This is a genomic window from Enterococcus sp. ZJ1622, from assembly GCF_011038845.1.
Classification (GTDB): domain Bacteria; phylum Bacillota; class Bacilli; order Lactobacillales; family Enterococcaceae; genus Enterococcus_B.
Genome location: NZ_JAAKDW010000002.1, coordinates 1 through 115343, shown reverse-complemented (window position 1 = coordinate 115343; position 115343 = coordinate 1). Strand labels below are relative to the sequence as shown.

Here is a 115343-nt window from a genome sequence, read left to right as displayed (position 1 = left end):
ACTTTTCTTTTGTTTTAAGCGGTAAAATCTAAGGTCAGATAATATTCGCCCAATTTTTCCGGACCCATGAATAGATCGTAATCGATTCGTACTTTTCCAGCAGTTGGCCGATCCTTCAAACTGACATGCAGCTCTTTTGTGAATGTTTGGATTTGGATCATTCCATAAGGTGTACGATACGTTGTCTCCAAGCGTTCTTTATAGCCGAACTTCAGGCGCATACGCATTTCGCCTGCGCGGATCAGCTGGACATGCCCATCTGGAATCAATTTGATCGTCACTGGGATCTCCTGCCCGGATTCTTCCTGGATCTCTTTATAACGTATGTATAGCGTGTCACCTATTTTGACCATCTGTCCTTTCAAATCAAAATAAAAATCTTGTATTTCGCCTTGCTGTTTCACTTTTGTGCGTAATTGGATAGAGATCGGTGTTCCTTGAGATAATTCCATTATACATTCTCCTTTACTACTCATAGCTACATTGTTCCTAGTTTCTCCTGTTTTGTCAACCAACTTGTACGATTGTGCTTTGTGTTTTTGGCAAAACATCTTTTTTGATTTTAGAGTATAATACGAACTGGAGCAAGGAATTTATACAAAGGAGCTGGTGAAATGAAGCCTGCTATCCGATTAGATCAGGATGTCTATCATAAAAACGATTTTTCTCCCTTTGCGTTGACTGATCTCTTAACGGAATATTCGAAACAACAGGAACAGGTTTTCCTGCATTTCTGGCAGTATGACCAGACCATCATTTTAGGTATGAAAGATACGCGAACGCCTTATTTAAATGATGGGATAAAATTGATCGAAACTCTTGGCTATACGCCTGTCGTCCGAAACTCTGGTGGTCTTGGGATCGTCTCAGATGAAGGGGTACTGAATATCTCCCTGATTTTTCCTCAAAGTGATCAGAACAAGATTTCCATTGATGATGCTTATGAACGAATGCTTTTTCTGACCCGCGAAGCCTTCCCTGAAGCAAAAATCCGGGCTTTCGAGATTCCAAATTCTTATTGCCCCGGTACTTACGATTTAAGTATCGATGGAAAAAAATTTGCTGGGATCGCCCAGCGACGCATAAAAAATGGCATATCTGTTATGATGTACTTAAGTGTGAACGGCGATCAGGCTTCAAGAGGCAAAGCAATGCAGCAGTTTTATCAGAGTGCCTTAAAAGAGAGATTCGGGACGGATGGCTATCCCGCGGTCGATCCGCAGACGATGGCTACTTTAGAGGAATTGCTGGATCGTCCCTTTACGATCGATGAAGTCAAGGAAAAATTCATCGCAGCCTTCGATCGACTCTATACACCTAGCACTTCGATCGATTCGTCCATATGGCTGGAAAAAGAAATCCTTCCTGAACAATGGGACAAACAGATCGAACGAATGAACCAGCGAAACATACTAAAGGAGTGATAAGATGACTACCCCTTATAAATATCAAATGCTGCCGATGGAAAAAGTATTCCGAGACCCAGTGCACAACTATATCCATGTTCAGCATCAAGTAATCTTAGATCTAATCAATTCAAAAGAAGTCCAGCGCTTGCGCAGAATCAAGCAGCTAGGAACAGCTTCCTTTACCTTCCATGGGGCAGAGCATAGCCGATTCACCCACTCGTTAGGCGTTTATGAGATCTCTAGACGCATTTGCGATATTTTTTCCCGCAATTTTTCTCAGGAAAAAATCGGAGCAGACGGATGGGACGATCAGGAACGGCTAGTCACTTTGTGTGCTGCTTTGCTCCATGATGTCGGACATGGTCCTTATTCTCACACTTTCGAGCATATCTTTCATACGAACCATGAAGCGATCACGGTCGAGATCATTACTTCCCCAGAAACAGAAGTCTATCAGATCTTGAATCGTGTGGAAGAAGGATTTCCCGAAAAAGTGGCAAGCGTCATTCAAAAGACGTATCCGAACCCGCAAGTCGTCCAGATGATCTCTAGTCAGATCGATGCAGATAGGATGGACTATCTGCTGCGTGATGCCTATTTCACTGGTACAGAATACGGTACTTTCGATCTCACACGTATCTTACGCGTGATTCGTCCTTATGAAGGCGGGATCGCCTTTTCGATGAACGGCATGCATGCAGTGGAGGATTATATCGTCAGCCGCTATCAAATGTATGTCCAAGTCTATTTCCATCCTGTCTCTCGCGGAATGGAAGTCATCCTGGAACATTTGCTCCACCGCGCGCATGAGCTCTACCGGGAAGATTCCAGCAGTTTCGAGTTGCATTCTCAGCTTCTGCTGCCATTCCTTGATGAAAAATTTACATTAGAAGAATACTTGAAGCTGGATGATGGTGTACTTGGCACCTATTTCACGCAATGGACAGAATCACCAGATCCGATTTTGAGCGATCTGGCAAAACGTTTCTTAAATCGCAAGCCATTGAAATCGGCTGCTTTTTCAGGAGACCGAGAATCGGTGCTACTCAAAGAACTGACCACATTAGTCGAAAAAGTTGGTTACAATCCGATCTATTATACTGCGGTCAATTCCAGCTATGACCTCCCTTACGATTTTTACCGCCCAGAAGAAGGCAGACACCGTACCCAGATCGAGATTTTGAGAAATGACGGAACTTTGGTAGAATTGTCACAGGTCAGTCAGCTTGTCGCAGCGTTGGCAGGACAGGAACAAGGAGATGAACGGTTCTTTTTCCCGAAAGAAATGGTAGACCCTGCGTTGCGGAACCATTATGATCTCTTCGAGGAAACCTATCGTGAATTTGCCAGTCATATACGCAACGGCGCACTGATTGAGAGTGAAGCAAAATAAATCTCACCAACTGAAAAAAGACAATTATTGGAGGAAATTATGTCAATCAAACTAGTCGCTATCGATATCGATGGCACCTTACTAAACGATAAAAGAGAAGTCACACAAGAAGTAAAAGAAGCAATCGCTGCGGCAGTAGCCAAAGGAGTTTCGATCGTTCTATGTACAGGACGTCCGCTTCCTGGCGTCCAAGAACAGCTGAATGAGTTGAATCTATTCCAAGACAACGATTACGTCATCACTTACAATGGCGCACTTGTCCAACAAACAAAATCCGGAAAAATCATTGCACGCCACGGATTGACCCATGAAGACTTTTTAGAGATCGAAGTGATGGCACGTCGCGTAGGAAGCCACCTGCACTCGATCGATGACAAGGCTATCTATACACCTAATCGGGACATCAGTGCCTATACGATCCATGAAGCAAGCTTAGTCAAAATGCCTTTGAAGTACCGTACACCTGAAGAAATGACACCAGATATGAACATCGTAAAAATGATGATGATCGATGAACCAGCGATCTTAGATGCGGCGATCGCTCGTTTACCACAAACATTCCGTGAAAAATATACAACAGTAAAAAGTGCTCCCTACTACTTTGAAGTGTTGAATAAAGAAGCAAGCAAAGGAGCAGCAGTAGCCAATCTAGCACAGCACCTAGGAATCGACCAAGATGAGATCATGGCGATCGGTGACAATGAGAACGACTTGTCTATGATCGAGTATGCTGGTCTAGGCGTAGCGATGGGCAATGCAGTACCGCTTGTCAAAGAAGCAGCGAACGTAACGACTACCTCGAATGAAGAGCACGGTGTGGCAGAAGCAATCAAAAAATACGTCTTGTGATCTATAAGACGAAAAAACTGCAAGAAAGCATCTGCTGGATGGTGGAGGTTGTGTCAAAAGCCTTTTCACAACCTCCGCGGTCCAGCAGATTCGCTCTATTGCAGTTTATTTTTTTCTCTCAGCCATTTCTCGACAGCCCAACGGTGACTTCCACGTTTTAATTTTTGGATGGCCTCTTCAGGTGTCACCCACCATTCTTTGTTTGTTTTTTCAGTTGGTTCTCCTATTTTTTCCCATTTTACAGCGGCAAAAAAATAGCCTGGATTATAATAATAAGTCGCTCGATAATTCGAATAGAAATATTCATCTGCTTCTCCCAGATAAGTGCCGATCGTAGCAGCAATGCCCATTTCTTCCATCAGTTCACGCTCTACAGCTTCTTCTTTCGTCTCATTTCCTTCGATCTCTCCGCCCGGCAGAAAAAAGGCCCCATTCGGCGCTTCAATGACTGCGATTTCATTTTTCCTTTCTATAACGATATATGCCGCGTAACGCGCTTGATAGTCGGCTGTTCGTTCTTTTTCGCCAAATACGGGTTTATCCATGAGTTGTTTTCCACCTTATCTCTTTTTCTTTCATTCTACATAAGAATTTTCTCATAAACAAGCACGAATCCGTTATTTCATCACTTATTTTTGTTATGATAATTAAAAAGAAAAGGAGAGATTTTGTATGAAAATGGCTCATACTTGTGTACGAGTAAAGGATCTTGAAGCATCTATCGCATTCTATCAACAAGCATTCGGTTTTGAAGAAAGCCGTCGACGTGATTTTCCGGAAAACAAATTCACGCTCGTCTATCTGACCCTTCCTGGTGATGATTACGAACTAGAACTTACTTTCAATTATGATCATGAAGCTTATGACTTAGGAAACGGCTATGGTCACATCGCGATTGCTGCGGACAATCTAGAAGAATTGCACGAACAGCATAAAGCTGCTGGCTTAAATGTGACGGATCTGAAAGGATTACCGGGAACTGCTCCTTCTTATTATTTCGTCGTCGATCCAGATGGCTACAAGATCGAAGTTATCCGCGGATAACAAAAAAGGTGGACTTCCGCTTATGCATAAGCGAAAGTTCCACCTTTTTTCGTGTGCCAAAATCCTGCTTTACAAAACCTATGCTAGCCGATCATCACACTTTCCTCTGGGTATTTATACTTCGATTGTGTTTTATGTGCCTTTGTCAATAGTGAAAAGACTACCGTCAGCACACCGACACGTCCGATATACATTATTGCAATAATCAGAAGTTTCCCGATATCTGTTAAATCTGGGGTCAGTCCCATCGTCAACCCCACTGTGCCGAAAGCCGAAAATACTTCAAATGCGATATACTCGATCCCTGATGTTTTAGGTATCGTTTCGGTCACTGACAAAATCATGATTGCCACGACACAAAGCGTCAATGTAAGAAAGAACAGTGTCAATGCGCGTAGCACTGCCCCTTGACGGATCGTACGTCCAAAGGCTTCTGCTCTCGTCCTTCCTTTTAGCATCGAACGCATCTGGATCAGCAATACGCCTAATGTGGTCGTCTTCAGTCCGCCAGCAGTCGATCCGGAAGTCCCTCCGATATACATCAAAAACATCGTCATGATCAAACCTGCATGACTCATCTGCAGATAATCCACAGAATAATATCCGGCTGTCCGAGGCGTCACACTCATGAAAAAGGTATTCGCCAATCGATCAACAAAGTTCCCATTCACTAATGAAGCCCCGTTTTTTTCCGTGAGAAAGAAAACAAGGAAGCCGCCAAACAAAAGGATACCCGTAACCGATAAGGCGATCTTGGAATGGATCGTCATCATTTTTTTCTTATGATAGTTCAATAGATCCCGCCAAACGATGAATCCTAGTCCACCTGAGATGATCAATGCTGAAACGACCATGATCAAATACACATTGTGCTGATGATTCGCTAGGCTGTCGCCCAGTAGATCAAAGCCCGCATTACAAAAACTGGACACCGCATGGAATATCCCATACCAGATTCCTTTCGCCCATCCGAATTCAGGTACAAAAACGACGGACAATGCGATCGCTCCAATAAGTTGGATCACGAACGCAAGCTTGAGAATGTAAAGCATCAGGTTCATTACCCCTGACACCTGTTCCAGATTCAATGCTTCTTTCAATACGATCCGTGTACTGAGACTGACTTTTTTCTTTGCCACTGCAAAAAAGAGGATCGGTACGATCATAAAGCCTAGTCCGCCCATTTCGATCAGCAGCATGATCAAAAACTGCCCCGCCCCGTTCCAATGTTCCACTGTGTTCAATGTCGTAAGTCCCGTCACGCACACAGCAGAAGTCGCAGTGAACAACGCGTCAATAAAATTCGTCGCTTCGCCACTGTTGCTGAAATACGGCAACGTGAGCAGACTGCCACCAAATAAAATCAGCAGGAAAAAACCTAAAGCTAATAACTGGACCGCTGGCAAATGTTTATTTATCATTCTTCGTTTTCTCATCATTTTCCTCTTCTAAAAAAGGATACCGCTTATTCAGCGGTACCCATGTTCTTCACTTTAATCAAGCGTGTGACTTCTGCGCGCTCATTTTCCTCAAGTTTCATTTTGATATAATAGATCGTTTCTTCCAATTGAGGGATCGTCATATATTCCAATGCGTTGACTCGTCGGCGTGTTTTTTCGATCTCGCTAGCCATCAGCTGACAGGTTTTCTCGATCTCCGTCAATTCCAAAAGTTTCGGAAGTAGCGTCGTAAAGCGGTCAATCGACCGGTCTAGTTCTGCATTGGAATTAAGATAACCATACTCTAATGGCGCTTCATTCAACGCTTCGTCGTATTGAAAATTCATCACAGGCACTTTCACACTCATGATGTTTTTGTCAACGATCGACAAGTCCACATTCTCAGCCGGTAAAACGAACAGCTCTTCAATGAATGATTCATTGATCGAAGCATTTGCTAAGACAAAATCAGACATGGCTTCTTGCATCAGAGTCTCCATCTCCTGACGCAGCTGATTGTTTTTCCGGATCAGTAATATAAACTGACGCATCAATTCATCTTGCTTGTCTTTTAATAATTTATGCCCTCTTGTCGCTGTTGTCAACTGTTTTTTCAAACGAGTCAGTTCCATTCGAGTAGGATTGACATTTAATCTTGCCATCAGAACCTCACTTCCCTTCTGGCAGATACTTATCAAGCAGATCATCTTTGATCCGTTTCAGCTCAGTTCTTGGCAGCATGGACAATAGCTCCCAGCCAAGATCCAGTGTCTCTGTGATCGTTCGGTTGGTATAAAATCCTTGGTTCACATATTCTTTCTCGAAACGCTCTGCGAATTTCGCATAGATCTTATCGACATCAGAAAGTGCAGATTCTCCTAGGACGACAGCCAGTTCTTTTGCTTGTTTCCCCTGAGCATAAGCTGCGAAAAGCTGGTTCATCGTCGCAGCATGATCTTCGCGGGTCTTTCCAGGACCAGTTCCTTTATCCTTCAATCGAGAAAGCGAAGGTAGCACATCGATGGGTGGCTGGATACCGCTCTTATAAAGCTCACGTGTCAAGATGATCTGTCCTTCTGTAATATAACCAGTCAAGTCAGGGATTGGATGTGTTTTATCATCTTCTGGCATGGTCAAGATTGGGATCTGGGTCACTGATCCCTTCAGTCCGCGGATTCTTCCTGCACGTTCGAACAAAGTGGCAAGGTTCGTGTACAAATATCCTGGATAACCTCGACGTCCCGGTACTTCACGACGTGCAGCGGAGATTTCACGCAATGCTTCCGCGTAATTCGTCATATCTGTCATGATCACCAATACATGCATCCCTTTTTCGTACGCAAGATATTCCGCAGCAGTCAATGCCATGCGTGGTGTTGCGATCCGCTCGATTGCAGGATCATTCGCCAGATTCATGAACATCACGGAGCGGTCGATCGCGCCGGTTTGTCGAAAATCTTCCATGAAGAATTCCGCTTCTTCAAAGGTGATCCCGATAGCTGCGAAAACCACGGCAAAATCATCTGATGAATCCAACACAGTCGCTTGACGAGCAATCTGAGCGGCTAATTCTTTATGTGGCAGACCAGAACCGGAGAACACTGGCAGTTTTTGTCCACGGACCAGCGTATTCAGATGGTCGATCGCAGAAATCCCTGTTTGGATGAATTCATCTGGATAATCTCGAGCAACCGGATTGATCACTTCACCGTTGATATCCAGATATTTTTCTGGTAAGATTTCCGGTCCGTTATCTTTTGGTCTTCCCAGGCCATCAAATACTCGGCCGATCATGTCTTCAGATACGCCAAGCTCCAGTGGATGCCCTAAAAACCGGACGGAGGAATCGCGCAGATTTATCCCGCTTGTTCCTTCAAAAATCTGGACCATCGCCTTGTCTTCTTGTACTTCTAAAACTTGTCCGCGGCGGATCTCTCCATTTTGCATGCGAACTTCGATCAATTCTTCATATTTGACACCAGCAACTTTTTCTACCGCCATCAAGGGACCGACGACTTCGCCGATCGTACGATATTCTTTAATCATTGCTCATGCCTCCTTCTGAAACGATTTCTTGCATCGTCTGTTTGATTTCTATCATGATATCATCTATTTTGTCTAATTCAGTTTCTGGAATATATTTGCTTCGTCCGATGCGCTCTCTCAAATTAACTGTTCCGTCTATGATCTCATTCAAGTATGAACCTAGAGATAAGGCACGTCGCGCTTCTTCCCCAAAGGTCAAAATCATTTTCAGCATCTTGAACTGCTTCTCTCTAGAAGTAAACGTATCGACATCATCAAAAGCATTTTGCTGCAGATAATCTTCGCGGATCGATTTTGCGACTTCCAGTGTCAATCGGTCATTATCCGAAAGCGAGTCGATCCCCACTAGACGAACGATCTCATTCAGCTGTTCTTCTTCCTGCAAGATACGCATGCCTTCTGCTACCATAGAAGACCAGTCAGCCTGAAGGATCTGATCCATGTATTTCCCTACCTCTGTAGAGTATAAAGAATAGCTTTGGATCCAGTTGATGGAAGGGAAATGACGTCTTTGTGCCAAACTCGAATCGAGCCCCCAGAAGACTTTCACTACACGCAACGTGTTTTGAGTGACTGGTTCAGAAATATCCCCACCAGAAGGCGAAACCGCGCTGATTGCTGTGATGCTTCCTTCACGATTTTCTGACCCCAACGCAATGACACGCCCTGAACGTTCATAATACTCTGCTAATCGAGAGCCAAGATATGCGGGATAACCTTCATCTCCTGGCATTTCTTCTAGGCGTCCGCTCATCTCACGTAGCGCTTCTGCCCAACGAGAAGTAGAATCAGCCATGATTGCTACATCATAGCCCATGTCACGGAAATATTCTGCAATCGTGATTCCCGTATAGATGGATGCTTCACGAGCAGCCACTGGCATATTCGATGTATTCGCGATCAGAACAGTACGTTCCATCAAAGATTCCCCTGTATTCGGGTCAATCAGTTCCGGAAATTCGTTCAGTACATCCGTCATTTCATTTCCACGTTCGCCGCAGCCTACGTAAACAACCATGTCCACATCAGCCCATTTGGCGATCTGGTGCTGTACGACTGTCTTTCCTGCCCCAAATGGCCCAGGGACTGCAGCTGCTCCTCCTTTTGTCACAGGGAAGAACGTATCGATCACACGCTGTCCAGTGATCATTGGTGCGTCGGGATTCAGTTTTTCTTTGATTGGGCGTCCTCGGCGCACTGGCCATTTCTGCAGCATCGTCAATTCTTTTGGACCTTGCTCTGTTTCGATGACACAAACTGTTTCATCGATCGTAAATGAGCCTTTTTCGATTTTTTTGATCGTTCCTTTGACGCCATTTGGCACCATGATCTTATGCTTGATCACTTTCGTTTCTTCTACGATCCCCAGAACATCTCCGGTACTTACCATGTCTCCTGCCTCAGCAGTTGGTTCGAACCACCATTTCTTTTCGTGATCAAGGGCTAGTAATTGGATACCGCGTCCTAAAAAGTTGCTTTGTGTGATTTCCATAAAGGTATCTAGCGGACGTTGGATGCCGTCGAACATCTGTGAGATGATCCCTGGTCCTAATTCAACGGACAAAGCTTCTCCTGTCGAACGGACAGGTTCTCCTGGTCCGATACCTGATGTTTCTTCGTATACTTGGATAGATGCGACGTCTCCGCGCATTTCGATGATTTCTCCGATAACTCCCAACTCTCCGACCAGGCACATGTCTTGGATACTGGCATCTGACATGTTTTCAGCCATTACAAGAGGTCCGGAGACTTTTATGATTTTTCCAATTTGCAAAATACTATCTCCTTTACATACTATAAGATATTTTGACCGACTGCTTTTTCCACATTGTTTTGAATCTCCTGAAGTCCGATACCCAATGTTCCCTGATGGTTAGGGATCAATACGATCGCAGGTGTCATCTGTTCCTTATAGCGTTCGATCGTCTCCGGGCTTAATGCTGCACATTGCTCCGTGACATAGATCACACCATACTCATTTTTTGCCATATCTTCGATCGCTTGGCGTACGTTTTGCTTTGTCGTGCCATAACGAACATCAAATCCGAATAATTTAAACGGCAAAACAGAATCTTTGTCGCCGACGACTCCGATTTTATGCGTCATAGACTTGTCTCACCCTTTCTCTGATTGCCTCTGGCTGAAACTGGCTTCTCTTTCCGATGATCAATAAACGCAGATTCTTGCTCTCGATCTCTTTTGCATTCAGGAAAGCCAATAGAGGCAGTGGTCCGAATGCTTGTGTTTGTGCTGCTTGGTACTGGGCACTCAAATAATCATCTTTCATTTGTTCTAACCGTACTAGATCCAGTGCGCCGTCGTGGATGACTGGCTTCAAAAAGTCTGCATACGCCGTTGTTTCCAAAAAGGAGGTATACGAAGCCATGTCTTTTTCTGCAAATTTCAGGTACTCAGACTTTTCGATACTTCCGGAGCTTGAAAGAACTGCTGTCATGAAGCCGTACGTTCTTTTTTGTAAGATCCCTCGTGCCATCGTTGTGATATTCGTCAAGTCGATGAATGTGATTATCTCATCAAGAAGCTCCTGATACCCTAATTGTTCTCCTAAACGCCGCTGCTCAGTCAAGAAATGGCGATCATAAATCACATCGATTCCCTGAAGGATCGAGGATTCTTCACAATAGTCATGGACTTCATGGATGCTGTCCATCACACGTTCAGGCAATTCAGCAGATGTCTGTGTGTGGATCGCATCTTTGATCGTTTCCAGCGAGTAAAAACCGTCATCGATATAGAGATGATCCAAGTTCTGACCTGTCATTTCTGCTTTTGTCAAAACCTTCAAATTATGGAACGTATAACGCATCGTGTAGATCCAAACGATTTCCGGTTCAGGTGCAGCTTCTCTCAGCCACTTGAAGACGCTGCTTTGTTCCTTCAAGAGATTTTGTTCAAAGTCGTTTTCAAATCCTTCATGAATATAAGGCTGATAAACAGTATTCTTCAGTATCTCACCGACTGCTTCGACAGAATCCGCTTGAATCATCCGCTCAAATGTTTCATTGGTCAAAAGTTCAAGTTCTCTTCCGCGAATCAAGGGATTAAGTTCATGATATTCCATCTGCTGATCCCTCCTTATTCAAATAATCGATTCGCAATTTCAAAGCTCATTGTTCCCTGGATATCTTGTACAAGGTTGCTGAAAATGAAATTGTATTGCACTCCTTCATCATCTAACAAAAAACCGGCTTGCTTAGGGACGTTCTCTTCACTCAAAGTCATATGAAATGGAAGCTCATGATTCCATTCATCCAGTAGATCCTGAGATAAATAGCTGGCAGATTTCTCGCCGGCGATCAGTTGCACATTGCCGGTCAACGACAGGCTGTTCAATGAATTTCTGATAAAATGAAGTTGTGTCTGCTCGTCCCAGTCCTCCATTTCAGCTACTGCATCTGCGAAGAGACGGCGCAAGAATTCCTGCTTTTCGATCAGCGTTTCTTGGCGTACTTCTACTTGCTGACGATTTCTGAGCTGACGGTATTTTTTTTCTAGCTGTTCGAGTTGTTTGGCCTGCTGCTTTTGATGTTCTGTCTCTATCTGCGTGCGTTTTGCTTCGAAGTCTCGGTCGATTTTTTCTCGTTCCTCTTTTTCAAACGCCGCTCTTTCCTGCTGTGCTGCTTCATTCATCTGAGAGATGATTTTGTCAATGGCGTTCATTTCTTTTCCTCCTCTTTAAGCTTAGGCATTCAAAACTAATAGGAAGGAAATAACGAATCCTAAGATAGCATATGTTTCTACCATGGCAGCAAAAATGATCCCTTTCGTCGCATGTTCCGGTTTTTTTGCTAGGATCTGGATACCTGCAGCTGCTACTTTTCCTTGGGCGATCCCTGAAAACAAGCCTGTGAAAGCAATCGGTAAAGATGCACCTAAAAAGTTCAGTCCTTGTACTACAGACATGTCACTGCCTAAATTGATGAAGATCAAAAAGGCGATAACGAAACCGTACAGACCTTGAGTCCCTGGAAGCAATTGAAGAATCAGCGCCTGTCCGAATTTTTCGGGTTGGCTAGTCGTCAATGCCGCTGCTGCTTCCCCTGTCATCCCTACGCCTTTTGCTGAGCCGATACCAGAAAAAATCGTTGCTGTTGCCATTGCTAATACCGCAAATACCATTCCACCATTTTGGTTAATCAAGTAATCCATCATTGTCTAAAAATCCTCCAGTTGTTTATTTATTATTTATTATTTTTCTTGTGATTGATGTTGACGTATTTTTCCGCTGTTTTCAACGGATTGAAGGCCCGTCCGCCTCCTGTATAGAATTTCCCGAAAAATTCGACATACTGCAGACGCGCACCATGAACATAGGCGCTCAGCAGAGTCAGGAACATATTCAATGCGTGAAGTGCGATGATCAAAAGAATCCCTACACTGAAACGTGCTGCAGGAGGCATGAATGCGACAAGCATATTGAAAGCCGCACCGATACTCCCCCCTGAGATCCCTAGTGCCATCAAACGCGTGTAACTGACCAGATCTCCGATATAACCAGTCAGCCCGTATAAGTTGTACGCACCTTTTGCTGCTCCTTTGACCTTCGAAGGCGACTGGATGATCGGCACAGCTATGATACAAATCGCTGCAATGATAGCTAAACCAGCGCCGATATACACGAAGGCTGTATTTTTCAGCAGCATGGCTCCGATCAAGGCGATCACGATTCCGATCAGGATCCCTTGCCACGCAAAGCCTTCACTTACCGCATTCAAATATTCTTTGTGCTTGAGATGTTCTTTTGCTGAGACAAACAACCCAACTAAGATTTGGATCAGTCCGAACACCACAGAAAGGATCAAAATCGTATTCACATCATCTGTCGTGGACAAGATCGGAAATGGCAAGTTGATACCGAAAATTTCTTTTGGCAATGCCTGTCCAAAAAATGAGCTGTAGATCAGTCCCCAAATCATCGATGGAACCGATAAGATCTCAAAGAACTGAACGAAGCGTTTCATACCTCTTGGCAGAACGAACAGCTTCTGAGCAAGGATTGTCCCGATGAGCATCAGCAATCCGTAACCTACATCTGCCACCATCATGCCGAAAAACACTAAGTAAAAAGGTGTCATCCACGGTGTCGGATCGACCTCTTCATATTTAGGGAGGCTATACATTTCTGTCAGTAGTTCGAAAGGCGCGACGATCGGATGGTTTTTCAGTTTTGTGGGAACTTCCTGTTGGATTTCGTCGGTTGTCGGTGCTTCAAAGCTTAGATAAACTTCCTCTTCTGACAAGGATTCTTGAAGAACTTTTGTCAGTTCTGCTTTTTCTTCTGTATCTACCCAGCCTTGCAGGACGATCAAGTAATCAGCATGTACAAAACGTTCCTTTATCTTTTCACGTTCTGCTACAGCCAGTGTGACTTCTTCGACCCATTCGAATTCTTGGATATAACCGCTGCACTGGCCGACTGCCGAAGACAATTTCTTTTGCTGTGCTGAAATAGTATCCAGTTTCTCTTTGACCTCTCGCAACACTTCTTTCGGTGCTTTTTCATACGGATACTTCTCTTTGGCAAATCCGTAACGGCTCGCTAATTCATCGACTTGCGGTGCAGTTGTCCCTAATGTGACATACGCAAGATAAACAGCTTTTGGCGTATAATTGATTTCTTCCATGTAGACATCGTCGATCTGTTGCAATTCCTCTTTGAAGCCTTCGAAATTCGTCGTCCCGATCGTTCCCATGGAAAAAGCAGTCTTCTTACTGGAAAAGTTTCGCGGTACGGCATCAAGATTCTGCCAGTTCGTCAGCCACTCTTCTTCTTCCTCCAGCCGTTCTCTTTTCACGGAAAGATCTTCCCATTGTTTTTTCAAATCTAAGGTTTCCTGGATTTTTCGAGAGAAGCCTTCTTCTGAAAAATTTTCTTCTAATTCCTTTAAAGATACTTCTTTACGCTTCAAATGCAGCTTTTTTTGCTGATGTTCCCCATGATGCTCGATAAACTGGATCGCATCTCGAATCTTCAGCAGTCTGTTCTCTAAAGCGCTTAATTTTACTTCTTTATCAAATGTAGCCGCATCGGGAAAATAGGTTTCTACCCATTGATTATTCACTGTTTCTTGGAATAGATCCCGTATCTCGACATTTTGGATACCTTGGACAGCTTGTAAAATCGTCTCCTGATTTCTTTTATCTGAAATGAGGGTCACTTTTTCCATCTTAGTGACGGCCATAAGTTTCTTTCACCCTTTCAATGATCGCATCGATTGCTTGGGACTGATGCTTTTTGTATTGTTCTTTCAATGTCTCACGCACTTTTTTTGCCTCAGCTTCCAGCGATTCTTTCTCCGCGTTCAATTCCTGAAGCTCAAACTGATCTTTTTCTTCAATCATCCGTGCAAGCTGCTGCCGATTATCAGATTGGATTTTTTCTAACTCGTGCGTTTTTTGCTCTGCATATCTTTTCATCTCCTGCTGCAGCTTCTGATATGCTTCTTTGTTTGCTTCTTCTGCTGCCCGGATTTGCTCCAATGCTTCCAGCACTCTACTCACATCCTTTCGATTTAAAAAAGAGGTACATGCTTTCTTTTTTCATTGAAAGTATGTACCTCTAATAGATAACTTAGTATAGGTAGGCACCCTCAATAAAATGTCCTTCTCACCCCTTGAAGAACTAGATCCTTGAAGCTTACGCCCAACCTTTTTATTTCTGCTTACTTTATATTATAACAAAGTATTGCGGATTTTCAACTCTAATTATTTTTTTTGATTTAGAATTGTCTTTTCAGATAGTAACACAACAAGAATAGATAAGTATAGGCAGATGATCTAAAATAGTTTAAATTTTTTCTAATGCTTGTTACAATAAGTCTAATTTTGGATTGGAGGAATCATTATGCAACAACTTATCGGGATTGCTGGGAATCAGCTGCTCGCTGCGACAGAAACTTTTCAAGGGAATCAGGTGACCTATACTCCGCAAGGGTTTGTCGATGCTGTTCGTCAGTCAAATGGCTTGCCACTTGTTTTTCCTGTATTAGCGCCAGCAGATGCCCCTCGTTTGATCCAGCAGATCGACAAGCTGATCCTAGCTGGTGGACAAGACGTCAGTCCGCAGTTGTATCAGGAAGATCCGCATCCCAAACTGCAGGCGACAAATATCGATCGGGACTTGTTTGAACAGGCATTGATCGTAGAAGCCATCAAGCAGCACAAACCGATCCTAGCTGTCTGTCGAGGACTGCAATTAGTGAATGTCGTGCTTGGCGGCTCGCTTTATCAAGATCTTTCCTTATATCCAAAGTGGACGGTAAAACATGATCAGCAACCCACTGCTCCTCAGTTTCCTACACATGAGATCACTATTTCTTCTGATAGTTTACTCCATTCATTCTTGCCCTCTTCTTATTTTGTCAATTCCTATCATCATCAGGGGATCAAGAAGCTAGCTCCTTCCTTAACAGCCGTCGCTTATTCGAATGACGGCATCATCGAAGCAGTTGAAAGCACGGATAAAAATAACAAAATCATCGGCGTCCAGTGGCATCCGGAATTGACCCATAGTGTGAACCCGCTTGATCAGCAGTTGTTTGATTATTTTGTGGGGGAATTTTAAAGAAGAGGTTGTGAAAAAGCTGTTCTGCATCAAGTAGTAAGAACAAACAGATAAAAACAGCTCCTCATGTTTTTCATCTGTTTGGACTTAGTGCCGCAGATGCAAGCTTTTGAACACCGTGTATGAGGTTGTGACAACTGCGTTTTGACCTGAGTATTAGAGAGAAAAAATGTAAAATAGCTCCCCATATTTTGCATTTTTATGAGCTAATATCGAAGGTCAGCAGATGGAACACCGTGAATCAGAGGTTGTGAGCCCGCCGTTTAACTCTGAGGCACAAGGAACAATTTCAAAAAACAGTTTCTCATGTTTGATGAATATTGTGACTTGTGCCCGAGGAGTTGGCAGGAGAACACCGTTTATCGAGAGGTTGTGAAAGCAACGCTTTGACCTGAACGAATATTGATGGGCAGCTACTTCGACGTTCCCTTACTTATTGTATACCATTATATGCCAGCAGACGCTTCAGCTGATCGATCTGTTGCTGAAGCTCTGCTCCTTTTGTCGTATCTCTGTTCAATTTTCTCGGCAACTGCTGATCGATGACTTTTTTTACGTAAGCCTGATCGCTTTTTCGTTCGAATTGCTGTTCGATCGCAAGAAACGGGTAATGTGTCACGATCTGAAAGCCGTACGAATTACATAATAAGGAATAACCGGCGATTCCTGTCGTTTTCTGGTAAGCTTTGGAAAGACCGCCATCAATGACAAAAACGGTACCATTTGCTTTGATCGGCGACTCTCCTTTTTTTACTTTCACCGGCGTATGTCCATTGATGATCGCAGAACCTAGCTCATTTGAACCAAATTCTTCCAAGACTTTTTTACTGAACCATTCCTCGTTACGAAGCTTATAATACGGATTGCTTCTTTCGACATGAGTCTCTTTGTCTGCCAGAAAGTATCGTTCGAAAGTCGCCATCTTGCTCTTTCCAAATAAAGGAGAAAATGGACCGCTCCATGCGTACCAGATCAGGTCAGTCGCCAGATCTTCTTTTGCGGATAGATCTTTCGCACTTTCACGGATCTGATCTTCAAAAAATTCCAGCAAACTTTTTCCAGAATAGGCCTGATCCAATGAAAAACTCAAAAATTCCCCTTGTGGACTGACTGGGATACAGCCATGGAACAAGACATGCTGATTGTTTTTCAAATACATCGAACCTTTATCCAATAAAAATTCGATATGTTTTTGCATCCGCGGCGAATGTTGGAAAGAATACATCAAGCTATCAATGACTTTTCTTTCTTCTTCTGTCAATTGTGATGGGTCATCCGGCTGGATCGTCTGGAAACAGGCACCTTGCAAAGGATAGACTTCTCCATCTAGTTCGATCGTCAACTGATCGTAATCAATTTGATCGAACAGTTGACGATCTGCCATTTCAAACTCAGGACGTCGATCAAGCAGCTGTTCTTCGCTCTTGAATTGCAAGATAGCGAGTGCCTGGTGGATCTTTTCGAGTTCCTCTCGCTCTCTTTGTGTCAGTCCATCGCTATTTTTCGGCGTAAAGAAAGGGTTCTCATCATAATTTTGATAAGCAAAGGAAAACAGCGGACGCAAGTTCAACCCGTATTCTTTCTCTAATTCGAATAAATAATTATATCTGGCCGCAATCCTCAGCAGTGTCAGCAGGCAGGCTTCCGATCCGCAATAAGCCCCAATCCATAAAATATCATGGTTGCCCCACTGGATATCCACTGATGAGAACTCGATCAGACGATCCATGACCTTTGCGGCTTGAGTCCCTCGATCAAAAATATCCCCTACGACATGTAAATGATCGATCACTGTTTTTTGGATCGCATAAGCGAGTTTCGTCAGGAATTTTTCTTCTTCTTTCATCAAGATCAGCTGATCAAGGATTTTTTTCACATAATCTTTTTTCCCGTTTATCCGATCATCGATATACAGCAGTTCTTCAATGATGTAGCTGTATTCAGCTGGCAATCCTTTACGTACCTTCGATCGAGTATATTTGACTGAAGTAAAGCGTAGCAGATCGATCAGCTGCTGAATAAGCAGGGATTTGTCTTGTTCTTCGTACCAGCTTGTCGTCAGTGTGAATTCAGGGTAAGCAACGAAAATCGTCAATTGATTGATTTCCTGATCTGTCAGCTGACTGCCGAACAAATCTTTGACTTTTTCTTTCAGATTCCCTGAACCGATCCGCAAAATATGATCGAAAGAAGGGAATTCGCCATGGATATCACTCAAAAACAATTCAGTCCCTTTCGGAAGCTGCAAAATCGCTTCAAGATTGATGATTTCCGTGATGACTTCTTCTGTTGTCGAAAATTTTTCTGACAGTAAATCCAAATATCGGTCCATTCAAACGCCTCCAGAAATTGGTATACTTCATATTATAGATTTATTGTCTTTCGATTTCAACGCATAACTTTCCAATATATCATTTCCACCCTTTATTGGTCTATACAAAAAAGGTGTGACCGAAGTGAGCAGCTTAAAGAAATCTCAGTTTATTTTCGAAGAACCTTCTTCTGGAACACCGTTTATTCGAAAAAAAAGCTGCGACAAGTCTTTTGTCACAGCTCCCAATATTCGAGTTGTACGATCGCTAAAAACAGGAAAGACCGTTTTTTCGATCAAGCTTTTTTTCGTTCATTTCTCATGATAGAGATGGATTGTTTCAAGGAGGTCCATAAGCCGCCTTCGCTGTATACAAGAACATTTGATTTATACATATTTGCTGACAGCAACATCAAGACGAACGTCACTGCAACTAACAAGATAAGAGAAATCAAAGCACCACCCATCCCGACAGTTTCATTTGCCAAACGAACCGGCATGATATAAGAAGAGAGGAACGGGATATATGATGTTACCCGAATCACGATATTGTTCGGATCAGATGCACCTAAGATCAACCCCAGCATATATCCGCCTAGGGAAAGGTAGGTTACTGGCAAGATTGCTTTTGCTGTGTCTTCTGCTTTGTTGACAAGAGAGCCACATAAGGCAGCAAGGACAGAAAAGATCAAGATACCGAAAAACATGAACAAGAGTGAATACCACAAGAAAGGCCCGATGATCATATCCATTGAGATACCGTCCAAGATATTTTTGACGAAATCCATATTCCTGAACTGGCTATAGCCCACGCCGAAAATCACCCCATATAAAGCCATCTGTGTGACTGCGACCAATAAGACACCTGTCAATTTCCCGTAAAAATGTTTCTGTGCTGTCGTACTCGACAGAATCACTTCCATGATTCGTGTGCCTTTTTCAGAAGCGATTTCCTGTGCGATGATCTGTGCATAGGTCAGGATAATGATGAATAAAATAATCGTTGCTACATAACTCACGACATATTGCACTGTAGAATTGTCTTCACCGATCACCATTTTACCGTCATTATTGAAGCTGATCTTTTGTCTGGTCAAACCAGCAGGCTGGCTCAGACTGGCTACTTCTTCAGGAGAAACGCCCATTTTGCTTGCACGAATCATCGACTGCAGTCCTGTCAGCTGCTGCTGGATCAGAAGCTGTGTGCTTTGCCCTAAAGAGTTCTCACTGTACATCGTTCCCTTCACTTCATCGTTTTCAACTGAGACGACCATGTACGCATCGATTTTCTCATCGGAAAGTTCTTTTTGCGCACTTTTTTCAGAGTCTGATTTCTGGAATTCAAATTCTTTTGTCTTGACTTGTGTAAGCTGCCGGGAAATTTCATCGTTATCTGAAATAACGCCGATTTTGTTTACTTCACTGTTTTGCTGTGCAAAGTTCCCCGCGATATAAAGAATACCCATCATGATAAAGGGAACTAAGATCATGATCAGAAAGGAGATCGATTTGACATTTTTCAAATAGACATCTTTCGTGATGATCCAAAACTTACGCATGCGCTTCACCTGCTTTCAGCTTGAAGATCTCTTCTAGAGTCGGCGGCTGCTGGTTGAACATCGGGATATAACCGAACTGCGTTGCTCGAGTAAAGATCTCTTTCCCAGCATCTGGATCTTCCAATGTGATTTCTAACGTGTTGTCTTCACGGACAGATACTGCTTTGACTCCATCGATCCCAGCTACTTCTTCCCGGGTCAAACCGGATTCCAGAAACAGTTTCGTCCGGCCAAATGATTCACGGATCTCATGGACTTTTCCGTTTAAGACCATTTTCCCGTTGTTCAGCATGATCAGATGATCACAGATTTTTTCTACGTTATCCATGTTATGGCTGGAGAAAATCACACAGGATCCCTGTTCTTTCAATTCCAGAATACCGTCTTTCAGCAATTCGGCATTTACCGGGTCCAACCCGCTGAATGGTTCATCGAGGATGATCAGCTTCGGTTCATGGATCAGTGTAGCGATCAGCTGGACTTTCTGCTGGTTCCCTTTGGACAAGGATTTCACTTTGTCTGTTTTCTTACCTTTGACTTGGAATTTATCCATCCAGAAATCGATCTTCGGTTCGATTTCTTTTCTTGATTTGCCTCTAAGTTCGGCAAAATACAGTAGTTGATCCTGGATCGTCACTTTTGGATAAAGTCCTCGCTCTTCCGGTAAATAACCGATGATATCGTAATCTTTTTCTCCTAATCGATGACCGTTCCATAAGACTTCTCCCTGATCTTGCGTCAAAAAATCCAAAATCAGACGAAAAGTCGTCGTCTTCCCCGCCCCATTTTGTCCGATCAGACCCATGATCTTGCCATCTGGGATCTGAAAAGACACATGATCAACAGCGGTATAGTTTCCAAATGTCTTAACCAAATCATGTACTTCTAACATTACTTCACTCCTGTCTCTGCGCACCGAAAATAAATCGGATACATTTCAATAATAAAAAAAACGGGAACTCCATTGATCAACCCATCGATGCCCGCTTGTTTTTTCTGGATATAAAAAAATGATAGGACACTTTACATGGTTTGTAAAGTGCCCTTTTTTATTTCTGGTGTAATTGGTCGAAAACATTTTGTGCCACGTTCTTCGGTAAACCGATCGCGTGCAGTTCTTCGATCGTAGCTGCGGTGATGTTTTTCAATGATTTGAATTCTTTCAGTAGCAGTTTTTTTCGTTTTGGTCCCAGTCCTTCGATCTCATCCAAACGAGAAGCAAAGCTGTTTTTGCTTCGCAACTGCCGATGGAAAGTGATGGCGAATCGATGGACTTCATCTTGGACACGCTGTAGCAGGAAAAACTCTGGAGAATTCCGTTCGAGAGGAATAACCGCAAGTTCATTGCCAAATAACAACTCATTTGTTTTGTGTTTGTCATTTTTCGCCATACCAGCTACTGGGATATCGATGCCTAGCTGATTTTCCAGCACATCTTTTGCTACATCGACTTGTCCCTTTCCTCCATCGATCAAGATCAGATCAGGCAATGGCAATCCTTCCCGAATGACTCTTGAATACCTGCGATAGATCACTTCTCGCATCGAAGCATAGTCGTCTGGTCCAGTGACTGTTTTGATTTTATATTTTCGGTATTCTTTTTTTGCCGGCTTTCCGTCAATAAATACGACCATAGCAGCAACAGGATTAGTCCCCATGATATTCGAGTTATCGAAGGATTCGATACGCACGGGGGTCGGGATATTCATCGCATTGCCTAAACGTTCAACCGCTCCGATCGTCCGTTCTTGTTTTCTGGCGATCAAGTCAAAACGTTCATTCAGGGCAACTGTGGCGTTTTTATTCGCCAGCTCTACCAGTTTCTTCTTCTCGCCTCGTTTTGGCTGCAATACTTTTGTATCGAGCAAGACTTCGACACTTGGCTTGTCGATCGTATCTGGGATCAAGACTTCTTTGGGAATGAAATGCTCATTTTCTTGATAGAACTGACCGATGTACGTCAAAAAGTCTTCTTCTGCTTCATTATAAAAAGGAAACATGGAGACATCTCGCTCGATTAATTTTCCTTGTCTTACAAAAAACACTTGGACACACATCCAGCCTTTGTCGATCGAATAACCGAATACGTCCCGATCCAGCAGATCTGTACTAGTCATTTTTTGACGTGTCATGATCGTTTCGATGGCTCTGATCTGGTCTCGGTATTCTGCCGCTTTTTCAAATTCCATGTTTTCTGCCGCTGTGACCATTTTCTGATGGATCTCAGACTCGATTTTTTCATGGCCGCCATTCAAAAAACTTTTGACTTCCTCAACGATCTTCGTATAGACCTCCGGATCGACATCAAAGTAATAAGGGCAAAGGCACTGTCCTAAATGATAATACAAACAAGGTTCTTTCGTTTGGCTTGGTTTGCATTTGCGTAGCGGGAACAATCGGTCGAGGATTTTTTTTGTTTCATTCGCTGCGCCCACATCTGGATAAGGACCAAAATAAGTTGCTTTATCTTTCAATACTTTTCGTGTGATGACTAAACGCGGATATTTCTCATTCGTGATTTTAAGAAAAGGATACGTTTTGTCATCCTTCAACATGATGTTATATTTAGGATCGTTTTTCTTGATCAAATTGATTTCTAACAATAAAGCCTCGATATTCGACTCTGTGACGATATATTCAAAGTCTTCGATCTCGCTGACTAAACGTTCGGTTTTCGTATTGTGGCTCCCTGTAAAATAGGAGCGCACCCGGTTCTTCAATACTTTGGCCTTGCCGACATAGATGATCGTCCCATTCTTGTCTTTCATCAAATAGCAGCCAGGCTGATCAGGAAGTAAAGCTAATTTGTTTTTGATACGTTCATTCATCGGATACTCCCCTTCTCGTTTCAAGTATAGTTATTATAGCATGCTTGTCAAAAAAACAGTGTGTCTTATTCCTTTGTTTTTATAGGGATCAGATAAGACCATAACATAAAAATCTTCGCAAAAAAACCGAGACATCAACCTTTCGATTCATGTCTCAGCTTTATTTGGTCCTATTGACTTTTATAAGTATTGATCGATCATTTGGCGTAATTGTTCTTTTGAATGAACGCCAACTGCTTTTTCAACTACTTGTCCGTCTTTTTTCAATAGAAGAGTCGGGATACTCATGATTCCGAATTGTTGTGGTGTTGCTGGATTTTCATCTACATCCATTTTTGCAATTCTGAATTCATCTTCATCATATTCTTGTTCTAATTGATCCAAGATAGGTGCTTGCATGCGACAAGGACCACACCAAGTTGCCCAAAAGTCGATCAACACTAGTCCTTTATCTGTTTCTTCGTTAAATGTCTTGTCTGTAACTACTTGTGACATACCAAAGACCTCCATTTTTTATAGTCTACAGTGAGTATAGCATGTTTGCTGAAAACAGACGAATCATCTGCTTACATTTAGTAAGTTTTATTTAAATTTCACGATCGTTGCGCCATTTCCTCCTTGATTTGCCGGAGCAAATTCAAAGCTTTTCACGCTTCGATGATTTTTGAGGAACTCTGTGATTCCTTTACGCAAAGCGCCGGTTCCTTTTCCGTGAACGATCGTTACTTGAGGATAACCTGCTAAGATAGCGGAATCAAGATACTGGTCCACCTCATTGAGTGCTTCTTCATATCGTTTCCCTCTGAGATCAAGCTGATTCGGCACATGACTGCTTGATTCTGAGCGTACTGCATGGATAGCGCGCTGCTTCGGTTCTTTTTGCGGCGCAACAGGTGTCAATTCGTCTTCTGACACATTCATTTTCAGGATACCGATCTCCACTTGCCACTGATCGCCATTTTTACGCAGCAGAGTCCCGCGTTGTCCATACGTCGTCACTAGCACTTCGTCGCCTGGTTTCAATGTCTTTTGTTCTTTTGCTTTTTTCAGTACTTTGTTTTTCTTCAGCTTTTCTTCTTGATGGAGATTCGACAGTTGTGTTTTCGCATCGATCAGCTGATGTTCTTTGACGTTGCCTTGTCCGATCTGCTGCTGCATTTTACGGATATCAGCAATGATTTTTTCTGCTTTTTCTTCTGCTTCTGTCACTACTTGGTTCGCTTGTTTTTTGGCTTTATCCAGTTCTTTTTCACGTTCTTCGAAGAAATAGCTGTACGCTTCTTTCAAGTTGTCATAAAGCTGCTGCGCTTCATCTACGTAATGACGCATTTCCAGATATTCTGTCTCTGCCATTTTCCTGCGGTTTTCCAAGTCTGTGATCATTTCATTCAGATCCTGGCTTTCGTCATTCATCAGCTGTTTCGCTGCGTCAATCACTTCTTTTGCCAATCCCAAACGACTAGAGATCTCAAATGCGTTGCTTCGTCCAGGCACACCGATCAGCAAATGATACGTCGGACTCAATGTATCCACGTCAAATTCCATACTTGCATTGATCGTGTTTGCCCGATTATACCCATAGACTTTGAGTTCAGGATAATGAGTCGTTGCCATCACGTAAGCAGATTTCTTGCCGAGATCATCTAAGATCGCGATTGCTAAGGCTGCACCTTCTTGCGGGTCTGTGCCGGCTCCCAGTTCATCAAACAATACTAAGCTCTTTTCATTTACTCTTTCTAAAATATCGACTGTATTTGTCATATGGGAAGAAAAGGTCGATAAACTTTGCTCAATCGACTGTTCGTCCCCGATATCAGCAAATATTTCTTCGAACACACCGATACGGCTTTCTTCCTCAGCTGGGATAGGCAACCCTGCTTGCCCCATCAGCTGCAATAGTCCTAATGTTTTCAAAGTGATCGTTTTCCCACCTGTGTTAGGCCCTGTGATAACGATCGCCTGGTAATTTTCTCCGATCGTGATGTCATTCGGTACGACTTTTTCCTGATCGATCAGTGGATGTCTTGCCTGTTTCAGTACTACATGGTTTTCTTCACTGATTTGCGGAACGATCGCTTTCAATTCTTTCCCGAATCGAGCTTTCGCATTCATCAAGTCCATCTTACCGATGACGTACGCATTATGGATGATTTCTTTGCGATGCGGTACAAGTTCAGCCGATAATTCGCTCAAGATTCGCTGGATCTCATTTCGCTCAGCGATTTGATACTGTCGCAGACGATTATTCAAATCAACGACTTGTTTCGGTTCGACAAACAAGGTCTGTCCGGAAGCACTCTGATCATGAACGACACCACCGAATACGCCTCGATATTCTTGCTTGACAGGAATGACATACCGATCATTTCGCATCGTGATGATCGCATCACTTAGATATTTTGCATTTTTCCCACGAACGATGCCATCTAACTGTTCTCTGACTGCCTGTTCACTGCGACGGATATTCTGGCGGATCATCTTCAATTCCGAAGAAGCATCATCTGTTACTCGTCCATCATCATCGATTGCTTCTTTCAGACGACGACTCAAAAGCGGGATCGTCACTAGCTGCTCAGCCCACAGATAGAGTCGAGCAAATTCGATTTCGCTATCTGACAGATCGTCAATGAAACGATGCAGTTCACTTGTCGTGGACAATACTCGAGATACTTGAGCGAGCTCTACCCCATTAAGGTCAGCGCCGATCTCGATACGTTTCATATGCGGACGGATATTTTCCAGTTTCGGGATAGGGATACCACCACGCAAGCGCTGGACTTTCAACCCATCTTCTGTTTCCTGGAGCCAGTTTGTCATCGTCTGGCTTTCACTCACAGGTATCAGTTTCGCCAGTTCTTCATTTCCCTGTGCAGTCACGATAAACTGGCGGACCATTTGTTTCACTTTTTCAAATTCCAATGTTTCAAGGATTCGGTTATTCACTTTATCACCTTATCTTTCACTATAAAAAGAGGGCTGTGCCAATAACGAGACGCAGCACCTTTTTCACTAAACGGCTTATTTATCACTAATTCAATACTTTCGTTACCCACAGATCATAGATTTTATCCGTCAATATCGGTGTATTTTCTACCATAAAACGTGCCAAGCTGTTGCCGCTGAACTGATTTTGGATCCCTTCTATCGGAACGAAGGACAATAACCGCAGGATCAAAAACAAAGTCACATAAGCAACGATCAAAGATAGCAAACCTCCTGCTATCCAATCAGCTTGTTTCAGTATCGGGAGATATGTCAATCCGTGGACAAAGATCCCTACAAAGCGAGTCAACAGCCAGCCTATCACCAGAATTATCAAGAAAGCTGTTCCTGCATAAAAAGCTTCATCCAATCGAAACGAAAATGCCTGATCGAAAAAAACTAGCTTTGAATTCGGCGTGACTGCCGGGTAAGGAATATATAATTCCAGATGACTGGCCAATGGTTTATAAAAATACTGCGCAGCGAGAAACGACAGGAAGTAGCCGATCGTATAGACTACTTGCAACGCGAATCCTCGACGTGCCCCGGAAAAAAACGCAATCAGCAAAATAAATAAAATCAACAGACTCAGCATGCCATGTTCCTTTCTCTTCCATGTAACTGTAACTAAAATCACTTGATAACAAGCACAGATCTGCTATTGCGAAGCCTTTTGCTTGATCTGGCCTTTTCTTTTCTCATTCAGAATCTGCTGTGCTTCCACATGATTCTTGATTTCATGATCGGTTTGACCATTTTCTTTTAATACTTCACGTGCTTCGTTTTCGATTGCTTCGATCCGTTTTATCCGATTTTCCATTTCGGTGAATTTGATCATTTTTTTCTTCAGCTTGGCTGTTTCTTCCTCAAGCTCCAGAATTCTTTCTTGTTTCTTCAATTGATCCGAGAGCGCATTAACGGCCATCAGGATCGCTGCTTGTTCGTTGTCGATTTGAGGCGACAATTGTTTCAATTCAGCGAGCTGGTCATTGATCAGTTTCGTCACAATGTCCATATGATGCTTCGTTTCGCGTCCGATAATCGTATATGTCTGGTTGGCAATTACTGCTTTGTAGCGTGTTTTTTCGTGCGCCATACGAATCATTTCCCTCCTCTTGATAAAATTCTTATATAGTGTACCATGAAGTCGGTTATTTCTCAGCTATACACAAATTTTCTTTTCACATACTTAACTATTATATGATAAACTTTGGAAAAATGCTATGTCTCACGTTCTTCTTCCTGCATCTTCTTGTCACCTGATGCTTTGGATCGTGAACCATCAGCCATCCGTTTGTTTCTAAACGAAAAATGAAGGAGCACGCCATGAGCAACGTAATCATCAAAACTTCAAAACAGCAAATCGAAAAAATGAAAGAAGCGTATCAGCGTTTTTTATTACCCAAAAAAATCCCTTATACAATCTTTGCAGCTAAAAAAAACGGTACGACGATCACTGCCTATACTTCAGGAAAAGTGATGTTTCAAGGCGCGAATGCGCAAGCAGAAGCAAACCGTTGGGGAGAAGCACAGGCCACTCCTGCTAAAGCGAAAAAGGCACCCTCCTCTCTTCCAGCTCACCTTGAGCAGCTTTCTGTCTTAGGCAGCGACGAGGTAGGAAACGGCAGTTATTTCGGCCCTTTGACGGTGTGCGCAGCTTATGTCGATCGAACACAATTAGCTCAACTGCAGCGTATGGGCGTTCGAGATTCGAAGGAACTGAAAGATTCGCAGATCATCCAGCTGGCGAAGATTTTAAAAGAGACGATCCCTTATCAGTTGTTAGTCCTGTCTCCGAAAAAATACAATGAGATCCAGCCGACATATAATGCGGTCCGAATGAAAGTCGCATTGCACAATCAGGCGATCCATCTGCTTTTGCAGAAAATCGCTCCGACAAAACCAGAAGCGATTCTGATCGACCAATTCACGCCAGAAGCAAATTTTAAAAAATACGTTCAGTCAGAGAAAAACCAGATCAAAGAAAAACTTTATTTTGTCACAAAAGGCGAGCAGTATCATCTAGCCGTTGCAGCAGCATCCATCATCAGTCGTGCTAGCTTCTTAGAAGAACTGGCTCGTGCTTCTGAAGAGCTGGGTCTCACCCTTCCTTCTGGTGCCGGGACAGCATCCGATCAAGTGGCTGCTGAGATTCTGAGAAAAGGCGGGATGCCTCTGCTAGGCAACTATGCTAAACTGCATTTTGCGAATACAAAAAAAGCACTGGCGATCACCCAAAAATAAAAAGCAAACGCTGGAAGAGCACTTCCTCTCTAGCGTTTGCTTTTTATTTGAAATAGTCCGTCAGCGCACGCGTCAAACTATCAGCGATTTGCTGCTGATACGTATCCGAGGTCAGTTCGGACAAGTCTTCGTCATTATTCATGTACCCCATCTCCACTAAGACAGAAGGCTGCAGATTCTCCCTCAGTACTTGGTAATTCCCCGTTTCTACGCCTCTTGATTCTAATGGTAGATCAGAAAAGGAATTTGCGATCGACTGCGCTAGGGACTTCTCTTCCCCATAATAGTAATAGGTCGTGATTCCTGTGGCTTCATTTGCATATTCAGTGGAATCTGCGTGTAAACTGATAAAGACATCTGCTTGTTTTTTTTCGCTATACGTACAAATATCTGCTAAAGGTACAAGCTCGTCAGCAGTATGCGTCAGATAAACGGTCGCACCAGCCTTTTCCAGTTCTGCCTTCACTTTTTTCGCAGTACTTAACGTGATTGTTTTTTCTTCTGTCTGCTCATCATTACTCAAAGCGCCTGTATCGCTTCCGCCATGTCCCGGGTCAAGAACGATCACTGCGTCTGACAAATCAGACGGTGCTTCTTGTATCGTTTTCGTTACCTCCGTCCCATCATCGGTGGACAGATATCCTGTATAGCCGTCATTTGTTCTAACTTGATACGCTTCAGCCGTTTTTGACAAGTATTCCGTCAATTCACCGCCATTTACGGTTGCTAAGGGGGTCGTGAAAGAAGCATCTGTATATAGAGTCCGATCTCCTTTTCCTACCTTGATGAACGTTTCTGTTTCAGGTGTACTTGTCGCCGTGTCATTCGTTGACTCACTTGTCACTTTCGCATGGTCAGCTGTCTGTTCTGCTGTTGTCGTCTGCTCGAATAATCCAATCTTAAAACATGCCAACAATACTAAAGCAGCACATGCTCCTGCCATCATCCATTTCTTCATTCTGCTTCACCTCGCTCAAACAGGGTAATCGTGTAAGCTTAAAAACAGCTTAAGGAGAGGTTGTGAAAAAGCGGTTTTATGCCCTGCTTCAAGCAGCAAGAAATGTTTTTGTCTATAGATAAAGCACAAAGGGCCATGACAAACTGCCACTGCCCTTTGCGCTTTATTTTCAGCTTTAGCTGATCAATTCCCACGGTCCCCATTCTTCTGTTCCTGGGATATTTCCTTGCGTCCACCATTTTGCCCGGTAGTTGTTTCCTTGATACGTCACGATATCACCGGCTGAGTAAGCTTTTTCCGGATTCCATTCTTCATAGATAGGGGTTGGATCTTCACTTTGTGTTTTCACGACTAATGGTACACTTTGTTCAGACACATTCCCTGTTGCATCAAAAGCTTTAATAGTATAGGTGTATTCCGTATTGGTGGTCAGTCCGGTATCTGTAAATTGATTACGTGGCGTTTGCCCTACACGCTGCCCATCACGATAAATGTAATACCCTGCTACTTGATGATTATCTGTTGACGGTGTCCAGTCAAAAGTGACTTGGGTTCCTTGGATATCCACAGCTTTCAGACCTTTTGGTACAGAAGGCGGTTGGGTATCAGAAGGATCTGGCACTAGTTTTTGACCGTAAATCAGCTGATGATTGATTTCAGTACCTTCTGTCCCAATCCTTTGTGACATTTCGATCGACTGGATACGATCGATGTTCGCGTCAGAAGCGCTAGTTCTCAACCTGAATTCATAAGTCATTCCCGGCTTAAGTAGTTTGCCGTCATAGACAGAGGAAAGATCGACGATAGTATAACCATTTTCTGTAGTGACTGTGCCTGCTTTATAATCTCCTGCACTAAGACTTTCTTCTGCATGGACTGGAATATAAAACTTAGGGAGTTTCACTGTTTTTTGCGAAAACTCTACCGCGCTCAATACATCGTTAGGCTCTTCAAGTCTCTCATTATTTTTAATAACGATGTCATACCCATTGGCCCCATACTGAGAATAAGTGGAAATCGCTACATCGATGTCGAGTGCTGAAGTGACGATCTCGTGTTCAGGAAGTTTCGACTCGCCGAACAATCCTGATTTGATTGCATTCGTCAGTTCATCTCTCTTGCTGGAAGTTGTCTCTTTGTCTTGTGATTGCATCCATGAGATGATGCCGCCTAGTTCATGCTCTTTCACATATTCAGCTTTGTAACTAACTGATTTCACGTTATCATAGGTAAAGAATTCACCTGTCGTTTCGCTATACATATATGGTGCTTTTGCAGTGTCGTCCCAGTACTCCTTCAGACCAGCTGTCTTGTCGATCAAATCTGAAATATCTCTGTATGGCCAAACACCTCCAGCTCTTCCACCATCTCCAAGTTTAAGAGAGGTCTTGTTCTTTGCGCCATATGAAGGTGTTTGATCGGCGTCCTGATTGGTTCTTTCAGCTTTTTGATAAAGACCAGGTAATTTTTCATTGTTACCTTTAGCAACTTCATGCCACCCGCGCGTATAAAAAGCAGCGCCGATGACGATCTTTTCTGAGGCTGCGCCATTGTCTTGTAAAAATCGAACGGTTTGATTAACTGATAATCCTTCCTCGTAATTGGGGTCTGCCGGATTCCCGTATAAAGCCGTATGGTGAGCACTATTCGCTCCCCATGCCCCGTTCAGATCATAGGTCATGATATTTGCAAAATCTACGATATCAAATAGTTTTGGGATATCGATGCCGGCATTCAATTTTCCTTGAGAAGATGGAAGAGCGACGGACAGTTCATAAGTTTTCCCAAGTTCTTCGCCTTGTCTATCGAGAGATTCACGCATTTCTTGTAACAGAGTAATATAATTTTCTTTATCTTCAGGTTTCGCATCTGGTGTGCCTTCGTCATTGACATTGTCCACCATGTCCGGTTGTCGGACATCTGCTGGATATTCCCAATCGACATCGACGAAATCCATATTGGTATACTTGATGAATTTCATCACATTCTCAACAAAGTGTTTCCGTTTCGCCGGATTAGCAGCAACTTCTGAAAAGTCGCCCGATTTCGACCAGCCACCTAACGAGACACCGATTTTCAAATTGGGATTTTTGCCTCGCAGATCTTGGATGGCATTCAAAATCCCCGCGCTAGGCGTATCCCATTCTACGCCAGGCTGATTTAGTGACGCTCCTACAGCGGCACTTTTATCTGTAAATTGCAAGTCACCTTGACTGTCAAAATCCAAGAATGCAAAATTCAAATGAGTCAATTGGTCAGCAGGGATATCTTTTGGATAAAAGTTTCCTTCGCCTCCCCATATCGACCAGTCGCCATAATACATGACATTTCGATAACTCTTGGCTTCTGCTGTTTGCTTCGCTTCTTCCGCGTGTACCATCTCTTTATGTCCGAATGTCGGCGATGCCATAGACATCACTGAAGAAAATAACATTGCAGCTAACCCTATTTTTTTCATTTTTTCCACAGTATAAATCCTCCTCTTGTATACTTAGTCGTGCTAAATAGGAACATTATTCGTAAATCTGTTGAATCTTCCCACCAAATAAATATTTTTTGTTATTATACTGCACCTCCTAACCATCCTAAAAAACACCTAAACCAAAAAACAAAGCGCAACATTCAACTTTTTATAAACTTATCATAACATTACATCACAACCTAAAGCAAACGCTTTCTTTTTATTGTTTGTGTTATTTAAAAAACAAAAGAATCGGTTATCCATGAGATGGATGATTTTCTTTTTCTCTAACAAGTTCTTCCTGATACAAGCGAAAAATAACAAAGCATATTTTTATGACAACATAAAAAAGCAGCAAGACAAGGTATTACCTCTCTTACTGCTTTTTTAAGATACTGCTATTACGCCAATACGCCATTCAGGTACAGATCAATCAATCGAGCGACATCCAATGGTTCTTCCACCGGCTTATCTGATTTCGTGATGTAAGGTGCCAGGATCAGGAAAAAATGTCGTGCGGCTAGTTCTTTCGAAACGCTTGATCTGAGTACTGCTTGATTTTTTGAGAAGACTTCTTCAAAAGGTTCCCGATAGTTTTTCTTCCATAAATAAAATAGCCGATTTCTTGTCTCTTTTGAAATATTGCTCGCAAGATCATGAAGCATCAAGAATAGATCGACAAGATGTGTTTCGATCAAAAATTCAGCCATTTTTGTCAATATTTCTTGAAAATCTGTTTGTTTTGATTGGCTAGTCTGGACGATTGCCCGCAGATTGTTTCCCACATCAGTCAGATGATCCTCCAAGACAGCCGCATATAGTTTTTCCTTGTCTCCATAATAATGATAGAGATTCGGCTGGGTGATTCCTGCATTTTTTGCGATTTCTCTTGTGGATGTGCCAAGATACCCTTTTGACATGAATAGCTGATTGGCTTCCTTTAAAATCTTTTGCTGCGTATCTTTATTGTATCGATGGACCATTTTTCCACCTGCTTTTTCAATTGGATTCTTTTTCTTTCAATACACCATCTTCCATCATAAATATTTTGTCGCATTTGTCAATCAGTCGTGTATCATGCGTGACCATGATGATCGCCTTGTTCTTTTCTTTGGATTCTTTTGCCAAGATATCTACGACTTCCCTTGCCTTTTCTGAATCCAGACTCGCTGTCGGTTCATCTGCTAAAATAATGGACGGATCATTATAGAGCGCTCGTGCGATAGCTACTCGCTGGCGTTCTCCGCCAGATAGCTCTTCCGGATACTTATTGATTAAGTCTGCTACACCTAGTTGCTCGAATAATTCCTTTGCTTCTTTTTGACGGTTTTCATGCTTGACTTTATCGACTAATGCCAGCTGTTTTTTCACTGTAAGGAACGGCACGAGATTGGACGCTTGTAAAATAAAGCCGATTTCTTTAAAGCGCAATTTCACCCGCTCACTTTCTTTTTGATTGCTGAACTCCTGATCATTGATAAATACAGAACCTTCGCTTGGCGTCTGCAAGCCTCCAGCTAAAGTCAAGAAAGTACTTTTCCCCGATCCTGAAGGTCCGATGATCGCAACGAACTCACCTTTATCGATGCTCATCGTGGTCTTTTTCAATGCCTGGACGATTTGATCCCCATCTTGGAAACTTTTTTCTACTTCTTTGAATTCAATTGCTTTCATATTCTTCTCCTTTCTAACCGATTGCCTTCAATGGATCGATTTTCACGATCGTACGGACTGAAAATAATGCGCCTAAGATGGCCACTACGAGCATCAGTAAACTGATGACACCGAAAAACAGCCAGTTGCTTTGGAATGGGACAGCATCTGGTAATACGAGAGACGTGCCGACTGTTCCCAACAATCCCAACAGGATCCCAACAAAGGACAAAATGAATGTTTGAGCGACAACCGAACGGGCGATGAATCCGCCTGTGATCCCCTGTGCTTTCATCACACCAAAAATATTGATCTTTTGCATCGTCAATACGTAAATGAAAATCCCAATCACGATTGCCGCAATGACAATCAAAAAGCCGATCATGAAACCAAAAGTCAATACTTGGGCATTGTATCCAGGAAGCTCATTGATAAATTTAGAGATCTTGATTTGTTCTAGGTCGTCAGGCAGCTGATCGATTTTCCCTCTGACAACGATTGCGTTGATCCTAGCATTCTCACTTGAATCCTCTTTTTCAAAACGGATTTGCTGGTACGCATCAATCGTTGTGTATAAAACCGGTGAGACATTGAATTTTGCGTTATCTGTAAATCCTGTCAGCTTGAAGGTTTTCTCACTTCCTGACAATTTGACAGTGTCGCCGATTTTCAATCCGTATTCTTCTTTCAAACTGATATCCCCTACTGCCTCATCATCAGAAGAAAACGTTTTTCCTTCCACAAGGTTCGGCATGATAAATTGATCTTTGTCGATTCCGAAGAAGCTGACATTGATCTTTCCTTCTTTGCTGTCTTTACTGGTCACTACACCAGGTGTCTGGGCAAGATAGGCGATTTTGTCTGCTTTTACTTCTTCTGCTGTTTTTTTAGTGATCATGGACATCCCCAGATTGGAATTGGCATCTTTTGACAGAATGATCGAATCTGCCTCCCACTTATCGACAGCTGTCCGGTTATCCTGTGCTAAGCCGTACGCCAGCCCTGTCAGAAAGAACACCAGATAAGCGATCAAAAACATCACTCCTGCAACTAACGCGTATCGTAATTTAGAATGTAAAATCTCATTTAATGCTAAAAACATCGAACTCCTCCTCATAAAATTTATCAGTTGATAAGTTAAGTTTATCACTCGATAAATTTTAAGTAGAGGATTATGCTCAAAAAAACCACCTTCTCCTATTCATTTTATTATGAATAGGAGAAGATGATCTTCGCTTAGTCTTTATTTATTCGATTTAATCCATGCTTTTTTCTCATTTATGGAAACAAGTGAATCAGCTGATCAATTCCCATGGTCCCCATTGTTCTGTTCCTGGGATATTGCCTTGTGTCCACCATTTTGCTCGGTAGTTTTTCCCTTGGTAAGTAACCATGTCTCCGGCCCAGTATGCTTTATTAGGATCCCACGCTTCATAAGCTGGAGGAGTATCTTCATTTAATGTTGTCACGACAAGCGGTGCGCTTGCAGCGGATACATTTCCTGATGCATCGAACGCTTCCACTGTATAAGTATAACGTGTGTTAGTGTTTAAATTAGTGTCTGTAAACGTGTTGCTTGTCGTTTGACCGACACGTTGTCCATTACGATAGACATAATAACCGGCAACTTGGACATTGTCAGTTGAGCGAGTCCAGTTGACTGTCACTTTCGTCCCTTCAACTAAAGTTGCTTGTAGATTCGTTGGAACTGAAGGGGCTTCCTTGTCAGAAGGATCTGGTTTTGTATCTGCCTCATAAATGACTGTCGGGTAAAGATCAGCGCCACTCGTACCGATTCTTTGTACTAGATTCACATTTTGAATGCGGCTGACATCTGCCTGTGCAGCATTTGTTCTCAGTCTAAAGGTATAAGAACGGCCTTGAGTAATATCATGTGCCGCCTCAACATCACTTAAGTCGACAACTACATGTCCTCCTGATGTCGTTACTCTACCAGCATTTGCATTTCCTGCTGTCAAAGTCTCCGAAGCATTCACTGGAATATACAGTTTTGGAAACTTGATTGTTTCTTGTGCTCTTTCGACTCTGCTCAGTACTGCGTCGAATTCATCGGCACGTTCGTTGTTGCGGATCGTAATCTCATATCCTGTGCTTCCTGCTTGTGAATAAGTGTTCACATCTGCACTGATTGCTAAATCAGGGCTGACGATCGTATGCTCAGGAAGTTTTTCATTTCCGAACAAGCCTTTGTTGATTGCTTTTGTCAAAGTATCTCGAGTGGTACCAGTCGATGGACGGTCTTGAGACTGCATCCATGAGATCACACCACCTAAATCCTGCTCTTTGACATATTCGGTTTTGTATCCGATTGAACGTTCGTTATCATAAGTAAAGAATTCCCCAGTTGATTCACTATACATGTATGGAGCTTTGGCTGTATCGTCCCAGTATTCTTTGAGTCCAGGAAACTTTTCCTTTAATTTATCATGTTCTCTGAATGCCCAGACTCCACTGGCTCTACCTTGGTCTCCTGCTGTTAATTTGATACTGTTTGGCGCGCCGTAAGATGGCGTTCCATCTGCATCTTGATTGTTTTGTTCTGCTTTCTGGAATAATCCCGGCAACGCTGGGTTGTCCCCTTTCGCTACTTGATTCCATCCACGACTATAAAAGGCTGCTCCGATAACGATCTTCTCAGATGATGCCCCTTGGTCACGCAAATAGCTGACCGCTTGATCCACTGATAGTCCTTCATCGTAATTCGGATCAGCAGGATTTCCATAGAGACCTGAATGATGCCCGCTTTGAGAGGCCCAAGCACCTGTCAGATCGTAGGTCATGATATTCGCAAAGTCAACGATATCGAACAATTTCGGAATATCGATTCCAGAATCCAAACGTCCTCGTGATGCAGGCAGCGCTACAGACAATTCATATTCTTTCCCTAATTCTTCACCTTGTTTGTCAATCGCTTCACGTATTTCGTTTAGGAGAATAATATAGTTCTCTTTGTCTTCAGGCATTGCGTGCGGCGTTCCTTCATCATTTTTATTATCGATAAGGTCAGGTTCACGCACATCTGCAGGATATTCCCAGTCAACATCAACGAAATCCATATTCGTGTATTTGATGAATTTCGCAATGTTTTCTACAAAATTCTTACGTTTTGCCGGATCAGCAGCTACTACAGAAAAGTCACCGGATTTTGACCATCCGCCAAGAGAGACCCCGATTTTCAAGTTCGGGTTTTTTGCACGAAGATCTTGGAAGGCATTTAGAAGACCAGCACTTATTTTTTTATTTGTCCCAGGCATCCCTACTTCCAATTCTGTGGCAGCTTGAGGATCGGTAAATTGAAGATTTCCGTTGCTGTCGAAATCAAGGAAGGCAAAGTTCAAATGTGTCAAGTTTTCCTCAGCGATCCCTGATGGATGAAAATTATCTTGTCCTCCCCAGACAGACCAGTCACCATAGTACATGACATTTCGATATCCTTTTGCTTGTGTGGTCTCTTTTGTTTCTTGTGTATGTGCAGAAGTTCGCTGTACTAAAGAAGTGCTCGCGATCGAAAAGACAGAAGAAAATAACATTGCTCCTAGACCTAGTTTACTTATTGTTTTCATTTTAAACTCCTCGGTATATGTATTTTTTATTCCACACTAGATTAATCTCCTATTTTCCCATCCGAATTATTAAAAAAATAATATTCCAGATAACAATTCACCTCCAAAAATAAAATATAAATCTCTCCCAATATCCCTATGTATTACTATGTATTTGCATTAAACTAGCGGGTAATTAAAATTTAACATATCACAAAGTATATTGCAAGCGTTTCCTTAACGTTTTTTTCATTTGTTTTTAATTTTATAAGTTATTTATTCCAGATCTTTTTTTATTTGACACATCATTGGAATTTTTCAGAAAGCAATAATAAAATAACGTATGTCAAAAAAGAGATAATCCTATTTTTAGGATCATCTCTTCCGCAGCAAAGCTCTCATTCTCTATTTTTTATCGATCATGGATTATTTGAAAAGCAAGTTCATTGAAATAATGGAATTTTGGCGTATAAGCTGGCATAAAGCCGAAACTGTCGACAGCAAGTTGCGAGATCGTCATTTTCCGCTCAATAAAACTCGCTAACAGATCCAGATCTGACAGCAAAAACTCCGTGCTGATCAGCTGCCCTCCTAGGATTTCCATGGTCTCTGGACAATAGATCAGCTTTGCTTTGACTGTTGTATCCAGCGAACGATATGCCGGATACAACTGAAATATTCCTGTGTAAGATCGTACCTGTTTTCCCAAGAACGGGGCTTCGTCCTCCGTCAGTCCAGCTGTTCCCAAAAAGTATCCTGCTATCCTAGTTGCTGTCAGTCGCTTCGACCGATCAAAGACAGTTGGCTGTCCGCTGATCGTTAAAGCAACAGCCCGTGCCATATGGACCGCCCGAGTGATCAGCGGCATAAATAGATGAAGATCATTTGAAGGATATGTGATCGGAACAATATCGCCGATCGCATAGATGTCAGGATCGCTTGTCTGCAGATACTCATCGACAACTACTGTCTCATCTTCATACAGTTCTACCTTTTCTCTTAATATACTGGTATTAGGATGTGCTTGCGAAGGAAAAATGACAAGATCTGTTTTGATTGATTGGGAGAGTATACGAATCTCTGTTAAGCGGTCACCTTCTTTTTTGTGGTCGATCAAAAGCTCATTCGGATGAAAAACGATCCCTTTTGAAGCGAGCTGGTCTTCAACTTCACGGATCATCTCCCCGTCAAAATAGCGTGACAAGATATTCGGCATATGATCGATCAGGTGGATGGTGCACCCTTTATCTGCCAATGAATTTGCTAATTCCGTTCCGATGTATCCCGCGCCGAAAATGGTGATATCCTTTGCATTCTCCAAATAAGAAAGAGCCTGACGTGATTCATCTAATCCTTTGTAGACAAGGACATTTTCGCCCTCCAGTAGCGTGTTCTTTTCTGACGAAGAGCCCGTTGCGATGATCAATTTGTCATACGCTAGCTGTTTGCTCACACCATTAGCAGCGACTAGTGTGATCTGATGCTGTTCAGGAGCGATGGCGCATACTTCATGCTCTGTTAGCAGGATCAGTCCTTTTTCAAGTAAGGGGTGAAGATCTGTCGTGACTTCATTCAGCTCGCTGATCGTTCGATTCAGATACATGGTTAGCCCGCTGGAAATGTAGCCTGCTTCTTCTCGTTTCTTTCCATCAATCAAGTAAACCTCGTCCGTCGAGTCCAGCTTCAGCAAACTATCAGCAGCAGCTATCCCGCCATGGGAGGCTCCGATTATTACGATTTTCATAATTTGTCCATCCTTAATTTGATTTTTTGCAAATAACATTGTCTTAGAAACTGATTGAGATAAGGAAAATCAAAATCATATTCACTGCTTGTCAGTACGAAGACCTGTGCAGATTGCTGCGAAGGATATTCTTTGTTCTGTCCGGTCAAGATCACGTCGTATGATTGTCCCTTTTGATAACTGACAAGATCAAACTTGATCGATCTGTCCAGCCGTTCATGGATAATTTCCATCATGATGTCAGACATCAGCCGTTCATAAGGGAAATCACACGCGATCGTCAACCGGAGCTCTACTTTCTTGAATACCATGACTAGGATGGAAATATAACGTCCATATAATTCTAATCCTGCATGTAACCGATCTTCGTCTGACAAACCGAGTATGTCGAAGGATTGTTGGGTCATTTTTTTGCACAAAGCAAGCAACTGCTGTTCTTGGTTTTCTAAAATCCTCTGCTTAAGACCAGACTGTCCAAAAACACTTACTAGTCCTCTAAAGTAAACCAGTCGATAGTGATTCTGCATGACTGTCAAAGCGACTTTTTGTGAAAATTCTTCTGTAAATTCGTAAAAAGAAAAAGCATCCTGCACATTTTTTTTGAATGTCCGATTCAGTTCACCGACCAGATCGTCTTTGTATTTTTCCTCTAACAAAAATCCCTGTACTCGTTTGTCCGAAGTGTCCAAGGTGAAATTACAGATCATAAAAAGATAGAAGATCAATGTTTCATTCTGGTTCCAGCTAAACGCATACTGGAAGAAAAAACGTGACAAGAAGGTCTGCAACGAGATCAAAAACGGGTCCTCCTCAAATAAATGGAGCGGCAGATTCTGGTAATCCGGCACAGCTTTCTTGACACATCGCAGTCTGCTCTTAGTGATTTTCAGCCAAAGCTTGAACATAATCTCCCCGTCTTCGGTAAATGTGAAAGGAAATGTTTCTTCCAGTAACGCTAACAAAACTTTTGTCGCCTGGTCTACTGCTTCCAGTTGATTGACTCGGTAAGGGCGTCCAAACCAGAGAAGCTGGAAATAGAAATACCTGATCTGGCTTTCCGAGCCTTGCAGCCGGCCGTTTTTTATCTGCAAATGGAATTCTTGGAGAATGGCATTCAATTCTTTGATTCGGCGTGTCAGCGTTGCTGTACTGATGTTCAGCTGAGTCAGCAGCTTTTGTCGCTCGTAGGTTCCGTGTTCTAACAGATGGAGCAAAATCTGATATTTGATTGATTCCTGCAAATAGGCATAATAGAATTCATTGGCCGAAAGATTTCCCGAACGAAAAAGATTCAGCTCACCGTCTTGGTATTCTAACGTCAATCGCCCATCAAAGGTTTCTAGATGTGCTTTTAGCATCTGCACATCTTCTTTGAGCGTTGCTCGGTCGACAGTCAATCGATCAAAAGCCTGATTGACAGAAATCGAGCCCTTTTCCTCTAACAAAAGCTGAAACAATCTGATTTGTCGCTGTTCGTTCTTTTCAAGCAAACTGAAAAGTTCCAAGTCTACTCCCCCTAGCTTTATTTCTTCAACAGCAATAGATACAAAAAATCAGCTTTTTTTGAAACTTCAAGTGTGGGATAAAGCAATCAAGCAGGCTGGGTCAAAACGCGATCCCAGCCTGCTTCCCATCTTTAAATCCAGATAAACGGCGAGACAAAAGCAACATTTTTGAAGAATAAGCTGAAGTCCGCTAAAAACCGATGAATGATTTTCAACCATTTCTTCTTATCTCTCGGAACACTTTTGTCCTCACCGTAGTTGATCAAATGATTAGTTTACAGGGCCTGTCGACAATTCCCATGTCACTACACCTTGATAGGTCTGTCCTGCCTGTGCATCTGTGCTGTTATTTACTTCTAAGAGTAAACCATCTGCAGCAGCAAAGTCAACGGGAATTTCTCCTTTGCTGATTCCATCGCTTTGATAGATCAGCGTATTTTGCCCATTTTGGATACGTTGCTTTGTTCCTTCGTGATTGAAATACAGTTCAGCACCACTCAATAATTTCCCGTCAGTGTTCTTAAAAGGTGAAGATAACGTTCCTGTCAGCTGCCAAGCCGACGAGCCGGGCAACCGCGTATCTCTTACATCAAATGAAAATTCACCGGATGCTTTATAGTAAGTTTTCTGAACGGGTATCGGAAGATCATTGCCAAAAGTAAAATCATCTGGCGCATCAACAAGCGTCAGTTCCTGCTGCGGGATATGGATGGTCTTTACCGCTGTCTTGATTTCAGCATTTGGCAGTTTTGTCCCGTCAGACAGCATGATATTCCCTGACAGGATAGCTGGTTTCGTCGGGATATCGAGTGGCTGTACAGCATTTATTTTGTAATTGTAAGTGATCGTTATCTTGTTACCTGTGTTTGCCAAATAACTAGCTGGGACTGTGATCCCTTGCTGAAGTGCTGTATCAGCTACTGGATTGCCATTCAACGTGATCGATTGAGGCACAAGTGTCGTATTGGCCGGTAATGCGATCGTCACTTTCTGGTCAGTCAAGGCATCTCCTTGCTTCGTCAATGTGAAAGTACTGCTTTCTTGTACAGTGTCACCTGCTAAAGCCGTTAGCGGATCCCCCGAATCTGGCTGTCTGCTGAGGTTTTTCAGATGGCTCTCTTGACTGATCGTCGGGAAAGTCGCCACAGTGATCCAAGGTAGTGTCGTGATCCCTTTTTGTTCCGACTGCCATTTATAAGCGAGTGCCGGATATGTTTTTGAAAGTACATCATCGATCAGTTTATAGTCAAAGTAATATTGACCCGATGGCAACGCAGGCATCATAGTAGATGCAGGATTGACACTTCCATTGTTTGTCGTGAGATTCTGGAATAGACTGTCACTGAAATTAGGGATCAGTTTTTGGGTATTTTTATTATACAACCTGTAATGGATTGATCCTGTGGTCAATGCGGCTGCATTCCAAGTCGCTTGTACTTGATAGGGTGCACTTGGCAGAAGTTTCCCCCATGCACTATCCGCTGTCAGATTCGTCGGTACGACGGAAGCACCCACTTGATACTGTTCTAGTACTTTGAGCGTGACAGGTGATAATGGCGCACCTTCTGCATCTGTTCCGCTATATAAAATGTTAGTCAGCTGATTCAAGCCGCTCGTGCTTGCCGGAGTGTGACTCAACGAAGCGCCTGAGGTCACATTTTTTCCTGTAAAGTAATTGACCACTCGATTGAAACGAGTTGCAGGAAGTTGATCGAATCGCCCCTCAGAAAGTCCCATCGTCAATGTTCGATTATTCGTTGTTCCGGGAAGGTTTCGATTGTTGCCATCCACATACTCGGAATCGTCTGCCAGCGTATTGTACGTGCCTGTTGCATCATTTGGCGAGATATAGCTGTTCCAAGTATTGATTTCTGTACTTGCTGTAGCTGCATATACGCTGGGATCGAGCGCACCATTTGTCAATTTAGGATAAAACCTTCCGCCAGCTGGAGCCAGGATCGAGTTGAACATACGGTCTTGGATGATATTATTCGAATCATAAAAATCTACCGAGAATGCAGCTTTCTTACTTAAAGAAGGCTGTAATTTCCCTTTTGACAAGATCTTGTTAGGACTCGTGTCGAATTTATCCCCGTTTTCTGTCATTTTTGCGACATCTACCGAAATATCGAAACGAAGAGGGATATCATTCACATTGAAACCGGGTTGGGTGATGATATTGATGATACTTGCTAAAAGAGAAGAAGTATCCCATGATCCCATACCAAAACGAAGCGTGTGGTTTCCTGCTGACATCAGCCCTTCATTCGTCAGCTTGACAGAAGCGCCCGAAATATTCAGATAAGCATTGTTCCAATCGATTGCTTTCAATACATCACTACTCGATACATGTTCCGGCAGATTCACGATCGCAACGAATGCGAAACCTTGTGCCGTGATATTTAGGACATCGAGCACGTTCGTCAGCTTGACATGGCTCTCCCAATGAAAATGGATCGTACCACCTTTCCATGGATCATTCGACCCGTCATTCGTATACGTCACGGTCAGTTTGGGTAATTGATTGGCCCCTGTCAGCTGAACGACTTTCCCGCCATTCACGGCACTCCGCCCACCATTTTGCGGGACTATGTTCTCATACGTATTCGGATCATAAGTAATCGGCGGCGGCGTAGCTCCGACTGCGTGCACAGGTTTTGAAACAGCAAAAAAACCGATGATCGTCAAACTGATAAAAAGGAGAAAGCGAAGAGAATATCGTTTAATCTGTTGTGTGTGCATCATCTTCTTCCTCCTTCCGTTTTTTCCAGATGAACAGCCCTAATAAGAGCAGGCTACTGCCAAGCATCGGCAGCAGGTTAGTTGACTGTTCATTCGTCTTTGGCAGTACTTGATTGGAACCGGGCTTTATGATTGTCGGATTCTGACTGGTCGTTCCTGCCTCTCCAGGTTCACTTGGCTTAGGAACAGGCGTGGTGTCATAAAAAGTGATCCCACCAGAGCTGACAGCATCCGCTTGTACGGATATCTGTCCGCCAGCACTTAACAAGCTAGCGGCTAGTATTCCGATTAAAACGATTTTTTTCAACGAACTCACCTCATTTCAGCGTATCTTCCTTTTTCTTTTTCCGATGCAGCCAGAAAATCACCAAGAAGACGATCAGAATCAGTGCAAGTGTGATCAGAACCACATTCATCCATGGAAATGCTTTTTCTTCGACTGCAAACACAGAATTCTTATTCACTTCTTCTGCTTTTTCTTTTGCGATCGTAAATTTCTGAGTGAAATGCCATTCATGCCCATCGCCTGACTTTGCCGAAATATCTGCTTGATACTCCCCAGCTTTTGCTTTGTCTCCTGCCAGATCCAGATTCAAATGAAAATTGGAATTTGGTGCGACTAAGAATTCATTGGAAGTGTTGTCGATATATGGCTGTCCTTCATAAGAGATCTTGCTTGTAAATACGAGCTTGCTGATGATCGTAGGCGCAGGATTCTGGAATAGCAGCTGGACAGCCGGCTTTGCATTGACAGCACTGACGTCTTCTGATAGAAGTTTCAGATCCGGTTCTACAGCGTCTCGGCTTTCCTGCAAGACGACTGCCAGATTATAAGCGATCCGATTCTTGATCTGAGTTCCCTCTTTTTTGTCTGCTGTATCTGGATCATCTGTCTTAGGGCTAACATGGATACCCGCAAGGACTCGTCCTGCAAAGCTAGAAGCAGGCACCTTGACTTGTATCGGCACATCGATTGATGATTTTGCTGGAACTTCTATCTCTTTTTCTGACAAAAGCAACACATCACGTACATCAAACGGCAATGTCTCATCTAATCTTGGTTTTTCTTGCCCATAATCGATCGTACCTCCATCACTTGTTACTGCTGGATTAATGGAAAGATCAAAACATCGAGCGTTATCGGCCGAATTGCTGATTGTTACTCCAATGGTTTGTTCCTGGCTCGGCGTCACTAATAAATCAAAATAACCGATTGCTTTGTCTATTTGATTGTCTGGAAGGATCGGCTTTACCCCAAAGTCTCCCATTGTATCAGCAGCATGACTCATGCCTGGAAATCCAAAAAATATACTTAAAATAGCGAAAAGCGAAACTACGAATCGTTTACTTTGATTCACTATCAACACGTTCCTTTCAAAAAAACTGCGGCAAAAACATCAAGCAAGGATGAAAGTCAAATTCGTTTTCGCCGCAGCCTAGAATTTTTAAGCTACAGGTCCTGCAACTAAGTTCCAAGTCAAATCTGCTGTAAATGTCCCAGCAGCTGCTTTAGGGACTTTCAATGTGATATTTGCTGGATCATAGACAGATAGCCATGTACCTAACCCTTGATCTTTATCTGCTACAAAGATCGGTGTAGCAGCAGAAGCACTGCTCAAACCTGTGATCGTTTGACTTTGTGGTGCAGTAGAATCATTGTCTGGCGTTGATTTACTTGTTGCTGTGCCGAAATTCAGTTCTGCCCCTTCCAGTTTTTGTGTCCCATTCAGAAAATCAGAAACAGATACAGTGACATTCCAACCTTGTGCTTGGCCGTCTGCTCCGACACCGCGGCGGTCAGATACTTGCAAGTATGGGGAATCATTTTTCGCTGCATCGACTGGATAAGTTTTCGTTCCGCTTTCGATCTCGTGTGTGCCAAATGGCAAGTTAGGAACAACGTCAAGTGTCAATGGTCCTGTTTGTCCTGTAGCTGGGTTTTCTGGATCTTCTGGTTCAACTGGCTGTGTTGGATCTGTAGGATCAAGTGGTTCTACTGTATCTGTTGGTTCAGTAAACGTGATATCTCCTGTTGATTTTGCTTCTCCTTCTGCAAAGACAGGGGTAGCTAGACCGCCTAGTAAAATCGTTGAAACTAATAATGTACCGATCATATTCTTTCTCATAGTAAATCACTCCTTTGTTTTTGTGCCCTTAGTATATAGGGAGAAAAAGTGAAAAAATCATCAGGATTTCATCCGCTTACAAGAATTTATGAGCTTTTTTGGGTATACGCAAAAAAAGAACAAAAAATGTCGATAACGACACTTGTTTGTTCTTTTAAGCAATCATTTCTTCACTGTTTTTAGCCCTTCCAAAAATTTTTTGATGGAAAATCCCTACATCCACTTGTTTTCGCGCAATTTTATTTTCTTGATATCTTCAACTGTTTGGGTCCCTGCCAGCTGCATGACCATTTCCAGCTCGGTTTTGAAAAAATCGAATACTTGATGGATCCCTGTACTTCCGCCTAGAGCAAGTCCATAGATCGCTGGTCTTCCGATCGCCACTAGATCTGCACCTGAAGCGATTGCTTTGAACACATGCTGCCCCCGGCGTACACCACTGTCAAAGACGATCGGCACTCGTTTATCGACAGCTTCTGCCACATACTGCAAGGAATCAAAAGCGGCAGGGCCACCATCCAATTGACGTCCTCCGTGGTTTGACACCCAAATCCCGCCTGCGCCGGCATCTAATGAACGATAGACATCTTCTTCTGACTGGACGCCTTTCACATATACCGGCACATCGGTGTGCGCAGCAATAAATTCAACATCTTTAGGACTGAGTTTCTGCTTCGACGATTTATAGACTGCATCCATCGTTTGCCCGACTCCTGACTGATACGCTTGGACGATCGGCATCGGTAACGGAAAAGTGAATCCGTTTCTCCGATCTGTTTCACGGTTCCCGCCAACTGTTGCATCCGCTGTCAATACGATCGCTTTTGCACCGTTGCGTTTCGCCATGTCTAATATATCCAAGTTGATCCCATTGTCTTTACTCATATAAAACTGGAACCATTGTGGCGCTTCTATCCCTCCTGCTTCTCGAATCTCTTCTAATGTACAGGAGGCATAAGAGCTAGCTGTATAGATCGTGCCAAACTCAGAGACGCCTTTTGCCGAAGCTTTTTCTGCTTGTTCATGGGCCAATCCATGAGCGGCTACTGGTGCCATGATGATCGGTGCGGTCAATTCTTCCTGGTCAAAAACGGTCGTTGTATCCGGCAATTCCACATCTTTCAGCACATGTGGGATGATCAGCCGATGATTAAAAGCCCTTTCATTTTCTTGATACGTGAATAGATCTCCTGCGCCACTGCTGATATAGCCATAGCCACCTGTCGGAATGACATGTGAAGCAGCTACCTCCAGATCCTCCATGTTGATAAAGTCGATGATCCCTTCTTTTGTCCCGGCCTGATATACTTTTTCCATAGTTTTTCCTTCTTTCTGATAAAATAAATATCGAAAAAATGATAGCGTTTACACATTTTATAGTACACTTCTGCATTGATACAGGCAAATCATCTGTTTCAAAAAATTTCGCCTTTCGTATCTAGCAGCGAGTACGTATCAAAACCATTCTTCTAAATAGACATTCGTTTCGAACAATAGAGATTGGATACTCGGTAAAGGAAATTTAGTTTGTTACCTACTGCATTTTTCAGTTGTAATCTTGATATCTTGCGAATTGGCCACAAGGACGACGCATTCTTTCTTGACGGTCTCCCCTTGCTACATAACACTGTGCTCATATGGTCCAAGTAGACAGGAATACATTTTAAATATGTAATGATGCGTTAGATGACAATTGAGTTATTCTTTGCCATGGCCAAATAATAACAGCTACTATCATTATTTGAAAAATCATTTTTTTCTTGAAAAAAGAATTTTTTGGAGCATAAGCAAAGTCGTTACAAGCCCGATTTCTTGTGACATAGAGGATCACGTAGTAAAATGAAAAACAATCAATCTATTTGTTTTTATTTTCTAATCAAAACAACAAAAAATTTTCATATAAGAAATGACGCGATGCTTCACTTTATAAAATATGCTGCATTTGCCACTTGTCATATAAATAATTTTTATCGTTACCACGTATTTTGACTATAGCAAAACAAACGGACTATACTTCGTTTGTATTAAAAACTTAGGGGGAATTTTTCATGTTGAAAGGATTAAACTTACTGAATAATCCATTTTTAAATAAAGGAACAGCCTTTACAAAAGAAGAACGTGCCAAATACGGCATCACTGGTATGCTTCCAAGTACTGTCCAAACATTAGAACAACAATCAGTTCAAGCATATGGTCAATATTTGAGCAAACAAACAGATTTGGAAAAACGTATTTTCTTGATGAACCTATTCAATACGAACCGTACATTGTTCTACAAATTGATGGGTGAACACTTAGTTGAATTCATGCCAGTCGTTTATGATCCAGTTGTGGCAGATTCAATCGAACAATACAACGAAATTTTCTTGAAACCACAAGATGCTGCTTTTCTTTCAATCGATGAACCAGAAAACATCAAAGCAAGCTTGGAAAACGCTGCTGACGGCCGCGACATCCGCCTGATCGTTGTTACAGACGCAGAAGGAATCTTAGGTATGGGTGACTGGGGTGTCAATGGTGTCGATATCGCTATCGGTAAATTGATGGTCTATACTGCTGCTGCCGGAATCAATCCTGCACAAGTATTACCTGTTTCAATCGATGCTGGTACAAACAACAAAGAATTGTTGAACAACCCATTATATCTAGGTAACCGCCACGAACGTGTGGAAGGCGAAACTTACTATGAATTCATTGACCAATTCGTCAATGCAGCAACAGATTTGTTCCCTGAACTATTGTTGCACTGGGAAGACTTCGGACGCGGAAATGCCGCAACGATCTTAGAAAAATATGAAGACAAGATCACTACTTTCAATGATGATATCCAAGGTACAGGGATCGTTGTTTTAGCTGGTGTATTAGGTGGTTTGAATATTTCTGGCGAACAATTGAAAGATCAAACAATCTTAACTTTCGGTGCTGGTACTGCCGGTGTCGGTATTGCAAATATCCTTTTAGATGAAATGATCCGTCAAGGTGTACCTGAAGAAGAAGCACGTACACACTTCTATCAAGTCGACAAACAAGGCTTGTTATTTGAAGATACTGAAGGATTGACTCCTGGACAAATTCCATTTGCCCGCAAACGTTCTGAATTTGCGAACCATGCAGAATTGACAAACTTGGAAGCTGTCGTAAAAGCAATCCATCCAACAATCATGATCGGAACATCTACACAGCCAGGTGCCTTTACAGAAGAAATCGTAAAAGAAATGGCTGCACATACACCACGTCCAATCATCATGCCTTTGTCAAACCCAACAAAATTGGCGGAAGCAAAAGCACAAGATTTGATCGAATGGACAGATGGTAAAGCATTAGTCGGAACAGGTATCCCTGCCGCAGATGTTGAATATAACGGTGTAACTTACCAAATCGGTCAAGCAAACAACGCATTGATGTATCCAGGTCTTGGTCTTGGTCTGATTGCTTCAACAGCAACTCGTGTGAATGCTGAAATCATTTCTCAAGCAAGTCGTGCATTGGGTGGTATCGTTGATGTGACAAAACCAGGTGCAGCAATCTTGCCTCCAGTAGCCAAAATCACTGAATTCTCTCAAATCATCGCTGAAACTGTAGCGAAATCCGTTGTTGCACAAGGATTGAACCGTGAAGAAATCACTGATATCAAAGCTGCTGTAGAAGCTGCTAAATGGGTCCCAGAATACAACGATTTAGAAAAATAATCATTTAATTCGTTTGACGAATAGACTACTCTTTTCGAGCATGTCCAAATAAAAGAAGAAAAAGCGGCTGCGGCAAAAATAGCGAGTACTTCCGCATACTTTTGCCGCACTCTCTTTGCCTTCTGATTGATAAAAATGAGAAAGGATCTGTCTGAATGGCACAAAAAGAAACATCAACTGTCTCACCAGTTGAAGAAAAGAAAAAAGAAGGTTTTTGGTCAACGAAAATCAGCGGTGTCAGCCTGCCAATCTATTTGATCATGCTTGTTGTACTGATCGCTGCGATGGCATTAGGCAAACTTCCGACAAACATGATCGGACCAATCGCTGTTTTAGTTATCTTAGGAAATTTATTCCATTTTATCGGTACGAAAATCCCTATCGTTAGAAGTTATCTAGGTGGCGGATCTGTTTTTGCTATTTTTGCTTCTGCTGCGATTGCTACATTCGGCATCTTGCCTGATTATGTGGTCAAATCTACAGAGAACTTCATCAACAATATGGGTTTCTTGGATTTTTACATTGCAGCTTTGATCACCGGTAGTATCCTTGGGATGAATAGAAACTTACTGATGAAAGCTTCTGTACGTTTTATTCCGGTAGCACTTATTTCAATGGTTGCAGCTTTCTTTGCTGTCGGACTTGTCGGTATGCTGATCGGCAATGGATTTGCTGATTCTGTCCTTTATGTTTCTTTACCTGCTATGGCTGGTGGTGTCGGTGCCGGAGCTGTTCCGCTATCTACCATCTATGCAAATGTCTTAGGAACGGATGCTTCACAAATCATTTCCCGATTGCTTCCCGCTACAGCGATGACGAATGTCTTGGCGATCATCGGCGCTGCTTTAGTTGCTCGTGCAGGTCAATCAATGCCTAAGATCAACGGGAACGGAAAACTGATGGAAAAAGGCGACCTTGGCGATGGAAAACCTCGTAATGTCAAACCAAGCATCCCTCAATTAGGAGTTGGTCTGATGGTTTCGATCACTTTCTTCATCCTAGGTCAAATCTGTAATTACTTTGTACCAAAAGTTCATGCGTACGCATTCATGATCATCATCGTCGTGATTTGTAAAATCGCGAACCTATTACCTGAGTACTATGAAGATGCAGCAATCATGTTCAATAACCTTGTCGTTAAAAACTTGACTGCGGCTGTTCTCGCAGGTATCGGTATCGCTTTGCTGAACTTGAACGTTTTAGCTTCTGCATTGACATGGCAATTCGTTGTTTTATGTCTAACAAGTGTGATCGTTATCTCTCTTGTTTCAGGATTTGTCGGTCGTCTATTCGGCTTGTATCCAATCGAATCAACGATCACTGCCGGCTTGTGCAACAACTCAATGGGTGGTACTGGGAACGTAGCTGTTTTATCTGCTGCTAACCGTATGGAACTGATTGCTTTCGCACAAATGGGTAACCGACTTGGCGGTGCCATCGTCTTGATTATTTCAGGATTCTTGATGCAGCTGTTTTCTTGATAAAACTAAAAAAGACAATCAAGCGATGCTTGGTTGTCTTTTTTTGTGCGTTGATTTCCCTCTACTCTTGCATCTGCCGATTGTTCAATTGGCAAAAAAAAGAAACCCTGCTATAACAAGGTTTCTCCCATTCTTTGAAACTATTCTTCTTCTTCAGCCATGAATGTATTGAATACTTCTTCGATCATGTCCCATTCAGCGTCTGTTTCGATTTGTTCCAGCTCGCCTTCTGTTCCATCTTCGTTTTCGATATATGCATAAGCCTGTAATTCTACGTCTTCATCTTCTGATACACCAGCTGGATAAAGCAGGACATAGTTACGTCCGAATTCTTCTTGTCCATCTACTGTCAGCAAGATTTCGTACAACGTTTCGTTTCCTTGGTCGTCCACCAATGTGATGTGCTCATGCCCTTCATGATCATGTGTATGGTTATGTTCTGTCATAAGATTACCTCTTTTCATTTATTCTAAAATAATTGCTTGCCTGAACCGTCTAAATAATTTTGTAAAATCATCACAGCGGCTAATTTGTCAATCACTTTTTTTCGCTTGGCTCGCGATGTATTTGCTTGTTCTACTAACATTCGTTCTGCTTGAACAGTCGTCAGCCGTTCATCCTGATAATCGACTGGCAGAAAAAACAATTCCTTGATTTTTTCTCCATAAGCCATTGATGCTTCGGCTCTTGGCCCGATTGAATTATTCATGTTCTTAGGCAATCCTACGACAAAGCGCTCAACTTCATACTGTTCGACCAGTTCCTTCAAACGGTCAAACCCGAATTCGCCTGCTGCTTCGTCGATCCGAATGATCTCTACTCCTTGAGCCGTCCAGCCAAATGGATCGCTGATAGCGACACCTACTGTTTTTGAGCCGACGTCCAAGCCCATCACCCTCATAGATTGACCCCATGATTTGATAGATAATCCTTCACGATAACTTCCATGATTTCATCGCGTTCATGACGACGAATCAGATTTCGTGCATCACGATAACGAGGAATGTAGGCCGGGTCTCCAGAAAGCAAGTAGCCAACAATCTGGTTGATTGGATTGTAGCCTTTTTCTTCTAAAGCCCGATAAACGATCGCTAATGTTTCGCTGACTTCTTTTTTACGACTATCATCAAAACCAAAACGTACGGTTTCATCTGTAAAACCCATGATTCTACACCTCTTTCCCGCAAGGTAATGAACTTACCTTATACACCCTTATTTTACTCGAAGTAAGGCAAAACTACAAACAAATATTCAAAACTTCCAGAGAAATTAAGAAACATCTAACTATATCATTTTTTGCCCAGTTTCTGTCGTTTTGCTTTTCTTTTTTAGAAAAGCTTTCTTTTATTAAAGTATACGCTAAAATTTATCCGATGTATGTTTTTACACAGTTTTTTCACAAAATTCACAAAAAATTCGAATACGGACTGTTTTTTATTTTGCTTTCGTAGCCTGTCCTGTTTCGTAATTGATCGTATAACCTTCTTGTACATTATAGATGAATACATTGAACACCAGTTTTTTGTCTTCAATACTTTCGGCTTCTAATTGTACGCCTCGCGCCACTAGTTCATTCCCTTCAAAATGCGGTGTGACACGGTAACGGACATGGTGATTTGTTTCCTTGATATAAGCTGCGATATCATTTTCATGCGCTAGCATATAAGGTGCATTCAACGAACGTGTACCAGTCATGAGGTTTTTTATGTTATTGTTTTGTCCGGTCAACTGGAATCCGATCAAATGGCTCCGGTTATATAACCATTGTCCGTCGCTTAATTTCTTTTGTTTCCAGCCTGTTGGATCGATATATAGAGCTTCTCTTTTTTCCGTTGGGAACAACTCCTTGCCTAGCATCGCATTTGCTTGGCCTACTCTGTTCAAGCGGTCGATATCCGAATAGCTTTCCCACGTTCCTTTTGACAGGCTGAGGTCTTCTTGTGTGAATGTCGGCTTGTTGCCGTTGATCTCGATTTCCTGATGTTTGCCATCATAGGCAGGCACATCAGCCACCTTTGATGCTTGCGGGGCAGAATCGAATATCCCTGTGATCTGCTGCAGGATATCTGAATCTTTTTGAGTGGTCGTGATGCCCAATGCTCCTGCGATGACAGCAACAACGAGTCCCACGATCGCTTTTGTAGACTTTTTGCTCATTCTCTTACTCCTTTTCTAAACAACTCCCTAAATCTTAACATATGTTCCCCTATAAGGAAATACTGAAAAAGCGTAAAAACCGGCCAATTGCAGGTATTTTTCCATAAACAAAAAAGAAGAGGAGATCCTCTTCTTCATGCACTTGTCTTGTAGATTAACATATGCTTCGTTCTTCTAGAAACAAATTTGAGTGTTCAAAACAGGGTAACAGTCTCTCGTGCGCGATGTTCAAAAGCTTGCATCTGCGGCATCAAGTCTGATCAGATACAAAATATGAGAAGCTATTTTCAGCTGATCGTTCTTACTGCTTGATGCAGATCAGCTTTTTCACAACCTTTTTTAAGCGGGTGACGGGAATCGAACCCGCGACATCAGCTTGGGAAGCTGGGATTTTACCACTAAACTACACCCGCGATACAAGAAACAGTATACGCCTATTTTTTTCGCAGCTCAAGTTTTTTTCAGACCTTTTTCGCTTCTTTTTTCAAATTTGTAGTAAAATAAAAAGTAACAAATCGATTACTGGAGAAGATGCTATGACGGAAAAGAAATTGGATTTATTACTTGATACTTGTTTATTGGCCGGGAAGATCATGATGGAAAGCAATGCGGAGATGTATCGAGTAGAAGACACGATGAGTCGTATCGCTTTAGCTTCCGGGAATTTCCGTTTAGTGAGTTATGTCACTCAGACTGGTCTGTTTATCGGGCTTGACCGCACCTCTACTATCCGAATGGAACAGATCACCAATCGTTCGATCAACTTAGAAAAAGTCGTGAAAGTGAACAATCTTTCACGAAAATATGTCGCTGGAGAACTTACCTTGCCAGAGCTTTATCAGGAGCTACAAGATATCGAGCGAGACCGCTCCTTCTTTCCCGTTTGGCTGCAGATTCTCAGTGCGGCTGTCATCAGCGCAACGATCATGGTCCTATTCGGCGGTGAGTTGGCTGATTTACCTGTCACTTTGGCGATTGGCGGTATCGGGTACGCAATCTATCTCTTTAGTCTGAAATTCTTTCGTATCAAGTTCCTATCTGAATTCCTGTCTTCTTTGCTGATTGGCGTAGCAGCTATTTTCAGTGTACGGCTTGGGATAGGGATCAATCAGGATTTGATCATTATCGGCTGTGTCATGCCATTAGTCCCAGGTGTACAGATCACGAATGCCATTCGTGATCTGTTAGCCGGACATTATGTTTCGGGCGTGTCTCGCGGGACTGAAGCGATGATGACCGCTACCATGATCGGCTTTGCGGTAGCCTTTATATTTCAGCTTTTTTATTAAGAAAGGAGCACGAAGATGGGAACTGTTGTGATTCAATTTTCTTTTAGTTTTTTAGCAACTGCAGCATTTGCAGTCATTACGAATGTTCCACGCCGTTCATTGATCTGGTGCGGGTTTTCTGGCGCATTCGGCTGGATGATCTATTGGGTATGTGTACAGATGGGTGGCTCAGCAGCGTTTGGGTCTTTGCTAGGTTCCCTTGGAGTTGCTTTTATCAGTGATATTTTTTCCAAACGATTGAAAATGCCTGTTACTATTTTCAATATTCCTAGCATGGTCCCCTTAGTTCCAGGTGGACTAGCTTATCAGGCCGTGCGAAATTTAGTGACAGAATCCTATCAAGCAGCCGCTCATTACACAGTCCAAGCAATCATGATCGCTGGGGCAATCGCTCTTGGTCTGGTTTTGTCTGAAGTTTTCAACCATAATATCCGTAATTTCAAAGTCAAAAGAGACGCTATTTTGCTGAAGAGGAAAAAGAGATTTTTAAAATAAGAGGTTGTGAGCCTGACGTTTAACTCTGAGGCACAAGGAACAATTTCAACAAACAGCTCCTCATGTTTGATGAATATTGTGACTTGTGCCCGAGGAGTTGGCAGGGGAACACCGTTTAGTGGAGAGGTCGTGAAAGAGACGGTCAGCCTTGAGCGATAAGAAGTGATTTTGAAAAATATCTTCCCATATTTTTACAAAATCGTGCCTTATTGCCGATAGGCTGTCTCTTGAACACCGTTTAGTGGAGAGGTCGTGACAACTGCTTTTTGATCTGAGTATTAGAGAGAAAAAATGGAAAATAGCTCCTCATATTTTGTATCTGATCGGGCTTAGTGCCGCTCAGCTTTAAGAGCCAAGTAGATACGTTGCATCATCCGATCACTGATATTCTTAATGATTTCAGCCAAAAGAGAACGGAACGAAAACAGCTTTTTTCTGTTTTTGTTCCGTTCTCTGGTTTTATCATCAAAAAAACTAATCACTAGGTTCTTCCCTTTTTCTAGTTCAATCAAATCTAGACCAGAATACTCGTTTGTAATGCCATACCCAAAGAGCAGAACAGCCGAGGATAAGAAACCATACTACGCCATTTAGCAGCCAAAACGGAAAGATGAATGCCGCTATTCCATATAAAACTAGAAGAATGACACTTCCGATTATCGTCCCAATCATCGCAGCTACAAGTCCTAGTGCGCCTGACCCTCGCGTAAATAACTGATTGATATTGGTCCATTCTAGCTGCAGCATGCGATAATCTCGTGCAAAGAAGCGCATAGACAATAGATAGCTGCCTAAAATCGATCCTAATACTAGGATGAATAAAAACAATAAAGGCATTCGAAAAATCACGCCACTCACTAATGCGATTCCTCCAGTCAGGAACATCTGCAAGCAACAGGCAAAACGAAACTTTTCTTTCAGATATTTTTTCATGGATAAGGGCAGTGAACGGATAAACAAGAAATTTTCCCGATCAAGAGAGATCATATTACTCACGAAAGACGTTTGGTTCACTGTCAGGAAAGCGAACGACACCCCCGCAAGAAACACCACACCAATCAGGCGGATATCGATACTGCTCAAATCGATCTCTCCGGTAAACGCAAAAGCAAACACAAAGATGATAGGTGTCAATAATGAGGACGACAGGACCTGCATGATCAGATTCGGATCACGAACTAATTGTGAATGATAACTCCACAATAATTGCTTCAGGTTCTGATTTTTTTTATGTTTGCGCTTGGCTTCGGTACCACTCATCGCTGTCGTCAATTGATCATAAAGCTTCGGTAGAATCCCTATTTTGATCCCCCCTGCTAACCCTGCTGCAACCATCATCACACCCAGCCAACTCAGCACACCGATCTGTGTAAAGGGCTGACTGATCGCATAATAGAACGGTATGAAAAGTGAAATCACCTCATGATCTGTATAGCCTTTTTCAAAGGTCGACGTCTGATTATTCATTAACAGTATCCCGAAGATCGCTACTAGCATCGATCCGCCAAGAAGTAAGCTCGTCACCAGTTTTTTATGTTTTTGGAAAAACGCAGTCCTTGCCAGGCCAAATACGATCAGGCTGCTCAAGCAGAAAATAAGTACTAAACAGAGACAAAAAAGCAGGAATGAGAACAAAATCACAAATGGCAACAACAGCCCAGAACGCCATCCTGTTAAAATAAACACGACTATCAATGGTAAGACATAAGGCGCGACGGTCAATGCAACAACAGCGATTTTAGCTAAAAAAATCTGTCCTTGTCTGAAAGGCAAAGGCAAAAAAGTTTGTAGATCGTTCCCTTCAAAAAACACATTGTAAATGATCGTCACACTTTGAGACAGACCTAATATCCCGAAAAGAGCCATATAATAAGTAAAAAAACCAGGCATTCGACTGAAATCGACCATGAACATCGTAAATCCGTAGATCAGCAAAAAAATCATTGCAGATAATACGTACTGTCTCAATAGATAACTAGATAGTTCTTTTCCGCTTTTTCCTTTTTCACGTGCTTTGTTCGTCAATTGCGGATTGGCATATCGAAGATTCACTCGCGTCAGCTCGATCAACTGTCCTTTAACCATGCAGCTCACCTGCTGCTTGTCTGCCAGCCATTTTCAAATAGATCGTTTCCAGCGATTCGTTCGGCGATCCCTGCAAAAGATCACTTACCTCTCCCTGATAGATCAATTCCCCTTTTTTCAATATGGCGATCTTATCACATAACTGTTGTGCCGTATCCAAGACATGGGTCGAGAAAATCACTGTTTTCCCTTTCGCAGCATGCGCTTTCATCATTTCTTTCAGATCATAGGCTGCTTGAGGGTCTAACCCTTGTAACGGCTCGTCCAGTACCCAGATGTCTGGATCAGGCAGCAGCGTCCCGATCAGGATCGTTTTCTGCCGCATACCATGTGAAAAACTAGCGAGCGTTTCCTCCCGATGGACATTCATATCAAAAAGCGCTGTCAATTCTGCCAATCGCGTTTCTTTTTCTTCCTTATCCAATTCATATGCAGCGCTGATCAGATCCCAGTATTCCCCAGCAGTCAGCTGCAAAAAAATATCTGGTGAATCAGGCACATAACCGATTTTTCGTTTGATTTCCATGCGATTGTTCCGCAACTCTGTCCCGTCCACTCGAATCGTGCCTGATGTCGGTTCGATGATACTCACCAGACTTTTGATCGTCGTCGATTTTCCTGCACCGTTATGTCCTAAAAAGCCGAAAATCTCTCCTTGTTCGATTGTGAGCGTTAGTTCTTTCAATGCTTGTTTCGTCCCGTAGTTCTTGCTTAAATGGATAAATTCGATCATTCTGTCACTCCTTTAGCTGATTGTTATCTTTTATTGTACTCCTTGCTTTATTCGGCGTAAATGCGAAAATCAGAAAAAGGCAAAAAAGCGCATGGGGTGCTGTCACACTCCATGCGCTTTTTTTTAAAACGAACGATAGACGTATTGGTTCTTAGGCGCTTCTATTTTTACGGCTTTTGTTACTACCACCGTTGGTATTTCTCGCTTGAATGGTTGATAATAATCAGATTGGATCGTTCCTTCTATTTTATACCATTCATCATTTTTGACTGTCATTCCTTCTGGCAGATGCGTCAGCAATCCAAAGACGCCGGAGTCCGCCACACAATGGATGATCCCGAAACGGAACAAGAAAATGTCTTCTTTCTCTTTTTCTGGTGTCCGGTAGACGAAGCCTTCATAAGATACGTTTTTCCCGATGAATTCACTTGGATAATTATAGATCAGTTCCATGACTTCCAAATAATTCTCATCCGTGATCTTGATCGTTTGCTTATCGCCGTATTTTTCTTTTAATTCATTCATTTGATCCAGATAATCAGATTTATTGAAATAAATACTGGTATCCGGTTTCAAGTACTGTGTCTGCATTTCTGGATCACCCACAGATTCTTTGCTTACAGGAAAATTGAAACCCTTTGCTTCTACGATCGTGGTATCGAGACTGACGGTCGGAAACAAAGTGCCCACGATCACTGGCAGTGCCAGTAAAACATAAGCGATCACCCGCTGATAAGGTTTTGACAGGCCATGTTCATGGTCATGCAACTGCTCAGGATCCTTCTCATGAGAATTTCCTTTCCCATCTTTTACCCATAAATAAAGCTGGACTAGCGCTAATAGTGCAGACAAAATCATCGAAAGGATCGCTAAATACCGATAATGGACGTTGATATACTGGTCAAGTTTGCCAGATACTTGCAAATACATCATCAGTTCGAAATAACCGGATAATATCAAAAATCGTATCATGTTTCTCCTCCTAGATGAATAGTGTGAAGCCGACCACGCTCAAAGCGATCAGTCCGATCAGTGAAAGGATGAACCGTCCAGTGAAGTAGCGTTCCATCATCAACAGATTCTTGATATCTACCATAGGACCGAAAACCAGAAAAGCCACGACTGGAGCAGTACCGAACAAGCTCAATAAGGAAGAACCGATGAATGCATCTGCTTCGGAGCAAAGCGACATGGTAAAAGCTAGCAGTAGCATGATGATGATCGCCAAAATCTTCGTGGAACCTAGCGTCAGCATGACACGAGTCGGCAGATAAGTTTGCATTGCCGAGGCGATCAGTCCACCGATGATCAAATAACGGCCAGTATCAAAAAATTCATCGATTGCATGGGTCAACACATGCCCCGTTTGTCTCGTGAAGCGACTGATCCAGTTAGGGCGAGCGGTCGCTTCTGCTTTTTCTGGCTGTCCGTGGTGATGGTGATGATGTCCGTCACTCGTTTTCACGGATATTTTTTCTTTCAATACAGATTCTTTCTGAAAATAAGCTAGCCACACTCCGATGATCAGCGCCACGATAAAGCTCCCTAGCATCCGCCAGCCTGCCATTTTCCAAGAATTGCCGAATGCGATGAATGTGGAAAATATGACGATAGGATTGATGATAGGAGCAGTCAGCATAAAAGCAAAAGCAGTATGTACTGGTACGCCTTTTTTTACGAACTGGTGAACGATCGGTACGATTCCGCATTCACAGGATGGAAAGAAAAAGCCTAAGATCGACCCCAACAAAATAGATAACAGCCGATTTTGCGGAAGCCAGCGTTTCACGCGCTCCGGTGTTAAGAATACTTGCAAGGCTCCAGAGATGATACAGCCTAATAAAACAAATGGCAATGCTTCGATCACGATCGACAAGAAGATCGTACTCATCTGCAAAACCGAATTGGGCATAAAAGAAAACATGTGTTTCCTCCTTCTATTTCTACATCATTTGCTTTGACAATATACGCTTTTCTTTAAAAAAAAACAAGCTTCTCTGAAATTTTTTACATAAGTCTTATCTTTCCTTCACAAACAGTTTGATTGACTTTTTTCATATTTGCGATTAAATTAAGTATCCTTACATACTTGCTTCTAAAAGGAGAATAGACATGAAAAAAACAACAGATCTAGCGCAAGTCCAAACAAGACTACAAAAAGAAGAAACAGCAGTCGTCTATCTTTCTATGCCAGGATGCAGTGTCTGCCATGCCGTCCGGCCTCGTATCGAAGAGCTGCTGACTCATTATGATCTCCCTGCTTTTCATCTGGATGCCGACGAAACACCAGAAGTCGCTAGCGCTTTTGAAGTATTGACAGCTCCTGTTGTCCTTATCTATCATCACGGAAAAGAAGTTGCCCGACAAGCGCGCTTCATTGATTTCAATAAGATCAAACAGCTTTTGGACCAGCTGACAGCAGAAGAAGACTCACTTTCTTACGAGGAATTATTCTCAGGAAAATAAAGCAGACAAAAAAAGAGGTTGTGATCCTGCCGTTCAACTCTGAGGCACAAGGAACAATTTCAAAAAACAGCTTCTCATGTTTTATGTATATTGTGACTTGTGCCCGAGGAGTTGGCAGGAGAACACCGTTTATTCGAAAAAAGGTGTGACAGAATTCTTGTCACACCTTTTTTTCTGCTAGTCTTCAGTTGTGTGGATCGATGGATCAGAATGTAAAAAGTAGATCAATGTCTGCAATTCATTCGTCAGGTCCACATTTTGGATCAAGACATCTGCAGGTGCATTCAAACGCGCAGCTGTAAAGTTCAAGATTCCTTTGATTCCGGCTTCTGTCAGCTTATTCACCACTTCTTGCGCTCTTTCTGCAGGAATGGTCAGAATCGCTACTTCGATTTGCTGGATCCTGATTTGTTCCGTCATGTCTTCCATCGGATAAACAGGGATGCCGTCTACGATTCGACCAACGATTTCTTCATTGACATCAAAAGCACAGCTGACACGGATACTGTTGCTTTGATGGAATTTATATTTCAGCAACGCACTTCCCAGATTACCGACACCGATCAGTGCCACATTTGTTAACTGATCGTCATTCAGCGTTTTTGCAAAAAAGTGCATCAAATCTTCTACATCATAGCCGTATCCGCGTTTTCCAAGTTCGCCAAAATAAGAAAAGTCTCGACGGATCGTTGCACTGTCGACTTGGACTGCTTCACTCAACTCAGTCGAAGATACCTTTTTCTTTCCAGCATTATTTAAAATTCTTAAATAACGATAATACAAAGGCAGCCTTTTTGCCGTCGCCTTTGGAATAATATGATCTTTCACGTAATGACCTCCACGTATTGTCTATTTCATCTTGATTTATACATCATAGCAGTATGTATAGGAAAAAATCAATTTCATTGCTCGAATATTGTGAAATTTTATTCTTTATTCATTTTTTTATCATTTACGTCAATCTCGCAGTATCAAAGATTTTATGGTAGACTACTAGATGAAAATGAGATTTTATTTCTAGGAGAATTCACAAAGTAGAAAAGAGGATTCCATGATATTATTACAAGCCAATCAGATCGCCCGACATTTTGGGGCAGAGATTTTATTTGAAAACATCCATTTAGAAATCAGCACCGGCGCACGGATCGCCTTAGTAGGAAGAAACGGTGCTGGAAAATCGACTTTACTGAAAATCATCGCCGGGATCGAAAGTCCAGACGAGGGTTCGATCGCTAAAAACAAAACGGCTACGCTTGGGTATTTAGCACAGGATACTGGGCTGGATTCAACTGAGACCGTATGGAACGAGATGCTGAAAGCATTCGAAAATGTCCGGCAAATGGAACATCGTATGCGCGAATTAGAGCTTTTCATCAGTGAAGGCACGCCAGATACGCCGACTTATGAGTCCCATCTCAAAGAATACGATCGTCTCCAACACGAATTTTCCGATAAGAACGGCTATGGTTATGAAAACGAGATCAGATCCGTCTTACATGGTTTCAAGTTCGATCCTTCCTTTTATGATCAGACGATCAACACCTTATCTGGAGGGCAACGGACTCGTCTTGCATTAGCAAGGATGTTGCTGCAGCATCCTGACATCCTGATACTCGATGAACCAACGAACCATCTGGATATCGAGACCCTCTCCTGGCTTGAGGGATATCTGCAAAGCTATACAGGTGCGTTACTGATCGTTTCACATGACCGCTACTTTTTAGATAAAGTCGTAACAGAAGTCTATGAACTGAGCCGGAAGAAAATGCGTCATTATAAAGGCAACTATTCAAGATACCTGGATGTAAAAGCCGAACAATTAGCAAGTGACTGGAAAGCCTACGAAAAACAGCAGACGGAAATCCACAAGCTAGAAGATTTCGTTGCACGTAATCTCGTTCGAGCATCCACGACAAAACGTGCCCAAAGCCGCCGGAAAGCCTTAGAAAAGATCGACCGTCTGGATCGGCCGCAAGGAGACGAAAAACAAGCACATTTTCTTTTCAGCGTAGAAAAACCTTCAGGAAATGTCGTTTTACAAGTCGAAGATGCTGCGATCGGTTATGATGGCGAGATCTTATCCGAACCGATCAATCTGGATATCCGCCGACAAGAAGCGATCGCATTAGTCGGGCCAAATGGGATAGGAAAATCGACCTTGCTGAAATCCATCATCCATCAGCTGCCATTCATCCGAGGAAAAGAAACGCTCGGAACCAACGTCAGCATCGGATACTATGACCAAGGTCAGGCAGATCTGCATACGAACAAAACGATCTTAGCCGAATTATGGGATGAACATCCAACCACGCCTGAAAAAGAAATCCGCAGTGTACTCGGTGCCTTTTTATTCTCTGGTGAAGACGTTGAAAAAACGATCCCTTTATTGAGCGGTGGCGAAAAAGCACGCGTTGCCTTGGCAAAACTGGCCATGAACAAGGAGAATTTCCTGATACTGGATGAACCAACCAACCATTTGGATATCGATAACAAAGAGGTACTTGAAAATGCACTGATCGATTATGACGGGACACTCCTATTTGTTTCCCATGACCGCTACTTCATCAATCGAATCGCGACAAAAGTCGTTGAACTTTCAGAAAATGGCAGCAAAGTCTATTTAGGCGATTATGATTATTATCTGGAAAAGAAACAGGAGGAAGAAGAAATCGCTGAGCTGCTAGCGCAAGATGAGCCAGCAGCAGCACCCGTTCCTACGAACAAATCCGATTATTACCAAAGCAAAGAACAGCAAAAGCTCATCCGCAGCCTAGAGCGGAAGATCACCCAAGTCGAAGAAGAGATGACCCATTTAGATGAGCTGATCGATCAGCTGGAACAAGAAATGGTTTCTCCAGAAATCCTTGATGACCATGTGAAACTCAACGAGCTGAACCAAGCTTTAGAATCTGCTAGACAAGATCAAGAAACAAAATTGACTGAGTGGGAAGAACTGAGCTTGGAATTAGAAGAATATGACAATTGATGAAAGGAGCTGTGACAAAAGTCTTGTCGCAGTTCCTTTTTCCGAATAAACGGTGTCCCAGAAACTGCCTATCGGCAATAAGGCACGATTTTTTAAAATATGGGAAGCTATTTTTCATTTTTATGGGCTAATACTCAGATCAAAACGCAGTTGTCACGACCTCTCCACTATGTTTCCCTGCCAATTCCTCGGGCACAAGTCACAATATTCATCAAACATGAGAAGCTGTTTTTTGAAATTGTTCCTTGTGCCTCAGAGTTAAACGGCAGGCTCACAACCTCTTCACTAAACGGTGTTCAAAAGCTTGCATCTGCGGTAATAAGCCCAACCAAACGAAAAATATGAAAAGCTATTTTTGTTTGGTTGTTCTTATTACTTGATGCAGGGCAGCTTTTTCACAACCTCTCTTTCAGGCAGGCTTAATTTTTTTATTCAGTCACTTGATCAGTGCCAGAAATTCTTCTATTTTTTTCGTCGGCTCTAAATATTCAATAAAAATGCCGGCACAATTTTTTGCCGTTTCTGTCAGAAAATAGTACGATCATGTTAGAAAAGGAGATGTTTTTATGAAAGTTGTAGTGATCGGCGGTGTCGCTGGAGGGCCTTCTTTTGCGACTCGTTTGCGCCGCTTGAATGAAGAACACGAGATCATCATTTATGAACGCGGAGAGCATATCTCTTATGCAAGCTGTGCCTTGCCTTATTATTTAGGAGATGTGATCGAAGACCGTGATACATTGATCGAACGAACACCAGAAATCTTGAAAGTAAAAAACAATATCGATGTCTTCACTAAACATGAAGTCACAAAAATCGACCCTTCTACCAAACGATTGACGGTCAAGAATCTAGAGACGAATGAAGAAACTGAAACTTCTTATGACAAGCTGATCATTTCTGCTGGTGCCAGACCTGCTTATCCAGAGATCCCTGGTGTTTCAGAAGCAGAAAACGGATTTGTTTTGCGTAGTGTGACAGACGCGGATCGAATCAAAGCTTTCATGGAAAAAGAGCAGCCGCAGTCGGTGGTCATCCTTGGTGCAGGAGTCATGGGCTTGGAATTAGCGGAGAACTTCAAACATCGCAAGATGGCAGTCACTTTGATCGACCAGCTGCCTCAAGTCGCTTTTCCTTATGATCCCGAAATCGCTGATCTAATCTATGATAAATTGATCGAAAAAGGGCTAACCGTCCATCTAAGTACGAAAGTGACTGAGATCCGTCAAAACGGAAAAGAACTTCTATTATCCGATGGCTCTATCCTCCACACGGATATGCTTGTCTTTGCTGTAGGCGTGTCACCTAATAACGAAGTAGTTGAAGCTGCTGGTATCACGTTGTCTGAAAATGGACAGATAATTGTCGATGATCAGTTGCGGACGAATCTGCCTGACGTGTATGCGATTGGTGATATCATCGAGACTACCAGTGTCGTCACTGGACAGCCGATCTCAAGTATGCTGTCTAGTGCAGCGAACCGTCAAGGACATATGCTGGCAGATATGTTGAACGGTACTCCTATGCGTTATCGAGGCTATATCGGAGCTGGTGTCGGCAAAATTTTCGATTACACCGCAAGCTATGCTGGAATGACGGAGCATGCGCTGCAAGCAGCTGGCATCACGAATTACAAAACAATTTTTATCACTCCGTTCGATCATGCCTATTTTTACCCAGGAGCTACTCGATTGAATTTGAAACTGATTTTTGATGCGGATACTGGCCGGATCTTAGGTGGCCAAGCCGTGGGAGAAAAAGGGGTCGATAAACGGATGGGCGAATTATCTGTGGCGATCACCGGAAATCTGACTGTCTTCGATCTGCCTGATTTGGAATTACCTTACTCACCTCCTTATTCTACAACGCGCGATCCATTGAATATCGCAGGCTATGTTGCGATCAATCAGATGACAAACGTCGTTGAAACGATCAAAGCAAGTGACATTCCTGAGAACGATCTTATGCAGGCATTTTTCCTGGATATCCGTGAACCGAACAAGGCGCCTTCTGGCAGTATTCCGGCAACTAAAAATATCCCGATGAATGAATTGCGTGATCGGATCAATGAGATTCCGAAAGATAAAAAAGTATATATCACTTTCCGAAAAGGACTGAATACGTATACCTCTGCTCGTATCTTAGCCGGTTTTGGCATCAAAGCTGTTCTGATCGAAGAATAAAAAAACGACCGCGGTGGGTAGCCGCGGTCTAGGAGTTATTTTTACTTGAGGAGTAAAAATGAAAAAGTATATAGGGTTGTTGGTTGGTATGTATATAGAATAGAAGATAAATATGAAGAATTTATGTCTTATTCTTTGACTTTTAGTAGGAAAAAGGTTAAGAAAATATAAACATGACCCTGTTTTATTATTTCATCCTTTTTTCCTTCAATATATCAGTAAAAACGACTATTTGAGATCACGACTCCTCCCTCCACCGTCAGATGCTATATCTGACAGTGAAGGGAGGAGTCGTTTTTAGGAGTTCTTTTCAATTATCTTTCCTGACTTATTGTATTAACATCATTTGAAACGTTCACAAGTGATGGTCTTTTTCCTGTTCCTAACTCTTTAAGTGTCTTGAGGTCCTCCATGTATTTTTTCTGTACTTCTTCATTGATTATATAATGATTAATATTTGAACGCTTGACTGTTTCATTTAAAGCATCCAGATTTAGCTTTCGATTCTTGAGTTGACTATCCAAGCATGCGCAAAGACGATCATAGCGCATCTTGACTTGTTCCTCATACTGTTCAGAAGTTCCCACTAGACCTTCTTGTTTCGCTCCCGTCCCTCGTTGTTTTTTAAAATTTTGCGCGACTTTAACATCTTGGTTCAGCCAATAATGGAAGAAATCTGAGAGATAAAACTTATCTTTGTAGAATTCCGCCATCGCTGACGTGAATTTCTGATTGATCACTGCTTTTTCGGTAACAGGGAGCTCATCGTAGTTCTCTGGATATAACGTTTCGTTTAAGTCTTGTGCTTTCTTTTGTGCTTGCTGTAATCGATCAAGCGCTTCTTCTGTTGAGGTACAAATGATCTCTGGCTTAGAAAAATATTTTTTGTAAGTCTCAAATTCGTTTGATTTTTCAATTTCTCTATTCGTTTTTGTTGTATAGGAACTTAAAATAACCTTCTGTGTTTTTGCATTACTTTTTTCAGAAAAGTCATATTGCTGTCTTCTTCTAAATAATCGTGTAAACAATTCCCTCAGGTTCATGTTCTCTCCTCCTAGCTCTTTTCCAAGTAAAGTAGCATGTCTACGTGGAAGAATCTAGGTCATTTTTTCCCTATCGATCAGGAGAAAATGGAAGGAATGTTTCGGTTTCTGATGAATCAGCGATCCCAGACTTCATCTGCGACTTCTTGCAGCAATCGGATTTTGTCCCATTGTTCTTCTTCAGTCAGATGGTTGCCTTCTTCTGTCGAAGCAAAGCCGCATTGAGGACTGATACTCAAGTTTTCCAGCGGTATGAATTCTTGTGCTTCTTTTAGGCGTGCTTTGATCTGGTCTTTTTCTTCCAATTCAGGAAATTTAGAAGTTACTAAGCCTAACACTACTTTGCTTTCTTTGTTTTTCCAATATCTCAATGGCGTGAAATCACCCGCACGGTCAGAATCATACTCTAAAAAGAAGCCGTCATAATTTGTAGCAAACAACTCCTCAGCAATCGGTTCGTATCCTCCGGAAAACAGCCAAGAAGAAGCATGGTTGCCTCGACAAATATGCGTAGTCACGGTCAAATCTGCTGGTTTATCTGCCAATGCCTTATTGATGATCGTTGTGCAGACTTGTGCCATTTCTTTTGGATCGATGCCTTGTTTCAGCAATTCTTCTCTTTTTGTCTGATCCGCTAAGAATGCCCAGTTCGTATCATCGAATTGCAAATAGCGACAGCCTTTTTCATAAAAAGCTCGAACCGCTGCCTGATAGGTTTTTGCCAGATCTTCATAGAATTCAGAGAGATCTGGATAGATTTCATTGATTCTTGAAGAACCATCATTGGCCAATATTTCTTGTCTCAAGAGCATTGCAGGGCTTGGGATCGTTGCTTTTGCGACAGAACCGTCTCCTGTTTCCACTGTTTTTTTCAAGAAAGCAAAATCTTCCAGAAATGGATGGTTCTCATTGAATGAGAGTTTGTCCACTACTCGAACGTTATAAGAAGGTGCGGCCTTTCCATGGAATGTCTGATTATATCCTGTCTCTGGGACATATCCTTCCACGCCATTCAATTCTTCTAGAAAATCGAGATGCCAAAATCCTCGCCGAAACTCGCCATCTGTGATCCCTTTCAACCCAACAGCTTTTTGACTTTCAACCAGTTCTTTTATTTCATGATCTTCGATGGCTCGAAGTTCTTCTTTTGTAAGAGAACCTTCTTGCACTTTTTTTCTGGCTTCTTTGATTGCTATTGGACGTAAAAAACTTCCTACATGATCGACTGTAAATGGGATATCTCTATTCATACTGTTCACTCTCTTCTCTTTTTTTATAAAAAAAAGCCCTTTACCAGCATCTGCTAGTAAAGGACGATTATACTCGTGGTACCACCTTTTTTTAGAAAGAACGTTCTTTCCCTCAATCTGACAATAAGATCAGCGGTCTGGATAACGACAGACTACCCGTTTTTTCCTACCTCTCGACAAAAATCCTCCAAGGCCATCTTCAACAGGAAATTTCTGGCTTTTTCCACCACCCAAAGCCTCTCTTGAACCATTTCGTGTTTACTTTCCTTTTCTTCGGATATGATTAGAATAATATTAGATTAACATTTTTTAGGTAAAAGTCAAGGAGATGCAAAATCCCAACCTTCACTACTGCTAAGCAAAAAAGCGCCTGAAAAGACGCTTTGCCAAGAAATGGAAAAGTGCGTACGCAATAGACGTTGAGCTCTGTCTGTTGCGTACGCAGATTTTTTTCCATTTTATAGAATTTGATGATCATTTCCGATACATCTTGAATTCCAGGAACAGATCATTGTAGATGCCCAGATATTTTGGTCCCAGGTCTTCATAGACTTCAAGATGCGAGATCGTTTCGTCCGATGGATAGAATTGCTCATCTTCTGAAATTTCTTTTGGCAATAATGCTTTTGCTTGTTTGTTCGGTGTCGAATAGCCGATGTATTCCGCATTTTGAGCGGCATTTTTCGGATCAAGCATGAAATTGATGAAATCATATGCTCCTTCTTTGTTCTTCGCAGTCTTAGGCATCACGATATTGTCAAACCAAAGATTGGACCCTTCTGAAGGGATCACATAATGCAGATGCTCGTTTTCATACATCATATCTGCCGCTTCACCAGAAAATGTGACAGCAGCAGATGCTTCTTCATTGATCATGTACATCTTGATCTCATCTGCAACAATAGCTTTCACATTCGGGGTCAAATGATTCAATTTATTTGCTGCTTCTTTCAATTGTGTCAGATCTTTGCTATTCAATGAATAGCCTAAACTGTTGAGCGAAAGGCCCATGACCTCCCGAGCGCCATCAATCAGCATCAAGCTGTCTTTCAGCTCGGGTTTCCACAGATCATCCCAATGCTTTATCTGGTCTTTCTGATAAAATTTATCATTATAAACGATCCCAAGAGTGCCCCAGAAATACGGAATGGAATAGCGGTTATCCGGGTCAAAATCTAAATCCAAGAATCTTGGATCGATGTTTTCCAGTCCTTTGATTTTGGAATGGTCCAATGGGAGAACGAGATTTTCTTTGATCATCTTCTGGATCATATATTCACTTGGGATCGCAATATCATAATTGGTCCCGCCTTGTTGGATCTTCGTGAACATCGCTTCATTCGAATCAAAGGTCTCGTAGTTTACTTTATACCCATATTCTTTTTCGAATTTTGTGATCAGACTGGGATCAATGTAGTCTCCCCAATTGTAAATCGTCAGGATCTTTGCACCACTCATCCCGCTCGTTTTTTCCAGCTGGCGTACGCCAAGAAGCAAAACCACAATGATCACGAGGATGCCAAGAAGCAGAGATTGTAATTTTTTCATCGCAGTCGTGCCACCCCCTCGCGTATTCTTTTGTTTTTCTTCAGCCGTTTTGGTCGATTTTCTTTACTAATGAAATAATACCCGATCACTAGGACCATCGAGAACAAGAAGACCAACGCACTCAATGCATTGATTTCTAAGCTGATCCCTTGCCTTGCTCGAGAATAGATCTCGACAGACAATGTCGTAAAGCCGTTTCCTGTCACGAAGAACGTCACGGCGAAATCATCTAGCGAATACGTGAATGCCATGAAATAACCGGCAATGATCCCTGGAGACAGGTACGGCAAAATGATGTTTTTGACTACTTGGAGATTATTGGCCCCTAGATCTCTTGCTGCATCCACCATCGAGTCATTCATCTCCTGCAATTTCGGCAGCACCATCAGTACGACAATAGGGATACTGAATGCGATATGAGAAAGCAGAACACTCTGGAATCCTAAACCAAAACCTAAAAAGGTAAAGAAAATCAAAAAACTGGCACCGATGATCACATCTGGCGAAACGAGTAAAATGTTGTTCATGCTTAATAAAGCCGTACGTGCCTGCCGCTTTTTCGTATAATAGATCCCCATAGCGCCGAATGTTCCGATGACTGTTGCGATCAAGGCTGACAAAAACGCCAGCATGAAAGTGTTCAGCACGATAATGATCAGTCGCGTATCTTCAAAAACTGCCTGATAATTTTCCCATGTGAATCCTGTGAAGCTGTTCATCGTCCCACCGGCATTGAAGGAGTAAAAGATCAAGTAGAAGATCGGTAAGTATAGCAGTAAAAACACAATGGTTAGATAAAGATAAGACCATTTGAATTTTTTCATCAAGAACGTCCTCCTTTTTTCTTTTCACCTGTCAACAGCATGACGATGAACATCGCAATGATCAAGATCACACCGATCGTCGAACCCATTCCCCAGTTTTGAGTCACGAGAAAATGCTGTTCGATCGCTGTTCCCAAAGTGATGACCCGATTCCCTCCGATCAGACGTGTCAGCATGAATAGAGAAAGAGACGGAATAAACACAGCCTGTACACCACTTTTCACGCCATTCAAAGACAATGGAAAGATCACTCGTCGGAAGGTCTCGAAATTATTGGCGCCCAAATCACGACTCGCACTGATCAGTGAAGGATTCATTTCTTCTAGCGCATTGAAAATAGGCATGATCATAAATGGGATCTCGATATAGGCTGCAACAAACAAGAAACTGAAATCAGTGAATAAGAGCTGTTTCGGCCCAATGCCGAGAAACTCGAAAAAGTGATTGACGCTGCCATGGATACTGAATATCCCGATGAATGCGTACGCTTTTAGCAAAAGATTCACCCAAGTAGGCAAGATGATCAGCATCAGCCAAAGCTGTTTATGCTTCAATTTCGTCAGAAAATACGCAGTCGGATAACTGATGACCAATGTGAACAAAGTGATCAAAAGTGCGTACCAGACAGAATTCAAGGTCATCGAAAGATACGTCCCTGATGTGAAATAATCTGCGTAATTCGACCATGTGAACCGTCCGTTCATATCAAAAAATGACTGATAAACGATCATCAGTACTGGCGCGATAACAAATAGACCCAGCCACAAGATATAAGGGACTGAATAGATTCTGCGCATGGTTCTCATTCTTGTCCCCTCCTATTCTTCATAACTGTCCAGACGTGCATCGAATTCTTCTTCTGTTTCATTGAAACGCATCACATGGATATCTTCCGGTTCAAAAGCCAAGCCGACTTTACTGCCTTCTTTTGCTTTTTTCGTCGAATGGACCATCCATTCATTCTGCTGTTCATCGTAGCAGATGATCTCATAGTGGACGCCTCGGAACAGCTGAGTATCGACTGTCACGACTAATTTTCCTTTGTCTGGTGTCGTGATCGTCAAGTCTTCTGGACGCAGCACGACTTCTACCGGTTCATTCGGTCTCATCCCGCCATCGACACATTCGAATCGTTTTCCGACGAATTCTACCAGATTGTCTTCGATCATCACTCCGTTTACGATATTGCTTTCTCCAACGAAATCTGCTACGAAATGGCTGATCGGTTCATCGTAGATATCTACTGGCGTACCGCTTTGGACGATTTTCCCTTTATTCATGACGAAGATCTCATCGCTCATCGCAAGAGCTTCTTCTTGATCATGGGTCACAAAAATGAAAGTGATCCCTAAGCGCTGCTGCAAATCTCTCAGCTCATACTGCATATCTGTACGTAATTTCAGGTCCAGTGCAGACAACGGTTCATCTAGCAGCAAGACTTTCGGCTCATTCACGATCGCACGGGCAATCGCTACACGTTGTCTCTGACCGCCAGACATCTCGCTGATTTCTCGTTTTTCGTAACCTGGAAGCTGGACCATTCTCAAAGCATCTTTTACTTTCTTCTCGATATCCGCTTTAGACATTTTTTTGATTTTCAAGCCGAAAGCGACATTGTCGAACACGTTCATGTGAGGAAAAAGTGCGTAATCTTGGAAAACAGTATTGACTTGCCGTTTATTCGCGGGCAGATCATTCAACCGTTTCCCTTCAAAATAGATATCTCCTTCTGTTGCCTCAGTGAAACCTGCGATGATTCGTAAAATCGTGGTTTTCCCACAGCCGGATGGTCCTAATAATGTATAGAATTTTCCTTGCTCGATCTCAAAACTGACATTTTTTAAAATTGTTTCATCATCATAGCGTTTCACTACCTGATCAAACGAAATAATTGGTTTCCCCACTTTTTTGCCTCCTTTATTACAAGTACGATTCTGTTGCGACAATCAATGCTTTGGTTCTCTTTGTCAGATGATTCCTCAGCTGATGCTGTTTGGTCGCCTGATAATAGATCGACTGACCTGCTTTCGCCACATAAACCGTCTCTCCTAAGCTTAACTCTAATTCCCCTTCTAGCACAAAAATAAACGTTTCAGATAACGATGGCTCGAAGGTCTTATATTCGCCCGCTTTGTCGAATGTCAACAAAACTGGTTCCATTTCTTTTTCATTTGAATCTGCGACCAGCCATTCCAATTCATAGCCATTTTCCTCATCAGAATAAATCGTATGATCTTCTTTTGAATAAACAACTTGTAGATTCGCTGTCTCCTGATGGAAAAATTCTTCTGGGGTCACACCGAGAACTTCTAAGATCGAAAAAAAAGTCTCCATCGACGGAGAACTCAAATCCCGTTCAAGCTGTGAAATATACCCTTTTGACAAATCTGTCCGTTCGCCCAGCTCTTCTTGTGTCAAGTTCTTTTGGATACGCAGATTCCTTAGCTTTTCACCAATCTCCATCGTTTCCTCCTCGCAAAAGTTTTCTGTTAGTAAACACGAAGTTTACTGCCACTCGTATTAGTATACGAATTTTGACAGAAAAGGCAACCCATATTTTACATTTTTTGTGCTCCTATCGATGATCAGCTGTTTTTAATTCGTTCAAACGTCTCTAAACACAGCAAAAATCAACCGTTTCTTCTGCTCTAGCCTCCTAGAGCTCCCATGTACTTTCTGCTTTTTGCTTTTAAGCATTTTTTACATATTTCACGAGAAAGAACTGCCGTAAACTCACGTGTTTTGTGGTATGATAGAAGAAAATTTTGAAAGGAGCACTATTCATGCGTACATTTAAAAAGTTCCAAGTAGCAAAGGAACCTGATTTTCAGCTAAAAATCGTCCAACAAGAATTTTCTGAATTGGCAGATAACGAAGTACTGGTGAAAGTCGCCTATTCTGATGTCAATTACAAAGATGCACTGGCCAGCACTGAGTCTGGGAATGTGATCCGAAACTACCCTATGACACCAGGAATCGATCTTTCAGGAACTGTTGTCAAAAGCCGAGACCCTCGTTTCAAGTCTGGAGATCTTGTTCTTGTGACGGGTTATGGTTTAGGTGTCACACATCCAGGCGGGTATAGCGAATATCAGATCGTTCCAAGTGACTGGCTCATCTTGCTTCCAGAGAATCTATCCACGCGCCAAGCAATGATCTTGGGCACTGCCGGATTTACTGCGGCGCTCGCTGTGAACGCTTTATTGAAACAAGGAATGTCTACTGATGCCCATATTGTTGTAACCGGTGCATCTGGTGGTGTCGGAAGTACAGCGATCGCTTTGCTTCGTAAACTTGGTTTCACTTCCATCACTGCACTTTCTCGTAAACAAGAGGCGAACGACTGGCTCAAACAGCTTGGAGCGTCTAAAGTCCTTCATCCAGCTGATTTTTTACCTGAAAAACCAAAACCTCTCGGGAAACAGCAGATCGATTACATAATCGACACAGTCGGCGGGAATCAGTTGAGTCAGTTACTGCCACTTCTTTCATATGATGGTGCTGGTGCGTTATGTGGCAATGCTGGCGGGATCGAATTGCATACGACTGTTCTGCCGTTTATCTTGCGCAATGTCCAGCTGATTGGGATCGATTCAGTCAATGTGGCTCATGAAAATAGGGTAACTGTTTGGCAGCAGTTAGCAGATCTTGCCATTGCAGATGATCTCCATGTCCAAGAAATCACCTTGGAGCAGCTTCCAGCTACGATCGATCAGCTTCTTTCAGGGACACATCAGGGCCGAACATTAGTACATGTAGGTGGACAAGAATGAGAATACTGATTACTGCAGGTGGTACAAGTGAAAAAATCGATCAGGTCCGCTCGATCACGAATCATTCTACGGGAAGACTAGGACAAACGCTAGCTGAACACCTTGCCAATAAACCTGAGAATACGATCGATTATGTCACGACGACCCATGCCATCCATCCGAACGCGAAAGAAAACATCCATATCCATCTGATCGAATCGACACAGGAACTCTTCTCAACACTGGAATCGCTCTTGAAGCAGCAAACTTATGATGCGATCATCCATAGTATGGCGGTGAGCGATTTTACTCCTGCATTCAGTCTCTCTGAGGAACAGTTTGTCGATCGTTTCCCTTTAGAGAAGACACCTGATGCTTTCTCTGAATGGGTGACTGAAAATGAAACACTATCTGATGCTCAGTCAAAAATTTCTTCTGACACAGACCACTTAGTCCTTGTTCTGAAGAAAACACCAAAAATCATCCAGTTTCTGCGTAAGTGGCAGCCTGATGCCAAGATCGTCGGTTTTAAATTATTAGTAGATGTCCCAAAAGAACAGCTTTTGGCAGTAGCAGAAAAAAGTTTGAGGACGAATCAAACAGATTTTATCTTTGCCAATGACTTGACGGAGATCCACGGCGTTCATCACCACGGCTACTTGCTCTTTGCCGATGGGACCATCAAGGAAGCTCAGACAAAAAAAGAAATCGCTGAATTGATCGCAAAGAATCTCTCATAAAGGAGTGGATACCATGAAAAAAATCTTACTAGGTGTTTCCGGCAGTATCTCTGCTTATAAAAGTGCTGATCTCACCAATCAACTAGTCAAACTCGGATATCAAGTAGATGTCATCATGACGAACAGCAGCACGAAATTCATTACACCACTGACCTTGCAGTCCTTGTCGAAACGTCCTGTCCATACGGATGTGATGCAAGAATCCGACCCAAGAATCATCAATCACATCGAATTAGCAAAACAGGCAGACCTGTTCCTCGTCGCACCAGCTACTGCAAACATCATCGGAAAGTTGGCAAATGGCCTAGCTGACGATCTGCTTACTACTGTCGCTATGGCTTTGCCTTTTGAGACACCTAAGCTGATCGCTCCTGCGATGAATACGAATATGTATAGTCACCCGATCCACCAGCGGAACCTGGAAACATTAAAATCAATCGGTTATCACGAAATCGAACCAAGAGAATCGCTTTTAGCTTGTGGCGATTTCGGCAAAGGCGCCTTGGCGGATATCCAAACGATCATCGAACAAACTCATTTGATACTGAATCAGCGCAATGCGTAATTAAAGGAGTTATTATGAAAAATACTAGAACTTTCACACTGACCGCTATGTTTTTAGCTATTTTGATTTTATTAGCCGTTACACCTCTTGGCTTCATCCCAATCGGCCCGATCAATGCAACGACCATGCATATCCCAGTCATTATCGCATCGATCATCTTGGGTCCTAGATTAGGTGCTTTTCTTGGAGGGACATTCGGGCTGATCAGTATGATCCGAAGTACTGTTGTACAAACGCCGCTATCTTTTGTCTTTTCTCCATTCATCCCTGTCATCGGAACGGATCATGGCAGCTGGAAAGCTTTGCTGATCGCTTTTATCCCGCGTATTCTGATTGGCGTGGTTCCTTACTTTGTCTATCGTGGACTTAAAAAAGCAATGAAAAATAAAGCAAATTACATTTCCTTATTTGCCGCTGGACTTGCTGGTTCACTGACGAACACCGTCTTAGTCATGAATATGATCTATTTCTTGTTCCAGCAAGATTATGCACAAGTGATCGGTGCAAATATACACGCAGTATATTCAGCGATTCTTGCAGTGATCTTTACAAGCGGTGTTCCGGAAGCGATTGTCGCAGGGTTAGCTACTGCAGCAGTCTGCACGGTATTATTAAAAATGAGAACGAGATGAAAACAGCTCTTGGGACGTTCGATGATGTTCCAAGAGCTTTTATTCCGTTATCATAAGGGTTTGCTTCTGCTTTTTTCGTATTTTGGTGTTACTATGGATTTTGAAAAAAGATTACACTGAAAGGATGATTCAGATGAATATTTTTGTTGTAGGGGCAAATGGTCAGATTGGCCGCCACTTAATCAAAGATCTAGCATCAACGAAACACCAAATAACTGCAGGAGTGAGAAATGTAGCGACACAATCGATCGTAAAAGAGGAAAATGTATCCTATGTCCCTTTCAATCTTACTTGGACACCAGAAGAAATGGCTGAAGCCTTCAAAGGTAGCGATGCAGTCATTTTCACTGCCGGTTCTCAAGGCAAAAATCTTTTGCAAGTAGATTTGGATGGTGCAATCAAAACGATCATTGCAGCGAACATCGTCAATATCTCTCGTTACGTGATGGTCAGTGCGGTATTTGCAGAAGATCGTACAAAATGGCCTGAATCAATGACAGATTATTATATCACGAAACATTACGCCGACGAATGGCTGAAACGTACCGACTTGGATTACGTGATCCTTCAACCTGTCACCTTGACAAATGATGAAAAAATCACACCGATCCAATTGACGAAACCAGGCGAACCTGCGTCTAAAACCATTACTCGACAGACTGTCGCAGCTGTACTTGCTAAGTTAGTCGATACACCTGAAATCTCACGTACGACACTTGTCCTTTCAGAAGGCAGTGAAGAGATCGCTGAAGCTCTCACTCCTAAGGTAAAGGGGGAATAATCATGCGAGCTATTTCAATCAAACATCCTGGTTCTGCTGAGGTTCTGGAAGAAATCGAAGCGCCTATCCCTGAACCGAAACAAGACGAATTACTCATCAAAGTCCATACAGCAGCTGTCAACCGGACAGATATCATGCGAAGAGAATCTCCTTCCTTGAAACCGCCCTACCCTATCTTGGGTGTGGAAGTCGCTGGAGAAGTCATCGAAAACCCAAGCAATGATCCTCGGTTTTCTCCGGGTACACGCGTATATGGCTTGGTCAATTTGGGCGGATACGCAGAATATGCAGTCATGCCCGCAGATCGAGCGATCTTATTACCTGATTCCTTAGACTACGTTTCTGCAGCTGGGATATCTGAAGTATTCTTGACTGCATACCAAACGCTTTACTGGCTTGGGGATCTACAAAAAGAAGAAACCGTACTGATCCATGCTGGTGCAAGTGGTGTCGGCACTGCCGCTATCCAATTAGCGAAGCAGCTTTCTGATGCTAGGATCATCGTCACAGCTGGTTCAGAAGAAAAATTAGCTTTTTGTAAAGAGCTTGGAGCTGATGAACTGATCAATTACAAGACGCAAGTTTTCTCAGAAGAAGTCCGAAAACTAACGAATGGTCAAGGCGTGAATGTCATTTTAGATTTCATCGGTGCTTCTTACTGGGAAAAAAACCTTGCTTCTATCGCTGTAGACGGACGTTGGGTATTGATCGGTATGCTTGGTGGCACGATCGTTTCGAAAATGGATCTCGGCGCATTGATCAATAAACGTATCCAGCTGACTGGTACCTTGCTCACGCCAAGAAGTGATGCCTACAAAGCAAAATTGACGCAGGAATTCATGGCGATCGTCGGTCCTTATCTCGAAAACGGACAGGTGCGCCCCATCATCGACCGCACGTTTTCTTTCGAGGAAGCCCGACAAGCACATGAGTATATGGAAGCAAACAAGAATATCGGCAAGATTATCTTGACCATGGATTAATCTCTCTCCTATTCTTAAGCATCTATGTAAATGAGCAATTTTGTTTGCTATTTTATAAAAAAACTGCCAATGGGCTCCAATCAAGTCCCTTGGCAGTTTCTTTTTGTTGCTGAATAGTTGAAAAGACCCATCAGACAGTACTTTATCGTTTATACAAAGCGGATATCTTTGTAAAAGCTCCACTTGCTAGTATAATTAACGATATACATGAAGGAGTTATTTTATGAATCATTTGAAAACATTTTTTACGAATAGCACGAAAACGGCTGGAAGGATCACAAATGGGATCTATATCCTCTTGCGGATCATTGTAGTGGTCATGCTGGCAGATCAGCTGTGGAACCAGCATTGGGGGAATACGCTGCTTTTATTGTTAACTCTGGTCTTATTCGAGATTCCTTATTTTTTAGAAAAAATATTGAAGATACAGATCCCGAACATGTTGGAGATTATTTTGCTCTCTTTCATTTTCAGTTCGACGGTTTTAGGGGAGCTAAGTGACTTTTACGGTTATTTTTCGATATGGGATACCGTGCTTCATGGATTAAGCGGTTTTTTAGCAGGCGGGGTGGGATTTTCTCTCGTGTATCTCTTAAACAAAAATACGCGCACCATGAATCTGACACCATTATTGCTTGCTCTGGTTTCGTTTTGTTTCTCCATGACAGTCGGCGTGATGTGGGAATTTGTTGAATTTTCTGCTGACCGTTTTTTACAATTTGATATGCAAAAAGACAGTATCGTACAACAGATCAACAGCGTCAAGCTCAGCGAAGACGGAAATACCGTATATTCGGTTGAAGATATCACTCGTACAGTGATCGAAAGCCAGACGGAAAACGGGAAAACAAAGAAAACGGTGATCGAAAACGGCTATTTGGATATCGGGGTCATCGATACGATGAAAGACTTGTTTGTCAATTTTATCGGAGCGGTCGTTTTTAGTATATTCGGTTATCTTTACAGTCTGAATGATTACAAGAAATTCACTTTTATCCGAAACTTCATTCCAAGAAAAGCAAAATAAGGATAACATCCGGAAAATGATAGAGATATATCGGATGTTATCCTTTTGATCCAGTTTTTATGTTTGGCTACGCTTGGTTCCCTCGGCTTTTGATCGTGGTCAAAATATGCATCGCCTTTTCATACTCCGGATTTGAGCTGCCGTCAAAGTTTTTGTCGATACTCGTAAACCCAAGTTTCTCGTACAAAGAGATCGCTGGATGGCTCCAAGTCTGTGTGTGAAGATAGATTGGGCCAGCATGTGCTATTTGCTGGAAATTGCGTATGGTTGCTGCCGTCAATGCTTTGGCTAATCCTTTTCCTTGATAGTCAGGCATGACTGCAAGCCAGTGGAATACCGGAAAGCTTCCGTCTTTTCGCTTTTTTTGCCAAGCTGTACAAGTTGCGATCCGATCCCCCTTTTCGGTGACGACAAAAAGCATTCGTTTTTTGAGTTCTTCCGGATAAGGAGCAAAATTTTGTTGGAAATAAGCAAGTGCTTTTTTTTCGTCTTCAAATTCTCCTACAGCTGTTTCGATGGCTGCCCAATCAGCTTCTGCCCCTGAGTCATAATACTCGAAATGAAATCCATCGGCTAAAGGGATCGGCGGAACAGGAGCTTCAAGTGGTCGAGTCATCCACAATTCAGCATAAGGTACAGTTTTATCTAGCATCAACAAGCGCCTCGCTTTCTTTTGGCTTTCTTCTTCTATTATGCCAGACTTCGTTTTTTTCAGCTACTCCTAGACCAAGCTGCTTTCATAGCCATTCATCCCGATCAAATTCGCTTCTGTCTGAATAAAGAAACGTACCGGCAATTCCTCGCATAAAGCTTCCAAGTTCTGATACTGCTGGTGTTCCGCCTCCTGGTGCCGGTGAACCAGGCACAGGTTGCGTGACTTGCTGGTGTTCTGATAAAGAAGAGGCCTGCTCGTTTTTCCTTTTCCTCTTTTGTTTCTGATCGTCTTCTCTTTTTTTCGTTTCAGGTTGTTCTTCTGTAGGGCTCTCTTTGGCTCTATCTACTATGGTGACCGTTGTCGAAGGGGTTCGTTCTTCGCTTTTTTCATTAGACACATTCGAGCTAGTTTGTGACGCTTGTTTTTGTTCGGTCACATTTTCTGGTATCGGGCGCTTTTTTATTTCATGATTATCCATTGATTTAGAATGTTCGATCGCCTTTTCTGTCGGAAGCACATGGATGGTCGAACTTGCTGTTATGTCATGCAAGGAAGACGTATCATGGAACTGGTACGTCAGCTTGATGTCGCCTATCTTATCTACCAAATAACGGTCTTTGATCGTTTGACTGCCAGAGTTGACTGACACAGATGGCGGTTCCACCGATTGGCCAATTGAATCTTTTGCCTTTAGAATCAGCTGTTCTTTATTGACTGAATCCTTCATATGAACAGTGAGATCGCGCGTTTTCAGCATACTTTCATCTGGCAGGTAGACATAATCGAGAACGATTTTCTGCCTAGTATTTGTGGATAATCCCTGTGACTTGATGGATTGGACAACGTCTGCCCAATAACTTTGTCTGCTGATTTTTTGCTGCGTCATGTAGGTAGCGATCGAACGCGAAACGCCATCTTCTTCATATGTCGATAATTCTACAGATGGCTGCTTGCCTAAAATCTCAACTGGTAGTGGGATATCCGGCAATTGATCAGAACTACTTTCTCGAAGGATCTCATCTGCTAGAGTCTGATGTGTCCGCCCATCAATAAAACGAGTCACGATCGTCCGTACAGGTGCTGGTGTAGGCACTTCTGTTACTGTCACAGTTGCTGTTGCAGTTACTTGCTTAGCTGTTGTTGGATCAGTATAGGTCAAAGTGACTGGATAACTACCTGGTCTTTTTGTATCGATTGCGCCTGTTATCTGCACCTCATCGATATTTCCTGATGTACCATCACTTTTCGTCACTTTTTCAACCAGATCATGGATCGTCCATGTCTCCCCAACTGACAAATGGGGATTTTTCCCTACTAGACTGGTTTTATCTGAAGACACATGTACCGTTGCAGTGGTCGTCATCTGCTTCAAATACATCTGGTCATAGTAGATCAAGCCAATCTTATATGTTCCTTCTTTAGAAGTATCGATCACAGTATTTTCTGCCAGCGCAACTTTTGTACGATCTCCGTCTGTCCCGTCGACATTTTTCAATTGTCTGACGAGTGTAGGAATCTCGATCTTTGCGCCAACTGCTACATTGAGTGTATTCCCTTCGAATTGCGACTGATCCGGTTCGTAGACATAGGAGATCCTTGCTTTATCTTTTCGTCTGTTGTCTTCTAAGCCAGCATTGATAAAGCCGATGACCTGGTTCAATGGGTCCCCTTTTTTAGGATCCACTAGATGGAGAAAAACAGATAGCTTCAGGTCTATCCCGTCACTCGTTGTCCAAATCGTCTGATCTGGTACGATCCAGTAATGATCGATTTCAGGCGGGTATTGGATTTGATTATACGTGATCTGATCAGGAAGCAGTGATTGTCCATTCAAATCGCGGTAAGAATTAGTCACTTCGATTGCTTCGTCTTCTGTATATGTATGTTTTTCAGATGTAGCGCTTGATACAGCCTTTGTTTGAGCGGCTGAAACTGGGGTAGACATATACACGTTTAGTGAAAGCCCGATCAATACGGTTCCCATGAACGTCTTTGAATAAAGAGAGGATGGAACAATTTTACTACTCAAAGGAAAAAACAATTTATTATCCTTTCTTTTTTTACTCGTTCGTTTCAAATTCATTCTACTGGTTGGTCTCCTTCCCCTTTTTAAACGATCAGAAGTTCACTACACTTTTGTTTTTTACTTTAATCACAGTATTCCCAAAATACTCCCAATCATCTGGCGTAGGAGGATTTTTCCAAATAATTTGTTCCTTGCTGAATTTTTCGAGCAAACAGTCAGATAAATAGATATCTGTTCTTGAAGTAATCCGATTTTCTACGATGATATTGTAATTTTTGAATCCATTTACCTGCGAAACGATATAATCTGTGTAGGTGCTTCCTTGTGAAAAATCAATGCAGACATATATCGGTGTCTCAAAATACGACACAGGACAGATATTTATCAATAAAAAAAGATAATCATAAAACAAACGGACAGTAAATGATTCGTCTTTCGTTTCAAAATACTGTCCATTATCTTGTATCACATTTCTCACAGCTGTACTGAAGGAAGGATAGGTCTCAAAGAAAAACTGCATTTGTTTTTTCGAGGTAAAACTAGCCATCCTGAAATCAAATATCCAATGCTTGCGGTTGATGCGCATGATTCCCGCACGTAAAGCTTCATGCACTTGAAGCTGCTGTGTCTCAGTGACTTCATTCGCAAAAGTCAGGTGGTCGAATAGCTCTGCCGCCATTTTTTGACTGACTTTATGGATATAATGGAAATTGCTTTCGGCTAATGTGAAATTACAGCTTTCTTCAAATTCCACTTCTGACATCAAAAACATCATGATATAAGAGATCTCATCGGTAATTTGATCTTGGGATAAGTGTTTGAATGCGATGTGTGACAAGTCTTTAACGATCTTTTTCCCTTCGGCGCTATTAAAGTATGCTTCAGTAAAAAAACGCTTAGAAATAAACTGCTTATTATATGCACGCAATAAAGTGATCGTCGTCAGCACATTCAATTTTATACGTTTTGTTGCCGACAATTTTAAATTGAACAGATATTCAAAGTATTGGATAATATTTCTTGCTTCATTCATAACGCTTTCTTTGAACGGGAGCTTGAACCCGTTATATACCCCAAAGTAAACCCCAAACAACATGTTCCTCACGTTCGTTTCGTCCCCGACTATCACGTTTTTTCTTAATTTGATTTCTTGTCGTGCAAGAAATGAAACCAGCTCTTTTCGTTTCACGTAAGCTCTGGATATACTCAAAAAATGATTTTCCGCAAATTTTTCGATCGAAATACCTGAATTGATGATTTCTGTCAGCAGTTGAGCGATTTTAGAGCGATCAAAATAAGCTCGTCTCAAGTTTTTTATATCTGTCAGATTCAAGTTTTTTACTTCGATTTCCCCTTCATCAGAAATAAAAATTTCAGGTTTAGTAACCAAAAATGAAAAATCTTTGTTCAAGTCATTCATGTAATTTCTTGTTTTGAATTTCGATAAGCCTATCGCTTCATATAATTTAGGTAATACCAGATAATTCTTTTTTTCAAATTCAAGATACCTAGCTATTAAAAGTTTCTCTCTGTCTTCTTCCTCTAAAAGGTAGTCCACCTTCATCTTCTACACCCCGACCAAAGTACCGAATATTGTTCATTTCAAGATAGTTTTTGTGTATACTCCTACCTAGTAAAATTTTATGATGAATTTTGCTTCATTCAGTACGAGATTTTCTCGTTTTTTATCTATTTTTTTTGAATAGCGAAAAAATAAGAAAATTAACCTCATTTTAGAGGCTCATTTTCTTTTGTCCTTTTCATCAAACTGTTCAGCAGACTTTCTCTTGGATAGTAGGAGGGACCTCCTCAATAAAGGATTTCTAGAGGCTTTCGATTATGAACTGAACTTTCTCTTTTATAGAGACAATGCAGTTAAAACTGGCTGTTGGATATTGGCTTCATCCTAGGCGCGATAGGATAATTTGGATGACTTTTTAATGGTTGATTATATGTACTTCCTTTATATACGCTGTGATGACCGCTTATATAAAGGAAAAATGATCTGCTGGATCGTTTATTTTTCCTTAAAAACAGGAAACTATTGTACGTGATTTGCTACCTCGGCAGCTTCTCCGATGATACGGACTTCTGTTTCTAGTGTGACATCGAATTTTTCTTTGATCACTTCTTGGATATGAGTGATCAATTCGATGTAATCTGTCGCTGTTGCATGGTCGATATTGACAATAAAGCCTGCATGCTTTTCAGAGATTTGAGCTCCGCCCCACTTCAACCCTTGCAGTCCTGCCTGTTGGATCAGCTGACCGGTATAATGGCCTACTGGTCGTTTGAACACACTCCCACAAGATGGATACTCGAGCGGCTGTTTGGACTGACGCAATTCAGTCAGTTCGTCCATCCGTTCTTTGATTGCCTCATGATCCCCTGCAGTCAATTGGAAACGCGCTTCAAGAACAACCGCGTGTAATTCCTGGACTTTGCTGTGACGATAAGAAAAATCCATTTCCTGATTCGTCAGTGTTTTGATCGTTCCATCTTCCAGCAGAATATCCACTTCAGCAAACACATCTTTGATTTCTCCACCATACGCGCCTGCATTCATGTAGACTGCTCCACCGATACTTCCAGGGATTCCGCAAGCAAACTCGAAGCCCGTGAGTGATTCATCCAATGCTGCATAGGTCGTATCGATCAATTTTGCTCCTGCTTCTGCAGCGACCATCGTACCTTCTACACGGATCTTCTTCATTTCGGTCAACATGATCACGACACCGCGAATCCCGCCATCTTGGACGATTAAATTACTGGCATTTCCCAAAACCATCCAGTCGATCTCATGGTGTCGGCAATAATCAACGATTTGCTTCACTTCTTCTTTTTTCTTTGGGAAAGCAAGCACGTCCGCCGGTCCGCCGGTTTTCGTAAATGTATAATTCATCAATGGTTCATCTAAAAGCAGCGTGATTTCTGGTAAATTTTTAACTACATCTTCTTTATTCACTGGGAATTTTCCTTTCTATTCAAACGTCCCCATTATTCTATCACGCTTAAAACAATCTTGCTAGTCCTGCTCAAAGCTGGTGACGATGATGTATGTTGAGGATTTCTTCACAAAGTGCATGGCTCTGTTCGATTCTTTCCTGTTTCAATGGCAGCAGTTCTGGTCTTTCTTTTTGGATCTGCTCCAAAAATTCAGTGACCATCGGCTCAAACCCGCGTTTCTCCAAGGTATCCGTCCAGTCTCCGAATGTTTGGATTCTTTCTCCATCCTTATCCTGGATGCTGAGTCGTGTCAAATCACTGACCTCATAGGTTCCTTGTCTGCTTGTGATCTGATACCGTTCTGTATTCGCTCCGCTTGCCAAATCCATGGTCAAGATCGCTGTTTGATGGACGGTTTCTAATTGTAATGTGACATATTCCAGCCATTCACCTGTCTCTCGTATATGATGTGTGGCTTTTTCGATCGGTTCATCCAATAAATAAACAGCTGTATCGACCAAATGCAGGAACAGATCATAAATGACAAATGCTGTATTTTCTTTGGCTGCTACACGATTTTTCTGTAGTTGGATCACTCGCTTCTCAGGGATTGCTTTTAGTTTTTCTACCATGGGCGCGAATCTTCGGTTGAACCCGACCATCAGTAATACGTTATGTCGGTCTGCTAATTCTTGCAGTTGTCTTACTTCTTCCAATTGGACGCTCAATGGTTTATCGATGTATACATGGATGTTGTTTTCCAGACATTTTTTTGCTAATTCAAAATGGACCTTTGTAGCTGCATGGATCATACACGCTTCGATTTCCTGTTCGATCAGCTCATCGATCGTCCCATATAGATTTTGAAATCCGTACGTCTTTTGGAGCCTTTTTTTTGTTTCCTCGTTTCGTGTCGCAAAATAAAAATCAAACGTTCCTTGCTTCTTTGCATATGTCGGCAAATAAGCTTTCTCCGCGATATTGCCAACACCTACCACACCAATTCTCATGCTCTTCCCTCCAACAAATTTAGTTACTCTCATCTTACACCATTTTTCAATAAAATGAGGTACAATATAATCGCAAGAGTAAGAGAAAAATCGAAAAGGAGCGTGTTTTTATTGAAATTTATCTCCTGGAACGTCAACGGACTCCGCGCGATCGTCAATAAAAATTTTTTAGAAGTCTTCCATGAGCTGGATGCTGACTTCTTCTGTCTGCAAGAAACCAAGCTTCAAGAGGGTCAAATCGAATTAGATTTGCCTGGTTATTATCAGTATTGGAATTATGCAGTGAAAAAAGGATATTCCGGCACGGCGATCTTCGCAAAAACCCCTGCATTGAATGTCTCGTATGGTATGGGGATCGAAGAACATGATCAGGAAGGTCGTCTGATCACGTTGGAATACCCTGAATTTTTCCTAGTAACTTGTTATACGCCAAATTCTCAAAGCGAGTTGAAACGATTGGATTATCGACTGCAATGGGAAACAGCTTTTTATCATTATCTGGAAGCATTGAAAACGAAAAAACCTGTGATCGTCTGCGGTGATTTGAATGTCGCCCACCAGAACATCGATCTGAAAAACTGGAAAACCAATCAAAAAAATGCTGGTTTTACAATGGAAGAACGCGAAGCACTAACGAGACTTCTCGACAGCGGTTTTATCGATACTTTTCGTTATTTTTATCCTACACAGGAAGGAATTTATTCTTGGTGGAATTACCGCTTCAATTCAAGAAAAAACAACGCGGGCTGGCGAATCGATTATTTCTTAGCCAGTGAAGAGCTAGCGCCGAAACTTGCGGATGCAAAGATCCATACGAGCATTATGGGAAGTGACCATTGTCCAGTGGAATTGGAATTGAAATAAAGAGGTTGTGAGCCTGCCGTTTCACTCTGAGGCACAAGGAACAATTTCAAAAAACAGCTTCTCATGTTTGATGAACATTGTGACTTGTGCCCGAGGAGTTGGCAGGAGAACACCGTGTATGAGGTTGTGACAACTGCGTTCTGCTTTAAGGAATAAGGACACTGAACAGAAAATAGCTCCTCATATTTTCTTGTTCAGTGAACTTATTGCCGAGAAGCGGCAGATGGAACACCGTTTAGTGGAGAGGTCGTGAACCTGCCGTTCAACTCTGAGGCACAAGGAACAATTTCAAAAAACAGCTTCTCATGTTTGATGAACATTGTGACTTGTGCCCGAGGAGTTGGCAGGGGAACACCGTTTATAGAGGTTGTAAAAAAGCTGCCCTGCATCAAGTAATAAGAACAGACAAACAAAAATAGCTTTCCATATTTTTCGATTGGTTGGGCTTATTACCGCAGATGCAAGCCTTTGAACACCGTTTATAGAGGTTGTGAAAAAGCTGCCCTGCATCAAGTAATAAGAACAGACAAACAAAAATAGCTTTCCATATTTTTCGATTGGTTGGGCTTATTACCGCAGATGTAAGCTTTTGAACACCGTGAATCAGAGTCCGTAACAGTGCCACTCAGCCTTGAAGGCCAAGTAGGTACGTTGCATCATCGAGTCACTGATGTTCTTCGTGGTTTCACACGAAAAAAACTAAAAAAATCTTACGCTTTGTACAGCCTGTATAATTTTAGGAAAAAATATGTTAAAGTATGTTTCCTAAGGAGGGTTTAGAAACATGAATTTCGTTGCAATGGACTTTGAAACAGCCAACCACCAGCCTTACAGTGCTTGTTCACTGGCACTAGTCATGGTAAAAAACAGCCAGATCGTTGATGAATTTTACACGTTGATCCAGCCAGAAACACCTTTTTTCTGGCGAAACGTCCAAATCCACGGGATCCATCAAGAAGACGTACGCAATGCGCCGAAATTTCCTGATGTTTGGCAAAAGATCCAACCATATTTCCAAAAAAATCGTTTAGTGGTCGCACACAATGCGGCATTTGACACAAAAGTTTTAGCAGGATGCTTGGATTATTACCAACTGCCACAACCTAATTATCTTTCGCTATGTACCGTAAAAAGCAGTCGTCGGTTATTCCCAGAATTTCCTAATCACCGATTGAATACAGTATGCGAGAATCTGAATATACAGCTCGACCACCATCATGATGCTTTAGAAGATAGCAGAGCTTGTGCAGAGATCCTACTGTATCAAGAAAAAAAATTCGGCACTGATCCGCTCAAAAAATTAGTTACACTAAAATAATTGTTCCAGATAATGAAAAGGAATGTGACAAAAATCTTGTCACATTCCTTTTTCCGATAAACGGTGTTCTCCTGCCAACTCCTCGGGCAAAAATCACAATATTCAACAAACATGAGAAGCTGTTTTTTGAAATTGTTCCTTGTGCCTCAGAGTTAAACGGCAGGCTCACAACCTCTGATTCACGGTGTTCAAGAGACAGCCTATCGGCAATAAGGCACGATTTTGTAAAAATATGGGGAGCTATTTTTCAAAATCGCTTCTTATTGCTCAAGGCTGAACGTCTCTTTCACCACCTCTCCACTAAACGGTGTTCAAAAGCTTGCATCTGCGGTAATAAGTCCAGCCAAACGAAAAATATGGAGAACTATTTTTGTTTGGCTGTTCTTATTACTTGATGCAGGACAGCTTTTTCACAACCTCTGATTCAGCCAATCAATCGACTCATTTTATAGACGTCTAAAAATACGCCTTCATCTGTTCGCACTCCTCGAGCCATTCTTGCTTCGATCTCAAAACCAGCTTTTCGATAAAGATGGATCGCTCGTTCATTGCGAACTTGGACATCTAATTCCAATCGGAAAAGAACTCCGCTTTTTTCAGCCCAATAGATCGTTTCTTCTAAGAGCATCGTTCCCAATCCTAGCCCCCAATACTCTTTCAGAATACTGATTCCTACTTCACCGATATGTGAAACACGAAACCGGCTTTCTGCCTTGATGGAAGCAACGCCAATTATTTTTGTCCCTTCAACTGCTACAAGCAATAAATTATTTTCGCTTTCATACAAGTAGCCCAATTCAATCGCCAGATGTTCTGGAGAAAGCAGCAGTCCCTCTTCATCGACTACTAAAAAATCTGTTTCTTTTCCTGCCTGTCGCATCATCGAAAGCAACGCTTGTGAATCATCTGGGATAGCTTCTCTCAATATCACACTTGTTTCTTCACTCATTTTCTTCAGCCCATTTTTTAAGGATACGCTGCTCGAAATCTGCAGCTTGTGGACCAAATGATTGGAATTTCACATAACGTTTTTCCAAATCTGTATCACTTTTTTCCAGAATCAGTTCCAAATAATCCTCAGGCAAAGCTTCCTCCAGCAAGTTTCCCCATTCGATAACGGAAAGACCCTCTCCTTCAAAATATTCATCCAAGCCCAGATCAGCACCGCTAGCTGCTACACGATAGATGTCCATGTGATACAGCGGCAATCTTCCTTGGGTATATTCTCGGATGATCGTATATGTCGGGCTTTTGATCATTTGCCCGATCCCCAATCCTTTGGCGATCCCTTTGGTCAATGTCGTTTTTCCTGCACCTAGATCACCAGTCAACACCAGGTTATCTCCTGCTTCTGCGACTTCTCCAATGCTTTCAGCAAATTTTTCTGTCATTGCTAAACCAGATAATTCAATCATTTTCTTTCTCCTACCTACGCTTTTTTTGCCAGTATATCGTGGAATCGGCTATTTGGAAAGAAAAAAAACACAGCTGGAAATCCCGAAAATCCGGATTTTCAGCTGTGGCTCATTCATTCTAGTCGATCAGGGTCTGTGCAGCTGTGATGATCGAAAGCTTATACACATCTTCTTCGTTTGCCCCGCGAGACAAATCAGAAACTGGTTTGTTCAACCCTTGCAGGATCGGTCCGATGGCTTCGAAGTTACCGAAGCGCTGTGCGATTTTATAGCCGATATTTCCTGATTGCAATTCTGGGAAGACGAACACTGTCGCCTGACCTGCGACTTTAGAATCTGGCGCTTTCAATTGAGCTACTGCTGGCACATAAGAAGCGTCGAATTGCAGTTCTCCGTCAATCATGTATTGAGGAGCTAATTCTTTTGCGATTTTGGTTGCTTCGACTACTTTGTCGACTTCTGCTGCTTTTGCAGAACCTTTTGTCGAGAAGCTCATCAAAGCAACTTTTGGTTCGATATCGAACAATTCAGCAGTTTTTGCTGAATCAACAGCGATTTCCGCTAATTCCTGAGCCGTTGGATTCACATTGATCGCACAGTCAGAGAACACATATTTTTCTTGGTCTCTTCCACGCACCATGATCATCGCCCCACTTGTACGGCTAACGCCCGGTTTGGTTTTGATGATCTGCAGTGCGGGACGTACCGTGTCTCCTGTGGAATGGATAGCTCCTGAGACCATTCCGTCAGCGATTCCCATGTAAGTAAGCATCGTTCCGAAGTAATTCACATCTTTCAGGATCTTTTCTGCCTGTTCTTTGGATGCCTTTCCATTTCGGCGTTGCACGAAAGCTTCGACCATTTCGTCCCATTGTTCATATTTGTTTGGATCGATGATCGTGAATCCAGAGGCTTTGATTCCTCTAGCATGTGCAGCAGTTCGGATCTCTTCTTCACTGCCGATCAAGATCGGATCAACTAGTTCTTCTGCTTTCAATCGAGCAGCTGCTCCTAAAATTCGTGCATCTGTTGCTTCTGGAAAAACGATTTTTATACCACGACGTACAATTTTAAATCTTAAACTATCAAACAATTCCACAAGATGACCTCCAGATATTTTTATATCTATAATCATACACCATTCATCAAAAAAAGAACAGTTTATTTTATCTGTATCAGTCAAAAAAGCAACAAAAAATGAAGTATTTCACATACACCTGAAACTGCACTATAACAGGAAAGCGCTGTTTCACTACACTGTTTCAGGCAGCTGCCAGTCAATAGGTTCCTCCCCTAGGGCAAGTAAAGCATCGTTTGTTTTTGAAAATGGTTTTGAACCGAAAAAACCACGACTTGCGGACAATGGGCTTGGGTGGGGAGACGTGATAATGATATGTCGGCTTTTATCGATCATTTTCATTTTCTGCTGGGCGGGCTTTCCCCACAAGATGAATACGATAGGCTTTTCACGTTCATTCAGCTTCTCGATGATCTTATCAGTCAGTAGCTCCCAGCCTTTTCCTCGATGTGAATAGGCTTGACCTTCTCGCACAGTCAGCACTGTATTCAATAGCAAGACGCCTTGTTTTGCCCAGGAAACAAGATTCCCGTGTTTTACTGGCGGGATCCCCAAGTCGGATTGCAATTCTTTATAGATGTTTTGTAACGACGGGGGAACTTTGACACCTGGCTGTACGGAAAATGACAGGCCATGTGCCTGATTTTCTCCGTGGTAGGGATCTTGACCTAAGATCACTACTTTTACTTTCTCGTACGGTGTCAGCTCTAGCGCTTCATAGATATGGTACATGTCTGGATGGATCTTTTGTGTCGCGTATTCTTTTTTCAAAAATTCTCTTAAATCCAAATAATAGTCTTTGTCAAATTCTGCTCCCAGGATGTCCTGCCAGCTGTTATGAATGATTTCTTTCAAAATAGCACCTCCTACACAATAGGATAACTCACAATTTCTTCGTTCACAAGGAACAATCTACCCCCTCACTCGCTTTGGAATATGGTAAACTAGGAAGAAGAAGAGAAAGGAACGATAATCACTATGATCAAATTAATTGCATCGGATATGGATGGCACTTTATTAGACGCACATATGAGTATTTCACCAGAAAACGCTGAAGCGATCCGGTTCGCAAATGAATCTGGAATTGAATTCATGGTCGCAACTGGCCGGAATTATCAAGAGGCTCGGGCAGCTTTGGACGAGGTCGGGATCGATTGCGCGATGATCACCTTGAATGGCGCGCAAGTCTTCGATAAAAATGGCAATTCTTTGTTCACCGTACCGATCCCCAGTCCGCAAGCAAACACCGTACTCGACATCTTAGATGAGAATGGCATCTATTACGAAGTTTCTACGAACAACGGATTATATTCGGAGAATCAGGCAAAACGGATCGAAAGCTTTGCATCGATGGTCGCTAGTCATTTGCCTCACTTGACGTACAAAATGGCGATCGCGATGGCTTCTGCTAATCTGGAACTTCTCCATATCAATTATGTAGACAGCATTCGAACACTGCTGGAAGACGAGAAACTCGAAGTCTTGAAAATCATCTGTTTCCATACAGAAGGTCCTGCTGTATTAGGTCCAGTCGGTAAAGAGATCAGTACACTCGGGGATCTAGCTGTTACCTCATCTGGACAAAACAATATCGAAGTCAATCATAAGAATGCCCAAAAAGGAATCGCTGTTGCCCACGTCGCTCACGAGCGCGGGATCGACCTGACTGATGTGATGACGATCGGCGACAATTTCAATGATGTCAGCATGCTTCAGATCGCCGGTGTCAGCTTTGCCATGGGAAATGCTGAGATAGAGGTAAAAGACTACGCCAAATACACAACAGACACAAACCTTGAATCTGGAGTAGGCAAAGCGATTTTGCGTGCGATATCTGAAGATCTATAACGTTTTTCTCGAGAAAAGAGGGATAAAGATGCCAGAATTTTTCATACAGGAAAAACAGCTTAGCCGAGCAACTCGGACGATCGTCAAAAACGAAGAAGGAAAATCGTTGTTTCTGATGGTCGGACGCTGGGGAACAAAAGGAGATGCCCTATCTTTATATGCGATGAACGGGGACCTTGTTGCCCATATCAAGCAGATCAGCTTGACATTCGGTAATCGCTTCGAACTTTATAAGGATTTTGAAAAAGTCGGCACGATGCAGAAAATATTCAATTGGCCAGGAGATTTCTATTATATTCGCCGACTCCATTGGACCGTACAGGGAGATATTTACAATCATAAATATCAGATCCATCATTTCAACCAGCAAATCATGAAAATGGATAAAGCGACCCTCTTCTCTGGCGATTATTATGTCTTGGAGATACCGAATGAAGAAGATGCACCGATCTGTATCTGTATCGCGGCAGTCTTGGATTATTGGCTCTATCGGAAAAACAAAAGCAAAGAAAAGCCTTTATCCTATCGGTTTGATGTGAACTAAAAAATGTACTGAAAACGTCTTGCGTTTTCAGTACATTTTTTAATTGATCTCTTTTTGCATATGATCATACAGATGGCCGCTGATCATACGCTGTCCAACGACTTTGAAGCCGTGGCGTTCATATAGTTTTTTTGCTTTAGGGTTTTTTTCGTCTACACTCAGACCGATCACCTTGCGATTCGCTTTTTCAGCCAGTTTAGGCAGTTCCTGCAATAATTCAGACCCGATTCCCTGTCCTCTGAATTTTTCTGCCACACTGATCGAATCCAAGTACCACTCATTAGGGAATGTTTCTTTGTCTATGAACAACCGGATATCGGTATCGATCCCGTGTTGTGCTAAGACTGCAGTCAAAGGTTCATCGATGACTGGTTCTTCTTCATCCGTATAGCCAAACGCGATCCCCGCTACTTTCCCATCGATTTCATTCACAAGACCTCGTGTATAGCTATAGCGATAATCAGGATCAGCGATTGCCTCTTCTAGGATCTCTAAGGTTTTCTTCTCACCATAGGATTGTACGAAAGGCAATTCCATGTCATTTAAAATAACCAGTATCAGTGGTGCGATTTCCGGAGCATCTTCTTTTCTTGCAAAACGAATCATCTTATCTCTCTCCTTTTCTTCATTCTACCATGCAAAAAAGGAAAGCGCAAAATCGTTATTTTAAATAATCTTCTATTTTTTGTGTGACAAAGTAGCCGTGAGAAACGATCCTTGCTGCTTCTGTTCGGCAATACGGGCAGACAACCGGCATTTCCTTATCAGCATGTTCAACGACATTATTGACTTCTTCATACGTGAATTTTTTACCGCAATTAGGACACTTCATTTTTTCCATGATTTCTCGACTTCCTTTCGTCTTTTACCCCTTTAGCTTACTCTTATATTGAAAAAAAGAGAAGCGATATCCCTCCTATATCACGCAGAAATCAATACTTTTTCTGCTTCGTCGTCTACTGCTACTTGGATTTGATAATACAGTTTCCCACCTTTTTTGATCATTTCCCAATTCTCAGCTTTTGCGTCCTTTCGACCACAAACAGTCATGGCTTCTTTCATTGCTGTTTGCGGTTTTTTTGACTTGACTGCTTCCGACACATCGATCATTTCGTTATTTTTATTTTCCTTTTTGGCGTAAGTGCGTGCAACGGTTTTTCCAGTCGTTGGATGGATGGCGATCACTTTGTCCGGACAAAAAAATAAATATTCATAGGCTGCATTAGTTACCTTATCTGTCTCTTTTTCCGCTGCAAACTGGATGCTTTCTACTTCACTTTGATGGAATTCTTGTTCAAAAATAGCTGTTGCTTCCTTTAAAGAGACCCTGTATTCCTGTTCACTGATATCATCAAGTCGAAAGGCAGCATGCAACAGCCCTAAACTTCCGGTAATACCGATCACTGCGACAAGTGCTACGCTGAAAACTAATTTTTTCATCATTTCTTCTCCTGTATCTTTTTTTCTAGCATAACAGGTTAGATTTATTGAAAAAATCGAATGGAATAAACAAAAAGTGACAATTTTGTTACTTTTGCCTGTCTATTCGTGTAATTCTAAAGGAAGACCATCTGGATCAAAGAAAAACGTCATTTTCTTTCCTGTAAAGGTATCTTCTCTGACTGGTTCTGTTTCGATCCCTTTTGCATGGAGTTCGGCGATCGTTTCTTCGATATTTTCTACTTTAAAAGCTAAATGGCGCAACCCGCAAGCTTCTGGATAATTCAGTCGCTTTGGCGCATCTGCGATCCCGAAGATCTCCAATTCCGAATCGCCTAGCTTCAGATCTAATTTATAATCATTTCTTTCTTTTCGATAATTTTCGCGTATCACTTCGAACCCCAATTGATCGACATAAAAATGACGAGATTTCTGATAATCTGAGACAATGATGGCTACATGATGGATCGCTGATAAATTCATAAACTCACTCCACTTTCGATTTGATTTACTTCTATTAAATTGATTGTTTTTTCTTTTCCTATTATTGTAAAGGAATACGCAGAAAAAAGCATTAGACTGTTCTTCATTTTCTGATTGAAAGCAAAACACAAAAAACAGGTAGACCCTCCCGCGTTAATACGTGATGTCCCCTGTTTTTGCTGTTTATGAATGTAAGCTGCTTGAAGTTTCCAGAAAACAAACAGAAAAATATCATAACACAAATTATTTATAATTGAAAGACTAGATTTTTTTTTTGAAAAGCATACAATAGATTGTGTTATCAAATACAGCACACACTACATTTAGTGCCTGAAGGAGTCTTTATACATGAAGTCATATTTTCAGTTTTTAGCTCATCAGCTAAAAGGCTGGCCGCAGCAAAATTATTATCTTTTCTTTTTCAGCCTTGGTTGTCAGGTGATGACCTTAGTCAATAGCCCGATCACATGGCTTTCTATTATCACCTTTATTGGTACCACACTCGGTGTATTATGTATTTTGTCTATCAATGCGGCAAAATCGGTCAATGGTATTTTAGGTATCTTGTCTGCCATCTGTTTTATAATTGTCGGCTTTTCTGCTAAAAACTATTTAAGCATCGGTGAGCAGATCGCTTATATGATCACGTTGGATATCCCAGTATTGTTAAGTAAAGAATGGAACCATAATATGGCTTCAAAAATCCGTAAATTTACTGGTAAAATCTGGTTCATTGCTATCGTTGCTACCATTCTCGTTTACTTAGTATCAGGCTTCTTGATTGGAACATATACAGATGATCCTCGTCCTTGGATAGATGCGATCGCCTTTTCGATCAGCTTGACAGCTGGCGTCATCAGCTTCTTGCGCTATAACAACCAATATTATTGGTGGCTAGCTTCAGGACTTGCTCAAATGGTTCTCTGGTACATCTCATTCACTCACGGCTCTGCAAGTCTAGCAATGTTTGTCAACAGTTCAGTCTACTTGATCAACGATGTACTGGCATTCACCGTTTCTCCTTGGTATAACAAAAAAGAACGCGAACGCATGCAGAAAATGGAAGAAGATTACTACGCTACACAGCAACACGTATAAAAGAAGAGGTTGTGACAGAAGTGGGCAGCTTCAAGAAATAAGCCGGAATTGACGAAAATTTCTTCTCAAATTTTTGTGAAATTCCGGCTTATTTTCGAAGAAGCTACTTCTGGAACACCGTGTGTGAGGTTGTGACAATCCTTTTGTCACAACCTCTTCTTTTTTATAATAATCCCTTCAAGTAGGTTTTTGTTTCCTCGTCTAAATGAAAAACTTTCTCTAATTTTTGATAATGTTCAAGTGCCTGTTTCTGTTCGTTCGTAAAACGATACTTTTTTTCTTCCCATCTGGTTACTACTTGCTGCACGCTTTTGGTTCGTATATCCTCTGCGATCTGCCCCCACATTTCTGGTGTGATCAGTTTTTTCTCTTCTTTCCCTCTTTGTTCGTCTGGCTGTTCCGTTCGCTGTTCCCTACGAAGCACCTTCAAGAAACCATTTCGCATCACACGAGGGATACTGTCAAAAAATCCTTCCGTGAATCCGTACCGACAGTATTGTTTCCAAATGTACATATATATGGCCGGCTGGATAAAGCGCTGTTTGTTTGCGTATGTTTCCATCTTCGCTTGCTGCTCAGGCGTCTGCTGACGTTTTGTCTTTCTCAAGAGAGAGAGGAAATTCTCAAAAAAAGCCATCGACTGATGTTCTTTGCCGTCAAATGAGACCGATTGCCAGTCTTTCCGTAAAAAAGTACGGTAATTTGCCAGAAATGCTTCTACGTCTTTTGTCAGTTCATCAGAAAAATCATCGAACAATTCTCTCTTTGCTCGGCTTTTTTTTGGCTGTTTCTGTATTTGCTGATCGATATGGCGGATTTCTTGCGTCAACGCTTGATGATCAGCTAAATAAATCGGCATCCTTGCTTTTCGAAAATCAGCTACGCGTTTTGCCAATTTTTCATCTGGAAGATACGGATTTTTCAAACGGCGGTTCTGATAAAGCGCAAAACAGTATTCCTGCCATAGCCGTTCGGGAAATTCGATATTCTGCTGTTTGAGCCATAATAGTTCATCGAGCGCTAAGTCGACTTTCGTCATTCCCTGATGGATCGAGGAGGCGATTGCTGGGGAGACATGCAGATGTTCTGCAAAATGATTGATCCCTAATTTTAACGTTTTGCCGGTTTTTACTGATTTTACAATATACTGTACCTTCAATTCTCTCCCACAATCACAATAGAGTTTTTGCTGTCTCCTTTTTGTACGGAAAAAAGGATTGATCTTGAAATCTGAAAATACCCAATCTGTTGCTGCCAGATAATTCTCTTCCATAAAGCGCGAATTGATCAGATAACGACGATACCGGTCCACTAACACTCGCTGATCCTTCGTCAGTTTCTCGTAGATTTCCCACCGCTGACTGCTTGTATACTGTTTCGAGACTTTGATCGGATAGGTTTTGTTGAGTTCTTTTGGAAACCATTCTTCAAATACTTCTTGCCACTCTTCCACGTTTCTTTCCTTCCTAATGATAAAAGGCTGGAAGCTAACTATCGTTAGCGACCAGCCGTGTTTTCTTGCTAAATTAGTGTGTCGTCCCGGCATTGCCGGCGATATCTTCTTTATTTTCTACGGCTGCTTCCACTGCATAGGTCAATGAAGCGGCGATATCCTCTAAAGACATAGATGGTGTTCCTACTGGACGATCGATCACTTGATCTGGCGAAAATGGGACATGGATAAATCCGCCTCGTACAGTTGGGAATTCTGTTTCGATCAAATGCAGCAGACGATACATGATGTCATTGCAGACAAAAGTTCCTGCTGTATAAGAGATATATGCTGGCAACCCTTGTTCCTGCACCTTTTTCGTCATTGCCTTGATTGGCAAAGAAGTGAAATACGCTGCTGGGCCCTCCTCTACCAAAGCGGTATCAAAAGGCTGGTTACCTTCGTTATCAGGGATTCTTGCTTCTGCCAAATTGATGGCTACGCGTTCAAAAGAAACCGCAGAACGTCCTCCTGCTTGACCGACACAGATCACGATATCCGGTTGATGCTGTTGGATTGCTTCTTTGACTACTTGGCCGCTTTTTTCGAATACGGTCGGTACTTCCACTTTGATGATCTCAGCGCCACTGATTTCATCCGGCATTTTCTTTACTGCTTCATAGGCTGGATTCACTTTGTCTCCGCCAAATGGATCAAAACCTGTTACTAGTACTTTCATCTGTTATTCCTCCGTCAGCTTTCATTAACTAATCGTTCTCTTATCATACCATTTTCCTTCGTCAGCGTAAACAAGCGATGTATGCTTTAAATAACATAACAAAATCAATTTAATGAAAAATTAGGAAATTTAGGAAATTTGCCCCTTTGCAAACGGATTCTTTTCCTTTAATATAAAGATTGTCTGATGAAAACATCACCAATACCATTCTCTCAGAAAGGAAACGCGATATGAAAAAAATAACAACTATCTTTAAAATCAGCCTTCTTTTAGGAAGCACCGTCCCTACTTTGGTACAAGTAGATGCACACGCTGACACAGTAACAGATCCAATCAATGAAGTCCGGATAACCGATGACATGCCTAAATCAGGAGGAGTCGTTCTAGATGACGATGGGAAAGTGATTGGTACTACAGATCCATCCCTTACAGCGGAATCCCCTATAGAAAGTAGAGGCTCTGTCCATATCTACCGTGGTCACTGGACATACGGGACGCATAATTGGCCGAAAGTAGCATGGGGGACCAAACAGGCTTGGTCAAATTTCAATCATTATGACTATTATCACTATGCAACAGCAGTAGTTGGTAACAATAGACGAACTGTTTATGCTAGGGCAAACAAGTATGCCTATGCTATTGTAACAGGTGAAAGCAAACACACAGGCTTAGCATATTACGGCTGGTGATTAGTTACCTCTAAGTAATTCTATTGATGTTTTCATCAGACATCATTAAAAATTCGCTGCCTAATTTTAACAGTAAAGGATCACATTTCATGAACAATAAACTTATTCGGTTGAATGTATACGTGCTTTTTTCCATCCTTTCCTTCGTGATTTTCTTTTATGTCCAAGAGATGACACAAGAAAGGATCATCACCGACAGCTATTCGCTCCCTGAAAAATACCAATCGTTCGATCTACCTCGAACGATCCAAGACGATCGACAAAACTTTTCGAGAAATCTGGCCATTTTGCTCGAAACAGCAGAAGCGGAGCACTTGAACGTACTTTTTCGCGAAACGAACGGAACTTATAAAGTCACAAATGGAAAGCCTGATCCACGTGTTGATCTAGTCGTGATCGACTATTATTCTACTGAACTTGATTTGAGAACATTGCTGAATCAACCTTCAGCAACGCACCTTTCGACTCAGCATTATACGATCAATTATGCTACGTTCAACAATCATCCATTGGCAGAGCTGCCTTCCTTTAAAGAAGCAACGAAATTTGTGGAGACCCAAAATCCAGAGAAGGTATCAGCATTCATCGAAAGCTTGATGACTAAGTATAATGCACTCTACCAACCTTCATTCAAGATCCATGATTTTCAATATACAGACTACCCAGAGACCATCATGTCACTTGATCTTCGACCTGTGAGAAATCTGATCTTTATCAGTCTGGTCTTCTTCCTGTTATTCACCGCTTTGTGGCTATTCGATGATGCAAGAAAGTTGTCGATTCTTCGATTGAATGGGCTTTCTTGTGTGGCGATTTTATATAAAGTCCTGATAAAGCATCTGCTTTTCCTGTTCGGCCTGTGTTGTTTCGTCCAGTTGCTTTTCGACCCATCGATCTTTCTTTCGAACATGAGCCACCAAGCTGCTTTTTTTGCCGTTTCGATCGTTAGTTTGCTATGTATCGTTTATTTCTTATGCACCACTTCTTTTGCTGAGAATCTCAATAGGAGATCATATGCTAGAACTTTTATTTTTTCGCTTTATTTCTTCAAGACGATCGCATTTGTCTGGTGCTTGGCAAGTCTCCTTCCTCTGGTAGAGATGGTCAATCTGTCGCTTCTTCCTCCTAGCTATCCAGATGAATTTTCTGAGTATGCGGTATTCTATAATACCTATTCAGGGAAGAACAATCATGAAGTCATCAGTATCGAAAACAATGTATTGAGTGCCCAGCAAGACCGCTTGTATCAATACCTGGAAGAAAATGGGATGCTACTAATCGATACAATCAGTTACTTTATGGAAGAAGAAGAGATCAACCGCAGTATTTGTGTGAATGTCAATTATTTGCAAAAATATCCGATCATCAGCGCAACTGGACAAAAAATAGCGGTCTCTCCTGAGGAAACGCAGCGAGTCTTTCTAGTACCAGAAAGACTAGAAGGCCAGTTCCAAGAAATCAAAGAACATTGCTTGCATGGCTACTTTCTGGAGGAATCACAAGCTGATTTTTATCTCATCCGGTCCAAACAAGAGATTCCTACATTTCATCCAGAAGAAACGATCATTCACTATCCGAACGTCATCGAAGTCCAAACGAGAAACAACAGTGCGGGGAATCTCCGTCAGATCATTAATGGTGGTGGATATTTCGACCCAGTCAAAGTTCCTATCACCCAATCGGTCGAGAAAACCTTCGAACCGATCAGAAAAGTACTAGAAGAAAACTATTTATTGGACAATTATCCAGTCCTCACTCCGCTTTCAGAAATCAAAAAAGTAGATTTTCAAAGAGAACTTGGTGAAATCAGACGACGTAGTCTGGAGATTCTCTTTGCTCTTTATTTGCTACTCACGATGATCGGTTATCTGGTCTTGATTTCTTTGAAGATCAAAAAGCAGAAATATACGATTTGGCGATTGAATGGTATATCCATGATCAAAACCTATCGTATGATTTTCTTGCCGTTTTTCATACAATATGGTGCATTGATTTTATACACGAATTTCATGGATGCGCCTTTTGTTTGGTTCCAGAGCCTGATTCTTTTTTCTATCTTAGAGATGAGCATGATCTTTCTCACCTTGTCTCGTTTGGAAAGAAAAGAAAAAGCCACTATATTAAAAGGAGAATGACCTTTCTATGCCACTCATCCAATTAGACAATGTCACAAAAACCTACAAACAAAAACTCGTCCTCGATGCTGTCTCCCTGTCGATCCATCAGGGAGAATTCTGGACGATCCACGGAAAAAGCGGTGCAGGAAAATCCACACTTTTGAATCTATTGGGACTGATCGATTCATTCGATAAAGGAACAATCTCATTATTCGGAGAAAGAGCACCGAAAGTCAACAGCAAGCGAGCGCTTTTACTCCGTAGAAACAAGATCTCCTATCTTTTCCAAAACCATGGACTGGTCGAAGATGAAACGATCATGGACAATTTGAATATCCCCTTCATCTATCGAAAGACCAGAAGAAGAGAAAAAATCAAACAGCAACAAGAAGCACTTGCTCAAGTATCCCTAGAGTACCCGCTGAAAACAAAAGTTTATCGTCTATCTGGCGGAGAAAAGCAACGCTTAGCCTTTGCGAAGTTGCTCTTAGAAGACAAAGAACTGATCCTAGCAGATGAACCCACTGGCTCTTTAGATAATGAAAACCGCAACCATATCCTTGAACTGCTGTTTCAACAGCATCATGCAGGAAAAACGGTCATTGTCGTCACCCATGATCCTTATATCATCGAAAAAAGTCCTCGTTCTTTTTCGATTGATTCGTGGCAGGAAACTTAAAAAGAGGTTGTGAAAAAGCTGTCCTGCATCAAGCAGTAAGAACAAACAGATAAAAACAGCTCCTCATGTTTTTCATCTGTTTGGGCTTAGTGCCGCAGATGCAAGCTTTTGAACACCGTGTATGAGGTTGTGAAAAAGCTGTCCTGCATCTACGCCATTAGAAGAAGAGGTTGCGACAAGTGTCCTGTCACAACCTCTTCTTTCATCTTTTATTTGAATAAAATCATATAAGCAATTTGGAAAACCAGCATAAACAACGCAATAAACAACTGGTTCTTGATCACTCCGTATTTGTCTTTCATTTCTAGCATCGCAACAGGTACGATATTGAAGTTAGCAGCCATCGGTGTCAGCAATGTCCCACAAAAGCCGCAAGTCAGCGCGACCATCCCGATCAAGGCCGGATTCGCCCCGTGACTGAATACGAAAGGAGCACCGATTCCTACAGTCATCACCGTGATCGCTGCAAACGCATTGCCCATGATCACAGTGAAGACCACCATGCCAAGTGCATAGATAATGATCCCGATGTTCACATTCCCTTCTGGCACGATCGTACCCACAGCATCGGAGATCACTGTTCCTACACCAGCACTGGTAAAGACAGCACCTAGAGAAGCCAAGAGCATCGGCAGCATACTCAATGGTCCAACTGTTCCCAGCATATCTGCCGCATCATCAAGGAATGTGACAGGCCGGTTGTCTCGAGAGAAAAACATCAAGATGAACATCGCGGCAAACACACCGACGCCAACACCGACCAACGCACCTAAATTCGTGAATAAAGCGAATAAAATAGCAAACACACCAATGCTCAGTGCTGGGATAAAAATTTTCATCCCTAATTTGTCTGACATCTTTTCCATATATTCTTTTGATGGAAGACGGCTGTCGCCTTTGCTTACTTTCTTAGCGATAGCCGGGATCGTCATCGCAAAGATCAGACCGCCATTTACAAGTGCAGGAAGCCATCTCCCGCCTGCAATAACAACACCTAATACTGTCCAGAAAAAAGCGGAGCCATAGCGATGTGGATTGCTTTTGTCTGTCAGATTCCTGATCCCTGTATAGATCAAGACCAGCCCCATGATGATATAAAGGATCTCAAGTAATTTGTCCCCTAGTAAAATATCCGGATTCGCAAAAAAATTCATCTTATTGCCCCTTTCCTGAATAATATTTCTTCGCTAGTTTCTTTTCTTTCAGATAAAAGTAGACACTTGCGACGACTAAAGCAGTGATGGCAACAGGAATCTCCACTAAAGCAAGTTGCCCCAGAGTCACTTCGTATCCTAGATCTTTCAATGTCGACTGGACAAGCAATGCGCCTGCTCCACCGATAAACAGCACCTGACCGAAGAACCAGCAGACATTTTCCATCGCAGAAGCCATCCCCTTCAGTTCTTCTTCATGCTTCGGATGGACTTTGAGACCTTTTGATTCGATCGTTCCTAGTGCCATAGGCAAAATGATCGGACGAACGAATCCAGCAACTCCTCCAAAGCTCACATTGAAAGCAGCGAAGATCATCCGGAAAATACCGTAAATATCGACGATCATCCCTGCGGATACTTTTTTGAATCGTTTGATGAGTGAAGCGGCAGATTCTTTCAGTCCATTTCTTTCAAGTGTTCCTGTCGCTAGCATAATGATGATGAAAATCGCCATCCCCCGGTTATTCACAAAGCTTGTGCCTAACAGTTCAAGCATTCCCTGGATACCCAAACCACCGGTCAACGCAGTCACAACTAAAGCGACCATCACGATCAGTATCGAGTCCAGCTTGAATGCAAAGCCGAGAATCACAATTAAGACGCCTAAAAGGCTGAGATAATTTTCCATGTACTTTCCTCCATAAAATGACAATATTTTTTTAATTATAAAGCAAAAAACTTGGAAAATATAGTCAGTTAAGAAGGAAACGTTCGTTATTTTAAAATAATTCTTCTTCTGGAAGGATCATCGTCGTTGATAGCTTACAGTTTTTGCACGCAATCAAACGGTGATCGCAAATGCTTCGATACTTCAATTTTCTTCGAGATGTGCTATACTAAAAAAAATATAGCAACTGCCACCGGGTAGTATAAAGAGGATGATCATTCCGTTAGGTCTTTGAAGGAATGGTTCTCCTCTTTTTTGTGCAAAATAAACAAGGAGGTATTTTTTATGGCTTGGATCGAATTGGTGATTGCCGGGATGCTGGAGGTTTTCTGGTCCACGATGATGAAATGGAGTGATGGTTTTTCTAAATTGAATTACTCTGTATACACTATCCTTGGCATGATCGCCAGCTTTTATTTTCTGTCGAAGGCACTCAAACATCTGCCGATGAGCCTTTCTTATCCGATCTGGACAGGGATCGGCGCTGTGGGATCTGTCATCATCGGCGTTGTTTTATTCCATGACAAATTGAATGGTTCCACCTGGTTTTTCGTCGGTCTTTTACTGATCAGTATCATTGGCCTCAAACTAACGAGTGGACATTAATTCCATCAAAAAAGAAGGTCGTCTGGTCTATTTCCAGATTGCCTTCTTTTTGTAAAAATTTAATCTTTTATCAAAAACTTAAAAATTAAGACCACCGACCGAGGGACAACCGATACATCTAGGTGTATGCTGAAACCAATTATAAAAAAGGGAGTGAATGTTTTTGAAAGAAAGTTTGTCTGTGCAGGAATTGTATAAAAACTATGGCCGTAAAGAAGCACTGATCGATATCAATTTTTCATTGGAACCAGGAAAAATCGTCGGACTAGTCGGACCGAATGGAGCTGGTAAAACCACTATCATGAAAGCGATCTTGGGGTTGATCCAATATTCGAAAGGAACGATCCAGATTGGTGATCATGTGATCTCTCCATCGAGTCACAAAGGCTTGGAACAAGTGGGAGCCTTGATCGAATACCCTGGAATCTACCCGTATTTGTCTGGTTATGATCATCTGAAGTTATTTTCAGAATCAAATGACAGGAACGTACTCGAATCGATCATCAGTCAATTAAAAATGGAAAAATATATCCACAAAAAAGCGAAATCCTACTCTCTGGGAATGAAGCAAAAACTCGGGATTGCTTTAGCTTTACTGAACAAGCCCTCTATCGTGATTTTAGATGAACCGATGAATGGTCTCGATCCTCAGGCAACGAGAGACGTCAGAGGAATCATCACCGAACTGGCTCGTCAAGGTACTTCTTTTCTTGTTTCCAGCCATATCTTGAGTGAACTTGAGAAAATGGCGGATGAACTCGTCGTGATCGATCAGGGAAGAATCGTGCGGCAATGCTCAATGGAAGAGCTGAACCAAGCAGCAAAAGACTTCATGATCATCAAGACTTCTGATGACACCACTGCGCGAAAACTACTGCAGGCATCTGGTTACCATATCATGGATGATTTTTCTATCAAGTTGCTGAAAGAAGACGAAAAACAATTGGGTGCAGTCATACAATTATTGACTCAGAACAACATCACTGTATTGGATGTACAGCATGTCGTCAACGACTTGGAATCATCCTTGTTAGAAATACTGGATTCTGCTAAGGAAGGTGCTGTCAAATGATGCTACTTGTCAAACAAGAAATGTTTAAATTAATCAAGAAAAAATCAACAGTTGTCCTCTCGATCCTATTAGTGATCCTGATCGCAGCAGCGGCTGTTTTGTCCAATAAATATTCTGATCTGATCAATCCTCACGAGATGATCACTCAATTGTTCGGTGCCACTTCCTGGATCGTTTTCATCATGATCGCTGCCGCAAGCACGATCATCGCGATGGAATCCCAGCATGGTACGCTGAAAAACCTGCTGTACCGCAGATATTCCCGCGGACAGATTCTGGCTAGCAAATGGATCACATTGGTCTTATATTCTCTTTATTTATATCTTTTGACGATCGTTACAACACTCATCGCAAAACTCGTACTTTTTCCAGAGATTTCTTTCACTAAGACACTTTCTTCTGGACAAACGATGATTGAGGCATTAGCTACCTATACGATCGGAAGTTATATCGGATTATGGCTGATCCTTAGTTTAGTCCTGATGTTAGCTTGTTTCATCAACAGTTCTGGTGCAGCAATCTCAGCTGGGATCGTCTTCTACTTTGCTTCTTCTGTCATATCTGGTTTATTATTCATTGCAGTAGAAAAATGGAACTGGCTGAAATGGAATCCAATCAGCATGCTGAACTTGCAAAACCAGATTGGAAATGAAGAAATGATGCAGCAGATGACTCATTTGACCACGAATCAGATGATCCTCGGTAATCTTGTCTACATCGTTTTATTCTTAGGCCTAGGCTATATCGTGTTCAAGCGAAAGAATGTCTGATGTATTTCAGCGAAAATAGAGCGTATGACAAAAGCATCGTTTTTCTTTTTATTAAGAGGAGAACTATATGCTTTTGTCTACAGGTTGAAACAGGTCATTTGACCTGTTTTTATGGTTTGTCAAACATATGTAATGTGATGCTTCAGTAAGAATCTAATACATTTGTGTTGTAGTAAGTAACAAATAAGAATATAAAAAAGGAACCAATCAAGGCTCCTTGATGACAAACGGTTGTCATACCCTTTTTTCGAATGAACAGTGTTCTGATTGCTACTTCTCGGTGATAAACTCACTCAATAAGAAAATATGAGGAGCTGTTTTACATTTTTTTCTCTAATACTCACGTCAAAACGAAGTTGTCACGACCTCTCCACTAAACGGTGTTCAAAAGCTTGCATCTACGGCACTAAGCCCAATCAGATGAAAAATATGGAAAGCTATTTTTATCTGATCGTTCTTACTGCTTGATGCAGGACAGCTTTTTCACAACCTCTCACACATGCAAGACTCCGGTCGCAAACAAAACGATGGTAACTGTCCCTATCATCGTTACCGCAATCAGCAGGAATTTATCCAAACGGAAATGCTGAGCTGGCATCTTCTGCTCTTTTCTTGCTTTGAGGTAGAAATAAATACCCGGCAAGAATAAAACTAAAACCAGCATGACCTCGTTGAATGCTACGACTAGCATTGCCCAGACTTGAAAAGCACTGGCTAGAAACCCTACTGTAAACTGTACCCATTCCTTCCGTTGATAAGAAAGTTTCATCTGATACAATCCAAGGAAAAGCCAGGTGAAGAAAATCGCTGCTGTCCCTAAAGTATAAGCAAAATTATAGGCACTATCTGTAAACAGCAATGATAGTAAGAAAACATTCGTACATAACGTCGTCAGCACGATCGCATAAGTCGGTGCGCCTTTTTTATTGACCTTCCCCCATTTACTTGGAAGCAGTCCATCTTCTGCCATGTTCCGCATTGTTTCGATCGGCAGGATTGTCCATGACAGCCACACCCCTACTAGCGAAATGATCAAACCGCCATTGATCAGTACAGCTCCCCACTTACCGACCATCATTTCAAACACATAGCCCATTGCCGGCTGCGTATTGATCGTTTGTAATTCATGCATCGACATCGTCCCGTATGGAAGCATCGAGACAAGCACATAGATAAGGATGAGCCCGAAAATCCCAAGAATCGTCGCTTTTCCGACATCGGATTTTTTCTTTGCCCGAGAACCGACGACAGAAGCTCCTTCGATCCCGACAAATACCCATAGCATGACCATGATACAGCTCAAGATCTGACTAGAAAAAGGGACCGGCTGTCCATTTGCATTTAGTATGATGTCACTTGAAAAATTATCGATGAATTGCTGGATCGAAAATGTACTGATCGCCACGACAATAAACAAGAATAATGGAACCAGTTTACATATCGTCACAATCGCGTTGACATAACTGGCATTTTCCACACCGCGGTTGACTAGCCACGCGTACCCCCATAAGAAGACTGTACTCATGATGATCGAAGGGATATTTTGCCCTCCCTCGAACATCGGGAAGAAATAACCGATAGCACTCATCAGTAATGTAGCGAATGCGACATTCCCAAGCCAGCAAGTGAGCCAGTAGCCCCAGCCGCTGATGAATCCCGCGAAGCGTCCAAAACCAGCTTCTGCGTAACTGAAGATCCCGCCTTTTAACTCAGGACGTTTTTTATTGATATTATTGATTGATAACGAGAGCATCAACATTGCTGTTCCGACCAGTACCCAGCTGAGTATAGCCGGGCCGCCAGCCGATCCGGAGATGTCCGTAATGATCCCGAAAACGCCACCTCCAATCGCTGACCCAATCACTAAGGCAGCAAGTGGAATCAATCCAATTCCTTTTTTCTGTTGCTCTGTATCCATGTAAACATCCTCCAAAATAAAACCGCTTTTATTAAAAGTATAACAAACCAATTTTTATTTTACTTCATTCATAAAAACTCTAATTGAATTATAATTTTACCGGCTTTTTTCTAATTATACAAGAAAACCGCCTCTCTTGATGCGAACTGCCTTCCTCCTCACTTCAAAAAAATGCTATACTGAAAAGAAATGATGGGAGGAAAATCTATGAACATTTTATATATCTCGATCTCCGGAAATACGCGTGCCTTCGCTAAGCATCTCGCTGAATATGCTAAAACGCAACACGAAAGAAACGCGGATTTCCCTGAGATCAGCTTGAAAGAAATCCACGAAAACAGTGATTTTGAAAAGGAGACTGAACCTTTCTTCACTTTTGTTCCGACTTATTTGGATGGTGGAAACGGTCTAGATAACGGAGATACAGAAATCTTGACTGAGACCATGCGTGAATATCTAGAATATGAAGAGAACCACAAACTTTGCCTTGGTGTCGTCGGAAGTGGCAATAAAAATTTCAATAACCAGTATTGTCTGACCGCAAAGCAGTATGCGCAACGTTTCGGGTTTCCTTTCTTGGCAGATTATGAATTACGAGGAACACCAGCTGATGTAGCGCGTGTTTATCAGATCTTAGTAGAAAACCATAAATAGTAAAAAACTAAAACTACACACGATGAAACAAAAAGAAGAGATCGGATGAATCCCGTTCTCTTCTTTTCTTCTCGCCATTATCTGTCTAATTTTGTGCTGCGACATCCATCACTGGCGTTTTCGCTTTTGCTTCGCCCGTTTTTTCCAAGACAAAATTTTTCACATGATCCATATTGGTCACCAAGACCATCATCGAAGTTTCTTTTCCGGCTGCTTTAATTGCTTCCAGATCAGCTTCAGCAACTAATGTATCTGTTGTGACTTGTTGTCCTTCTGCCACTTTCACGTCGAATGGCGTACCGCCTAAATCCACTGTATTGATTCCCATGTGGAGCAAGATCTCTAAACCATTTGGCGTGGTGATGCCAATCGCATGTTTCGTTGGAAAGACAGAACTGACAATACCTGTAACAGGTGAATAGATATGCCCGTTGATAGGTTCGACGAAATAACCTTCACCCATCATTTTTTGAGCAAATACTGGATCGCTTGCTTTATCTAGTGAAACAACTGTTCCATCTGCTACAGCTGTCAAAACGATTTCGCTTGCTGTCGTACTCGCTTGTGCTGCTTGTGCTGGTGTAACTGTTGTTGGCACGGCTTCTACGGCTAACTCTTCTTTTTCCAATTGTTCTTTTGGGATACCAAAGAAGAATGTAGCAACAAATCCGCCAGCGTAGGCAGCGAGTAAACCTAAAACATAACCTAGCCATTTTCCGTCAGAGATCAATGGAATCAAAGCGGCTCCTGAAGGTCCGATCGCGATGGCGCCTACATTCCCGATCAGTCCGATCACTGCACCACCGATACCTCCTCCGATACAAGCAGTGATGAACGGACGACCTAATGGCAAAGTAACACCGTAGATCAATGGTTCCCCGATCCCTAAGATTCCGACTGGCAACGCACCTTTGATCATTTCAGTCAATTCTTTGTCTTTTTTGCAGCGAACCCATAGTGCTAATGCAGCACCGACTTGTCCGGCACCAGCCATCGCAAGGATTGGGAGTAACAATGTGCGACCTGTTTCATCAATCATCTGTACGTGGATCGGTGTCAGGATTTGATGCAGGCCAAACATTACCATTGGCAAGAATAACGTTCCCAAGACAAATCCGGCAAACGCACCGCCGACGCCAAGTACCCAGTTGATCCCGCCGACCATCCCATCTGAGATGAAACCAGCTAAAGGCATGATGAAGAAAATCTCGACTAAACCGATAGCAATCAGTGAGAGCGTCGGAGTAACGATGATATCTACCGCATCTGGGACGATTTTGTGCAGTTTCTTTTCAACGACCGAAAGTAGCCATACTGCAAAGATGACTCCTAAAATCCCGCCTTGTCCTGCTGAGAGAGCTTCACCAGTGAACAGATTCTTCAATGGAGCTTCTGGATTCATCCCAGTAAGCATCACGACTGCACCAATTACTCCCCCAAGTGTAGGCGTTGCGCCAAAGACTTGAGCAGCGTTGATCCCTGTGTAAATCACTAAGTAACTGAACATCCCGTTTTTCAAGATATTCATGACATCGATATACTGCTGCCATGTTGCTGCATCTAGTGTTCCGGCTGTTACCAGGTTCGCTAATACTGCCGCGATCCCGGCCACGATCCCTGTACCAACAAACGCTGGGATCATTGGAACGAAGATATTTGAGATATCTTTAAGGATAGACTTGATTTTTGATGGTTTCTGTTTTGATTTTTGTGCCGCTTTCATTTCTTGCGCACGTTCGTTCACCAAGTCTTTCCCTGAAGCAGAGCTGCTCGCTTTACTGGCTTTACCAGAAGAGATCTTTTCTCCTAGCTTGACCCCGGCAAGGTCGACCATTTCTTGTGCGACTTTATTCACTTTCCCAGGACCGATGATGACCTGTAACTGCTCATCTTCTACGACGCCAAGTACTCCTGGAATCGCTTTTAATTCTTGGACATCGACAAGGTCATCGTCGATTATATCCATTCTTACACGAGTCATGCAGTGGACAATGCTACCAACATTGTCCATCCCGCCAGAACCTGCATAGATTCGTTTTGCTAATTCTTCTAAAGTCAATTCGTTTTTTGCCATGGTTTTTCCCCCTTATAAGGTACCTTTCACGAACCCGTCTGCTCCAGCCAGTTTCTCTTTGGCAGTCTGTTTATCACTGTTTGTCAAGATCATAACGATCGCCAGTTTGACATTTTGGTCCGCTTCGTTAAAGTATGTTTCTGCTGTGTCATAGTCCACATCTGTTGCTTGCATGATGATCCGTTTCGAACGCTCGACTAATTTTTCATTTGTCGGTTTCACATCGACCATCAAGTTATTGAAGACTTTTCCGATTCCAATCATACTAATTGTAGAGATCATATTCAAGATTAACTTCTGTGCTGTTCCTGATTTCAAGCGTGTGGAACCAGTCAAAAACTCAGGACCTGCGTCCACTTCGATCGGCAAGTCTGCATGTTTGCTGATCTCTGCGTTCTTATTACAGGAGATCGTTGCAGTAGCTGCACCGACTGATCGTGCGTAATCAAGACCGCCGATCACATATGGTGTACGTCCGCTTGCTGCGATTCCTACCACCATGTCGTTTTCTGTCAAATTCAATTGGATCAGATCTTCTTTCCCCAGTTCATAAGAATCTTCTGCTCCTTCGACAGCTACGGTCATTGCAGCTTCTCCGCCTGCGATCAATCCTATGACCATTTCCGGTTCAACTCCGAATGTCGGTACACATTCAGCAGCATCCAAGACACCTAAACGTCCACTTGTGCCAGCGCCCATATAGATCAGGCGTCCGCCTTTTTTGAACGAATCGATCGTACAGGCGATGACAGGTTCGATACTTGCAAGCTCTTTTGATACTGCTTCTGCTACTTTCTGATCTTCTTTATTCATTAGATGAACGGCTTGGGAAACGCTCATCTCATCTAATCCGAAGGTCTCCTGATTTCTGCGTTCTGTTGTTAAATTGTCCAAATTGATTCTACTCATTATTCTCTTCCTTCTTTACTTATTAATTGATAATTCATTCCTGCACGGATCTGTTGTACAAGCGGCAGATCCTTCTCAGTGACAGATGCGACCAGATTTACTTTTTCATCTGCGGGCAGATCTGTTTTTGTCAGCTGGATCTCACCCATATAACGAAGGTATCTTTCGTTATCTAGCGTGACCGTTCCTTTTAGACGTTCGCCTGTTTGACGAGGCGGTATCTGAGGGATATTCCTGAAACGAGCATCTGCGCTTCGGATCACATCTCTAGCTTCGTCTTGCCGATTCGTGTGTTTACCTAAGATATACTCGTAAAATTCTTCATCGAGTGCTTCTACATGGAGCATGACCGTCTGTTCTTTTTGAAAGAGTGAGAACTGTGTCTGTACCTCTTCTGAAAGTCCTGCATCTCCGATATAAACCAGATCTGTCCCACACGACATCAGATCGAGTGCTGCTGCTAGCGGATGACTGCCACGATGTTTTTCTAAAGTCGGCAGACCTTCATAAAGCGGTCCTCTCAAGTCCTCGTCCCCAGGTACAAATCCCTGGATCGTGAACCCTTGTGCAGCAAGCCATTGGTTTTTCTCTTCGTACCACGCTTGATCCAACCCGGTTTCTGGCCGAGGATAATAGTTATGCCAAGCTTCTAACTGTGAGAAATCAGCGCCTGCTTCATTGAGTTCGTTTACATCTTTTTGTGTGATCGTACTCGCATTCAAACTGATCTTCAACTGATGCGACCACTGTGCGATCTGCTGATTCGACAGGTGGTAATCCATTCGTAATCCGGTTACCCCGATTGCTTTTAATGGCTGGAGATCATCAAGCGAGAATCCCGCTCTTTCCAACGCATCCCCGGAGATATCGACCATCAGCTCTAAATGGTTCGCTTTCGCTTCCTGACCAAGATCTCTCAATCGATCCTTGTAAGCAGAGACATCGTCTTCCGGGATATGCATCGAAGTGAAAATGCCGACAAACCCGTTTTCTGCCATTTTCCGGATATAATTTTTCTTTTCATTCGTTAGCGTATCATTCATAAAGACTGAGAATCCAAACATTTCTATCCCTCATTTCTGTATCCGTCTTCATTTCTATGAGTTGAGTATAGCGCTTTAGAAACGATATTTCAATACTTTTATAAAAATAATTAAATTTTATTTCTTATAAAAGATTACCCACACAAAAAAAGGGGTTGCATCAAATATACAACCCCCTCTTTATGAATCATTTTATAACATCTTGCTAGTTAACTGTTCAAAAGCAACTAATTCTGTATTGTCTACCATGAAGTCAAAAAATGTTTCGTTGGGCATCGGATGGAAATAGGCATTGATGATCCGGATCAATGCGTTATGGCAAACAAGGAGATAGACATTTTCTTCATCTTCCAAGCATTCTTTCAGTAGCGGAACGATCCGGGCATACACATCCAATACCGATTCTCCATTCGGAAAACGAACGGCAAATGCTAACCGGGCTTCTTGGAATCCGGCGTCTTTGCTAGGGACACCGTCATAATCTCCAAAGTCCATTTCTACCAAGCGCTCATCCACTGTCATCGGAAGATCCAGCTGATCAGCTACCGCTTGTGCGGTATTTTTTGCTCGTTGAAGCGGAGAATGGATGATCTTGGTGATCGGAGTTTTTAGCTCTGCCACTTTTTTTGCCAATTCTTTCGCCTGGTTCTCCCCTTTTTCTGTCAAAGGCACATCTGCACGACCACAAACTAAACCTTGCGCATTCCACGTTGTTTCGCCATGTCTTGTTACATATAACATTTGTCTGCACTCCTTTAATTACCTGTTCTTTCTTTAACCATACCTTGTCTCGCATTCGATTACAAGGTTTATCTTTTGAATAACGTGATCTGCTGGTCAGCTATTTTATCCAAAAATGTCTGATCGTGTTCGACGATCAGCATCGCTGGTTCCATCGTTAAAATGAGCTGCTCCAGCTGTTCCTGATTGAAGACATCAAGGTAATTCAAAGGTTCGTCCCAAATATAAAGTTCGGCTGGTTGAGACAAAGATTTGGCTAATTCCACTTTTTTGCGCTGACCCATGCTCATCTGTTCGATTTTGTTATGGAAGATTTCCCGTTCCATGCCAAGTTTACGCAAGTTATTCAAAAATGCTTGATAATCTACGTGATTTTTCTCAGCAAATTCTGATAAAGTCCCGCGATTGTCTTCGTAATTCTGGCGTACATAGCTGATCGCCAGATTTTCGGGTCGAACAACAGACCCTTTCACTTCTCCTTCGAATTCCCCAAATAGAAAATGAATCACAGAAGATTTTCCTGAACCATTTGGCCCAAGCAATGCGATCCTCTGCTGGGGTTCGATCGAGAAACTGATTGGTTCGAATAGAGGATGATCGTAGCTGAGCTGCAGTTTTTCGACAGTCAGCAGTCTCCGATGATGCGTCGCTTGGACATTCATCGTTAACGGATCGATATACTCGATATCTTTTAGCAATCGTTCTTTTTCGCTGATTTGTGTTTCCATCCGATTCACGATCGCTTTTGATCGCTTCATCGTTCGTGCGGCATCTGCACCAATCGCCCCTTTGTCCATTCTTCGGGCTTCAGTATCGATGAATCCTACACTTCGCTTGGTTTTATCTCCTTCACGCGAACGTGCCCATTCTGCTTTTTCTGCAGCAGTTTTCTTCAACCGGCTAACTTCTTTTTTAATCTTTTCATTTTGGGCGAGCTCAAATGCATCTTTGCGTTTTTTCTGCTCTTCATAGATCGTGAAATTCCCTTGATACAGTTCCAGCTGACTTTTTTCGATTGCTAACACATGATCGACTACCTCATCAAGAAATGTTCGATCATGGCTGACTAAGATAAATCCCTGTTTTTTCTTTTTCAAATATTCTGCTACTTGTTGTCTTCCAACGACATCCAAATGGTTCGTCGGTTCATCGATGAGCGGGAAATGGACATCATCGACAAACAGTAGCGCAAGCAGGACTTTGGTTTTCTCACCTCCAGAAAGGGTCTCGAATGACCGCCATAAGATTTCTGGATCTGTCTGCATCAAATTCAATTCACGTTCGATTTCCCAGAGCTCAAAATCTGAAATATCGTTTAATACATAGTAAGTTAGACGATCCTTTTCTTTTGTTTCTTGCGGGAAATAAATGAATTCCTGCTGATGGTTCACCTGCCCCTGATAAGGAAGTCGATTCCGTAAGATATTCAGAAAAGTAGTTTTCCCGCGACCATTCCTTCCGATCAGACCAAGTTTCCATTGTGTGTCAACATTTAAATTTGCTTGATCAAATAACATCTTGTCCTGGCTGTCATAACCAAAAGACAATTGTTTTATTTCTATTTTAGCCATTGTTCATCACCTCGTAAAAAAAGACCAGTCCTATTTCCAGAACTGGCAGCAGGTAACGAGTCTCATGGTACACAAAAAAGACCCGTACACTGAAATAACCTCGCCAATCCTGAAAATCTGCACACTGCTCCCTTGTTCTCCAAGGTACAGTCTGAATGCAGCTTCGATCGATTGACTTAGTTTTTCAATGCACGGATCCCTCACTTTACGTTTATTTACAGATAAAGTACCACAGAAATCAAGAATCTGTCAATACAAAGAATCATTTGGTATGTGTCTGCAATTTTCCCAGAAGCTCTGTTCTCTCAAAAAAATTAAAATCAGATTAAAATATTTCTGCGTATATATTTTGCATCCCGTGTTATTTAATTTGAAATTTACGTCGTTTCCTCCTGTTTTCTTCCCTTTCACTTTAACATATTTTGCTCTTTTTTCAAGAGTTAAGTTTTAAAATATTTTCTCAATTATTTATTTTAATATAAAAATAGACTTCATTCATACTTGTAAAAAACACGAAAATAAGATAGACTTATTTTCGTAAAATTAAAATCAGATTTGGACTAATTACCGTGTATAATTAGCCTACCTGACTCTTTGTGTTCTTTACAAAGGGTCTTTTTTATTTGCCTTTGTACCAGTCTAATCGTTCTTTAGTGTGATTAGACGGTTTTTGATAATTAATTGCATAAGTTTTTACATTGTCTACTTTTTCCCCCTCATCATCAAAAAAGGAGTTTGGACGATTTCCTAACTCTGCTACTAAACGATCATCTAAAGCAAATGCTTCTTTCCACTTTTCTAAAAAGATCTCTTTCATTGTTCCATTTCGTTTCGTGGTCAATAACCATGCCATTGCCTCTAGTCCTTTCCCCCAATATTTGCTATTTCGCTTCATTCGAAAAGTTAAGATTCGATGTAGACTCTCCATTATTCCAATTCCTTGTTTCTCTCCTGGCAGTTCTCGAATGTGATATGGCTTGATAATCTTCCAGTTTCGCCGTAAATAACCTCTTAATTTTTTTACATGGATTTCTTGTTCTTCTGTTTCTGCATGTGATTCTAACGTATCTAAAGCACATTTCAAGTCTTCAGTAGAATAATTATTAATTGCCTTCTGGAACACAGGAATTAGTTCTGGAACAAAGACACGCTGTTCAAGTTTGACCGAAACATGATAACGATCCAAGAAATGCTCATGTCTTTTTACCACAGGCAAAAGACTTTTAAACGTCTTTTGGCTATATCCTTTTCCACCATCTGAATTGGTCACAATGACAGTATTTTTCAAGTCATAGGTACGATACAAATAGTTTTCCAAATAATCTAACGTTCTCTTATGCCCTAAGCCAACAAATTGTTTTAAATTCTCGGTCTTTTTGCGCTGACCATTGGTTTCTATTCCTTCATGAACAATAAAGTGCGCTAATTCTTTATTTTTTCCATCTTTACCACCAACGAATACACCATCCCCTTCAATATAGAGATAGTCAACTTTTTGTGTCCCTTCCGTACCATATTCTTCAAGATAAGCTTCATGCTCTTTGTATTTTTCTCCATATTCATGAACTACTTTCATTACAGTATCTTTCGAGGCAGTTACATTCGTTAACGTTTCAATTAATTCTGAAGATTTTCGGTAAGACGTCACCATACTTAGCTCCACCAATGCATATTTTGTTCCCACTGAATATCTTGTATAGCGTTCAATTCCTAATAACTCATCAATAGGATAAACAATATGGCCATTTCTCTCAACTGGTGTACGTGTATAAGTAAGTTCTCCAAATAAAAAATAAACACTGCGCTCGGAACTTTTTCCAATCACATATCCTCTTGCTTGATATTTTAGAAGCAACTCAGGTTCGTACATTTTAATATATCTATTGAATAGATAATTCATTATTGTTGAACTAAGTTGCAACAATTGGTTCTCCTTTACAATAAAATCTGTTTCTGAAAGAAAAATATTTTGCAAATTTTTCATAAAAATAGCTAACATTTCTGTATTCGTATCCTCTCTGCGTTGTTTGATTTATGTACTTACCAGGTATAAAAGACCTGGCATGATTTGATTCAAGCAATAATTGCAAAAATTTTTATGAAACATCTTAGACTGTCCCGATACTTTATTTATATATTTTATTCGTTACCTTCCTACTTCGATCCTTTAAAACTGATTTATCTACAATTGCCGAATCAACGCGGTTAAAAATGCGGAAGCATTTGGACGACCTTGCGGAGTAACATATCCAGCTTGTATCGCTAATTCATTCAGTTTCTCACGATCACAAGGATACAAAGAAAACATAAAATCCTCTTTTCGTTCTTTTTCCTGCTTTGCCATTTTTTTAATCGCATTAGATGGTTGAACAATATTTTGAGTTGTTTCTTGTTTTTTTGTAACAACCTTTTGTTGAATAACTTCAAATTGATTCATCATTCATTTTCCTTTCCATAGGTATTTTCCATAGGTATTTTCCATAGGTATTTTCCATAGGTATTTTCCATAGGTATTTTCCATAGGTATTTTCCATAGGTATTTTCCATAGGTATTTTCCATAGGTATTTTCCATAGG

General features: G+C 42.1%; 105 protein-coding genes, 1 tRNA gene, 1 pseudogene and 2 other annotated features. Of the genes and pseudogenes, 32 read left to right on the top strand and 75 right to left on the bottom strand.

Annotated features, from left to right (window positions below):
* Window positions 1-14 precede the first annotated feature (14 nt).
* Window positions 15-452, bottom strand: coding sequence for a DUF1934 domain-containing protein (locus G7Y42_RS02320; RefSeq protein WP_165003691.1), 438 nt, complete (start codon window positions 450-452; stop codon window positions 15-17).
* A gap of 162 nt (window positions 453-614) precedes the next feature.
* Between G7Y42_RS02320 and G7Y42_RS02315 the strand changes: the two genes are divergently transcribed.
* From G7Y42_RS02315 to yidA, 3 genes are read left to right on the top strand one after another with little or no spacing between them, the layout of a single operon-like run.
* Complete coding sequence (locus G7Y42_RS02315) at window positions 615-1424, top strand: lipoate--protein ligase family protein (protein WP_165003693.1); 810 nt, start codon at window positions 615-617, stop codon at window positions 1422-1424.
* A gap of 4 nt (window positions 1425-1428) precedes the next feature.
* Window positions 1429-2802 (top strand): HD domain-containing protein, encoded by a 1374-nt coding sequence (locus G7Y42_RS02310; protein ID WP_165003695.1) that lies wholly within the window; start codon window positions 1429-1431, stop codon window positions 2800-2802.
* Window positions 2803-2841: 39 nt separating this feature from the next.
* The gene (gene yidA, locus G7Y42_RS02305) at window positions 2842-3651 is read left to right on the top strand and encodes a sugar-phosphatase (protein WP_165003697.1); all 810 of its coding nucleotides are present in this window, start codon (window positions 2842-2844) and stop codon (window positions 3649-3651) included.
* 95 nt (window positions 3652-3746) lie between these two features.
* Here yidA and G7Y42_RS02300 read toward each other — a convergent pair whose 3' ends face one another.
* On the bottom strand, window positions 3747-4196 hold the full coding sequence (locus G7Y42_RS02300) for an NUDIX hydrolase (protein ID WP_165003699.1): 450 nt from the start codon (window positions 4194-4196) through the stop codon (window positions 3747-3749).
* Between the two features lie 127 nt (window positions 4197-4323).
* On the opposite strand from G7Y42_RS02300, the gene G7Y42_RS02295 reads away from it, so the two are divergent.
* A complete protein-coding gene (locus G7Y42_RS02295) occupies window positions 4324-4695 on the top strand; it encodes a VOC family protein (RefSeq protein WP_165003701.1) in 372 nt (123 codons plus the stop codon).
* A gap of 83 nt (window positions 4696-4778) precedes the next feature.
* Here the strand turns inward: G7Y42_RS02295 and G7Y42_RS02290 are convergent, their stop codons facing one another.
* From G7Y42_RS02290 to G7Y42_RS02245, 10 genes are read right to left on the bottom strand one after another with little or no spacing between them, the layout of a single operon-like run.
* On the bottom strand, window positions 4779-6134 hold the full coding sequence (locus G7Y42_RS02290; protein WP_165003703.1) for a TrkH family potassium uptake protein: 1356 nt from the start codon (window positions 6132-6134) through the stop codon (window positions 4779-4781).
* A gap of 26 nt (window positions 6135-6160) precedes the next feature.
* Entirely contained in the window at window positions 6161-6796 is a 636-nt protein-coding gene (locus G7Y42_RS02285; protein ID WP_165003705.1) for a V-type ATP synthase subunit D, read from the bottom strand.
* 7 nt (window positions 6797-6803) lie between these two features.
* Entirely contained in the window at window positions 6804-8180 is a 1377-nt protein-coding gene (locus G7Y42_RS02280; protein ID WP_165003707.1) for a V-type ATP synthase subunit B, read from the bottom strand.
* Window positions 8173-9954, bottom strand: a complete 1782-nt coding sequence (locus G7Y42_RS02275) for a V-type ATP synthase subunit A (RefSeq protein ID WP_165003709.1) — start codon at window positions 9952-9954, stop codon at window positions 8173-8175. The genes G7Y42_RS02280 and G7Y42_RS02275 overlap by 8 nt, the downstream gene beginning before the upstream one ends.
* A 20-nt stretch (window positions 9955-9974) precedes the next feature.
* Window positions 9975-10286: a V-type ATP synthase subunit F gene (locus G7Y42_RS02270; RefSeq protein ID WP_165003711.1), complete on the bottom strand. Its 312-nt coding sequence runs from the start codon at window positions 10284-10286 to the stop codon at window positions 9975-9977.
* On the bottom strand, window positions 10276-11262 hold the full coding sequence (locus G7Y42_RS02265) for a V-type ATPase subunit (RefSeq protein ID WP_165003713.1): 987 nt from the start codon (window positions 11260-11262) through the stop codon (window positions 10276-10278). The genes G7Y42_RS02270 and G7Y42_RS02265 overlap by 11 nt, the downstream gene beginning before the upstream one ends.
* Before the next feature lie 14 nt (window positions 11263-11276).
* Entirely contained in the window at window positions 11277-11861 is a 585-nt protein-coding gene (locus G7Y42_RS02260) for an ATPase V (protein ID WP_165003715.1), read from the bottom strand.
* A gap of 21 nt (window positions 11862-11882) precedes the next feature.
* Window positions 11883-12353 (bottom strand): V-type ATP synthase subunit K, encoded by a 471-nt coding sequence (locus G7Y42_RS02255; protein ID WP_165003717.1) that lies wholly within the window; start codon window positions 12351-12353, stop codon window positions 11883-11885.
* A 29-nt stretch (window positions 12354-12382) separates the two neighbouring features.
* Window positions 12383-14383, bottom strand: coding sequence for a V-type ATP synthase subunit I (locus G7Y42_RS02250; protein ID WP_165003719.1), 2001 nt, complete (start codon window positions 14381-14383; stop codon window positions 12383-12385).
* Window positions 14370-14702, bottom strand: a complete 333-nt coding sequence (locus G7Y42_RS02245; RefSeq protein WP_165003720.1) for a hypothetical protein — start codon at window positions 14700-14702, stop codon at window positions 14370-14372. The genes G7Y42_RS02250 and G7Y42_RS02245 overlap by 14 nt, the downstream gene beginning before the upstream one ends.
* 100 nt (window positions 14703-14802) lie before the next feature.
* Window positions 14803-14850 (bottom strand) — a sequence feature (sodium ion sensor (DUF1646 type); this cis-regulatory element may regulate processes involved in with the transportation of sodium ions).
* Window positions 14851-15045: 195 nt separating this feature from the next.
* Between G7Y42_RS02245 and G7Y42_RS02240 the strand changes: the two genes are divergently transcribed.
* Complete coding sequence (locus tag G7Y42_RS02240; RefSeq protein WP_165003722.1) at window positions 15046-15765, top strand: gamma-glutamyl-gamma-aminobutyrate hydrolase family protein; 720 nt, start codon at window positions 15046-15048, stop codon at window positions 15763-15765.
* 433 nt (window positions 15766-16198) lie between these two features.
* Here G7Y42_RS02240 and G7Y42_RS02235 read toward each other — a convergent pair whose 3' ends face one another.
* The 8 genes from G7Y42_RS02235 to zapA all read right to left on the bottom strand — a co-directional run bounded on the left by G7Y42_RS02235 (window position 16199) and on the right by zapA (window position 26541).
* A complete protein-coding gene (locus G7Y42_RS02235; RefSeq protein ID WP_165003724.1) occupies window positions 16199-18097 on the bottom strand; it encodes a fructose-1,6-bisphosphatase in 1899 nt (632 codons plus the stop codon).
* Window positions 18098-18372: 275 nt separating this feature from the next.
* Window positions 18373-19635 (bottom strand): ABC transporter permease, encoded by a 1263-nt coding sequence (locus G7Y42_RS02230; RefSeq protein ID WP_165003726.1) that lies wholly within the window; start codon window positions 19633-19635, stop codon window positions 18373-18375.
* Window positions 19628-20527 (bottom strand): ABC transporter ATP-binding protein, encoded by a 900-nt coding sequence (locus tag G7Y42_RS02225; protein ID WP_165003728.1) that lies wholly within the window; start codon window positions 20525-20527, stop codon window positions 19628-19630. Before G7Y42_RS02225 ends, G7Y42_RS02230 begins: the two co-directional genes overlap by 8 nt.
* 157 nt (window positions 20528-20684) lie before the next feature.
* Window positions 20685-22463: an excinuclease ABC subunit UvrC gene (uvrC, locus tag G7Y42_RS02220; RefSeq protein ID WP_165003730.1), complete on the bottom strand. Its 1779-nt coding sequence runs from the start codon at window positions 22461-22463 to the stop codon at window positions 20685-20687.
* Window positions 22464-22643: 180 nt separating this feature from the next.
* The gene (gene trxA / locus G7Y42_RS02215; protein WP_165003732.1) at window positions 22644-22958 is read right to left on the bottom strand and encodes a thioredoxin; all 315 of its coding nucleotides are present in this window, start codon (window positions 22956-22958) and stop codon (window positions 22644-22646) included.
* Window positions 22959-23045: 87 nt separating this feature from the next.
* The gene (locus G7Y42_RS02210; RefSeq protein WP_165003734.1) at window positions 23046-25406 is read right to left on the bottom strand and encodes an endonuclease MutS2; all 2361 of its coding nucleotides are present in this window, start codon (window positions 25404-25406) and stop codon (window positions 23046-23048) included.
* An 85-nt stretch (window positions 25407-25491) separates the two neighbouring features.
* Window positions 25492-26040 carry a CvpA family protein gene (locus G7Y42_RS02205; protein ID WP_165003736.1) on the bottom strand — a complete coding sequence of 183 codons (549 nt, stop codon included), beginning with the start codon at window positions 26038-26040 and terminating at the stop codon, window positions 25492-25494.
* 63 nt (window positions 26041-26103) lie between these two features.
* A complete protein-coding gene (gene zapA / locus G7Y42_RS02200) occupies window positions 26104-26541 on the bottom strand; it encodes a cell division protein ZapA (protein ID WP_165003942.1) in 438 nt (145 codons plus the stop codon).
* A gap of 230 nt (window positions 26542-26771) precedes the next feature.
* Here zapA and rnhC point away from each other — a divergent pair, with 230 nt between their 5' ends.
* Entirely contained in the window at window positions 26772-27689 is a 918-nt protein-coding gene (gene rnhC, locus G7Y42_RS02195) for a ribonuclease HIII (RefSeq protein WP_165003738.1), read from the top strand.
* A 43-nt stretch (window positions 27690-27732) separates the two neighbouring features.
* Here the strand turns inward: rnhC and G7Y42_RS02190 are convergent, their stop codons facing one another.
* From G7Y42_RS02190 to G7Y42_RS02130, 13 genes are all read right to left on the bottom strand, one after another.
* Window positions 27733-28647: an N-acetylmuramoyl-L-alanine amidase gene (locus G7Y42_RS02190; protein WP_165003740.1), complete on the bottom strand. Its 915-nt coding sequence runs from the start codon at window positions 28645-28647 to the stop codon at window positions 27733-27735.
* A 175-nt stretch (window positions 28648-28822) separates the two neighbouring features.
* Window positions 28823-31114, bottom strand: a complete 2292-nt coding sequence (locus G7Y42_RS02185; RefSeq protein ID WP_165003743.1) for a glycosyl hydrolase family 18 protein — start codon at window positions 31112-31114, stop codon at window positions 28823-28825.
* Window positions 31115-31509: 395 nt separating this feature from the next.
* The gene (locus G7Y42_RS02180; protein ID WP_165003745.1) at window positions 31510-32091 is read right to left on the bottom strand and encodes a TetR/AcrR family transcriptional regulator; all 582 of its coding nucleotides are present in this window, start codon (window positions 32089-32091) and stop codon (window positions 31510-31512) included.
* Window positions 32092-32107: 16 nt separating this feature from the next.
* Window positions 32108-32782 carry an ABC transporter ATP-binding protein gene (locus tag G7Y42_RS02175; RefSeq protein WP_165003747.1) on the bottom strand — a complete coding sequence of 225 codons (675 nt, stop codon included), beginning with the start codon at window positions 32780-32782 and terminating at the stop codon, window positions 32108-32110.
* A 13-nt stretch (window positions 32783-32795) separates the two neighbouring features.
* Window positions 32796-33863 (bottom strand): ABC transporter permease, encoded by a 1068-nt coding sequence (locus tag G7Y42_RS02170; RefSeq protein ID WP_165003749.1) that lies wholly within the window; start codon window positions 33861-33863, stop codon window positions 32796-32798.
* A gap of 193 nt (window positions 33864-34056) precedes the next feature.
* Window positions 34057-36345: a glycosyl hydrolase family 18 protein gene (locus tag G7Y42_RS02165; RefSeq protein WP_165003751.1), complete on the bottom strand. Its 2289-nt coding sequence runs from the start codon at window positions 36343-36345 to the stop codon at window positions 34057-34059.
* Between the two features lie 391 nt (window positions 36346-36736).
* On the bottom strand, window positions 36737-38068 hold the full coding sequence (locus tag G7Y42_RS02160; RefSeq protein WP_165003753.1) for an FAD/NAD(P)-binding oxidoreductase: 1332 nt from the start codon (window positions 38066-38068) through the stop codon (window positions 36737-36739).
* Window positions 38065-39573 carry a helix-turn-helix domain-containing protein gene (locus G7Y42_RS02155; RefSeq protein WP_165003755.1) on the bottom strand — a complete coding sequence of 503 codons (1509 nt, stop codon included), beginning with the start codon at window positions 39571-39573 and terminating at the stop codon, window positions 38065-38067. Before G7Y42_RS02155 ends, G7Y42_RS02160 begins: the two co-directional genes overlap by 4 nt.
* Before the next feature lie 270 nt (window positions 39574-39843).
* Entirely contained in the window at window positions 39844-42318 is a 2475-nt protein-coding gene (locus G7Y42_RS02150) for a WxL domain-containing protein (protein ID WP_241161896.1), read from the bottom strand.
* Window positions 42296-42622, bottom strand: coding sequence for an LPXTG cell wall anchor domain-containing protein (locus G7Y42_RS02145; protein ID WP_165003757.1), 327 nt, complete (start codon window positions 42620-42622; stop codon window positions 42296-42298). The genes G7Y42_RS02150 and G7Y42_RS02145 overlap by 23 nt, the downstream gene beginning before the upstream one ends.
* A gap of 10 nt (window positions 42623-42632) precedes the next feature.
* Window positions 42633-43673: a DUF916 and DUF3324 domain-containing protein gene (locus G7Y42_RS02140; protein WP_165003759.1), complete on the bottom strand. Its 1041-nt coding sequence runs from the start codon at window positions 43671-43673 to the stop codon at window positions 42633-42635.
* An 87-nt stretch (window positions 43674-43760) separates the two neighbouring features.
* Window positions 43761-44441 carry a WxL domain-containing protein gene (locus G7Y42_RS02135; protein WP_165003761.1) on the bottom strand — a complete coding sequence of 227 codons (681 nt, stop codon included), beginning with the start codon at window positions 44439-44441 and terminating at the stop codon, window positions 43761-43763.
* Window positions 44442-44654: 213 nt separating this feature from the next.
* On the bottom strand, window positions 44655-45758 hold the full coding sequence (locus tag G7Y42_RS02130) for an alpha-hydroxy-acid oxidizing protein (protein WP_165003764.1): 1104 nt from the start codon (window positions 45756-45758) through the stop codon (window positions 44655-44657).
* Window positions 45759-46489: 731 nt separating this feature from the next.
* On the opposite strand from G7Y42_RS02130, the gene G7Y42_RS02125 reads away from it, so the two are divergent.
* A complete protein-coding gene (locus G7Y42_RS02125) occupies window positions 46490-48130 on the top strand; it encodes a malolactic enzyme (protein WP_165003766.1) in 1641 nt (546 codons plus the stop codon).
* 155 nt (window positions 48131-48285) lie between these two features.
* Entirely contained in the window at window positions 48286-49611 is a 1326-nt protein-coding gene (locus G7Y42_RS02120; protein WP_165003768.1) for a 2-hydroxycarboxylate transporter family protein, read from the top strand.
* Between the two features lie 140 nt (window positions 49612-49751).
* Here G7Y42_RS02120 and G7Y42_RS02115 read toward each other — a convergent pair whose 3' ends face one another.
* The 5 genes from G7Y42_RS02115 to G7Y42_RS02095 all read right to left on the bottom strand — a co-directional run bounded on the left by G7Y42_RS02115 (window position 49752) and on the right by G7Y42_RS02095 (window position 52181).
* On the bottom strand, window positions 49752-50057 hold the full coding sequence (locus G7Y42_RS02115) for a DUF1292 domain-containing protein (protein ID WP_165003770.1): 306 nt from the start codon (window positions 50055-50057) through the stop codon (window positions 49752-49754).
* 23 nt (window positions 50058-50080) lie between these two features.
* On the bottom strand, window positions 50081-50512 hold the full coding sequence (gene ruvX, locus G7Y42_RS02110) for a Holliday junction resolvase RuvX (protein WP_165003771.1): 432 nt from the start codon (window positions 50510-50512) through the stop codon (window positions 50081-50083).
* Window positions 50509-50775, bottom strand: a complete 267-nt coding sequence (locus G7Y42_RS02105; RefSeq protein ID WP_002290885.1) for an IreB family regulatory phosphoprotein — start codon at window positions 50773-50775, stop codon at window positions 50509-50511. Before G7Y42_RS02105 ends, ruvX begins: the two co-directional genes overlap by 4 nt.
* Window positions 50776-51045: 270 nt before the next feature.
* Entirely contained in the window at window positions 51046-51768 is a 723-nt protein-coding gene (locus tag G7Y42_RS02100) for a DNA/RNA non-specific endonuclease (RefSeq protein ID WP_165003773.1), read from the bottom strand.
* Window positions 51769-52110: 342 nt separating this feature from the next.
* A tRNA-Gly gene (locus tag G7Y42_RS02095) sits at window positions 52111-52181 on the bottom strand.
* Window positions 52182-52304: 123 nt separating this feature from the next.
* On the opposite strand from G7Y42_RS02095, the gene G7Y42_RS02090 reads away from it, so the two are divergent.
* Both G7Y42_RS02090 and G7Y42_RS02085 read left to right on the top strand, forming a co-directional pair.
* Window positions 52305-53057 carry a threonine/serine exporter family protein gene (locus G7Y42_RS02090; RefSeq protein ID WP_165003775.1) on the top strand — a complete coding sequence of 251 codons (753 nt, stop codon included), beginning with the start codon at window positions 52305-52307 and terminating at the stop codon, window positions 53055-53057.
* Between the two features lie 15 nt (window positions 53058-53072).
* Window positions 53073-53552 carry a threonine/serine exporter family protein gene (locus G7Y42_RS02085; protein WP_165003777.1) on the top strand — a complete coding sequence of 160 codons (480 nt, stop codon included), beginning with the start codon at window positions 53073-53075 and terminating at the stop codon, window positions 53550-53552.
* 504 nt (window positions 53553-54056) lie between these two features.
* Here G7Y42_RS02085 and G7Y42_RS02080 read toward each other — a convergent pair.
* The 4 genes from G7Y42_RS02080 to G7Y42_RS02065 form a co-directional block, all read right to left on the bottom strand.
* Window positions 54057-55637: an ABC transporter gene (locus G7Y42_RS02080; protein WP_165003779.1), complete on the bottom strand. Its 1581-nt coding sequence runs from the start codon at window positions 55635-55637 to the stop codon at window positions 54057-54059.
* On the bottom strand, window positions 55630-56370 hold the full coding sequence (locus tag G7Y42_RS02075) for an ABC transporter ATP-binding protein (RefSeq protein ID WP_165003781.1): 741 nt from the start codon (window positions 56368-56370) through the stop codon (window positions 55630-55632). Before G7Y42_RS02075 ends, G7Y42_RS02080 begins: the two co-directional genes overlap by 8 nt.
* Window positions 56371-56493: 123 nt before the next feature.
* Complete coding sequence (locus tag G7Y42_RS02070; protein WP_165003783.1) at window positions 56494-57342, bottom strand: TIGR03943 family protein; 849 nt, start codon at window positions 57340-57342, stop codon at window positions 56494-56496.
* A gap of 10 nt (window positions 57343-57352) precedes the next feature.
* On the bottom strand, window positions 57353-58294 hold the full coding sequence (locus G7Y42_RS02065) for a permease (RefSeq protein ID WP_165003786.1): 942 nt from the start codon (window positions 58292-58294) through the stop codon (window positions 57353-57355).
* Between the two features lie 188 nt (window positions 58295-58482).
* Between G7Y42_RS02065 and G7Y42_RS02060 the strand changes: the two genes are divergently transcribed.
* A complete protein-coding gene (locus tag G7Y42_RS02060) occupies window positions 58483-58836 on the top strand; it encodes a thioredoxin family protein (RefSeq protein ID WP_165003788.1) in 354 nt (117 codons plus the stop codon).
* Between the two features lie 177 nt (window positions 58837-59013).
* Here G7Y42_RS02060 and G7Y42_RS02055 read toward each other — a convergent pair whose 3' ends face one another.
* Window positions 59014-59664 (bottom strand): redox-sensing transcriptional repressor Rex, encoded by a 651-nt coding sequence (locus tag G7Y42_RS02055; protein WP_165003789.1) that lies wholly within the window; start codon window positions 59662-59664, stop codon window positions 59014-59016.
* A gap of 223 nt (window positions 59665-59887) precedes the next feature.
* Here G7Y42_RS02055 and G7Y42_RS02050 point away from each other — a divergent pair, with 223 nt between their 5' ends.
* Window positions 59888-61822 carry an ABC-F family ATP-binding cassette domain-containing protein gene (locus G7Y42_RS02050; RefSeq protein WP_165003791.1) on the top strand — a complete coding sequence of 645 codons (1935 nt, stop codon included), beginning with the start codon at window positions 59888-59890 and terminating at the stop codon, window positions 61820-61822.
* Window positions 61823-62388: 566 nt separating this feature from the next.
* Complete coding sequence (locus G7Y42_RS02045) at window positions 62389-64002, top strand: FAD-dependent oxidoreductase (protein ID WP_165003793.1); 1614 nt, start codon at window positions 62389-62391, stop codon at window positions 64000-64002.
* Between the two features lie 314 nt (window positions 64003-64316).
* On the opposite strand, the gene G7Y42_RS02040 is transcribed toward G7Y42_RS02045, so the two are convergent.
* From G7Y42_RS02040 to G7Y42_RS02010, 7 genes are all read right to left on the bottom strand, one after another.
* Window positions 64317-65045 carry a hypothetical protein gene (locus G7Y42_RS02040; protein ID WP_165003795.1) on the bottom strand — a complete coding sequence of 243 codons (729 nt, stop codon included), beginning with the start codon at window positions 65043-65045 and terminating at the stop codon, window positions 64317-64319.
* A 116-nt stretch (window positions 65046-65161) separates the two neighbouring features.
* On the bottom strand, window positions 65162-66295 hold the full coding sequence (locus tag G7Y42_RS02035; protein WP_165003797.1) for a 5-methyltetrahydropteroyltriglutamate--homocysteine S-methyltransferase: 1134 nt from the start codon (window positions 66293-66295) through the stop codon (window positions 65162-65164).
* 56 nt (window positions 66296-66351) lie between these two features.
* Window positions 66352-66578 (bottom strand) — a binding site (T-box leader).
* A 191-nt stretch (window positions 66579-66769) separates the two neighbouring features.
* Window positions 66770-67843, bottom strand: a complete 1074-nt coding sequence (locus tag G7Y42_RS02030; RefSeq protein ID WP_165003799.1) for an ABC transporter substrate-binding protein — start codon at window positions 67841-67843, stop codon at window positions 66770-66772.
* Complete coding sequence (locus G7Y42_RS02025; RefSeq protein ID WP_165003801.1) at window positions 67840-68667, bottom strand: ABC transporter permease; 828 nt, start codon at window positions 68665-68667, stop codon at window positions 67840-67842. The genes G7Y42_RS02030 and G7Y42_RS02025 overlap by 4 nt, the downstream gene beginning before the upstream one ends.
* Complete coding sequence (locus tag G7Y42_RS02020; RefSeq protein ID WP_165003803.1) at window positions 68667-69473, bottom strand: ABC transporter permease; 807 nt, start codon at window positions 69471-69473, stop codon at window positions 68667-68669. Before G7Y42_RS02020 ends, G7Y42_RS02025 begins: the two co-directional genes overlap by 1 nt.
* Before the next feature lie 12 nt (window positions 69474-69485).
* Entirely contained in the window at window positions 69486-70571 is a 1086-nt protein-coding gene (locus tag G7Y42_RS02015; RefSeq protein ID WP_165003807.1) for an ABC transporter ATP-binding protein, read from the bottom strand.
* Between the two features lie 16 nt (window positions 70572-70587).
* Window positions 70588-71130 carry an XRE family transcriptional regulator gene (locus G7Y42_RS02010; protein ID WP_165003809.1) on the bottom strand — a complete coding sequence of 181 codons (543 nt, stop codon included), beginning with the start codon at window positions 71128-71130 and terminating at the stop codon, window positions 70588-70590.
* A 320-nt stretch (window positions 71131-71450) separates the two neighbouring features.
* On the opposite strand from G7Y42_RS02010, the gene G7Y42_RS02005 reads away from it, so the two are divergent.
* The 7 genes from G7Y42_RS02005 (at window position 71451) to G7Y42_RS01975 (ending at window position 77147) form a co-directional block, all read left to right on the top strand.
* Complete coding sequence (locus tag G7Y42_RS02005; protein WP_165003811.1) at window positions 71451-72440, top strand: acryloyl-CoA reductase; 990 nt, start codon at window positions 71451-71453, stop codon at window positions 72438-72440.
* Window positions 72437-73159 carry a phosphopantothenate--cysteine ligase gene (locus G7Y42_RS02000; RefSeq protein ID WP_165003813.1) on the top strand — a complete coding sequence of 241 codons (723 nt, stop codon included), beginning with the start codon at window positions 72437-72439 and terminating at the stop codon, window positions 73157-73159. Before G7Y42_RS02005 ends, G7Y42_RS02000 begins: the two co-directional genes overlap by 4 nt.
* A gap of 13 nt (window positions 73160-73172) precedes the next feature.
* Window positions 73173-73724: a phosphopantothenoylcysteine decarboxylase gene (gene coaC / locus G7Y42_RS01995; RefSeq protein WP_165003815.1), complete on the top strand. Its 552-nt coding sequence runs from the start codon at window positions 73173-73175 to the stop codon at window positions 73722-73724.
* A gap of 14 nt (window positions 73725-73738) precedes the next feature.
* A complete protein-coding gene (locus tag G7Y42_RS01990) occupies window positions 73739-74356 on the top strand; it encodes an ECF transporter S component (protein WP_165003817.1) in 618 nt (205 codons plus the stop codon).
* Between the two features lie 133 nt (window positions 74357-74489).
* A complete protein-coding gene (locus G7Y42_RS01985; protein WP_165003819.1) occupies window positions 74490-75137 on the top strand; it encodes an NAD(P)-binding oxidoreductase in 648 nt (215 codons plus the stop codon).
* Between the two features lie 2 nt (window positions 75138-75139).
* Window positions 75140-76120: an NAD(P)H-quinone oxidoreductase gene (locus G7Y42_RS01980; RefSeq protein ID WP_165003821.1), complete on the top strand. Its 981-nt coding sequence runs from the start codon at window positions 75140-75142 to the stop codon at window positions 76118-76120.
* 223 nt (window positions 76121-76343) lie between these two features.
* Window positions 76344-77147: a hypothetical protein gene (locus G7Y42_RS01975; protein ID WP_165003823.1), complete on the top strand. Its 804-nt coding sequence runs from the start codon at window positions 76344-76346 to the stop codon at window positions 77145-77147.
* Between the two features lie 67 nt (window positions 77148-77214).
* Here the strand turns inward: G7Y42_RS01975 and G7Y42_RS01970 are convergent, their stop codons facing one another.
* The 5 genes from G7Y42_RS01970 to G7Y42_RS01950 all read right to left on the bottom strand — a co-directional run bounded on the left by G7Y42_RS01970 (window position 77215) and on the right by G7Y42_RS01950 (window position 83784).
* On the bottom strand, window positions 77215-77799 hold the full coding sequence (locus G7Y42_RS01970) for a GNAT family N-acetyltransferase (protein ID WP_165003825.1): 585 nt from the start codon (window positions 77797-77799) through the stop codon (window positions 77215-77217).
* An 85-nt stretch (window positions 77800-77884) separates the two neighbouring features.
* Window positions 77885-79885 carry a bacterial Ig-like domain-containing protein gene (locus tag G7Y42_RS01965; protein ID WP_165003827.1) on the bottom strand — a complete coding sequence of 667 codons (2001 nt, stop codon included), beginning with the start codon at window positions 79883-79885 and terminating at the stop codon, window positions 77885-77887.
* Between the two features lie 34 nt (window positions 79886-79919).
* Window positions 79920-81392 (bottom strand): helix-turn-helix domain-containing protein, encoded by a 1473-nt coding sequence (locus G7Y42_RS01960; RefSeq protein WP_165003829.1) that lies wholly within the window; start codon window positions 81390-81392, stop codon window positions 79920-79922.
* Between the two features lie 477 nt (window positions 81393-81869).
* Complete coding sequence (gene murB, locus G7Y42_RS01955) at window positions 81870-82793, bottom strand: UDP-N-acetylmuramate dehydrogenase (protein ID WP_165003830.1); 924 nt, start codon at window positions 82791-82793, stop codon at window positions 81870-81872.
* Between the two features lie 70 nt (window positions 82794-82863).
* A complete protein-coding gene (locus tag G7Y42_RS01950) occupies window positions 82864-83784 on the bottom strand; it encodes a Gfo/Idh/MocA family oxidoreductase (RefSeq protein ID WP_165003832.1) in 921 nt (306 codons plus the stop codon).
* Between the two features lie 111 nt (window positions 83785-83895).
* Here G7Y42_RS01950 and G7Y42_RS01945 point away from each other — a divergent pair, with 111 nt between their 5' ends.
* Both G7Y42_RS01945 and G7Y42_RS01940 read left to right on the top strand, forming a co-directional pair.
* A complete protein-coding gene (locus tag G7Y42_RS01945; protein ID WP_165003834.1) occupies window positions 83896-84648 on the top strand; it encodes an exodeoxyribonuclease III in 753 nt (250 codons plus the stop codon).
* A gap of 784 nt (window positions 84649-85432) precedes the next feature.
* Window positions 85433-85966: a 3'-5' exonuclease gene (locus G7Y42_RS01940; RefSeq protein ID WP_165003836.1), complete on the top strand. Its 534-nt coding sequence runs from the start codon at window positions 85433-85435 to the stop codon at window positions 85964-85966.
* Window positions 85967-86390: 424 nt separating this feature from the next.
* Here G7Y42_RS01940 and G7Y42_RS01935 read toward each other — a convergent pair whose 3' ends face one another.
* The 4 genes from G7Y42_RS01935 to G7Y42_RS01920 form a co-directional block, all read right to left on the bottom strand.
* A complete protein-coding gene (locus G7Y42_RS01935; RefSeq protein ID WP_165003839.1) occupies window positions 86391-86915 on the bottom strand; it encodes a GNAT family N-acetyltransferase in 525 nt (174 codons plus the stop codon).
* Window positions 86908-87381, bottom strand: coding sequence for a tRNA (adenosine(37)-N6)-threonylcarbamoyltransferase complex ATPase subunit type 1 TsaE (gene tsaE / locus G7Y42_RS01930; RefSeq protein ID WP_165003841.1), 474 nt, complete (start codon window positions 87379-87381; stop codon window positions 86908-86910). The genes G7Y42_RS01935 and tsaE overlap by 8 nt, the downstream gene beginning before the upstream one ends.
* A 118-nt stretch (window positions 87382-87499) precedes the next feature.
* Entirely contained in the window at window positions 87500-88480 is a 981-nt protein-coding gene (pta, locus tag G7Y42_RS01925; RefSeq protein ID WP_165003842.1) for a phosphate acetyltransferase, read from the bottom strand.
* A 153-nt stretch (window positions 88481-88633) separates the two neighbouring features.
* The gene (locus G7Y42_RS01920) at window positions 88634-89314 is read right to left on the bottom strand and encodes a uracil-DNA glycosylase (RefSeq protein ID WP_165003844.1); all 681 of its coding nucleotides are present in this window, start codon (window positions 89312-89314) and stop codon (window positions 88634-88636) included.
* Between the two features lie 123 nt (window positions 89315-89437).
* On the opposite strand from G7Y42_RS01920, the gene G7Y42_RS01915 reads away from it, so the two are divergent.
* Both G7Y42_RS01915 and G7Y42_RS01910 read left to right on the top strand, forming a co-directional pair.
* On the top strand, window positions 89438-90307 hold the full coding sequence (locus G7Y42_RS01915; protein ID WP_165003845.1) for a Cof-type HAD-IIB family hydrolase: 870 nt from the start codon (window positions 89438-89440) through the stop codon (window positions 90305-90307).
* Window positions 90308-90335: 28 nt separating this feature from the next.
* Complete coding sequence (locus tag G7Y42_RS01910; protein ID WP_165003846.1) at window positions 90336-90851, top strand: hypothetical protein; 516 nt, start codon at window positions 90336-90338, stop codon at window positions 90849-90851.
* A gap of 39 nt (window positions 90852-90890) precedes the next feature.
* Here the strand turns inward: G7Y42_RS01910 and G7Y42_RS01905 are convergent, their stop codons facing one another.
* The 4 genes from G7Y42_RS01905 to G7Y42_RS01890 all read right to left on the bottom strand — a co-directional run bounded on the left by G7Y42_RS01905 (window position 90891) and on the right by G7Y42_RS01890 (window position 92774).
* Window positions 90891-91457, bottom strand: a complete 567-nt coding sequence (locus tag G7Y42_RS01905) for an N-acetyltransferase (RefSeq protein WP_165003847.1) — start codon at window positions 91455-91457, stop codon at window positions 90891-90893.
* A 55-nt stretch (window positions 91458-91512) separates the two neighbouring features.
* The gene (locus G7Y42_RS01900; RefSeq protein ID WP_165003848.1) at window positions 91513-91692 is read right to left on the bottom strand and encodes a hypothetical protein; all 180 of its coding nucleotides are present in this window, start codon (window positions 91690-91692) and stop codon (window positions 91513-91515) included.
* 80 nt (window positions 91693-91772) lie between these two features.
* The gene (locus tag G7Y42_RS01895; protein ID WP_165003849.1) at window positions 91773-92291 is read right to left on the bottom strand and encodes a hypothetical protein; all 519 of its coding nucleotides are present in this window, start codon (window positions 92289-92291) and stop codon (window positions 91773-91775) included.
* A 102-nt stretch (window positions 92292-92393) separates the two neighbouring features.
* A complete protein-coding gene (locus G7Y42_RS01890; RefSeq protein WP_165003850.1) occupies window positions 92394-92774 on the bottom strand; it encodes a VOC family protein in 381 nt (126 codons plus the stop codon).
* A 348-nt stretch (window positions 92775-93122) separates the two neighbouring features.
* Here G7Y42_RS01890 and pnuC point away from each other — a divergent pair, with 348 nt between their 5' ends.
* On the top strand, window positions 93123-93872 hold the full coding sequence (gene pnuC / locus G7Y42_RS01885) for a nicotinamide riboside transporter PnuC (RefSeq protein WP_165003851.1): 750 nt from the start codon (window positions 93123-93125) through the stop codon (window positions 93870-93872).
* 163 nt (window positions 93873-94035) lie between these two features.
* Here pnuC and G7Y42_RS01880 read toward each other — a convergent pair whose 3' ends face one another.
* Both G7Y42_RS01880 and pcp read right to left on the bottom strand, forming a co-directional pair.
* Complete coding sequence (locus tag G7Y42_RS01880) at window positions 94036-95325, bottom strand: hypothetical protein (RefSeq protein WP_165003852.1); 1290 nt, start codon at window positions 95323-95325, stop codon at window positions 94036-94038.
* Between the two features lie 73 nt (window positions 95326-95398).
* Window positions 95399-96043, bottom strand: a complete 645-nt coding sequence (gene pcp / locus G7Y42_RS01875; protein WP_165003853.1) for a pyroglutamyl-peptidase I — start codon at window positions 96041-96043, stop codon at window positions 95399-95401.
* Window positions 96044-96273: 230 nt separating this feature from the next.
* Here pcp and G7Y42_RS01870 point away from each other — a divergent pair, with 230 nt between their 5' ends.
* The 3 genes and pseudogenes from G7Y42_RS01870 to G7Y42_RS01860 all read left to right on the top strand — a co-directional run bounded on the left by G7Y42_RS01870 (window position 96274) and on the right by G7Y42_RS01860 (window position 99581).
* The gene (locus tag G7Y42_RS01870) at window positions 96274-96732 is read left to right on the top strand and encodes a lactococcin 972 family bacteriocin (protein WP_241161895.1); all 459 of its coding nucleotides are present in this window, start codon (window positions 96274-96276) and stop codon (window positions 96730-96732) included.
* An 89-nt stretch (window positions 96733-96821) separates the two neighbouring features.
* Window positions 96822-98867 (top strand): bacteriocin-associated protein, encoded by a 2046-nt coding sequence (locus G7Y42_RS01865; RefSeq protein WP_165003854.1) that lies wholly within the window; start codon window positions 96822-96824, stop codon window positions 98865-98867.
* Window positions 98868-98874: 7 nt separating this feature from the next.
* Window positions 98875-99581: pseudogene (locus G7Y42_RS01860) on the top strand (putative bacteriocin export ABC transporter).
* Between the two features lie 156 nt (window positions 99582-99737).
* On the opposite strand, the gene G7Y42_RS01855 reads toward G7Y42_RS01860, so the two are convergent.
* Both G7Y42_RS01855 and G7Y42_RS01850 read right to left on the bottom strand, forming a co-directional pair.
* On the bottom strand, window positions 99738-100682 hold the full coding sequence (locus G7Y42_RS01855) for a DUF979 domain-containing protein (protein ID WP_165003856.1): 945 nt from the start codon (window positions 100680-100682) through the stop codon (window positions 99738-99740).
* Window position 100683: 1 nt separating this feature from the next.
* The gene (locus tag G7Y42_RS01850; protein ID WP_165003857.1) at window positions 100684-101370 is read right to left on the bottom strand and encodes a DUF969 domain-containing protein; all 687 of its coding nucleotides are present in this window, start codon (window positions 101368-101370) and stop codon (window positions 100684-100686) included.
* Between the two features lie 324 nt (window positions 101371-101694).
* On the opposite strand from G7Y42_RS01850, the gene G7Y42_RS01845 reads away from it, so the two are divergent.
* From G7Y42_RS01845 to G7Y42_RS01835, 3 genes are all read left to right on the top strand, one after another.
* A complete protein-coding gene (locus G7Y42_RS01845; RefSeq protein WP_165003858.1) occupies window positions 101695-102015 on the top strand; it encodes a multidrug efflux SMR transporter in 321 nt (106 codons plus the stop codon).
* 163 nt (window positions 102016-102178) lie between these two features.
* The gene (locus G7Y42_RS01840; RefSeq protein ID WP_241161894.1) at window positions 102179-103087 is read left to right on the top strand and encodes an ABC transporter ATP-binding protein; all 909 of its coding nucleotides are present in this window, start codon (window positions 102179-102181) and stop codon (window positions 103085-103087) included.
* On the top strand, window positions 103084-103857 hold the full coding sequence (locus G7Y42_RS01835; RefSeq protein WP_165003860.1) for an ABC transporter permease subunit: 774 nt from the start codon (window positions 103084-103086) through the stop codon (window positions 103855-103857). Before G7Y42_RS01840 ends, G7Y42_RS01835 begins: the two co-directional genes overlap by 4 nt.
* 493 nt (window positions 103858-104350) lie before the next feature.
* Here the strand turns inward: G7Y42_RS01835 and G7Y42_RS01830 are convergent, their stop codons facing one another.
* Window positions 104351-105775, bottom strand: coding sequence for a basic amino acid/polyamine antiporter (locus tag G7Y42_RS01830; protein ID WP_165003862.1), 1425 nt, complete (start codon window positions 105773-105775; stop codon window positions 104351-104353).
* Window positions 105776-105982: 207 nt separating this feature from the next.
* On the opposite strand from G7Y42_RS01830, the gene nrdI reads away from it, so the two are divergent.
* Window positions 105983-106429, top strand: a complete 447-nt coding sequence (gene nrdI / locus G7Y42_RS01825) for a class Ib ribonucleoside-diphosphate reductase assembly flavoprotein NrdI (RefSeq protein WP_165003864.1) — start codon at window positions 105983-105985, stop codon at window positions 106427-106429.
* 85 nt (window positions 106430-106514) lie between these two features.
* Here nrdI and G7Y42_RS01820 read toward each other — a convergent pair whose 3' ends face one another.
* The 7 genes from G7Y42_RS01820 to G7Y42_RS01790 form a co-directional block, all read right to left on the bottom strand.
* On the bottom strand, window positions 106515-108503 hold the full coding sequence (locus tag G7Y42_RS01820; protein WP_165003866.1) for a glucose PTS transporter subunit IIA: 1989 nt from the start codon (window positions 108501-108503) through the stop codon (window positions 106515-106517).
* Window positions 108504-108515: 12 nt separating this feature from the next.
* Entirely contained in the window at window positions 108516-109412 is an 897-nt protein-coding gene (murQ, locus tag G7Y42_RS01815) for an N-acetylmuramic acid 6-phosphate etherase (protein ID WP_165003868.1), read from the bottom strand.
* Window positions 109412-110476, bottom strand: coding sequence for a MupG family TIM beta-alpha barrel fold protein (locus G7Y42_RS01810; protein ID WP_165003870.1), 1065 nt, complete (start codon window positions 110474-110476; stop codon window positions 109412-109414). The genes murQ and G7Y42_RS01810 overlap by 1 nt, the downstream gene beginning before the upstream one ends.
* A 171-nt stretch (window positions 110477-110647) precedes the next feature.
* A complete protein-coding gene (locus G7Y42_RS01805; protein ID WP_165003872.1) occupies window positions 110648-111196 on the bottom strand; it encodes a histidine phosphatase family protein in 549 nt (182 codons plus the stop codon).
* Between the two features lie 68 nt (window positions 111197-111264).
* On the bottom strand, window positions 111265-112767 hold the full coding sequence (locus G7Y42_RS01800) for an Lsa family ABC-F type ribosomal protection protein (RefSeq protein WP_165003875.1): 1503 nt from the start codon (window positions 112765-112767) through the stop codon (window positions 111265-111267).
* Window positions 112768-113386: 619 nt separating this feature from the next.
* The gene (locus G7Y42_RS01795; RefSeq protein WP_165037805.1) at window positions 113387-114766 is read right to left on the bottom strand and encodes an ISLre2 family transposase; all 1380 of its coding nucleotides are present in this window, start codon (window positions 114764-114766) and stop codon (window positions 113387-113389) included.
* A gap of 183 nt (window positions 114767-114949) precedes the next feature.
* Window positions 114950-115204: a hypothetical protein gene (locus tag G7Y42_RS01790; RefSeq protein ID WP_165037803.1), complete on the bottom strand. Its 255-nt coding sequence runs from the start codon at window positions 115202-115204 to the stop codon at window positions 114950-114952.
* Window positions 115205-115343: the final 139 nt, after the last annotated feature.

Excerpts from the sequence above, each read along its gene's own strand:
- G7Y42_RS02075 (WP_165003781.1), bottom strand. The coding sequence starts at position 56,370 with ATGATCGAATTTATCCATTTAAGCAAGAACTACGGGACGAAACAAGCA.
- G7Y42_RS02130 (WP_165003764.1), bottom strand. The coding sequence starts at position 45,758 with ATGGAAAAAGTATATCAGGCCGGGACAAAAGAAGGGATCATCGACTTT.
- G7Y42_RS02090 (WP_165003775.1), top strand. The coding sequence starts at position 52,305 with ATGACGGAAAAGAAATTGGATTTATTACTTGATACTTGTTTATTGGCC.
- G7Y42_RS02260 (WP_165003715.1), bottom strand. The coding sequence starts at position 11,861 with ATGAACGCCATTGACAAAATCATCTCTCAGATGAATGAAGCAGCACAG.
- pnuC (WP_165003851.1), top strand. The coding sequence starts at position 93,123 with ATGAAGTCATATTTTCAGTTTTTAGCTCATCAGCTAAAAGGCTGGCCG.
- G7Y42_RS02035 (WP_165003797.1), bottom strand. The coding sequence starts at position 66,295 with ATGAATAGAGATATCCCATTTACAGTCGATCATGTAGGAAGTTTTTTA.
- G7Y42_RS01935 (WP_165003839.1), bottom strand. The coding sequence starts at position 86,915 with ATGAGTGAAGAAACAAGTGTGATATTGAGAGAAGCTATCCCAGATGAT.
- G7Y42_RS02165 (WP_165003751.1), bottom strand. The coding sequence starts at position 36,345 with ATGAAAACAATAAGTAAACTAGGTCTAGGAGCAATGTTATTTTCTTCT.
- G7Y42_RS02310 (WP_165003695.1), top strand. The coding sequence starts at position 1,429 with ATGACTACCCCTTATAAATATCAAATGCTGCCGATGGAAAAAGTATTC.
- murQ (WP_165003868.1), bottom strand. The coding sequence starts at position 109,412 with ATGAGTAGAATCAATTTGGACAATTTAACAACAGAACGCAGAAATCAG.
- G7Y42_RS02300 (WP_165003699.1), bottom strand. The coding sequence starts at position 4,196 with ATGGATAAACCCGTATTTGGCGAAAAAGAACGAACAGCCGACTATCAA.
- trxA (WP_165003732.1), bottom strand. The coding sequence starts at position 22,958 with ATGTCACAAGTAGTTACAGACAAGACATTTAACGAAGAAACAGATAAA.
- G7Y42_RS02045 (WP_165003793.1), top strand. The coding sequence starts at position 62,389 with ATGAAAGTTGTAGTGATCGGCGGTGTCGCTGGAGGGCCTTCTTTTGCG.
- G7Y42_RS02010 (WP_165003809.1), bottom strand. The coding sequence starts at position 71,130 with ATGGAGATTGGTGAAAAGCTAAGGAATCTGCGTATCCAAAAGAACTTG.
- G7Y42_RS01810 (WP_165003870.1), bottom strand. The coding sequence starts at position 110,476 with ATGTTTGGATTCTCAGTCTTTATGAATGATACGCTAACGAATGAAAAG.
- G7Y42_RS01820 (WP_165003866.1), bottom strand. The coding sequence starts at position 108,503 with ATGGCAAAAAACGAATTGACTTTAGAAGAATTAGCAAAACGAATCTAT.
- G7Y42_RS02320 (WP_165003691.1), bottom strand. The coding sequence starts at position 452 with ATGGAATTATCTCAAGGAACACCGATCTCTATCCAATTACGCACAAAA.
- G7Y42_RS01790 (WP_165037803.1), bottom strand. The coding sequence starts at position 115,204 with ATGAATCAATTTGAAGTTATTCAACAAAAGGTTGTTACAAAAAAACAA.
- G7Y42_RS01975 (WP_165003823.1), top strand. The coding sequence starts at position 76,344 with ATGAATCATTTGAAAACATTTTTTACGAATAGCACGAAAACGGCTGGA.
- G7Y42_RS02290 (WP_165003703.1), bottom strand. The coding sequence starts at position 6,134 with ATGATGAGAAAACGAAGAATGATAAATAAACATTTGCCAGCGGTCCAG.
- G7Y42_RS02070 (WP_165003783.1), bottom strand. The coding sequence starts at position 57,342 with ATGATACGATTTTTGATATTATCCGGTTATTTCGAACTGATGATGTAT.
- G7Y42_RS01965 (WP_165003827.1), bottom strand. The coding sequence starts at position 79,885 with ATGAATTTGAAACGAACGAGTAAAAAAAGAAAGGATAATAAATTGTTT.
- G7Y42_RS02005 (WP_165003811.1), top strand. The coding sequence starts at position 71,451 with ATGCGTACATTTAAAAAGTTCCAAGTAGCAAAGGAACCTGATTTTCAG.
- G7Y42_RS02265 (WP_165003713.1), bottom strand. The coding sequence starts at position 11,262 with ATGGAATATCATGAACTTAATCCCTTGATTCGCGGAAGAGAACTTGAA.
- G7Y42_RS02230 (WP_165003726.1), bottom strand. The coding sequence starts at position 19,635 with ATGCGTAAGTTTTGGATCATCACGAAAGATGTCTATTTGAAAAATGTC.
- G7Y42_RS02225 (WP_165003728.1), bottom strand. The coding sequence starts at position 20,527 with ATGTTAGAAGTACATGATTTGGTTAAGACATTTGGAAACTATACCGCT.
- uvrC (WP_165003730.1), bottom strand. The coding sequence starts at position 22,463 with ATGAATGAACGTATCAAAAACAAATTAGCTTTACTTCCTGATCAGCCT.
- G7Y42_RS02285 (WP_165003705.1), bottom strand. The coding sequence starts at position 6,796 with ATGGCAAGATTAAATGTCAATCCTACTCGAATGGAACTGACTCGTTTG.
- G7Y42_RS01795 (WP_165037805.1), bottom strand. The coding sequence starts at position 114,766 with ATGTTAGCTATTTTTATGAAAAATTTGCAAAATATTTTTCTTTCAGAA.
- G7Y42_RS02135 (WP_165003761.1), bottom strand. The coding sequence starts at position 44,441 with ATGAGAAAGAATATGATCGGTACATTATTAGTTTCAACGATTTTACTA.
- G7Y42_RS01845 (WP_165003858.1), top strand. The coding sequence starts at position 101,695 with ATGGCTTGGATCGAATTGGTGATTGCCGGGATGCTGGAGGTTTTCTGG.
- G7Y42_RS01900 (WP_165003848.1), bottom strand. The coding sequence starts at position 91,692 with ATGGAAAAAATGAAGTGTCCTAATTGCGGTAAAAAATTCACGTATGAA.
- yidA (WP_165003697.1), top strand. The coding sequence starts at position 2,842 with ATGTCAATCAAACTAGTCGCTATCGATATCGATGGCACCTTACTAAAC.
- G7Y42_RS02250 (WP_165003719.1), bottom strand. The coding sequence starts at position 14,383 with ATGGCCGTCACTAAGATGGAAAAAGTGACCCTCATTTCAGATAAAAGA.
- G7Y42_RS02170 (WP_165003749.1), bottom strand. The coding sequence starts at position 33,863 with ATGTTTTTAGCATTAAATGAGATTTTACATTCTAAATTACGATACGCG.
- G7Y42_RS02235 (WP_165003724.1), bottom strand. The coding sequence starts at position 18,097 with ATGGACCGATATTTGGATTTACTGTCAGAAAAATTTTCGACAACAGAA.
- G7Y42_RS01990 (WP_165003817.1), top strand. The coding sequence starts at position 73,739 with ATGAAAAATACTAGAACTTTCACACTGACCGCTATGTTTTTAGCTATT.
- G7Y42_RS02030 (WP_165003799.1), bottom strand. The coding sequence starts at position 67,843 with ATGAAAAAATTACAATCTCTGCTTCTTGGCATCCTCGTGATCATTGTG.
- G7Y42_RS02240 (WP_165003722.1), top strand. The coding sequence starts at position 15,046 with ATGCAACAACTTATCGGGATTGCTGGGAATCAGCTGCTCGCTGCGACA.
- G7Y42_RS02255 (WP_165003717.1), bottom strand. The coding sequence starts at position 12,353 with ATGATGGATTACTTGATTAACCAAAATGGTGGAATGGTATTTGCGGTA.
- G7Y42_RS02270 (WP_165003711.1), bottom strand. The coding sequence starts at position 10,286 with ATGACGCATAAAATCGGAGTCGTCGGCGACAAAGATTCTGTTTTGCCG.
- G7Y42_RS01865 (WP_165003854.1), top strand. The coding sequence starts at position 96,822 with ATGAACAATAAACTTATTCGGTTGAATGTATACGTGCTTTTTTCCATC.
- G7Y42_RS01910 (WP_165003846.1), top strand. The coding sequence starts at position 90,336 with ATGCCAGAATTTTTCATACAGGAAAAACAGCTTAGCCGAGCAACTCGG.
- G7Y42_RS02280 (WP_165003707.1), bottom strand. The coding sequence starts at position 8,180 with ATGATTAAAGAATATCGTACGATCGGCGAAGTCGTCGGTCCCTTGATG.
- G7Y42_RS02065 (WP_165003786.1), bottom strand. The coding sequence starts at position 58,294 with ATGTTTTCTTTTATGCCCAATTCGGTTTTGCAGATGAGTACGATCTTC.
- G7Y42_RS02025 (WP_165003801.1), bottom strand. The coding sequence starts at position 68,667 with ATGAAAAAATTCAAATGGTCTTATCTTTATCTAACCATTGTGTTTTTA.
- G7Y42_RS02205 (WP_165003736.1), bottom strand. The coding sequence starts at position 26,040 with ATGCTGAGTCTGTTGATTTTATTTATTTTGCTGATTGCGTTTTTTTCC.
- G7Y42_RS02080 (WP_165003779.1), bottom strand. The coding sequence starts at position 55,637 with ATGGTTAAAGGACAGTTGATCGAGCTGACGCGAGTGAATCTTCGATAT.
- G7Y42_RS01940 (WP_165003836.1), top strand. The coding sequence starts at position 85,433 with ATGAATTTCGTTGCAATGGACTTTGAAACAGCCAACCACCAGCCTTAC.
- G7Y42_RS02105 (WP_002290885.1), bottom strand. The coding sequence starts at position 50,775 with ATGGGTTTTACAGATGAAACCGTACGTTTTGGTTTTGATGATAGTCGT.
- G7Y42_RS01855 (WP_165003856.1), bottom strand. The coding sequence starts at position 100,682 with ATGAATTTTTTTGCGAATCCGGATATTTTACTAGGGGACAAATTACTT.
- tsaE (WP_165003841.1), bottom strand. The coding sequence starts at position 87,381 with ATGATTGAATTATCTGGTTTAGCAATGACAGAAAAATTTGCTGAAAGC.
- pcp (WP_165003853.1), bottom strand. The coding sequence starts at position 96,043 with ATGAAAGTACTAGTAACAGGTTTTGATCCATTTGGCGGAGACAAAGTG.
- G7Y42_RS01980 (WP_165003821.1), top strand. The coding sequence starts at position 75,140 with ATGCGAGCTATTTCAATCAAACATCCTGGTTCTGCTGAGGTTCTGGAA.
- G7Y42_RS02315 (WP_165003693.1), top strand. The coding sequence starts at position 615 with ATGAAGCCTGCTATCCGATTAGATCAGGATGTCTATCATAAAAACGAT.
- G7Y42_RS02060 (WP_165003788.1), top strand. The coding sequence starts at position 58,483 with ATGAAAAAAACAACAGATCTAGCGCAAGTCCAAACAAGACTACAAAAA.
- G7Y42_RS01805 (WP_165003872.1), bottom strand. The coding sequence starts at position 111,196 with ATGTTATATGTAACAAGACATGGCGAAACAACGTGGAATGCGCAAGGT.
- ruvX (WP_165003771.1), bottom strand. The coding sequence starts at position 50,512 with ATGAGGGTGATGGGCTTGGACGTCGGCTCAAAAACAGTAGGTGTCGCT.
- G7Y42_RS02160 (WP_165003753.1), bottom strand. The coding sequence starts at position 38,068 with ATGAAAATCGTAATAATCGGAGCCTCCCATGGCGGGATAGCTGCTGCT.
- G7Y42_RS02000 (WP_165003813.1), top strand. The coding sequence starts at position 72,437 with ATGAGAATACTGATTACTGCAGGTGGTACAAGTGAAAAAATCGATCAG.
- G7Y42_RS01950 (WP_165003832.1), bottom strand. The coding sequence starts at position 83,784 with ATGAGAATTGGTGTGGTAGGTGTTGGCAATATCGCGGAGAAAGCTTAT.
- G7Y42_RS02295 (WP_165003701.1), top strand. The coding sequence starts at position 4,324 with ATGAAAATGGCTCATACTTGTGTACGAGTAAAGGATCTTGAAGCATCT.
- nrdI (WP_165003864.1), top strand. The coding sequence starts at position 105,983 with ATGAACATTTTATATATCTCGATCTCCGGAAATACGCGTGCCTTCGCT.
- G7Y42_RS01895 (WP_165003849.1), bottom strand. The coding sequence starts at position 92,291 with ATGAAAAAATTAGTTTTCAGCGTAGCACTTGTCGCAGTGATCGGTATT.
- G7Y42_RS02100 (WP_165003773.1), bottom strand. The coding sequence starts at position 51,768 with ATGAGCAAAAAGTCTACAAAAGCGATCGTGGGACTCGTTGTTGCTGTC.
- G7Y42_RS02175 (WP_165003747.1), bottom strand. The coding sequence starts at position 32,782 with ATGAAAGCAATTGAATTCAAAGAAGTAGAAAAAAGTTTCCAAGATGGG.
- G7Y42_RS02040 (WP_165003795.1), bottom strand. The coding sequence starts at position 65,045 with ATGAACCTGAGGGAATTGTTTACACGATTATTTAGAAGAAGACAGCAA.
- G7Y42_RS01830 (WP_165003862.1), bottom strand. The coding sequence starts at position 105,775 with ATGGATACAGAGCAACAGAAAAAAGGAATTGGATTGATTCCACTTGCT.
- G7Y42_RS01800 (WP_165003875.1), bottom strand. The coding sequence starts at position 112,767 with ATGGCTAAAATAGAAATAAAACAATTGTCTTTTGGTTATGACAGCCAG.
- G7Y42_RS02150 (WP_241161896.1), bottom strand. The coding sequence starts at position 42,318 with ATGATGCACACACAACAGATTAAACGATATTCTCTTCGCTTTCTCCTT.
- G7Y42_RS02190 (WP_165003740.1), bottom strand. The coding sequence starts at position 28,647 with ATGAAGAAATGGATGATGGCAGGAGCATGTGCTGCTTTAGTATTGTTG.
- G7Y42_RS02020 (WP_165003803.1), bottom strand. The coding sequence starts at position 69,473 with ATGAGAACCATGCGCAGAATCTATTCAGTCCCTTATATCTTGTGGCTG.
- G7Y42_RS02120 (WP_165003768.1), top strand. The coding sequence starts at position 48,286 with ATGGCACAAAAAGAAACATCAACTGTCTCACCAGTTGAAGAAAAGAAA.
- G7Y42_RS02050 (WP_165003791.1), top strand. The coding sequence starts at position 59,888 with ATGATATTATTACAAGCCAATCAGATCGCCCGACATTTTGGGGCAGAG.
- G7Y42_RS01835 (WP_165003860.1), top strand. The coding sequence starts at position 103,084 with ATGATGCTACTTGTCAAACAAGAAATGTTTAAATTAATCAAGAAAAAA.
- G7Y42_RS01870 (WP_241161895.1), top strand. The coding sequence starts at position 96,274 with ATGAAAAAAATAACAACTATCTTTAAAATCAGCCTTCTTTTAGGAAGC.
- G7Y42_RS01970 (WP_165003825.1), bottom strand. The coding sequence starts at position 77,799 with ATGCTAGATAAAACTGTACCTTATGCTGAATTGTGGATGACTCGACCA.
- G7Y42_RS01905 (WP_165003847.1), bottom strand. The coding sequence starts at position 91,457 with ATGATTCGTTTTGCAAGAAAAGAAGATGCTCCGGAAATCGCACCACTG.
- G7Y42_RS01985 (WP_165003819.1), top strand. The coding sequence starts at position 74,490 with ATGAATATTTTTGTTGTAGGGGCAAATGGTCAGATTGGCCGCCACTTA.
- G7Y42_RS01890 (WP_165003850.1), bottom strand. The coding sequence starts at position 92,774 with ATGAATTTATCAGCGATCCATCATGTAGCCATCATTGTCTCAGATTAT.
- zapA (WP_165003942.1), bottom strand. The coding sequence starts at position 26,541 with ATGGCGCACGAAAAAACACGCTACAAAGCAGTAATTGCCAACCAGACA.
- G7Y42_RS02125 (WP_165003766.1), top strand. The coding sequence starts at position 46,490 with ATGTTGAAAGGATTAAACTTACTGAATAATCCATTTTTAAATAAAGGA.
- G7Y42_RS01915 (WP_165003845.1), top strand. The coding sequence starts at position 89,438 with ATGATCAAATTAATTGCATCGGATATGGATGGCACTTTATTAGACGCA.
- coaC (WP_165003815.1), top strand. The coding sequence starts at position 73,173 with ATGAAAAAAATCTTACTAGGTGTTTCCGGCAGTATCTCTGCTTATAAA.
- G7Y42_RS01960 (WP_165003829.1), bottom strand. The coding sequence starts at position 81,392 with ATGAAGGTGGACTACCTTTTAGAGGAAGAAGACAGAGAGAAACTTTTA.
- rnhC (WP_165003738.1), top strand. The coding sequence starts at position 26,772 with ATGAGCAACGTAATCATCAAAACTTCAAAACAGCAAATCGAAAAAATG.
- G7Y42_RS02115 (WP_165003770.1), bottom strand. The coding sequence starts at position 50,057 with ATGACAGAACATAACCATACACATGATCATGAAGGGCATGAGCACATC.
- G7Y42_RS02180 (WP_165003745.1), bottom strand. The coding sequence starts at position 32,091 with ATGGTCCATCGATACAATAAAGATACGCAGCAAAAGATTTTAAAGGAA.
- G7Y42_RS02085 (WP_165003777.1), top strand. The coding sequence starts at position 53,073 with ATGGGAACTGTTGTGATTCAATTTTCTTTTAGTTTTTTAGCAACTGCA.
- G7Y42_RS01850 (WP_165003857.1), bottom strand. The coding sequence starts at position 101,370 with ATGGAAAATTATCTCAGCCTTTTAGGCGTCTTAATTGTGATTCTCGGC.